Below are 96,048 nucleotides of genomic sequence, written 5' to 3' on the forward strand. Positions count from 1 at the left end.
GTGCTCGTCGACGACGTGATGACGACGGGCGCCTCGCTCGCTGAGGCCGCGCGTGCCGTGCGGGCGGTGGGCGGTGGTGGACCGGGACGCCGTGAGTGCCGCTGTCCCTGGGTGCGCGAGTCGTGGACGTCAACTTCCTTCCGGAGACAGGGTGATGGCCCCGACCGGGCAGGCACGGGCGGCTTCCCGCGCCATCGCGTCACCGCGGCCGTCCTCCCGGCCCGGCAGCAGCGCGCTGTACCCGTCGTCGTCCTGGGTGAAGACGGCCGGAGCGGCCAGGGCGCACTGACCCGCCCCGATGCAGACGTCCCGGTCGATGTCGATGCGTGTGCCGGTGCGCATGTGCGGAACCTCCTACCAGGTCACGGGGAGTTCCAGCATCCCCTGGATCGTGTCGCCGGGCTTGAAGGGGATCCGGTCGGCGGGGACGGCCAGACGCAGGCCGGGCAGCCGCACGAAGAGGGTCCGCAGGGCGATCTCCAGTTCGGCACGGGCCAGGTTCTGGCCGAGGCACTGGTGGATGCCGAAGCCGAAGGCGACATGGTGGCGGGCCGGGCGGTGGAAGTCCAGGGCGTCCGGGTCGGCGTAGACGGTGTCGTCGCGATTGATGACCGAGGTCGAGAAGAGCACCCCTTCGCCTGCCCGGATCACCGTCCCGGCGACCTCGATGTCCTCGGTTGCCATCCGCGACAGGCCGTCGGCGATCGACAGCATCCGCATCAGCTCCTCCACGGCCGCCGGCACCAGCTCGGGGTCACGGCGCAGCTCGGCCAGCCGGTCGGGGTGACGCAGGAGGGTATAGGTGCCCAGGGAGATCATGTTCGCGGTGGTCTCGTGACCCGCGACGAGCAGGATGATCGCCAGGGCGACCAGCTCGTCCCGGTCGATGCGGCCCTCGCGCAGCTGCTCGTGGACGAGGTCGTCGAGGATGCCGTCGCCGCGCGGTCCCGTGCGTTTGCGGTCGATCAGTGCGCCGAGGTACTCGCCCAGCCGGTCGCGCGCCTCCAGCGAGTCGTCGACCCCGGGGCCACGCAACAGCAGCCGGGACTGCTCCTCGAAGAACGCGTGGTCGGCGTAGGACACCCCGAGCAGGGAGCAGATGACCATCGACGGTACCGGCAGCGCGAAGGCGGCGACCAGGTCGGCGGGCGGGCCCTCGGCGATCATCGCGTCGAGGCGCTCGTCGACGACGCGCTGGACGCCGGGCCTGAGGGCCGTGGCGCGCCTGAGGGTGAAGCTGGGCACGAGCATGCGTCGCTGGGTGCGGTGCTCGGGGTCGTCCACGCCCAGCAGGGCGATCCTGCGCCGCCGCGCCGCCTTGAAGCGGGCGGCGGTCGCGGGGAAGCCGGGGCGGGTGCGATCGGCCGTCAGGCGGGGGTCGGCGAGCAGCGCGCGGGCCGCGGCGTGGCCGGCGACCAGCCAGGCGGGGCGGCCGTCGAAGAGGGTGATCCGGGTCAGCGGCCGGGCGGCGCGCAGCGGTTCGTAGGCGGCGGGCGGGTGGTAGGGGCAGGTCCGGTCCTGCGGGAAGGCGACGGGGGCCGACGGTTCCGGCGCGGAGGCGGCTGAAGCGGTGGTGGAGGCGGCGGAGGCGGAAGGGGTGGACGACGCCGTCATGGCAGACCTCGCAGAGGAAGAGTGCGTTCCGTTCACTATTAGATGCCTTGGGCACCTATAAGGTGATGCGCAGTTCGGCCAGATCGGTGACGGCACCGATCTGGCCGAACCGAGCCGGTCCGGCGCCGCACCGAGGCGGAGGAGCGTGCGCCGGCGGGGGCCGGGCCTGGCGCGAAGGCACCGCCCGGGGAAGCCCGGAACCCGCCGGATACCGCCCCACACCCCGGCGCGCGTACAGCGGTGCCGGGACCGGCGCGCCGGAGGCGCCCACCGGGGCGGATGAAACGCGGCGCGGGGTGTGTTGAACCGCTCGCGAACCGAGTGATCCCTGCCGGATCCCCGCCGGGTGGCGGGGCGGCACGACGATGAGGGACGGATGCCCATGCCCTTCGACGGCGAGTACGAGCCCAGCCCGACCCCGTGGGTGCGCAAGCAGGTGGAGGTGTACGAGAGTTCCGGCGGCACCGAGGGAACCACGCTGCAGAACACCGGGATGCCGGTGGTGATCGTCACGACGCTGGGTGCCCGGAGCGGGAAGGTCCGCAAGACTCCGGTGATGCGGGTGGAGCACGAGGGTCGGTACGCCGCGGTCGCCTCGCTCGGCGGGGCGCCCCGGCACCCGGTCTGGTACCACAACCTCAAGGCGGACCCGCGTGCCGAGCTGCAGGACGGTCCGCACCGGCAGGACGTCGTCGCCCGAGAGGTGACGGGCGACGAGAAGGACGAGTGGTGGGAGCGGGCCGTGGCCGCCTTCCCGCAGTACGCCGACTACCGAACGAGGACGTCCCGGGAGATCCCCGTGTTCGTGCTGGAGCCGGGCGGCTGGCCGGACGCGGAGAACGGGGCACGGCCGGCGAACGGGCGCGGGGACGGGGACCGGAACGGCGGGACGAATGTGAAAACCGAATAGAAAAATCTGTTCCCGGCGCGCATGGACCGCCGCGTGCCGGGCACTTGACTGTCAGGCCCCGCCGCGTTCCCCCGTCGCGGCGGGGCTCTCGTACGGCTCCCTCGCCGAGCGGTCGGTGATGCCGAGGAAGGCATCCGGCGACGCGGGCACGGCGTGCGGGACGGTCCGCTCGACGCGGGCGACCACCGGCGCCGTCCATGCCGGTCTCCCTGGTGAACGGCGCCGCCGCGCCGTCGATGTCCGGCCGGCGCCGGGGCCGCCCCTCCCGGCCCACCGCCCCGCCGATCAGCAGGTCGCGGGCGTCCGGGCCGAGCCGGTGGGCGACGTCAACGAGCCGTGGCACGCTCCGTCTCCGTTCGCTCCGGTCGATTCTGCGGCAGCCACGGGACGTTGGCGAAGGGCCCACGCGCTGCGGGGGCTGTGCCCCCACCTCTTCGGAAGTCCGGATTTCGGCGGCACGGCGCCCCTCGACCGTCCAGTGAGCGGGACCGCCTCACGGCGCACCCCGGCATCGGCCCGCCGCAGAGCGTCCGGCCGGGACCGGCTCTCGCGGGACGGCGGGCCCCGCACGGCAGGGAGCGGCCGTGCGGGCGGCCGTGCGGGGATGGCACGCCACCGGGCCCGGTCTCCGCGCGTGAGGCGGTTCCGGGGCCGGGGCAGGCATGATCGGGGCAGACCGTCCGCACATCCCTCTGTACAGGAGAAGGAGTTCCAGTGGGCAAGAAGAAGACAAGGCTCCCCCTCGCCTACCAGCCCGTCGGGTTCGTGCTCGGCTGGGCCGGCGGCGTGCTGGCCGGGCTCGCCTTCCGCAAGACGTGGAAGGCGATCCGGCACGAGGACGACGCGCCCGACGCGCTCGACCCGGACCGCGGCTGGGGGGAGATCCTGCTGGCCGCCGCGCTCCAGGGCGCGATCTTCGCGGTGGTGCGCAGTGCGGTGGACCGCACCGGGGCGAAGGCCGTCGCACGTTCGACGGGTGTCTGGCCGGCCAAGGACAAGGGCGGCAAGGACTGAGCCCCGCCGCCGGGGGGCGCCGTCGCGGGTGAGGGGTCCGGGACGGGACGGCTCCCGCCCCCGGACGTCGGGGGTCACCGCGGATTCATTCAGCCACCAGCCACTTGGCGTCCCGCATCAGCTCCCGACCGCCGGGCCCGTCGGCTTCGCGCCAGGCCTGGATGCGGTGCGGGTGAACACGGAAGTACAGGAAGGGCGCGGCTTCCTCACGCGGGTCGAAGCCGGTCTTGCCCGCGAAGATCTCCGCGTCCTCCTCGGGCAGATCGGCGGGCGGTACGGCGGTGGCGGTGCCCTCCACGAGCACGACGTCGCGGGGCTCGCCGACCGCGAGCCGGACCGCCCCGGTGCCGCGAAGGTTCCGGCCGGTCGGGCTGTCGGCGGGTGTGGCCAGCAGCAGGACGGCACCGTCCCAGACGAACGGCAGCGGCATCAGATGGGGGGCGCCTCCGTGTTCGCCGGCCGTGGCGACCCAGGCGTCGACGTCGTGTTCGAGGCGGTGCAGGGTGTCGAGCCTGCGCTGTTTCCCCGTGCGGGCGGGTGGTGGCGTCATGGTCCCAGTGTGACCGCCTTCCCCGCCTGCGGCGGGTTGTGTGCAGGGCGTGCCGCGCGCCCGGTCGCACGCGCCGGCCTGTCCCCCGGTGACAAACGACACCCGGTCGACTGTCCGTTCTCGATGAGCACCCGCGAGTTACCGGCGGGTATCGTCTCAAGGTGTCGAAGAGAGCCGCACCGGTCAGCGAGGAACCAGAGGGCCCGTTCCGGGCTCTTCCGCCCGGCCTGCACGCGCAGTTGAGACCGTACTTCGCCGATGTCGCGGAGGAGGTCGTCGAGGCGATCCGCACGGAGATCCCGGAGTACGCCCGTCCGGCGGACGACACGTACATGCAGGGGGTGCACCGGGGGGTGGACCACGCGCTCCAGGGGTTCCTGGAGCGCATGGCGACGCCGGACACCGACTGGGAGCCGGTGAGGGCGACGTACGAGCGCATCGGACGCGGCGAGGCGGAGGAGGGGCGCAGCCTGGACTCCTTCCAGGCCGCGCTGCGACTGGGCGCGCGGGTGACGTGGCGCCGGGTCAACGCGCTCGTGGACGCCGGGCTACTGCCGCGTACCGTGCTCGGCGCCTTCGGTGAGGCGTTGTTCGTCCACCTGGACAGGATGGCGGCGGCGACGACCGCGGGATACACCGAGGCACGGATGCACGCCGCCGGCGAGTTGCAGCAGCGCCGCTCCCGGCTGGTCGACCTGCTCACCGCCGACCCTCCGGCCTCCGCGGAGGCCATCACCGACCTGGCGCACACGGCGGGGTGGCCGGTGCCGCGGGCGATGGCGGTGGTGGCGATCGACAGCGCGGCGCTGCCGGTGGCGCAGCCGATCGTGCCACCGGAGTTCCTCGCCCGGTTCGACATGCAGCCGGCCGTGCTGGTCGTTCCCGACCCGGAGGGTCCGGGGCGGGCCCGTGACGTGGCCGGGGTGCTGAACGGGCTGCCCGCCGCGATGGGCCCGTCGGTACCCCTGCCCGAGGGGGCGCGGTCGCTGCGATGGGCGGCTGAGGCGATGGAGTTGATGCGCAAGGGGGTCCTCTCGGGCACCGGCCTGATCCGCTGCCGGGACCACCTCTCCACGTTGCTGCTGCTGCGGGACGACACCCTGGTCGACGCGATGACGGAGCGCTGGCTGGGTCCGCTCGCGCAGGTGCGCCCACCGCAGCGGGAGCGGCTCGCGGAGACCCTGCTCGCATGGCTGGGCAGTGGCCGCAACGCCAACGAGGTTGCGGACCGGCTCGCCGTGCATCCTCAGACGGTGCGCTACCGGATGCGCCGCTTGGAGGATCTCTTCGGACGCAGACTCGCGGACCCGTCAGCCCAGTTCGAGATGCAACTGGCTCTGCGGGCGCACGAGCTGCGCCGCCGCGCCCCGGTGGATGCCACGGAGTGACGGAGCGGGACCCGCGGCCGCGCCGCCCGTGGCGGCCGAGGGCACCGGAGCCGTCGCGCGGGTCGGCCGCCTCCCCACGCGCCCGGGCCGGAGGCCGTCGGGCGCAGTCGTCGGCACGGCTCCGACGCGGCGGGCTGCCCGCCGGTCCCCGTCCCCGCCGCGGCTTCCCCGACGGCCGGACCCGGCCCGTCGGTACTCTGCGCCGTGTCACTTCGCTCACGATTCGAAAGAAGTCAGTCGCAATTCGACGACATATGTCAATCGAACATGCTCAAATACATTCGCCCGAGGGTAACTTGCAGGACGGGAAACCCAGTTGGTCTCCCCGACCCCCAGCCGCTGGAGGCGATGTCGTCGTGCAGCACGATCCCGCACCGCGCACCCCGCATCTGCGCGTCCGCCGCGCCCACGGCTACACGGTGCTGGAGTTCGCGGGCGAGATCGACATCGCGGCCGCGGCCGAGATCGCACCCCACCTGGACTGCGCGACGGCGGGCGACCGGCCGCACGTCGTGATCGACCTGACGCGGGTCGAGTTCTTCGACTGCTCGGGGCTGCGCCTGCTGTACCGGGCCCGGAGCAGGACACTGGACCGCAACGGCCGGATCCATCTGGTGTGCACGCACCAGCTGACCCTGCGGATGCTGCGCCTCACCGGACTCGCCCGCCTGTTGCCGCCGCGCCCCACGGTGGCGGCCGCGCTGGGCTGCCCGGAGGCGACTTCCGACATGGTGTGACCGGCTCATTCGGACCCCGGCACCGCCGGCCACGAAGGGATGTCCGCGAGGGGCTGCCGCCGTCCGGGGGCATCGTCGGGCGCGGGGCAGCGCCCTCTACCTCCCGGGCGACGGCGCGCCGCGCATTCCGCGAAGACGGCGTGCGGCCCGGTCGACGCGCACACACTCGTCCCGCATTCGGGCGTCCGCGGCCACGAGGCCGTCGTGGGGCGACCCGCCCGAGTGGGCCGGGGGACGATGTCCGGGGTCATCATCAGACGGGTGGGCGCCCGGCTGCCCGACGGGGTCTCCGTCATGCTGCCGACGGTGCTCCTGGGCTGGACGGCCGTGCCGCTGATGGAAACCGTCCTGAGCTACCGGGCACGCAGACTGCTCCGCGTCCACCGCGCCCTGCACGACCGGCTGTCGTTCACCCGGGTGCACTCCGCCCGCTGAGCCTCGCCGCTCGTCTCGTCGTCCGCCGGGGGCGAGACAGGTGTCCGGGGCGCCGCCGGAGTCCTGCCGGTGCGGCACCGGGGTGGGCGTTCCGGGCGTCGGCGGCGGGCGGGACGGCGCGTCACCCTAGCGCGGGACCCAGGTGAACTTGTCTCCGCCCACCCAGCGGACGACGTCCGGGTCGTCCAGGTCGTGGACCGGAATGCCGTACGCGGCAGCGACCTCCAGGACGTCGGTGATGGCCGTCGCCTGCCCGACCACCTGGCCGTCGATCTCCACGATGCGGAACGGCGGCGTACCCGGCTGGACCCCGAGCACCAGGATCCGCGGGCGGGACATGTGTGGGCTCGAAACTTCCGTCATGTCATCGAGGGTAAAGCGGAATCCGCAGAAACGGCGCCCCCGGATCATGCGTCGACGAACTCGGGAACGAGTGGTCCCGACGCCCCCCGCGCCGCCGGTGTCCGGGGGGAGCCGCGCTCGTCCAGCGGAGTGGGCGCGGGTGCGCTGGTCCGGCCGCGCGCGAGCGGCTCGGGAACGCGCGGGCCGGTACGCGGAACCCGCACCCGCGGGAGGGGACGGCGAGGCTCCGGCCCCCTCCGTGGCGGCCCGCACGGTCTGCCGGTGCCGGGCCCGCGGTAGCGGCCCGCACCGTTCCGGAATCCGTGCCGGCGCTCACGGCCACCGCACGGCGGGGGCGGCGTCGCCGAGGGCGAGGGGCGGTCATGACGATCCACCGCACCGCGCCGGTGCCCCGTCCGCCGTACGGGCGCCCCGGACACCCGCCCGGCGGACGGGGCACCGGGGCGCCACGGGGACGGGCCCTCGCCGTGCGGCGCGCCGTGCGGTGGGGAACCCTGGGAGCAGGAGGTGGCGATGGACCCCGTGGCGGCCCTGGACCGGATCGCCTTCCTGCTGGAGCGCTCCCTGGCACCGACGTACCGCGTACGCGCCTTCCGCACCGCGGCCCGCGTGGTGCGGGAGCTGCCCGGGACGGAGCTGCACGAGCGGGTGGCGGCCGGGACCCTGGAGGCGCTGCGCGGGGTGGGTCCGAAGACGGCCCAGGTGGTGCGGGAAGCCCTCGACGGGCAGGTGCCCGGCTATCTGGAGAAGCTGGAGGGCGCGGCCGGCACGGCGGCGCCGGCCGCGCAGGGCGGGGAGGGGCTGCGGGCACTGCTGCGCGGTGACTGCCACCTTCACTCGGACTGGTCCGACGGCGGCAGCCCGATCGAGGAGATGGGGCGCACCGCGGCCGCGCTCGGCCACGAGTGGGCGGTGCTCACCGACCACTCGCCGCGTTTGACCGTGGCCCGCGGCCTGTCGGCGGAGCGGCTGCGCGAGCAGTTGACGGTGGTCGCCCGGCTCAACGAGTCGTGGGCGCCGTTCCGGCTGCTGACCGGCATCGAGTGCGACATCCTCGACGACGGTTCGCTCGACCAGGATCCGCAGATCCTCGCACGCCTGGACGTCGTGGTCGTGTCCGTCCACTCCAAGCTGCGCATGGACCTCCGGTCGATGACCCGGCGCATGGTGGCAGCGGTACGCAATCCGCACGCCGACGTGCTGGGCCACTGCACCGGGCGGCTGGTCACGGGGCGGGGGCGGCCGGAGTCGCAGTTCGACGCCGGCGAGGTGTTCGCGGCGTGCGCGGAGTCGGGTACCGCGGTGGAGATCAACAGCCGTCCGGAACGGCTGGACCCGCCACGCCGGCTGCTGCGGAGGGCGGTCGGGGCCGGCGTGCTGTTCTCGGTGGACACGGACGCACACGCACCGGGCCAGCTCGACTGGCAGATCAACGGCTGCGCGCGGGCCGAGGAGTGCGGAGTGCCGCCCGAACGGGTGGTCACCACGTGGTCGGCCGATGCCCTGCTGACGTGGACCCACGAGGGACGAACCCCGGCCGACGGTACCCGGGCGGCGGCCGGAACGGGCCGGTGAGGCGGGTCAGCCACCCACAGGGGCAGGTCCGGGAACACCGGAAGGCGGTTCGCCGTTGAAAGAACTGTGGGTGCGCGCGGAACGCCGATGGGCCCCGCAGTCGCGCACAGGCGGTTGTCCGGCAGAGGCGCTGTGGAGCCCCTCGCCGGGAGGCGACCGCCAACCCGAACCCACCCTCCGGGCGAGCCCCGGCCGTGATCCCCCCGTCCGGCCGGGGCTCTCTTCTGCCCGCACGGCATCCCGCCCGAGCCGTCCTTGACTTCGAGCGCGCTCGAATACGTAGCGTGCCGGACATGAGCGACACCGCACAGCACAGGATCGGCTCGGGCTTCGGCGCCCGGAGCACCGCAGACGACGTTCTCCGGGGGATCGACCTGACGGGCAGGCTCGCGCTCGTGACCGGCGGCTACTCCGGTCTCGGGCTGGAGACCACCAGGGCACTGGTCCGGGCGGGCGCCCGCGTCGTGGTGCCCGCCCGGCGCCCGGACACCGCACGCGAGAACCTGGCCGGGCTGCCCGGCACCGAGGTGGACGAACTGGACCTCGGCGACCTGGACAGCGTCCGGGCCTTCGCCGAACGGTTCCTCGCCTCCGGCCGCAGCCTCGACATCGTCATCGGCAACGCCGGGATCATGGCCTGCCCCGAGACGCGGGTCGGGCCCGGCTGGGAGGCGCAGTTCGCCACCAACCACCTCGGCCACTTCGCCCTCGTCAACCGGCTCTGGCCGGCGATCGAGCCGGGCGGCGCCCGCGTGGTCTCCGTCTCCTCGCGCGGCCACCACCTCTCCGGCATCCGCTGGGACGACCCGCACTGGCAGCACGGATACGACAAGTGGGCGGCCTACGGCCAGGCGAAGACGGCGAACGTGCTGTTCGCCGTGCAGCTCGACCGGCTGGCCCGGGACCGCGGGGTGCGCGCCTTCGCGCTCCACCCCGGCGGCATCCTCACCCCGCTCCAGCGTCACCTGACCAGGGAGGAGATGGTCGGACTCGGCTGGATCGACGAGGACGGCAACGCGCTCGACCCGGCGGCCTTCAAGACGCCGGAGCAGGGAGCGGCCACCCAGGTCTGGGCCGCGACCTCGCCGCGGCTGGACGGCATGGGCGGCGTCTACCTGGAGGACTGCGACATCGCCGAACCGGCGCCCGCCGACGGCGCACGGTCCGGGGTCAAGGACTGGGCCACCGACCCCGAGCAGGCGGCCCGCCTGTGGACGCTGTCGGCGCGGGCCACGGGAGTCGACGCCCTCGCGACGGACAAGCCCTGACCGTCACGCCGGTCCCCGGCGCCACGGGCCGGTGAGGCGTCCCTGCCTCCGTACGGGGCGGCTCCGCGCTCTCTCGGCCCGTCCAGAACGGACCGGAGCGCGGTCCGCGCCGTCGGCGACGAGTAGGTGGGGTGTGCCTCCGTCGAGACCTCAGTGCGGGGCCCGCTCCGCCAGCGCGGTACGCCAGGCCGGTGCCGGTCCCTCGGGCTCCGGTTCCCGTCGGCGGCCGCCGCGCGCGAAGAAGTCGGCGAGCGGGAGGATCGCGGCGCCCACGGTGACCGCGTCGGGGCCGAGCCGGCCCAGCTCCACGGTGACCCGCTCGGCGGGGTGGCGCAACGCGTAGGCGGCGGCATGGCGCCGTACGGCGGGCAGGAAGCGGGCGCCGAGCTGGAGCCCCGCCCATCCGCCGATGAGGATCCGCTCGGGCCGGAAGAGATTGATCAGGTCGGAGAGTCCGGCGCCGAGGTACTCGGCGGTCTCCTCCAGGACGGCGAGGGCGACGGGGTCGGGCTCGGTGCCCTCGGCAGGGTAGGCGGCGGCGAGCATCGCCGTCAGCGCAGCTTCCTCGTCGGTGCCGGGCGGCGGGGTGCCGCCCTCCTCCTGCCAGCGGGCGAGCAGGGACTCGGCACCCGCGTAGGCCTCCAGGCAGCCGAGCGCCCCGCAGCGGCAGCGGCGCCCCCGGACCCGTACGGTCAGATGGCCCCACTCGACCGCCCGTCCGCTGTCGACGTCGGGGGTGACCAGGCAGGCGCCGACACCGGAGCCGAAGAGGACGACGGCGGCGTTGCGGGCGCCGCGCCCGCCGCCGAACCACATCTCGGCCTGGCCGAGGGTCCTGGCACCGTTGTCGATGAAGTACGGCACGGTCGGGGGCAGCGGGGAGCCGTCGCGCAGCAGGCTCTCCAGCGGCACGGCGTCCCAGCCGATGGTCTGTCCGTGCACGACGGCACCGTGCACGGGGTCACGTTCGACGATGCCGGGGACTCCTGTACCGACTCCGAGGAGCTGCTCGGGTCCGGTGCCCGCCGCGGAGAGCACCTCGGCGATGCCGTCGCGGATGTGCCCGACGATCACCTCGACGTCGTAGCGCTGGTGTTCCAGTGGGCGTTCGGCGCGGGCGAGTTCGGTGAGACCCAGGTCGAACAGCTCGATGCGGACCCGGGTCTCGCCGACGTCGACGCCGATCATGTGTCCGCTGCCGGGTGCCACCCGGAGCAGGGTGCGTGGCCGGCCGCCGTCCGAGTCGACGCTGCCGGCTTCCTCCAGCAGGCCGTCGGCGACGAGGTCGGCGACGACGTTGCTGACGGAGCCGGAGCTGAGGCCGGTGGCCGGGCCGAGCTCGAAACGGCTGAGCGGTCCGTCGAAGTAGAGCCGCTGCAGTACGGCCGTGCGGTTGGCCCGCCTGAGGTCGCGTACCGTGCGCCCGTTGCGCCCCGCCATGTGACTCCCTCCGAACCGTGCTCGACCTGCACTCTATCGCCGCGCGGTGCGGAAGGACACCTTCTCCCGGTACTTAATTCATGCAGAGAACTAAGCAGGGCGAAACCGCGGTGCCGCACTCGTCACGTGCGGCGGCGGGCCGGCAAGCGGCCACGCCCGGGCGGGAGGGGGCTGCCGGTCGCGGGCGTTTTCCGCACGGGGCACGGGACTCCGGCGCCTCGCCGGGCGCCGCGCTCCCACCCCGCTTCGGCACCGTCCCGCCGCCTCTCCCTCTCGGCCGGCCCCAGTGCACTCTCGCGGCGTGCCGTCCGGCGGCGACCGGCTCCTCCCCCGCGGCCGTCTCGTCGAGCGGTCGCCACGAGCGGTCGCCGTACAGGGTACGGAACGGCGCTCCCGGTCGGCGACACCGCCCCGCGGGCCACCGGCCCGGCGTGCGCCGGGGTCAGGAGAACGGCTCTGCCAGCTTCCTGCGGCGGTGCAGGGCGAGCTGCAGTTCGAGGAGCAGCCGGTCGGAGGGATCGCCCAGGTCCAGTCCGACGATGTCCTCGACCCTGCGGATTCGGTAACGCATCGTGTTCGGGTGCACCTGGAGCGCCGCCGCGGCCTGACGGACGTCCCCGTGCCGGGCGAGATAGGCTTCGGCGCTCTCCCACAGGCTCGACGCGTGTCTGAGGTCGTAGTCGAACAGTACGTCGAGACGTGGATCGTACAGTTCGGGTCGCCGGCCGATGAGGTCGAGGATCTCACCGAGCAGCACCGCCGTGCGGGATTCGTCCAGCGTGGTCACTCTGCCTTCCGGGAAGGTGGCGGCAGTGCCGTCGAGGACCCGGTCGACCTCGGTCCGCGCTGCGGCCACCTGTCCCAGGTCCATCACGTGGATGGCGACCGCGGCACGCAACACGACCGACCGTTTCGCCTCGACATCGTCGACGAGCTGCCGCGCCCACGCGGAGACGGTGCTCGCCGACTTGTACCCGGGCAGCAGTACGTAGGCGCGCCTGCCGATGACCGTGGCCACCGAGTCATGGCGGAACGAGCTCGCGTGCAGCCGGATCATGCTCCCCACACCGGCGAACCCGTCGGCCGGTCCCGCGTTCCCGGTGAGGGCGAAACCGACCACCGCGGCCGGTCCGGTGACCGGTAGGCTGAGGGCGCCGACCAGCGACGGGACGTCCACGCCTCCGCCACGTGCGCCGAACAGACGCTGGATCAGCAGGCCCTCCGTGGAAGGGGCGTTGTGGCTGCGCCAGATGATGCGGGCGGCGATCGCCGACGCTCCGCGCAGCACGTCCGGGGCGTCGGCGGTGAAGGGTTCGGCGCCCTGCTGCAACCAGATGGAGCCGAGCATCCTCGGCGCGGCTGAGCCTTCGTCGGACGGCTGCCGGATGCTGACCACCAGCCGTCGCTCGGTGGCGAGCTGGCTGTGCGCCGGCACGTCGATGACCTCGTCGCTCTCGCGCAGCCGGTGAAACACACCCCATTGCTCCAGCGCCCGAAGGTAGTCGCGCGGGCCCTCCCGGCCGAGGATCGACAGGGTGCGCAGTTCGTCGGCGGATTCGTTGGAGGCCGAGTAGGCCAGCACGTGCGACTGCGCGTCCTCGATCGAGACCAGGCCACCGGCGTTCTGCGCGACCATCTGGGCGAGGCCGAACAGGTCGGTGTCCATCGCGAGCAGATCCGGCTCCCCCAGGGCGGCCTGGTGCCGGCGCGAGCGGTCGAGCACACCCTTCACCAGCGGCAGCACGTGGTCCCACCGGGCCTTCGGGTGCACCTCCAAGAGGGCCACGCCGGCCTGGCGCGCCGCGGACTGCAGTACGCCCGACCCGGCGGCGTTCTTCGACATGACCGCTGCCGGCCGGTGCTCGGGGGAGCGCTGCGCGACCTCGTCGAACCAGCGCACGGCGTCGGCGTTCGTCACACCGGCGTGCAGGTAGAGGTCGGGCACCGGAGCGTGCGTTCCGGCCTCGGCCAGCAGGTCCGAACCGTCGACGAGCGCCACTGAGGAGATCATGACGTCCTCACCCGCGGGGGCGCCGACCACCCGGACGACGGCCGTGTCGAGAGCGCTCAGCATCTCACGCAGCGTGATGGCTTCCGTCGGGCCGGTGTCTGCGGCCGACGCGCGGGGACGTGCTTGACGGTCGGTGATCACGGCACGCCTCCAGGCCTGGACGCCGACTGCGTTCGGCCAACAGTACACGCCGCGTTTTGGCCAACGGGACAACATGACGGCTTCAGATTTGTTCCACCGGCTCATGGCTTGGTTTGCGTTCTCGTGTTGACTACGGGCCAGCTCCCAGCCGCGGCGACGACCTCGGCGTGAGCCGGGGCGTGCCGGGCCACGCCGCGTTCCTCCGCCCCGTCCCGCCGCGGGACCACCTGCCGGAATCGCAGACACCGCTGCACCGCAACCACCCATGCCCACAAGGCAGATCCATCACGGCGCCGACCGCGAGCCAGGAGGGGGATGTGGCGTACGCCCCCGTACGCCCCGTTCACCCGCAACGCCGGGCTGGCGGTGACCGCGCCGAGCTTCCGAGAACCGGAAGATCCGTTTTCTTGAGGATTGACGACCTGACCGGTGACGGAACCGTTTCCGTCGCGACGACCAGCAGAGACGGGTGTATGACGTGAGAACCGCGAGAGGTACGAAGACAGGCGTCGCCGCCGCGTTCGCCGCGGCAGCCCTGGTGCTGACCGGCTGCCAGGGCGCGCTCGGCAGCGGCGGCAAGGATTCCGACGGCCCGATCACGCTCGGCATGGCGATACCCATCTCGGGCAGCAGCGCCGCGGCCGGCCCCTACATGAAGAACGGTGCCCAGCTGGCGATCGACGAGATCAACGCCGACGGCGGGGTGCTCGGCCGCAAGCTGAAGCTGAACGTGCAGGACAGCGCGTGCGACCCGAAGACCGCGGTCACCGCGGCGAACAAGCTGGTCGCGGCGGGCGTCACCGTGTCGGTCGGCGGATACTGCTCGTCGGCCACGCTGCCGACCCTGTCGGTGTTCGACAAGGCTGACATCCCGATGGTGGTCCCCGCGGCGAACTCGGGCGACCTGGTCGCGCAGAAGCTGCCGAACGTGTTCCTCATCAACGGTACCGGTGCGCAGCAGGCGCAGGCCGCGGTCGAGTGGATGAGCAGGCAGAAGGCCACGCGGGTGGCACTGCTCGATGACAACACCAGCTACTCCACCGACATCACCAAGCGCACCAGGGCCGACATCGAAGAGGGCGGCTCCGGCATGAAGATGGTGCTGAAGGAGTCGGTGAACGCGGGAGAGAGCGACTACGGCTCGAACGTCGACGCCATCGTGAAGGCCAAGCCCGACTTCGTGTACTGGACCGGCTACTACCAGGAGGGCGGCCTGCTCATCCGGCAGCTGCGCCAGGCCGGCTACAAGGGCGACATCATGGTCGCCGACGGCAACGTGGACGCCAAGCTCATCAGCATCGCCGGGAAGGGCAACGCCCAGGGCGTGTACGCCACCATGACCGAGACGCCCGACACCATCGAGGGCGCGAGCAACTGGATCTCCGACTACAAGGAGAAGTTCGGCTCCGAGCCCGGCCCCTACGCGCTGCAGTCCTACGACGCGGTGCGCGTGGCCGCCAAGGCGATCGAGGACGCGGACGGCACGGACGGAAAGAAGATCATGGACGCGTTGACGCAGATCGACGGGTTCAAGCTGTTCTCCGGCCCGCTCAAGTTCACCTCGAACCACACCCTGTCGCAGGGCGGCTTCCGCATCCTGCGGGTGTCGGACACCACGTTCACGCTCGTCGACGACCTCCAGTCCTGAGCACAGCAGCGCGCGGCGGGCCCGCGGTCCGGGTCCGCCACCGCTCCTGAGGGGAATGACATGCTTCAGATCATCTGGAACGGCCTGTTCGTGGGTTCGTTCTACGCATTGGTCGCCCTCGGCTACAGCATGGTCTACGGGATCATGAAGCTGCTGAACTTCGCCCACGGCGACCTCTACATGCTGGGTGCGTTCATCGGATTCGCACTGCTCAGCTCGTTCAGCGGCTTCACGGCGTCCCTGTCGCTGGTGGCACTGCTCGTGGTACTGGTGCTGTCCATGGTCGGCACCGGCCTGGCCGGAGTGGCGATCGAACGCGTCGCCTACCGGCCGCTGCGCGGCGCGCCACGGCTGTCGCTGCTGATCACCGCGGTCGGCGCGTCGTTCGCGCTGGAGTACGGGATGCGCATCGTGGCCGGGCCCAACCCGGAGGTGTACCCGGTACGCCTGGGCAGTTCGTCCCTGCATGTGCTCGGCGTCCGGATCAGCGTCTCCCAGATCGTGCTCATCGGGATCGCGATCGCGCTCATGGTCGGGCTCAACACACTGGTGATGCGCTCGCGGCAGGGCCGGGCGATGCGGGCGATCGCGCTGGACCCGGTGGCCAGCCGGCTGATGGGTATCGACGTGAACCGGGTCGTCGCCCAGGCGTTCTTCATCGGGTCCGCGCTCGCCGGCGCCGCCGGCGTGATGGCGGGCTCCTACTACGGCAGCATCAACTTCCTGATGGGCTTCATCATCGGGCTCAAGGCGTTCACCGCGGCGGTGATCGGCGGGATCGGCAACTTCAAGGGCGCCATGCTCGGTGGCGTGGTACTCGGCCTGCTCGAATCAGTCGGGACGCACTTCCTCGGCGGGCAGTGGCGCGACGTGTTCGCGTTCGCCTTCCTCATCCTGTTCCTGACCGTGCGGCCCACCGGCCTGCTCGGCGAGCGCGTCACGGAGCGTGTGTGATGGCGGCGACAACCAGAACGGTGAAGACACCGACGCGGCCGGCCGGACGGACCAGAGACGCCGCCGGGGCGTTCCTGCGCAGCCGCTGGATCGGTCCGGTCGGACTGCTCATCGGCCTCGCCGGGCCGCTGATCATCGCCACGCCGTACGCGATGAACGTGATGACCGGCACCCTCGTCTTCGTGATGCTGGCGGTCGGGCTCAACATCGTGGTGGGGCAGTGCGGGCTGCTCGACCTGGGGTACGCCGCGTTCTTCGCGGTAGGTGCCTACACCAGCGGGGTGATCTCCACCCGGCTGCACTGGCCGCTGCTGGCCACCGTGCCGTTCGTGATCATAGTGACCGTGGTCGCCGGCATCGTCATCGGCGGACCCACTCTGCGCCTGCGCAGCGACTACCTGGCGATCGTGACGCTGGGGTTCGGCGAGATCATCCGGATCACCGCCAACAACATCAGCGTCACCGGAGGCCCGGAAGGCATCTACGGCATTCCCGGCCTGTCGGTCGCCGGAGTGGACCTGAGCGGTTCGATCACGTTCTACTACGTGGTGCTCGGCATCGTGTCCGTCGCCGTGCTCGGCGCGAACAGGCTCATCCGTTCACGGCTCGGCCGGGCGTGGCGGTTCATCCGCGAGGACGAGGACGCCGCCGAGGCCATGGGGGTGCACACCTACCGGGTGAAGCTCGCCGCCTATGTCGCCGGCGCCATCTGGGGCGGGCTGGCCGGGGTGCTGTTCGCGGCGCAGCTGTCGGCGATCTCGCCGGCGAGTTTCACCTTCCTGCAGTCCGCGCTGGTGCTGATGGCCGTGGTGCTCGGCGGCATGGGCTCCACCCCGGGCGTGGTGCTCGGCGCGGTGTTCGTCAGCGTGCTGCCCGAGGTGCTGCGCGAGTTCGCCGACTACCGGTACTTCCTGTTCGGTGTGCTGCTGATCGTGGTCATGGTGCTCCGGCCGCAGGGGGTCTGGCCGGTGCGCACCCGCGAACCGGACCGCACCGCCCGCCGATCGAAACCAGCGGCCCCCGTGGGCAACGAATCCGAGGGCGAGGTGAGCGTGCCATGACCGCACTGCTCGAAGTGGCCGACCTGCACCTGGCGTTCGGCGGGGTGAGAGCCGTCGACGGGCTGAGCTTCGAAGTGGGCGAGGCGGAGATCGTGTCGGTGATCGGCCCCAACGGCGCCGGCAAGACGTCCGCGTTCAACTGCATCACCGGCTTCTACCGTCCCACCAGCGGGCGGATCACGATCGGCGGCGCCGACGTGACCCGCATGCGCACGTCCGCGATCGCGACGCGGGGCGTATCCCGCACCTTCCAGAACGTGCGTCTCTTCGGCGACCTGCCGGTGCTCGACAACGTCCGTGCGGGCACCCATCTGTGGCTGCGCCAGCACGTGTTCGACGCGCTGCTGCACACGCCCCGCTACCGGCGGAGCGAGCAGGAGGCAACCGACGAGGCACACCGGTGGCTCGACTTCGTCGGGCTGCAAGGCGACCGAGCCGGCGCGGCACGCAACCTGCCGTACGGCGAACAGCGCCGGGTGGAGATCGCGCGCGCTCTGGCGCGCCGCCCCAGACTGCTGCTGCTCGACGAGCCCGCGGCCGGTCTCAACCACGGCGAGAAGCTCGAACTGCTCGACCTGATCCGGCGTATCCGCGCACTCGGCACCGGGATCGTGCTGATCGAGCACGACATGGGCCTGGTCATGGAGGTGTCGGAGCGGGTGGTCGTCCTCAATTTCGGCAAGGAGATCGCGGACGGCACACCCGAGCAGGTGCGGCGCGACCCCGCGGTGATCGAGGCGTACCTCGGCAGCGACGACGAAGCGACCGGGGACGAGGGAACGGCTGGGGACACAGGAGAGGAGACCGTCCGTGCCGACGCTTGAAATCGACGGGATCGAGGTTTCCTACGGTGGGGTGCGGGCTCTGCGGGGCATGTCGCTGCGGGTGGACGACGGCGAGATCGTCGCGCTGCTCGGCAACAACGGCGCGGGCAAGACCAGCACGCTGTCCGCGGTGTCCGGTCTGGTCCGCCCGTCCGGCGGCCGGATCGCCTTCGACGGTCAGGACATCACCCGCGCCGCACCGCCGGACATCGTCGGCATGGGACTGGTGCACGTACCCGAGGGCCGGCGCATCTTCTCCACCCTCAGCGTGCAGGAGAACCTGCAACTCGGCGGCTACCTGCTGCGCGACCAAGCGGAGATCAAGCGGCGCATCGGCCGCGTCTACGACCTGCTGCCCCGGCTCGCCGAGCGCCGCGACCAGCAGGGCGGCACGCTGTCCGGCGGGGAGCAGCAGATGCTCGCGGTCGGCCGCGCGATCGTCGCCGGACCACGGCTGCTGATGCTCGACGAGCCGTCGATGGGGCTTGCCCCGCTCGTGGTGGCCGCGGTGATGAAGGTGATCGCCGAGATCAACGCCTCCGGCACCTCGGTGCTGCTGGTCGAGCAGAACGCCAGGGCAGCGCTGAAGATCGCGCACCGCGGCTACGTGGTCGAGAACGGTCACTGCGTCATGCACGCCCCGGCAGCGGAACTGGCCGAGGACGATCGCGTGGTCGAGGCGTACCTCGGGGGCGCGTGAGGAGACCCGGGGCCCGTGGACGCAGGAGAACCGGGGAACCGGTGAGGCCGCCTCGGGATCGGTGTTCATCAGGGTGGAAGGAGTGGGTGTTCGCGGGGGCCGTGCCGTCGTCGTGCAAGCGGCACGGGTACCCCGTCGAGGCCGTAATTCACTCGCCCTCCCCTCGGCGTCCGCCTAGCCTGAGGCCAGAAACCTAGAGCCCCTAGGTTTTCTGTCCGTGCACGATCACGAAAGCCCTACCATGAGACCACTCACCGAGCGGGACATCCGCGGCTCCTTCGTCAACTGCTCGCAGGGCGAGGCCAAGCGCCTGACGGTCCCGCGCGATCTCAACGAGCAGCCCTGGGCCGATCTCGACTTCCTCGGGTGGCGCGATCCGGGCGCCCCCGACCGCAGTTACCTCGTCACCGAGCGGCACGACCGGCTGGTGGGGGTGACCATGCGGTTCCCGCCGGCACAGCGCGGCTTCCTCCAGCGGAGCCTGTGCTCGCTGTGCCTGACCTCGCACCCGCGGGGCGGCGTGTCGCTGATGACGGCCCGCAAGGCGGGCGCGGCCGGGCGGGAGGGGAACTCGGCGGGCCTGTACATGTGCACCGACCTCGCCTGTTCCCTCCACATCCGCGGGAAGAGGCTCCCGGACACGGCGCAGCGGTTCGAGGAGAACCTCACCCTGGAGGAGCAGATCGCCCGGATGCGGGGACACCTGTTCGCCTTCCTCGACCGGCTCGGCGCCCGGCCCTGACGTCCCCTCCGGCCCGCGGGCGGGAACCGTCCGGCGCAACGCCCGGCGTGCCTTCCGCGCGTCCGGCGGCCTCCGGCGCACCATCCGAAGGCCCCCGGTGCCCCGCCCGAAGGCCTCCGCCGCCACCGGAGGCCCACCTCCTGAGGGCGGCCGCCGACCGCCGGGAGCCGCACGGGAGTTCGACAGGGCCGCGGAAAGGGAACAGGCCAAGCGATGCAACGTGTAAGGGAGCGGGCCGGCACCGTGGGGCGGCTCGTGCGGCGGGGCCGGGAGCCCGTGGTCGTACAGGCGCTGCGGTCGGCGACCGCCGCGACGATCGCGTACGTCGTCGCCCTGCGCCTCAGTCCGGAACCGGCCCCGCTGACCGCGCCCCTGACCGCGCTCCTGGTCGTCCAGGTCACCCTGTTCGCCACGCTCACCAACGGCATCCGCCGGGTCAACGCGGTGGTGGCGGGTGTTCTGGTGGCCATCGCCTTCAGCCTGCTGGTGGGCCTGACCTGGTGGAGCCTCGCCCTGCTGATCGTGGCGTCGCTGGCGGTCGGCCATCTGGTGCGCGTCGACGAGTACGTGCCCGAGGTGGCGATCAGCGCCATGCTCGTCCTCGGCGTCACCACGGTCGGCGACACCGCCTGGGCGCGGGTGCTGGAGACGCTGATCGGCGCGGTCGTCGGGCTCGGCGTCAATGTGCTGCTGCCCCCGCCGGTGTGGGTGGGCGAGGCGGGCGAGTCGATCGAAGGCCTGGCGCGCCGGATGCGGCAGCTGATGCTCCGGGTGGGCGAGCAGGCCGCCGGCCGGACACCGTTCGAACTGGCGGCGGCCCGGCTGCACGAGGCACGCCGCCTCGACCACGCGATCGTCGAGGTGGACGCCGCGCTGCGGCAGGCCGAGGACAGCCTCCGGCTCAACCCCCGGGTACGGGAGGGACTGCTGCACCGGGTCGTCCTGCGCACCGGACTGGACACGCTGGAGATCTGCACCGTCGTGCTGCGCGTGCTCGCCCGCACCCTCACCGACCTGGCCAAGGAACGCGACCCCGAGCCGCTGTTCCCGCCCGAGACCGGCGCGGCCGTCGAACAGGTCCTGGCGGAGGTGGCCGACGCGGTGGTGAGCTTCGCGGTGCTGGTGACCACCCATGTCAGCCGCAGCGCCGAGTCGGCCGAGGAGCGCCTCGCCGCGGAGCTGCACCAGGCCACGGCCACCCGCGACAAGCTCGCCCAGCTGCTGCTGGAGGAGGTCCGGCACGACGCCCGCCAGTGGCAGCTGCACGGGGCGGTGCTGACCGAGGTGGACCGCATGCTGGACGAGCTGGACACCGAGCACCGCACGCGCCGGCTGTTCGAGGAGTTGGACCGGCACTCCCAGGAGCTGCGCGACCGGAAGCTGTCCGTGCCGTGGCTGCGCGAGCGGGTCCGCCGCCTGGAACGGCGGTGGCGGAACCGGAGGGGGACCGCCGTGCGTTCTCCGTGACAGTACGGCCGCGTCCGCGGTGGGGCATCGCGGACGCAGGGTCCACGAGACGATCGAGGGGGACGGGCGGATGACGGATGTGCGGCTCGACGGGAACACCCTGCGGCTGCCGGGCGGGGTGGCGGTCCGGTTCGTGCGCACCCTGCGGCTGCCCGAGACGGGCACGCATCCGCTGCCGCCGGGGCTCGGTGAGTTCCCCGTGCGCCGGGTCGCCGACCACCTGGACACCGTGCCCGAGGCATGGCGCTCGCGTGGCGGTGTGATGCTGCCGGTGTATCTGCGGGAGGCCATGTGGCTGAGCTTCGCCGGCACCACCGAGCCGGCCGCCCTCCAGGTCGGGGCCGGCAAGGTGTGCGCGGTATCGGGCCGGCCCTGGACCGGCCGGCTCTCCCGGCGTCCGCAGAACTACCTGGTGCTCCCCCGCCAGCCCTGGCTGGACGGCATCAACTCCGGCAAGGGCACGGTCCGCCAGTTCGTCGCGGTGCCGCTCGGGCTGGGCGCCACGGTGGAGGGCCAGGTCACCGGCGAGGAGGTGTGGGGCGGCGTCCAGTTGCAGTCCTTCCCGCTCGTCGAGCGCGCGCTGGCCCGGTGGCGCGAGGAGGAGCGCCGCCGGGCGGAGCGTCACCGGGTGCACCCGTTCGGCGGGTACGGCGGCCCGCAGTCGGCCACCGGTGCCTTCCTCGCCACCCCGGCCGCGGCCCCCGGGGCGGCCCCGGGGGCCGCGCCCCGCGCCGCCGCGGCGATGGGCCTCGGCGTCGGCGGGTCGATGCGCCAGGAGGTCTACCGCGACGACCGGCCGCTGACGGACTGGGCGGTGGAGCCCTCCGGCCGGGTCTTCGTGCACCTGGTGACGCCGCCGGAGTGGCGGCGCATCACCGGCGAGGAGCCGCCGCCCTCCCCCGTGGACCGGGCCGCCTACACCCGGGCGGGACTGCCCTGGTACGACTACTACGACGAAGGCGCCGAGGATCTCGCCCCGGCGGAGGCCCTCGGGGCCGTCCAGCCGGTCGGCGACTGGCTCGGCGACGATCACGAGCCCTGGCAGGATCCGGCTCCGCACCAGGTCAAGCCGCTGGGGGACGTGCAGGGTGAGCCGGTGTCCGACGGCGACTGGTGACGTTCCGCCGCCCGCCCCGCGCACGTGCCGGGGACCGCGAGGTTTGCGTCCGGGGGTCCACGCGGGTCAGGGTGACCGTCACAACCGGGACGGACGACCACCCGAGGTGCGCGGATAGTGGACGGTGCAGGAGCCGAGCGCGGGGGCTGGAGCAGGCGGCGCTTCGTGGGCACGCTGGGCGGAGCGGCCGCGGCCGTGAGCGGCTGCGGGGACGCTCCCGCCTCCCCGGCTCCGTCCGGTGCTGAGCCCGCGCCGGCGACACGGACCGCCGTCCCGTCCGCCGGGCCCCGCCCCGGTCCCCGCCCTCTGTGGCTGGGCACCTACACCTCGGCCGACGGCGGCGGGCGGGGCATCGGCGTCGCCGTCTACGACCCCGGGACGGGACACGTCACGGGCACCGGCGCCGTCGCGGGCGTGGCCGACCCGTCGTACCTGGCCGCGCATCCCGACGGACGGACGCTGTACGCGGTGAGCGAGCGCGAGCACGGCGCGGTGAGCGCTGTGCGGCTCGCCGACCGCAGGGTGCTGGGCAGCCGGTCCACCGGTGGGTCGGGGCCCTGCCACGTGTCGGTGCACCCGGCAGGGCGCTGGCTGCTGAGCGCGAACTACGGCTCGGGCAGCGTGGCCGTGCACCCGATCGACGCCGACGGCGCGCCGGGCGAGCGCACCGACCTGGTGGTCCTTTCCCGCCCGGACGGCCCGGACCGGCGGCAACCGCGCGCCCACCAGGTCGTCACCGCGCCCGGTGGAACGCATGTCCTCGCCGTCGACCTGGGCACCGACTCGGTGCACACCTACCGCCTCGACCCGCGTGCCGGCCGGCTGTCCGCGGTGGCGCGGGCCCGCACCGAGCCGGGTGCGGGCCCGCGCCATCTGACCTTCCATCCGGGCGGGCGGTACGCGTATCTGGCCAACGAGAGCGACGACACGATCGCGGTGTGCGCCTGGGATCCCTCCACCGGGCGGCTGACGGTCGGCGAGCCGCAGGCGACGGGCTCGGGCACGGGGACCAACTATCCGGCGCAGATCCTGGTGACGGCGGACGGCTCGTACGCGTATCTCGCCAACCGGGGCCACGACAGCATCGCCCGGTACGCCGTGGAGGCGGACGGGGCGAGGCTGAGGCTGCTGGGCACGGTGCCGGTGGCCGGCGCCTTCCCCCGGCACATCGCCTTCTCGCCGGACGGGCGGCTGCTGTTCGCCGCGAACCAGCGGTCCGGCTCGGTCAGCGTGTTCCACGTGGACGGGAACACCGGCGGTTTGCGGCTCGCCGGTGCGCCGTTCGCCTCACCCGTCGCCGTCTGTGCGGTGCCGCTGTAGCGCGCGCGGGCAGGTCGCGGCGCTCGCCCGGGCGAGCAGGACGTGCATGCGCTCGGCGAGCTGCGCGGTGTCGTCCGCGGGGGCGTGGAAGGTCAGGCGCACGTCGCCGTGGGTACGGGCGCGTTCGATGCGCAGCGTCAGTCCGTGCCGGTCCACGGCGAGAGGACGGACCCGGACGGCGCCGTGCAGACTGTCGCGGTCGACGAGACGGGTGAGCCGTTCCACGGCGTCGGGGTGGGCGCCGGCGAGATGGGTGAGCAGCCGGGCCTCGGCAGCGGCCAGTGGGTCGGGTTCGGCGGCGGCGTAGTCGGCGAGGCCGACGACGGCCATGCCGGCGGGTCGGCGCAGCGCGACGCGGGCGGGCCGGAGGAGGACGTGGCCGTCCTCGCGCGTGAGCCGGCCGGCCAGCCAGAGCCGGGCCCGGATGCGGTGGCGCACGGGCACGGGGGACACGTCGGCGAACTCCAGCACGGTGGACACCTCGCCGCGCGGTGCGCACAGGGCGGTCGCGGCCAGGGCACTGTCCTCGGGCACGTGCAGCAGGATCCGGCCGTCCTCGGCCACGACGTGCGCGCCCGCCAGTTCCTCGCGGACGCCGCCCGCGGACACCGCGCAGGACCATGCCGCGGCGAGCACCGACCGGGCCCGCTCCGCCGCGGCGGGCGCTGCCGTCCAGGTGTGCCTGTCACCCATCCCAACCTCCATTAGGTAAGCCTTGCCTAACCTATCGAAGATCGAGGGGTACGCCAAGCAGGCCCCTCCGCGCGCGGCGAGGCACTGGAGGGGACGAGATCAGGGCGCCAGGGCTCCCAGCAGCGCACGGGCGCACAGGTCGCGCACCTGCGCCCGGTCCAGCTCCGCTCCCCGCAGCCACTCCAGGCACACGGCGGTGGTGAAGGCCAGCCAGCCGCGCACGGCGAGACGGGCGTCGGGGCGGCCCGAGACGACCGGCCCGAACTCGGGGTCGGCCGCCAGCGCCGCCAGGATCTGGCGTTCCTGGGCGGCCAGGGCACGCCGGTAGACACGGCGCACGACCTGGTCCCCGGCGGCATCGGCACGATGGAAGGCGCGGTAACCGTGGGCGTGCGCCTGGACGTGCTCCAGGTAGGCGTCGAGAGCGGCGGCGAGCTGCTCGCGCACCGGCACGCCGGGCTCGGCGGCCGTCATGCGGAGCATCCGCTCGCTCTCCCGCTCGACGACGGCTGCGAAGAAGTCCCGCTTCGTCGGGAAGTAGTGGTAGAGCAGCCCGCGGGAGACACCGGCGATCTCGGCGACCTGCTCGATCCACACGTCGTCGTACGGACGCTCCGAGAACAGCCGAGCGCCCACCGACAGCAGTTGTTCCCGGCGTTCGGCGGTGCTGAGCCGGCGACGGGTGCGTCCACCCCGGTTCGCGACCATGCGCGCACTCTACTTGACGTGGATTCAACAACGGGAGCAGACTGAACGCGCTTTATTGAATCCGCGTACAACAGCTCGTCCGACCAGCTCACCTGCCGCCCGCTCGAGGGAGACCGCGTCATGGCGGAGACGACGACCGGAGACGGACTGCCGAAGGGGTTCCGCAGTGCCGAGCACGGCTGGCCCGAACTGCACCGGATCCCCCACCCGCCGTGGCGCCTGCCGCTGCTCGGCGACTCCATCGGCGCGAACCCGCGCACCCCGCTGCAGGACTCGATGCGCCACGCCCGCCAGCTGGGGCCGATCTTCCGGCGCCGGGTGTTCGGCAAGGAGTTCGTCTTCGCGTGGGGTGCGGGTCTCGTCGCGGACCTGGCCGACGAGACCCGCTTCACCAAGCACGTCGGCCTCGGCATCGCCAATCTGCGGCCCGTGGTCGGCGACGCGCTGTTCACGGCATACGGCCACGAGCCCAACTGGCAACTGGCGCACGACGTCCTGGCCCCCGGGTTCAGCCGCGAGGCGATGGCGGCCTACCACCCGATGATGCTGGAGGTGGCCGGCCGGCTCACCGGGCACTGGGACCGCGCGGCGGCCGACGGGCGGGCGGTGGACGTGCCCGGGGACATGACGAAGCTGACCCTGGAGACCATCTCCCGCACCGGGTTCGGGCACGACTTCGGCTCCTTCGAACGTGCCCGGCCGCACCCGTTCGTGACCGCGATGGTGGGCACGCTCACCCATGCGCAGCGTCTGAACGCCGTGCCCGGTCCCGCCGTACCGCTTCTGCTGCGGCGGGCGAGCCGGCGCAACGCCGCCGACATCGCCTTCCTCAACCGCACGGTCGACGAGATCGTCCGGGTACGCAGGTCCTCGGGCGGCGGGGACGGGGACCTGCTCGACCGGATGCTGGAGACGGCCCACCCCGAGACCGGGGAGCGGCTGTCGGCGCAGAACGTCCGCCGCCAGGTCATCACCTTCCTCGTCGCCGGGCACGAGACCACCTCCGGCGCCCTGTCCTTCGCGCTGCACTACCTTTCCCGGCACCCGGAGGCCGCCGCCCGCGCACGAGTCGAGGTGGACCGCGTGTGGGGTGACACGGAGAGCCCCGGGTACGAGCAGGTGGCGAGGCTGCGGTACGTACGGCGCGTGCTGGACGAGTCGCTGCGGCTGTGGCCGACGGCGCCGGCCTTCGCCCGGGAGGCACGTGCCGACACCGTGCTGGCCGGGATACATCCGATGCGGCGGGGCGCGTGGGCGCTGGTGCTGGCCGCGATGCTGCACCGGGATCCGGCGGTGTGGGGAGACAGCGCCGACCGCTTCGATCCCGACCGGTTCGAGGCGGGGGCGGTGCGGGCCCGGCCCGCGCACGTCTTCAAGCCGTTCGGCACGGGGGCGAGGGCGTGCATCGGCCGCCAGTTCGCCCTGCACGAGGCAACGCTCGTCCTCGGCCTGCTGCTGCGCCGCTACGAACTGGTGCCGGACCCCTCCTACCGGCTGGCGGTGGCCGAGCGGCTGACGCTGATGCCGGAGGGCCTCCGGTTGCACGTCCAGCGGCGCACGCCCCCGGCCGGCCGTCCCGGCCGGGACGGCGATCCGGTGCCGGAGCCCCGCTGCCCGGTCGTCTGACGCAGCGGGCTCGGGTTGCCCGGCTCCTCGGAGAGCCAAGTGACGGGAAACGCCGTCCCCTTGCTTTCCCATGCTTTGTCCACCGGCGTCGCATCCGGACGTCACGGCCCCTAACCTCACCCTGTATTCCGGGATCCACAGCACCCCGAGTGGGAGAGGAAGGGGCGCCCATGCTCACCATCACGCTTGGCCTCTACCAAACATTTCCGACGGACGAGTACGGGAGATCGGCTGCCGGGTGGCATGCCGGCATGACCGACGAGGAGATCTGGGAAGCGGGGCGCGGCCGCTGGCGGCTCGGTCCACGCGCCGACCGCGAGCGCTACGCGCTGTTCACGGCCCGGGGAACCGTCGTTCTGGCAGTGGAGATCGACAGCATCTCCGACGCCCACCCCGACGGCCGCCGCACCCTCGACGGCAGCATCCTCAAACCCGGAGATCCCGTGCACGACGCGTACGTGGGTGGCGTCTCCCCGGTGGAGAAGGGCCAGAACCCGGTCCGCTACGTCGACTCCCCGTTCGACACGGCTGTCTGAGCCCGCGAGCGCGGCGGCCGGGCCCCGACTGCGCGCTCCTCGCCGAGGCGACCAGGAACGTGCCCCGCTCGCCGTGTCGCACGGGGGGTGCTCGACGAAGTGCCTGCGGAATAGGACGTGTTCGTCGTCGAAGCGTTCAGGGCAGCGCCGGACCGCCGCGGGTCGGCCGTGCCTCAGCGGGCGAAGACCTCGAAGGTCACGGCCGGACGGCCGCCGAAGCGGTCGGCAGCGCTCTCCGTGGTCCGGGTGAGGAACGCGCGGGCGTAGGCCCGGGGGTCCTCGTGCGTCAGCGCCTCGATGTAGGTGCGGTGTTCGAGCAGGGAGGCCACGGCGCGCTCCATCCCCGCCGAGGCGTCCACGGCGTGGGTGGGCGAGGCCGACCCGGCGACGGCGACCCAGCGCACCCCGTTCCACGGCTGGAGCCCCTGCTCGACGAGCTCGGGGAAGATCCAGCGGTTGCCCGCGTCGGCGGCGGCGTCCAGCGTGGCCCGGCCGACGGCGACGTGATCGGGGGTGTTCCAGGCCACGCCGCCCCAGGTGTCACGGTGGTTGAGGGTGATCACCAGCTCGGGGCGGTGCCGGCGGATCGCGGCGGCGACGTCGCGGCGCAGGGCGATGCCGTACTCGATCACACCGTCCCGGTGGTCGAGGAACTCCACCTCCGACACGCCCACGACCGCGGCGCTCGCCCGCTGCTCGCGTTCGCGCAGCGGGGCGCACTTCCCGGGTTCCAGGGTGTCGATGCCTGCCTCGCCCCGGGTGGCCAGCACATAGGCGACCTCGCGTCCGGCGTCGGTCCAGGCGGCGACGGCCGCCGCGCAGCCGTACTCGAGGTCGTCGGGGTGCGCCACCACCGCCAGGGCACGCTGCCAGTCCTCGGGCATGGGCCGCAGCGGGGTGTTCGCCGGCTCGGTCATCGCGTCTCTCTTTCGTCGATACCCCGGCCTTCGGGCCGGGGAGGAAACGAAGCTCCTGCGGAGCCAGGCGGGGGAAGTCGGTTCGCCGCCGGGACGGACCGGCGTCCGCCCCGGCCGACGCCCGCTCCTCACAGGATCCCGGGGCGGGGCGGGTGGATCCGCGACCCGCCCCGGCCGTGTCGTCCCCCGGCCGGCGGCTGACGACTCCGCAGCCGCCGGCGGGAGGTCACACCTCGTCGCGAGCGAGCGACAGCAGGCGGTCCAGGACGCGGGGGCCGCCCGCCCGGACGCCGTCGTGCTCGAACTCGTCGGTGACCCAGGTGCGCAGGCCGCGGATCGCGCGGGCGGTGGCGAGGGAATGTGCCGTGTCGACGTACATGTCGTCGTGGTAGACGGCGGCGGCGACGGGTACCTCGTTGGACGCCAGGCGCTCCGGGTCGTACAGGGGTGTCCAGTCGGTCCGGGCCGCCAGCAGGTCGGCGGTCTCCCGCAGCGGGCGCAGGGCAGGGTCGCAGTCGAACATCCAGGGGTGGATCGTCTCGCCGGTGAACATCAGCGGCCCGTCACCCGCGAGCGTCTTGGCGGCGTCGAAACGGGGGAACTCCGCGCGCACGCGTTCGGCCGCCCAGGCGGTCGGCCGGTGGTCCTGGCCGTAGATCGCCTCGTGGACGAGGGCGTACAACGGGTGGCCTGCGTAGCTCAGCAGGCCCTGGACCTCCTCCCGGAAGGCGTCGGACAGCTCGGAGCCCTGCGGGGTGCGGACGAAGGCGTCCTCCAGCAGGTAGTGCAGGCGGTGGCTGCCCTCGCCGCCACCGAGGAGGATCCCGAGGGACTGGAAGGCCTCGGCCGTCAGCCGGTAGCCGCCCGGCAGGGTCACCTCACGGGTGAGCAGGTGGTCGGCGACGCGGCGGGCACGTTCGACGTCCTGCGGGTAGCGGGCGTAGTGCGCGGCGACCTTGCGCTCGATGCGCGGGTAGGCGGCGCGGTAGACGTCGTCGGCATGGGCCTGCAGGGAGGGCAACCCGCCGGTGATGAGGGCGGCGGACAGCCCTTCGGGGGCGGTGGAGAGATAGCTGACCGCGCAGAAACCACCGAAGCTCTGGCCGAGCACGGTCCACGGGCCGCCGCCGGTGACCGCGGGGCGGATGGCCTCGCAGTCGCGGACGACGGAGTCGGCCCGGAAGCGGGTGAGGTAGTCGGCCTGGGCGGCGGGGCCGCCGCGCAGCGGGAGGGTCTGCCGGTTGGCGGGCGTGGAGGCGCCGGTGCCGCGCTGGTCCAGCAGCAGCACCCGGTACTCCTTCAGCGCGCGGCCCAGCCAGGCCTGCCGGCCGACGAAGCGGTTGGCCCCGAACCCGGGGCCGCCCTGGAGGTAGAGCAGCCAGGGCAGGTCCTGCTGCGCCCGGCCGGCCTTGTCGCTCGCGACGACCTCGCGGGCGTAGAGCTCGATCGTCTCCCCCGCGGGATCGTCGTGGTCGAGGGGGACGGTGAAGCGCCGGTCGGTGAGGACGACGCCGGGCTGGCGGTAGCTGTGGGTCAACACGACTCCCGGTACGAACGGTGGACGGCCCGCGGTCTGCGGACCGTCACAGTTCAGCACACGCCGGACCGGCGATCAGGCAGGGGATCGTCAACCGCTACTGAACGGCGACTCAGCAGACGGGACGGCCCCACCGGCACACCACCCGCTCGGGCCGGAGCACCGGGCGACACCGCGGCCGCCCTCCCCACGCGGCCGGCCGGCGTCCCGTCCAGTGGGAGGGGAAGGCGGCGTGCGGGGCAGGCAGGGAGGGAGGGGCGCGCCGGGCAGAGAACTGAACGGGGGCGCGGGGCCGTGGGACTGCCGGCACCGGCAGGGTGTGCCCCGCCGTGGCGTTGCAGGCACCCTGAACGTGTGGCCCGCCGTCGCGCCGCGTGCTGCCGCCTCGCCGGTCCACACCGCGCATCCCACGGTGGCGTCCGTGCGCCGTCCGGGGCGGGGGTCACGTCCGCGGCGCGGCGGACCGGATCTCCCTCGCCCCGTGGGGCGGCAACTACGCTGCAACCGTCCGCTGATCGATCGCGAGGAGCCCGCGATGCGCGTCGCCCTGTTCCTGACCTGCGTCAACGACACGCTCTATCCGGACACCGGCCGCGCGGTCGTGCGGCTGCTGACCCGGCTGGGCGTCGACGTGGACTTCCCGATGGCACAGACGTGCTGCGGGCAGGCGCACTACAACACCGGCTACCGGCACCAGGCGGAGCCGCTGGCCCGGCACTTCGCGGAGGTCTTCGGCGGCTACGAGGCGATCGTGACGCCGTCCGGGTCGTGCGGGGCGATGGTACGGGAGCTGTATCCGCGCCTCGGCGAGCGGGCGCGGGCCGAGGGGCGCGGCGAGGCGCTCGCTGCCGTTCTGGCGCCGGTGGTGCCGAAGACGTACGAGCTGACGGAGTTCCTGGTGGACGTGCTGGGGGTGACGGACGTCGGCGCCTGGTACCCGCACAGGGTGACGTACCACCCCGCCTGTCACGGCCTGCGCGGCCTGGGTCTGGGCGACCGGCCCCGGCGGCTGCTGGGGGCGGTGAAGGGACTTGAGCTGGTGGAGCTGCCGGGCGCGGAGGAGTGCTGCGGATTCGGCGGGACGTTCGCGGTGAAGAACGCCGACGTGTCGGCGGCGATGGGCGCGGACAAGGTGCGCAGCGCCGCCTCGACCGGCGCGGAGGTGTTGTGCGCGGCCGACAACTCCTGTCTGATGCACATCGGCGGGATCATGGCCCGGCTGAGGGTGGGCATGCGGCCGGTGCACATCGCGCAGATCCTGGCGAACACCGAGGAGGAACCGGCCGTATGAGCGGAACGCACCTGGGGATGCCTGCCTTCCCGCAGGCCGCGCGCGAGGCGGTGGGTGACGCGACGCTGCGCGGGAACCTGCGCCGTGCCACGGGGACCATCCGTGCCAAGCGGGCCGCCGCGGTCGCGGAGGTGTCCGACTGGGCGGCGCTGCGGGAGGCCGGGAGACGGATCAAGGACCATACGCTCCGTCACCTCGACCGCTATCTGGTCGAGGTGGAGGAGGCGGTCACCGCGGCGGGCGGCACGGTGCACTGGGCGGCGGACGCCGACGAGGCCAACCGGATCGTGGTGGACCTGGTCAGGGCGACCGGCGAGGTCGAGGTCGTCAAGGTCAAGTCGATGGCGACGCAGGAGATCGGGCTCAACGAGGCCCTCCTGGCGGAGGGCATCCGGGCGTACGAGACCGACCTGGCCGAGCTGATCGTGCAGTTGGGCCGGGACCGGCCCTCGCACATCCTCGTCCCGGCCATCCACCGCAACCGGCGCGAGATCCGGGACGTCTTCCGCTCGGAGATGGGCGCGTGGGGCCGGCCCGCCCCGGAGGGCCTGAGCGACGCACCGGCGGAACTCGCGGAGGCCGCCCGGCTGCACCTGCGGGAGAAGTTCCTGCGGGCCAAGGTCGGTGTCTCCGGCGCCAACTTCATGGTGGCCGAGACCGGCACGCTGGTGGTCGTCGAGTCCGAGGGCAACGGGCGGATGTGCCTGACACTCCCCGAGACGCTGATCTCGGTGGTCGGCATCGAGAAGGTCGTGCCGACGTGGCGGGACCTGGAGGTCTTCCTGCAGACACTGCCGCGCTCGTCGACGGCCGAGCGCATGAACCCCTACACGTCCATGTGGACCGGCACCACCGACGACGACGGGCCGCGCGCCTTCCACCTGGTGCTGCTCGACAACGGCCGGACCGACACGCTGGCCGACGAGGTGGGCCGCCAGGCGCTGCGCTGCATCCGCTGCTCGGCGTGCCTGAACGTGTGCCCGGTGTACGAGCGGGCGGGCGGCCACGCCTACGGCTCGGTGTACCCGGGACCCATCGGGGCGATCCTCAGCCCCCAGCTGCGCGGAACGGGCAGCGCGATCGACTCCTCCCTGCCGTACGCCTCGTCGTTGTGCGGGGCGTGCTACGAGGTCTGCCCGGTCGCGATCGACATCCCCGAGGTGCTGGTGCATCTGCGGGAGCGGGTGGTGCAGGGCGGCCCGGTGACCCGCGCCGGCAACAAGGTGGTACTGAAACCCGCCAAGGGGCATGCCGCGGAGCGGGCGGCCATGCGGGCGGCCCGCTGGGCGTTCGGGCACCCGGGCGCGCTGCGCGGCGGCCAGCGGCTCGTCTCGCGCACCCGGCACCTGCATCCGCGGTCGCTGCCGGGGCCGGGCAGGGCGTGGAGCGGGAGCCGGGAGCTGCCGGTGCTGCCGTCCGAGCCGTTCAGGGACTGGTGGCAGCGGACCAGGGGCGCCAGCGGAAAGGGGGCCGCCCGGTGAGCGGCAGGGAACGGGTCCTGGGGCGGGTGCGGCGCGCGCTGGCCGATGTACCGCGGGACGACACGCCGTACGAGCGGGCGGTGGCGCGCGGCTATCTGCGGGTGCACGGCGAGCGGACCGCCGCGCGGGCGGTGGATCTGCTGGCGGAGAACCTGGCGGACTACCGGGCGCTCGTGCACCGGTGTGCCGCCGGGGAGACGGCCGGTGTGATCGCGCGACTGCTTGCCGCGCGGGGCTCGTCGTCGGTACTCGTGCCGCCGGGGCTGGACGGGAACTGGCTGCCGGCAGGCGGAGTGACACGGGTGGCGGACCGTGCGGAGAGCACGCCGCGGGAGCTGGACCGCGTGGACAGCGTCGTCACCGGCTGTGCCGTCGCGATCGCCGAGACCGGCACGATCGTCCTGGACGGCTCCCCCGACCAGGGCCGGCGCCGGATCACCCTGGTCCCCGACCATCACATCTGTGTCGTCCGGGTCCCGGACCAGGTCGTCTCCTCGATTCCGCAGGCACTCGAACGGCTCACTCCGGGCCGGCCGTCGACGTGGATCTCCGGTCCGTCGGCCACCAGCGACATCGAGCTGGACCGGGTGGAGGGTGTGCACGGGCCGCGCACGCTGGAGGTCGTCCTCGCCGGCTGAACGCGGGACCGCCCTCTCCCCCGTGCCGCGGTGCGTGGCGCGCGAAGGCGGTGCGCGTGTCCTCCGGTCGCCGCGGGTGCCGTGACGGCGGGTCCGGTGTGCGTCCGCGCGTCGGCGGCGTGACCGGAACGCTGCCGTGCCACCGGGGTGGGGCGGCCGGAGTCCGGGACGGCGGGAGATCCGGGAGTGCGGGACGGCGGGAGCGCCGGGAGCGAGCGGCGCCGGGGCGCGGACCCGGCCGGGGGCCACCCGGAGATGACACCCGGACACGCCGCCCGGGTCGGGCGGCGGAGCGAGCGGGGCACCCGTCCCACGCCCGTGCCCCGTGGATCGGCGGAAAACTACTGACAAGGGCGGTGAACAAGCGCTTAGATAGTGAGGCCGCACAGCGCCGGCCCCCTGATCCGCCCGCGACCGCCGGAGGCGCACTTGTTCACGTCCGTCGACGATGTCTCGGCCCGCCTCGCCGAGACCGGCTATCTGGCGTCCCCGGCCGTGGCCACGACCGTCTTCCTCGCCGCCCGGCTGGGCAAGCCACTGCTGGTGGAGGGACCGGCGGGGGTCGGCAAGACCGAGCTGGCCAAGGCCGTCGCCGAGGTCGCCGGAGCCCGGCTGGTGCGGCTCCAGTGCTACGAGGGCGTGGACGAGGCGCGGGCACTGTACGAGTGGAACCACGCCAAGCAACTGCTGCGCATCAGCGCCGGGCGCGACGAGACCTGGGACGAGACCCGCCACGACATCTTCAGCGAGGAGTTCCTGCTCCCCCGGCCCCTGCTGACGGCCATCCGCGGCGACGACCCGAAGGTGCTGCTCATCGACGAGACCGACAAGGCGGACGTCGAGGTGGAGGGCCTGCTGCTGGAGGTTCTCAGCGACTTCCAGGTGACCGTGCCGGAGCTCGGTACGGTCACGGCGACCCGGCGGCCGTTCGTCGTCCTGACCTCCAACGCGGGCCGGGAGCTGTCCGAGGCGCTGCGCCGCCGCTGCCTGTTCCTGCACATCGGCTTCCCCGACGAGGAACTGGAGCGGCGAATCGTCCGCCTGAAGGTGCCCGGCCTGGAGGAGGCACTGGCCGCGTCCGTGGTGCGCGTGGTCGGCGCGCTGCGGGCGATGGACCTGCGCAAGGCACCGTCGGTGGCCGAGACCGTCGACTGGGCCCGGACCCTGCTGGCCCTCGGCGCCGCCACGCTCGACGAGGCGGTCGTACGGGACACTCTGGGCGTGCTGCTCAAGCACCAGGACGATGTGCTGAAGGCGGCGGCCAAGCTGGACCTGGGTTCCGTATGACCGGCGAGTCGGACGTCGCGGCGCGGCTGACCGGGTTCGTCGCCGCTCTGCGCGACCACGGCGTGCGCATCGGCACCGGTGAGACGGTGGACGCGGCCCGGGCCGTGCGGGCGCTGGGGCTGGCCGACCGGGAACTGCTGCGTGAGGGACTCGCCGCCACCCTGCTGCACACCGCCGGGCAGCGGCAGGTGTTCGACGCGGTGTTCGCCCTGTACTTCCCGCAGGGCGTCGGCGCACCGGACGCGGACGGGGCCGGGCCCGAGGAGCTGCGCGAGCGACTGGCGTCGGCGCTGGCCGCGGACGACGTCGCCCTCATGGCGCGGCTGGCGATCGAGGCCGTCGACGGCCTGGGCGGATACGGGGGCGCGCCGGGAGCGGGCGGCTGGTCCTCGTACCAGACCCTGCAACGGCTCCGCCCGCAGACGCTGCTCGCGCGGGTCCGCGACGACCTGCGGGCGCGGGGCGGCGGGGACTTCGCCGATCGGCTGCTCGACGACGAGATCCGCCGGCGCATCGAGGTGTTCCGGGGGCAGGTCGCAGCGGAGGCGCGCCGTCGGGTGGCCGAGCGGCGGGGGCGCGACGAGATCGCCCGGCGTGCGGTCGCGCCGTCCGCCGACCGGGTGGACTTCCTGTACGCGGGCCGCGACCGGCTGGCGGAGCTGCGCCGGACGGTCCAACCGCTCGCCCGCACGCTGGCGACGCGACTCGCCGCACGGCGCCGCAGGGCCGCTCGCGGCACGATCGATCTGCGGCGCACGCTGCGCGGCTCGTTGTCGACGGGGGGCGTGCCGGTCCGACCGGTCCTGCGCCGGCGCCGTCCCGCGCGGCCCGAACTGGTGCTGCTGTGCGACGTGTCCGGGTCGGTCGCGGGCTTCTCGGACTTCACGATGCTGCTGGTTCAGGCCCTGCACGACCAGTTCAGCAAGGTGCGGGTGTTCGGCTTCGTCAACCGGATCGACGAGGTGACAGGGCTGCTGGTGCACGGCACGGCCGATGCCGCGGGCCTCGGCGCACGCATCCGGGCACAGGCCCGGCTCACGGGCTGGCACGACAGCAGCGACTACGGCGCGGCGCTGGGCGAGTTCACCGAGCGGTACGGCGCCGCGGTGGGGCCGCGGACCACCGTGTTCGTGCTCGGGGACGCACGGACGAACATGGCGGATCCGAACCTTCCGGCGCTGCGGTGGATCGCCGGGCAGGCCCGCCGTGTGCACTGGCTGAACCCCGAGCCCCGCTCCCAGTGGGGCACGGGCGACTCGGCCGCGCCCGAGTACGCCGAGCTGGTGGCGATGCACGAGTGCCGCACCGCCCGCCAGCTCAGCGCCCTGGTGGGCCGGTTGCTGCCGGTGTGAGGACCCGGCGGGACGGGCACGGCGGGGCCTGCGGGTCAGGCTTCGCCTGCCCTGGCGTGCCCACCCGCGCCGGGCGGACGCATGCCGTCGGGACCGCGGTCACTGCCCCGCGCCGCAGAGCCGGGCGAAGCGTTCGGCGTCGATGTTCCCGCCGGACAGGATCAGGCCGACACGGCGCGGGAGACGTCCGGCGCGGCCCGAGAGGAGGACGGCCAGCGGGGTGGCGCCGCTCGGTTCGAGGACGATCTTCAGCCGCTCGAAGGCGAACCTCATCGCGGCGCGGATCTCGTCGTCGCTCACCAGCGCGATCTCGTCGACGAGGCGCCGGTTGACGGAGAACGTCAGTTCACCGGGGATCTCCAGGGCCTGGCCGTCGGCGATGGTGCGCGGCACCGGGACCGCGACGCGCCGGCCCGCCGCCAGGGAGCGCCGGGTGTCGTCGCCCGCCTCCGGCTCCACACCGATCATGCGGATCCCGGAACGCAGTCCCTTGGCGGCCGTGGCGCTGCCCGCCATCAGACCGCCTCCCCCGACCGGCACCACCAGGGCGTCAAGCTCTCCCGCCTCTTCGAGGAGTTCGAGGGCGGCCGTGCCCTGCCCGGCCATGATGTGCGGGTGCTCGTAGGGCGGGATGAGGGTGAGGCCCCGCTCGGCGGCCAGGGCGCCGGCGATGGCGACGCGGTCGCCGCTGTAGCGGTCGTAGGTCACGACCTCGGCGCCGTAGCCCTCGGTGGCCGCCCGCTTGGCGCGTGGCGCGTCCTCGGGCATGACGATGACGGCCGTGGTGCCGAGTTCGCGGGCGACCAGCGCGACGGCCTGGGCATGGTTGCCGGAGGAGTAGGCGGCGATGCCGCGCGCGCGTTGCTCCGGGGCGAGGCGGGAGGCCGCGTGGTAGGCCCCACGGAACTTGAAGGCGCCCATGCGCTGGAAGTTCTCGCACTTGAGGAACACCTCGGCGCCCACGAGCGCGTCCAGCGTGCGGGAGCGCACGACGGGCGTGCGGTGGACGGCGCCCTTGATCCGCGCGGCGGCGTCGCGCACGTCGTCCAGGGTCAGGGGCGGTGCGGTGGTCACGGTCGGTCTCCCTCGGGAGTCGGGCGGGCGGCGGTTGCTCTGGCCTGGGAGAGGTAGCTGCAGGCGGACGCCCGGGAGATGCCGAGGCGCCCGGCGACCCGTTCGACGGCGCGGCGCACCGCGAAGACGCCGTGCTCGTCCAGGCCGCGGAAGAGCGCCAGTCGGCGCTCCCGGTCCAGCGCGGCCCAGGTGCGGTCCTGGCCGCGCAGATGGGTGTCGACGAGGGCGCCGACGACCGCGTCGACGTCGTTGCCGAACGTGGTGACGGGCTCGTCTGCCGTCGCGGCCCCGGCGAGGGCGCCGGGCATCCGTCTCTCCTCCTGGACCGGGCAGTTCCGGACCTGGCCCCAGATCTGGGTCTGGCTCTGGGTCTGGGTCTGGGTCTGGGTCTGGGTCTCCGTCTGGATCTGGACATTCAGTCCATGACCTGGACGGACCATCCAAACAGAGAGGTCCGGGGAGGGCAAGGGGTGGGCGGGAGCAGACAGGTGGCCGTGGGCCGGGGCGCCCGGCGGGCGGCGAGCCGCCGCCCGACCGGTACCCGGGTTCCGTTCCGGTACCGGGATCCGGCCCGGTGCCCGGTGCCGATCCGGTCCGGTTCCGGGCGGTCAGTCCATCAGTCCCGCCGCCACCGTCGCACCCAGCTCCCAGCAGGCCTCGGTGCCGTCCTTGCCGGGCGCGCCGGTCACGGTCACCGGATCGGCGGCGCGTCGCCAGCCGAGACCGGTGGTGATCGACTCGATGCCGCGCACGGCGCCCGTGACGTCGTTGCCGCCGTGGACGTAGAACCCGAAGGGCCGGCCCCGGGTGGAGTCCAGGCACGGGTAGTACACCTGGTCGAAGAAGTGCTTGAGCGCACCGGACATGTAGCCGAGGTTCGCCGGAGTGCCCAGCAGGTACCCGTCGGCCTCCAGCACGTCGGAGGCGGTGGCGGCGAGCGCGGCCCGCCGCACCACCCGCACCCCCTCGATCTCCGGGGCACCGGCTCCCGAGACGACGGCCTCGAACAGCGCCTGGCAGTTCGGAGACGGTGTGTGATGCACGATCAGCAAGGTGGCCACGGGCCCCCAGCCTGCCGGTGAGGGCCCGCCCGCCGCAAGCCGGGCCACCGGCGCATGTCCGCCGGGCGGCGGGGTACCCCGGGCGCATGTCCGGTATCGAACTCAGCAGCAGCGCCTTCGGCGACCACGCCACGGTTCCCCGCCGGTACGCGTTGGAGGGCGAGAACGAGTCCCCTCCGCTGACCTGGTCAGGCGTACCGGACGGCACAGCGGAGCTGGTCCTGCTGTGCGAGGACCCCGACGCTCCGTCGGGGACCTTCGTGCACTGGGTCGTCGTCGGCATCGACCCCCGCGCCGGGGGCGCACCCGCGGGCGTCGACCCGCAGGGCGGCACCGGTCTCGTCAACGGCTACGGCCGGCGCGGCTGGGGCGGGCCGCATCCGCCTCCCGGCGACGAGGCCCACCGGTACTACTTCCGTCTGTACGCCCTCGCCGAGCCGTGCGTCCTGCCCGACGCACCCGCGGCCGGACAGGTGCACGAGGCGGTCGAGAGGGGACAGCTGGCAAGCGGGACCCTGGTGGGCCTCTACCGGCGCTGACCCGGCCCCGCCGGCACCGGAACCGCCCCGCGGGGCCCGTCACCACGGGCTCACGCCCGGGCCCGGGCCGACCGGGTCACGCCTGGGCCGGTGCGACGCGCAGCACCCGCAGCACGTCGTCGTCCGACACCTGCTCGAAGTCCTCGTACCACAGGCCGACGGCCCTGAAGTCGGGTGGCAGGGACAGGCAGACGAGGTCGTCCACCTCGGGGCGCAGCAGCTCCGCCGCCTCGGGAGAGGACACCGGAACCGCCAGCACCACGCTCTCGGGGGCACTGCGGCGCACGGCGCGCAGGGCGGCACGCGCCGTCGCGCCGGTGGCGAGGCCGTCGTCGACGACGATCGCCGTACGCCCCGACAGATCCGCGGCCGGCCGACCCTCACGGTACAGCCGCTCGCGGCGGCGCAGCTCGGCACGCTCCCGCTCGACGACGGGGGCGAGATCGGCCTCGCTCAATCCCAGCAACTGGAGGTTCTGCCGGTCGTACAGCGGAGGTTCGTCGCCCGCGAGGGCACCGACGCCGAGTTCCGGCTGGAAGGGAGCACCGATCTTGCGGACGACCAGCACGTCCAGAGGGGCCCGCAGCTCACGGGCGACCTCCAGGGCGACAACGACGCCCCCGCGCGGCAGTGCGAGGACCACCGGGCGGGGCAGTGCGCCGCCGTCGTACAGGGCGCGCAGAGGCGCGGCGAGTTGCCGCCCGGCCTCCTGGCGATCCCGGAAGCGCATGACTCAGCCCTCCTTCGGCAGGGGCCCCGACGCCGTCCGGACCGTTGCCGGGCGCCCGCCGGGCGGACGCGTCACGGCCCGGCCGTGCCCCGGGGTCCGGGCCGGGCGTTCGGTCAGCCGCCGCGCGCCGCCTGCTGCGCGGCGGCCAGCCGGTCCAGGCACCAGGTGCGCGTCGTCTCGGCCACTTCCTCCAGTGTGCCCGGCTCCTCGAACAGGTGACTCGCGCCGGGGACGATCCGCAGCTCGTGAGGGGCGTGCAGCGCCCGGGCGGCGGCCTCGTTGAGCCGCAGCACCTCCGGATCGTGGCCGCCGACCAGCAGCAGCACCGGGGCGCGGACCTCCGGCAGCGCGTCGGCGGCGAGGTCGGGCCGGCCTCCGCGGGACACCACCGTGAGGACACCGTCCGGGTGCCGGGCCGCCGCCACCAGGGCCGCCGCCGCTCCGGTGCTGGCGCCGAAGAGGGCGACGGGCAGATCGCGGGTACCGGGCTCGGCCAGCAGCCAGTCGAGCGCGCCCGTCAGGCGCCGGCCGAGCAGGCCGATGTCGAAGCGGAACTCGGCGGTGACCCGGTCGCGGACTTCCTCCTCCTCGGTGAGCAGGTCGATCAGGAGGGTCCCGAGTCCGCCGCCGCGCAGCCGTTCGGCGACCATCCTGTTGCGCGGGCTGTGCCGGGAGCTGCCGCTGCCGTGTGCGAACAGCACCACGGCCCCGGCCCGCTCCGGCACCTCCAGGTCCCCGACGAGTGCCGCGTCGCCGGCGGGCACCTGGACCGTTCGGGAGATCATGGCGCTCCCCTTCCCGGGTCGGATCGCGTCCGGGCACGGCGCACGCCCGAGCGCCCTGTGCGAGCCTCCAGTACCCTCCGAGCGCAGGTAAAAACGTTTGCGCCCTTTCCGCTCCCTTAACGCCGGAACACCATGAAAAAAGGGAGCCGAAGTGCGTTATCAGCCACGCGGCTCATCCCATCCGGCGTAATCTCCGCACCGGAAAGGGCTGGTTGCACACCGAACTCCCGCCGAGCGCGAAGGGACGCGGCGGTGCCCTGCCCGATCGGCAGTTGTCCCGTTACTCTGAAATCGGCCTCTGCCGGGTGGGGACTCGGCTCCGGGGGGTGAGGCGTTGCCCGTTCAACCGTATCCTGACGCGTTTGCCGACGCGGTTGTCGGGGGTCGTCCCGGCATCGGCAACGGCACTGAGTGCGGCACCGGTCGCCGCACCGATCGTCATTCCGTACCCGCCGTCCGCCGCGGGGGGCACGTGGACACACAGGGTGACGCGCACGTTGACGCATATGTGGCGGGTGGGGCCCCCGAGTACGGCATGATGGGCGCTCCGCGCCGCCGCGGCCCCCGGCACCCGGCCGCGCGACCGAAGCCGATTCGAGGGCGAACGGAGCGTCGGTCTTGGGCCTGAACCCGCTGCGCGGCAGCACCCGGCTCGGCCTGCCGCGCGTCGTCGTCGGTGCCGGGGCCGCGGTCTGCCTCGGGCTGGTGGCCGGCGCCGTCTGGCGGCCCGACACCTTCATCGGCAATCCCGGCTACGGCTACACCGCCCTGCTGCTCCTCTCGATCGGTCTCTACGGCAGCACGCACGACATCGATCTGTCCGAGGTCAGAGGCTCCTTACGGGTCGTGGTGGTCGCCGTCACCGTCGGCGTCGTCCTCAAGGCGACGCTGATCGCCGCGGTGATGGTGCTCGCCTTCCACCGCACCGAGTACCTCGTGCTCGGCATCGCCGTGGCCCAGATCGACCCGCTGTCGGTGGCGGCCATGCAGGACAACGAGCGGGTCACACCGCGCGCCAAGGCGATCCTGTCGATCTGGGCGTCCTTCGACGACCCCATGACGGTCCTGCTCACCGTCTACTTCTCCGCCCTCGCCCTGCGCATGGGGGCAGCCGGCAACCCGTCCGGTTCGGTGGCCTCGGACACCGCGGACGTCTTCGGCAACCTGCTGCTGAACCTGCTGCTGTTCGGGGCGGTGGTCCTGCTGTGGACGCTGGTGGGGGTGCGCCGGCTGCTGAGACGGCGCCGGTCCGCCGCGGGCGACGCCGCAGCGCTCGCCTCCGTCCCCGTGAGGGCACCGGACCGGCCCCGCCACGTCGACGTGGTGGCGCTGGTGCTGGTCGTCGCGCTCGTGGCGGTCGCCGCGTCCACCACGCTGGTCCTCGCCGTGGCGCTGGCCGGACTGGTGGTCCGTCTGGGCCGCTTCGCCCCCGCCCTGGAAGGCGCGGTGACGTTCGCCTTCCTCGCCGCCTCCGCCCTCCTCGGGGCGGTGCTGTCCGGCGGCATCGACTTCTACCAGGGGCTCGTGCTCGGCGTGGCCGCCTTCGCGGCGCAGTTCCTGGCCACCCTGCTGATCGGCCGGCTGCTGGTGCGGCCCCGGCTGAGCCGGGCGGACCGCGCCCACCTGGGCCTGGGCCAGCAGAACGGCATCACCGCGATCACCCTGGCCCTGACCCTGGAGTCGACGTTCCCCGGCACCGTCGCCGCCGTCGGCCCGGCGATCGTGACGGTCAACCTCCTGCACTACGGCTTCCGGTGGGCCCGCGCCGACGCCTGGAGCTGGGCGGCGGTGCGCGCCTGGGCGCCGGCCCGGGCCCGGCGCGGAGCCATGGGCCTGTCCTGGTCGCCCCTGCCCCCGACCGCCCCCGAGGCGGTGGCGCACCGCCTCGGCGCACCCGAGGCGGAGCAGGGTGTGGATCCGGACCCGGGCGGGACGAGTACGCGGTCCCACGAACGGGGATCGCCCTGAAGAGGGAAGCCGACAGGATCGACCGGTCCTGTCGCGGACATACCGTCATGATGTGGATGCCCGTCATGGAACGTACGTGACACGGAGGTTCGCCCCAGGGGGAAGACGTGACACAGCATCGGAAAACCGCAGGCCGCAGCAGCCCGCGCCACGGGGAGGCGGACGGTCCGCGCCACCGCCCGTCACCGTTCCGGCAGCCGGTGCCGGACGCACTGCACGACCATCACCACCACCGGGCGGCCCTCGCGGACAGGCCGCCCGGAGCACCAGTACGGGGGGACACGTACCATGCCGCACACCAGTTGCAGCCTGTTCGGAACGCCTCCCGAAGACGGCGTCGCGCCCTGGCCGACGTATGTGCCGCTCGCACCGTGGTTCATCCACGGGCACGAGAAACTGTGGGTCGACATCGACTCCACCCCAGAGGCGCTGAAGACCTTCCGGAAGAGGCTGAGGCCCATGGCGCACGGGATCCGGCCGGGCAGTGAGGGACACGGGCACCTGGTCGTGGTGAGCGGGTTGTCCGGGACCGGCAAGAGCAGTCTGCTGCACCTGTGCGTGCACGAGCTCGTGCAGATGCTCGACGCCGCGGCCGACCGCGGAGCACACCAGCAGAACGACGACGGACCGGCCTCCGACCAGAGCCAGTTGTGGAGCCGCCGCGCCCCCGCACGGTCCACCTGCATCGTCGGGCTCGACGGCAGCGGCAACGACGGCCACGGCATCGGCTCGCCCCCGGGGAGGTCACCCGAGACGTCGCAGTTCGAGATGGTGGTCGAGCGCGTCATCGACGTCGTCGCGGCGGAACTGGACCAGGGCCCGGGCTTCTTCTCCGGCCATCCCGATCCGTTCCTGGCCTGGCGGGCCCTGACGGACATACTGGAGGCGCGGGACCGGCGACTCGTCGTCATCGTGCCGCACATCCAGTGGAACGACGCGGAGCTGAGCCGCATGTTCCTGCGGTTCTGCTACGACCGGTGCAGCCGGGGCGTCGTCTTCTTCGTCGAGACGACCAACACCGAAGTGGCCAAGGACCTGCTGCCCTTCACGGAGCGGGAACGCAAGAGCATCACCCACCTGCGGACCACACACCTGCAGGCCGGGGACTGGGGCAAGTACCTCGAACTCTGGATGGAGCGGGACGGCGTGCCCGCCCCGACGGTCGCCATCGACGAGGACGTCCTCGACTACCAGCCCGACGCCTGGGCCCTGGCGAGCATCTCCACCCTCCAGGACTGCCTGCGCCGGTGCGTCGAGGAGGCCTTGCAGGAGAACGTGGGCCACCTGCGCAGACAGCACGTGGCCCACTGGTTCGAAGCGCACCGGCCGAGCCCGGACGATTTCAAACGGAGAGGATCGACGCGATGAGCTCCGCACCCCTCCCCTTCTCCGAGGAGAACCCCTTCCGGGACAGCACCAGCGTCCAGTTGGAGGGGTTCGGCGACACCACGCAGATCGGCGCGGGCCCCCCGCGCCCACGGGTCGACGTGCCCGGTCAGACCAGTGCCTGGTTCATGGGACATGTGGAGCGCTACCTCCGCCACGACGGGCCGTCGCAGACACGGGGCCGGGCGCTCGCCCTGGTCGGCGAGTTCGGGCTCGGCAAGAGCCATCTCGCCGAGCGGGCCACCGCGGTCCTCAGAGCACACATGCCCGCACCGCCGGTGTGGGTGATCGCCCAGCCCTCCCTGGACATGGACGCCGTCTTCCGGTACCGGTTGATGAGCCCGCGCGACGACTACGACGCCTTCGTCGACTTCGAGCAGGCGATCACCGACTACTACGCCGACGTCGCCGCGGAGCTGCTGGAGGCCGACAGCACCGGGCGCCTCGGTCCCGCCCGGGACGAGTTCCTGCGCGGCCTGCGCGAGCGGCGGCTGGACCCGGACAAGATCGCGCGGGCCTTCGACGTCGACGAGGAACGGATCCACCGCCACCTGCGCCAGCACCTTCGGGGCGTCACCGACCACCGGGCCTTCGCCACCGCCCTCGCACTGCTCGTCAACGACCTCCACCAGAACGAGGTGATGGCCTGGCTGTCGGGCGACGAGCCGACGGCGTACCTGAGGGAACGGGGCGTCTCCGCACGGATCCAGGGCATCCAGGGAGTCTTCGACGCGCTGTCGGTGTTCAGCCTGGTGTACGGCCAGAGCGGGCGGCCCTACGCCCTGGTCCTGGACGAACTCGACAAGACCACCCAGTGGCCCGCGCTGGAACGCGCCCTGTTCAGCGACGCGTTCGAGATGCTCGTCCAGCGTTACGTCAACCAGGGCGGTCTGCTGGTGTTCTGCGTCCGCCCGGAGCTGTGGGGCACGCTGCCGCTGTCCCTGCACGAGCGGGTGCTGCCGCTGTGGCTGGACAGCTGGGCGCGCCCGGAGACGCAGAGCCTGGTCTCGCGTCACATCCACCGTGGCGCCGGGCCCCCGCTCCCCGGCGACCCGTACGCTCCGTTCACCGAGGACGCCGTGGACGAGGTCGTGCTGCAGTCCGACGGGGTGCCACGGCAGATCCTGCAGATCTGCGCCGGAGCGTGGGAACTGGCGGCGGCGGACGGGGACCGCCCGGCGGAGATCGGTGTGGAGGCCGTGCACGAGGCACTGCGCACGGCCCACCAGAAACGGCCCATGGCCGAGGTCGCGCACCGGTTGGAGAACGTGCTGGCCCGCCGGCAGTGGTGGCACCATCTGGCCCCGACGGGCCTGAAGGACCTCCCCCATCCGGCGGGTGCGGGCGAGCCGCGCTGGATCCAGGTGACGCGGAGGGCGTGGATCGCGCTGCTGCCGGTGCCGTCGGTCCTCACCCGCGCCGACGTCGCCTCCGCGGTGTCCTTCGTCTCCCGTGTGCGGGACGTCCTGGGGCCGGACGACTCCGAGGTCCTTGTGATCGTCAACGGCCACGCCTGCCGCAAACGGCGCAACGCGATCGCCGAGGCGACCGGCGTGGTGCCCCTGGTGTTCGACAACCCCCGCTTCGAGCGGATGCTGCTGGACAGCATCAAGAGCCTCATCACCCGGTTGCGGGCCAATCAGCGCAACACCGTCCTGACGGAGATGCGGGACCGGCTGGACGGGCTCGCCACCCAGCAGAACACCATGCTGGGCAGGCTGGAGTTCGTCCAGCGCGCGGTCGAGCATCCCCGGCTGTCGGCGCCGCGGCCCGCTCCGGCCGAGGCCGAGCAGCGGGTGCCGCCGCCGGTCCGCGAGCCGTTCCGGCGTGTCCAGGAAGCACTCGACCGCCTGCTGGAGGACGGCGTCGGGCAGCGTCCCCGGCTCGGTGCCGCCGCCACGGGAGAGGGGGACCGGCTGCCGCTGGCCCGCCGGTCCGTCATCGCCCGCGACGATCTGGAGCAGATGGGCGCGCTGGTGCACGCCCGGCGGCTGGTGGAGGCGTTCCGGGAGGCGATCGCGCATTGGTGGGAGGGCGGCACCGGGCGGGTCAGGCGCGGCAGCGACGAACTGTTCGCCATCTGCCGCAGCTTCGAGATCTCCGTGGAGGTCCTGCCCCGGATAGAGACGGTCGAGGGCACGCCGCCCGTCACCTTCCGTCCGGGCGGGCGCGGTGGCGGGAGCGTGGAGGCGCTGCTGGCCGACGTCGCCGACGAGGTGCTGAGGCTGCTGCGGGCGGAGGTCAGTGACGGCGCATATCGCGGATGAGGTCGCCGAGCCGCTCCTCGGCGACGTGCACCTGCCTCTGCCGCGCGGTGACACCGACGACGAAGTCGCCTGCGTCGGGATCGATCCAGTGCAGGTAGAACGCGCCCTGCTGCACGTCGAGCACGAGCCGCTCCACAGGGTCGGCGGTGACCGGCTCCAGGATCTCGGCCAGGTCGGTCAGCCATGAGCTGAGCCGGAAGACGAGGTCGCGGTACATCGCCCGGCGGTTCTGGGCGGGCACGGCGACCAGGGCCTCGCTGAGGGCGCTGTGCTCGAAGCAGTCCCCGGCGCACACCGGCGACCAGGCGCGGTAGTAGGCGGCGTAGTGCAGGTCGTACGGATTGAGGTGGCGCTGCCAGACGCCCCGCAACCGGTTCTCCTCGTCCTTGTCGCGGGTCGTGGCCTGCACGGTCAGCGGGACGTGCTCGGTGAGCATCCGTTTGACCTGGGTGTGGTCGCCGCCGGGGGACTCGTCGCCCTGGTCCCAGTGGCCGGTTCGCAGCCCCGTGGTCATCCTGTTCACGGCGGTGTCCATCTCCTCGCTCTCCACCCCCGTCACGGCTATGCCGACCACGTACTGGCCGTCGCGCAGCCGCGAGTACTGCATGCCGCCCGAGCGCGTGACGGCCAGGACCCGCATCAGCTCCCCGGTCCTCAGCTGCCGCATGGTGTCGTCCGCCTCCAGGGCCCAGCGCACGAACCGCTGCGCCGGCTGCCCCTCGACCTCGACCTCGTCGTCCCAGGGCAGCGCACCGGAAAACGGCACCGCGCTGGCCGCCCGCACCGTGAAGTCGACGGTGTTGTCGGTGAGATGGGTCAGGGACCGGATACCGGAGCAGGCCGCCGCGGTGTCCCGGCACGCTTCGATCACCTGCTCGTAGCCCCGGCCGGCATGCGGCGCGAGCAGGGTCTTCAGACCGCTCACCGCTCCGTCGGCGTCCTGATTCATCTGCTTGCACGCTCCTTTCGGCCCGCGACGGACCGGTGCGCCACGGCCCCGTTCACAGCAGTTCGAGGTCGATGTCCCTGCGGACCTGCGGAAGTTCACCGCCGGGCGGCGCCCCGCCCTCCTCCGCACGGGTCATGGCGAGGTTGTCGGCCACGACCACCCGGTCCGGGTGGCGGCCGAGGCCGGTCCGGTCGTATCCCTGCACGGTGGCCTCCTCCAGGGCCCTGGCCGCATCGAGGTCGCCGAGGGCCACCAGGGTGTTGGCCAGGCTCGACGCCGCCGCCAGCACCCACGGGTGGTGGCGGGCCAGCCGTCGTTCCAGGCCCGCCCGTGCGACCCGGCCCGCCTCGGCCGCGCCTTCCAGGCGGCCGGCACCGCGCAGGTGCACGCCGAAGCGGACCCGGCACAGATGGGTGCTGGGATGCTCGTCGCCGAGCGTGCCCCGCAGCACGCCCAGGCAGATCTCCGCCTCCCGGACGGCCCCGTCGTGGTCACCGACCAGATGGTGGTCGACGGCGAGGCTGAACCGGCAGCCCAGGGTGGTCAGGCTGCGCTCGCCCAGGACGGCCTCGGCCAGGCCCAGGGTGCGGGTGTCCCGCTCCCGGGCCCGGTCGTGGCGGCCGAGCCGCCGTTCGCTGACCGCGAGGCCGTTCTCCGCCTTCACACGCAGCGGTACGCCGGTGCTCCGCGGCTCGGGCGGGTGGCTGAGGATGCGGGAGCCCTTCAGCAGCTGGTGGGACTCGCTGTTCTGGCCCAGCAGGCGGTGCATCTGCGCCAGGTCGGGCACCATGTCCTGGACGTCTGGGTGATGGTCGCCGTGGATGGCGCGCAGGGCCTCGTACAGCTGGCGCAGGACGCGCAGCCCCTCGGTCGCGTTGCCCACCAGCGCATAGCGCTCGGCGAGGTTGCGCCGGGCCTGCACGCAGGCCCAGTGCCGCGGGCCGAGCAGCCGCATCATGCTGCGCGCGACGTGGACCGACTCGTTCAGGGCGTTGCCGAAGTGACCGGCTGCGACCAGGTTGGCGGCGTACGCGTCGGCCATGAGCTGCGAGCGCGGGTGGGTGAGGCCGAGCTGTGTCCGGTAGGACTGCAGGACGCTGCGGGCGAGCCGGGCGGAATCGCCGTACTCCTGCATCAGGCGCAGGGTCTGGGACATCATGGAGCGCACCCGCAGGCCCTCGAACGACTCGGGCTGCCAGTGCTCCTCGGCGAGCCGGGTCAGCCGCAGGGCCTCGTCCAGCGCCTGCTTCTCCTGGCTGACGATGAGGTCGGAGACATGCCCGAGCAGGGCGGACTGGACCTCGGGCCGCTCGTCCTCCCACAGGCGCAGCGACTCGATCTGACGGCCGCGGCGCAGCAGTTGCAGGGGGGTGGGTGTGGGGCGGTCGTCCCCGTCCGCCTCCAGCCGGGCGGCGGCGACGGCGGCGCGCAGTTCGTTCTCCCTCACCGCGCGCAGGCCGTCGCCCATGCCGGCGAGGACGAGGCCACGCAGGACCCGGTGCTGGCGGACGGGCTGCCGGGGCCGGGCGAAGTCGAAGTCGATCAGCCCATGGCGGTTCAGGGCCCACAGCGAGGCGTCGACCAGGGGCTGGTCGCTGGGGCGTACGGCGGTGCCGCCCGTGGCGGGACCGGGGCGGCTGCGGGCCAGGGCCAGGCCCAGGGGCCTGGAGCGCAGCAGCTGCAGGTCGGATCCGGCGGAGGTGAGCAGGGCGCAGGCCTGGAGGAGCCAGTCCAGTGCCCCGCTGCCCGCGTCCTCACGGGCCCAGGCAGCGGCGGCGGGGCTCTTGAGCAGGGAGGCGCGGGTCAGGTGGAGCAGGACCTCCACACTGGGCAGCGGCGCCGCCGCATGAGCCTGTTGCCGGTCGTCGTAGGCGCGGCTGAAGTCGTTGACGGCCAGGGACAACGCCTCCTGGCCGAACTTGTTGCGTGCCTCGGCGCGGACGGTGGCGACGCGCAGCCAGCAGGCCGCCAGCCGGACGGCCAGCGGCAGCGAGCCGACCCGTTTGGCGACGTCCTGGGCGTCCGTCGGGGTCAGGCCGCGGACCATCACGGTGAGCAGTGCCTCGCTCTCCTGGCGGGTGAACGGCGGCACTTCCACGGCGGTGGCGGTGGCGGTGGTGGTGTGACTGTCACGCACACCGAGCAGGACGTGGCAGCGCTCGGAAGGCCGGGGCAGTTGCCCGGCGACCGCCGTGGCCCGGTCGGTGTCGTCGATCTCGTCGCAGACCAGCAGCCAGCGCCGGCCCTCGGCGTCGGCCCGGGCGCGCAGTGCGCGGACGTGGGCGGCGGGGTCCTGTGTGGTGGGCTCGCCGAGGGCGTCGCCCAGCGCGCCGAGTCCGGTGAGGGCCTCGCCTGGCGTGTCGGCCTGCATCCACCAGACCAGGTCGTAGGAGCCGCCGAAGCGATGGCAGAACTCCAGCAGTGTCTCGCTCTTGCCGACCCCGGGAGCGCCGACGACCAGGCAGGGTCGTGCCTCGCCCGCCAGGTCGGTCAGGGTGGTGCGCAGGTCCCCCAGGAGCCGTTCGCGGCCGACGAAGGCGGTGTTGCGGGCGACGATGTTGGTGTGGCCGGGCAGGCAGGGGAAGCGGCGGCCGCGGGGGGCGGTGGTGCTGGGCATCTGCAGGCCGAGGCTGTGGCTCAGCCGGACCGCTGCCTGCTGTTCGGACAGCCGGCGCAGGTCGATCTGCTGGTGGTGGGCGAAGGAGCGGGGCAGGGCCTCGTCGTCGACCAGGACGATACGGATGCCGGGGTCGGACAGCCAGCGCAGGGCCTGCTCGTCCTCGGGGCCGGGCGCGGTCGGCGGGAGCAGGAGCACCACCTCCTCGTCGGCCGGGGGTTCGGGCCGCCAGTCGGCGTAGGAGCGGAGGGTGACGTCGACTCCCGCCCCCCACAGCAGGTCCCTGATCCACTCCGCCCAGACGGCGTGCCGCGGACTGTGGACGAGGACGGCGCGCGACGGCGGCACGAAGCGGGGCCGGTCCAGGGCCCGGACCAGCCGGTCCAGTGCGGGCCGCACCCGTTCGTCGAAGCCGTTGCCCGGCTCGCTCTCCGTGCCCAGGCGCGTGCTGCGCTCGGACAGGGCGTGATAGGGGATCTCCAGGTGCCGCACGGGCCGGTCGGCGCCCAGCGGGGCGAACTGCTCGTGCACCCGCTCGCGGGCCAGCCGCAGCTGGTCCTCGTGGGACGGATCGGTCTGCAGGGCGAGCGCGACGACGTCGAAGGGCCGGCCGGCCGCCCCGCGCAGTCGCTCGGCGAGCTCGACCGCGGACTCGATGAACGCCGAGGCGGCGGTGAAGCAGACGACGAGGACCGACGGCAGCCGGGCCAGGTCGGCGGCCTGCCGGCCGGTGCGGACCAGGGGTGCGTCGACGAGGACGTCGTCGTAGGGCCGGAAGGCGGGGGCGCCGGGCGCCGGGAGTCCGGCCAGCGCCTCGGGGCCCTTCAGGGTGGCGATGCCGATGGGGTGTTCCGCGTCGGCGGGCAGCCACTCCTCCACGGCGGGGCCGTCCTCGGTGTCCGGCAGCAGGGCCGGGCCGGCGACGACGGAGCGGACATAGGTGCGGGTGCGGGTGTCGGCCTGGCGCGCGTCGAGGACGAGTACCCGGCGGCCCGACCGGGCCAGCAGCACGGCGGTGTTGAGCAGGGTGGTGGTCTGGCCGATGTTCTCCGTCGTGGAACAGAACACCGTCACGCGGGGGCTTGGCATGCGGCCGTCCGACTCGGACATCTCGGCTCCGCTTCGCTTCGTCGGTGAGGCGCGGTCCCGCCCCGTGGCTGCGGGCGGCTGTGGCGCCCGCTCGGGTCACTCCCCCGCAGGCCCGGAAGGATCGATGCTGGGTTTCTGCGTGAAGTCCGTGGTGAACAGCGCATCGGGGTGCTCTGCGTCGGCCCGGACCCGGCGCAACGCGTGAACGAGCGCGGATTCCGGAAGCACGGCGATTTCCTCGAAGGGAAATTCGGACAGGTCGATCAACGGCGATTCCAGCGTGTTCCGCGCCTCGCCCTGCGCATCCATGTACCAGCCCCGTCGTCCCGAGTGAGTCGAGAATCCGCCACGGCGTGGAGGACTGCCGGACAGTTGTGGTTTGGCCGATCAACCCGGCTGCCAAACAACCGACTTGCTGCCACACTTCGAAGTCTAGCGGCAACGGCGGCACCTGGAGCGTTCGGTGACGCGGCGCGTCACCGGGGACCGGCCCGCCGGATCGCGAATACGCCACGCAGAGGAACCGACGAGAGGTTCGACGGGAGTTCCATGGGCGCTGAAACGGACGGGCTGGAAAGTCCCGCGCAATTTCCGTTCCATACCTTCGTCCTCAAGCTGCACAGTCGTTGCGATCTGGCGTGCGACCACTGCTACATGTACCGTGCCGCGGACCGCAGCTGGCGTGATCAGCCGCGCGCCATGTCCCCGGCGGTGATCGCGTGGACGGCACGGCGGATCGCCGAGCACGTGGCCACGCACGGGCTGCGGGCCGTGGCCGTCGCCCTGCACGGCGGGGAGCCGCTGCTGGCGGGTCCGGCGCTGGTGCGCCGGGCGGTGACGGAGATCACCGAGGCGGTGGGCCCCGGTGTCCGGCTGGATCTGTGCGTGCAGACCAACGGCATCCGGCTGGACGAGGCGTGGCTGGAACTGCTGGACGAGTTGGACGTGCGGATCGGGGTGAGCCTGGACGGCGACCGGGCCGCCCACGACCGGCACCGGGTGCGGCCCGGTGGACAGGGCAGCCACCGGCGGGTGGCCGAGGCGGTGCGGGGTCTGGCCGAGGGCCCGCACCGCAGGCTCTTCGCCGGCCTGCTGTGCACCGTGGACCTGCGCAACGATCCGGTGGCCACCTATGAGGAACTGTTGCGGTACCGACCGCCGATGGTCGACTTCCTGCTGCCGCTGGGCACCTGGGCGGCACCGCCGCCCGGCCGTGTGCCGGGGCGGGCGGACGCGCCGTACGGCGACTGGCTGGCGGCGGTCTTCGACCGCTGGTACGCGGCGCCGGTGCAGGAGACCGACGTCCGGGTGCTGCACAACGTGCTCTCGCTGACGCTGGGCGGGCGTCCGCGCACCGAGGGGCTGGGGCTGGAGCCGGTGCGGTACGTCGTGGTCGAGACGGACGGTTCCGTCGCGCTGGACGACACGCTGCGCGTGACGTACCACGGGGCGACCGTCACGGGCCTGCACGTGGCACGGGATCCCTTCGACCGGGCGCTGCGCCATCCGGAGGTGGCGGTGCGTCAGGCGGGGGCGGCGGCGCTGTCCGCGCCCTGCCGGGGGTGCGCGCTGATGCCGGTGTGCGGGGGCGGCCACTACGTGCACCGGTATCGCGCCGACGGCACCGGTCACCGCAACCCGAGCGTGTACTGCCCCGATCTGGCGGCGCTCATCCGGCACGTGCACGGGAGGGTGGCCGCCGACACGCGGCGACTGGGGCGGCGGGAACCGGCGCGGGAGGCGTGCCAGTGACGCTGCGCGCGTTCCGGATCGGGGCCCCGCTCCTCGACGCACTGGCCCGGGGCGGGGGCGGAGCCGGGGCGGTGCTGCTGCTCGCCGACGCCGAGTACGGCAGACGGCTGCTGCTGCTGCGTGCGGTGCTGGACCGGGCGCGGGAGCACGGTGGTGCCGTGGCGGCGGGTGCGTCCGGCCTGTTCGAGGTGCTGGCCGGGGCCCGGCGGACGGCGCCGGACGCCACGCGCCGGGTGCTGGGCCATCCGTCGGTGGGGCCGCGGCTGGTGATGTCGTGGCGGGCGCTGGCTCAGCCGGGTCCGGTGGCGTCGCTGCCGCTGTCCGACGTGGCGGCTGCCGCCGCGGTCGCCACCGGACAGCACGCCGAGGTGACGCTCACGGCGTCGGGGCCCGGGGCGGTCCTGCCCGGGGTGGGTGCGGCGGTGCTCCCCGGGGCCGCCCGCGGCTCGGCGTTGCTGCTGCGCGACGGGGTGCTGGAGACCGAGGGCGGGACACGGCTGCGGGTCGCGGGACCGGGGACCCGGTCCGAGGGCGGCACGCCGGTGCGGACACCGGGTGCGGAGGGGGCCCGGTGGTGGCCGCCGCCCCGGGTGGAGGGCACCCGGGCGGTGCTGGACGACGTGGATCCCGTGGCCGCGGCCGGTGCGCCCCGGGTCCGGCTCAACGGCGACGAGGTGCGGGCGTGGCGGTCGGGGACGACGGGCGCGCTGCGGCTGCTGCGGGCGCGGCATCCCGGGCACGCCGCCGAGGTCGTGGCGGGACTGCGGGCGCTGGTGCCGTTGCCGGCGGCCGGCGGCGACGTGCACCGCAGCGGCAGCGCGGCGGAGATGTTCGGCGGTGTGGCCCTGACCCTGCCGGCGTCGGCGGCGGCCTTGGCCGAGACGCTGGTGCACGAGGTGCAGCACAGCAAGCTGGTCGCCGTGATGCATCTGGTCGATCTGCTCGATCCGGCGCCGCACGCGCAGCGGCAGCGTCTGCTGTACGCACCGTGGCGCGACGACCCGCGCCCGCTGTCGGGGCTGCTCCACGGCACCTACGCCTTCCTGTCGGTCGCCCGGTTCTGGTTCGTGGAGGCGCAGGCCGCCCGGACCGCGCCGGAGCGGCACCGGGCGCAGGTGCGGTGCGCGCGCTGGCGGGAGGCCGCGGCGGAGGCGGCCGCAACGCTGCTGGCCCACGAGGACGGCCTGACGCACACCGGGCACCGTTTCGTCGCCGTCATGCACGCCGCCCTCGCCGAGCTGAGCGAGGTGCCGCTGCCGGCGGCGGCCGTCCGGGAGGCGCGCCGGCACGCGGAGGGCCACCGGGTGCGCTGGATGGCCCGCAACGCAGCCGACGCGGCGCCGGCCTGATCCTGGCAACACCTTTGCGAACAGGTGTTCCTGACGAGACATCAGGTACGGGTTGCGGCGGACGCCACACAGGGTAGGAGTCCCGGCACATCCGGTGGGGACCTGGGGGTGGTCGGCGTGGGACCGGTCGTACTCGTGCACGGCATCTGGAACGCGGAACCCGGACTGACGCCGGGGCAGGCGGCGCGGGAGAAGGCCGAGGACGCCGCGAAACGGCTGCGCGAGGGGCTCGCCGCGGCGCGCCTGTCGCACATCGAGGTACCGCCCCTGGTGATGGCCTACTACGCCCACCAGCTCGCCGACGACTACCGCCCCGAGCGACAGTCCGCCGGGCACGAGCGCCCGGAGGACCTGTCGGACGGCCAGCTGGCGGAAGCATGGGAGTGGCTGCGGGCAGCCGGGGTGGAGCCCGTCGAGTCGCAGGCCGCCCTGCTGGCCCCCTTGCGGTGGGGCATTTCGCGGCTCGTGGCACGGCGGGCCCGCGGCGCCGCGCCAGGTGTCCGGGAGCGGCTGGCGGAGCTGGTGGCGCGCCTGGTGGTCGCCACGCTGCAGGACACCGACGCCTACACCTCCCGGCCCGCCCGGCGCCGCGCGGTGCGGGCGACGGTCGCGGAGGCGGTCCGCAGCAGCGGTGCGCGGGTGCTGGTGGCGCACTCGCTGGGCAGCGTCGTGGCGTACGAGGCCCTGCACGCCCACCCGGACCTGGAACTGGACCTGCTGCTGACGCTGGGCTCCCCGCTGGGCCTGCCGGCGCTGATGCGCAAGCTGGAGCCGGAGCCGGTGGCCGGTCGCGGGGCCCGGCCGCGCGGGGTCCGGCACTGGGTGAACATCGCCGACGTGGGGGACCTGGTGGCCGTCCCGGCGCGGCTCGGCGACGCCTTCCCGGTCGACCTGCACGAGACCACGGACATCGGCCTGTTCGATCCGCACACGCTGGGCGGCTATCTCTCCAGCGGGCTCGCGGCCGCCGCGCTCGCCCCCTACCTGGCGGACTGAGCCGCCGCGTCCGGCGGGAGGTGAACGCGTTCGGGAGGAGGGTCCGCAGGTGACGGTGCACGCGCTCGTGGTGGGCGCCGGGGGCTTTCCGGGGCGCTCCTCGGACGAGGGGAGCCGCGCGAGGGGGGAGACCGTGCTGTCGACCCTGCCGAGCGTGCGGAACGCGGTCCTCGACGTGGCCCGGGCCGTCGACGCGCTGGGCATCCGGGTCGCGGACGTGCTGCACGACCCGACCCTGGAGCAGTGGGCCGCCGCCTGGAAGGCGGTGTGCGAGCACGCCGGCGACGATCCCCTGATCGTGCACTTCAGCGGGCACGGGCTGCTCGTCGACGAGGACCTGTACCTGGCCGTGTACGACACGGATCCGCAGTCGGGGCACGTCCACGGCTCGGCGGTCGACGTCGCGGCGCTGCTGCGGACCGTCGACCGCGGCACCGGCGGTCCGGTGCTGTTCCTGCTCGACGTGTGCGGAGCCGGCGCGGCTCTGCGCCCGCAGCTCGTCGCGCAGCTGGCCGGGGTGAAGAACCGCAGGGCCTGGGTGATCGCGGCGTGCGCGGCCGACGAGATCACCTACGGGGCGCGGTTCAGCACGGCGACGGCGACCGTGCTGGAGGAGATCGCGCGGCGCGAGCTGTTCGTGCCGACCTCGCGGCCGTACGTCCCGGTGGAGCTGCTGGCCGCGAGGATCGACGAGGTGATGGCCCGCGCGGATGCCGAACAGGGCCGGCCCAAGCAGGACGTGGTGCGCACCTCGTACAACGAGGCGGTGCTGCGGACGGCCCCCTTCCTGGCCAACCCGTGGTTCCGCGGACGCCCGTCGGATGCCTACCTCGCCCATCTCGACGAGGGTCTGCGTCACTTCGTCGGCGCCCTCGATCCGCGGTTCGACGTGGTCCACTTCGCCACCCGGGCCGCCGGCACCGCGGACGGGGAGCTGTTCCACTTCAGCGGCCGGGAGCGGCAACTGGCGCGCCTGAAGGAGTGGCTGGACGACCCGTCGGGCACGGAGGACCGGCTGCTGGTGGTCACCGGGAGCCCGGGGGCGGGCAAGTCGGCCCTGCTCGGGGCGGCCGTGTGCAGCGTGCATCCCACGCTCGTGGCACTGCGGGCCCGCCTGAACCTCCGGGCGTTCCGCCCCGAACCCGACCCCCGGCTGCTGGCCGTGCACGCCCGGAAGCTGACGGTACGCCAGGTGGTGGCCTCGCTGCATCGCCAGGCCCGCGCGGTGGGCGCTCCGCCGGGGGACGGGCCGCCGTACGAACCGGACGGTGCCGTGGGCCCGGAGGAGTTGTTCGGCGCGCTGGCGGAGGGCGGCGGGACGACCGTCGTGGTGGACGCCCTGGACGAGGCGGACGACCCCGAGGAACTGCTGCGAGAGGTGATCCTGCCGCTGGCGGGCCGCCCGGCGACGCGGACGGCGCCGGGCTGCCGGGTACTGCTGGGCACCCGGCTGTGGCCGGACGCCCTCCGCGACCTGCACGCCGTCCTCGACGGACGACCCGACCTCGAGATCGACCTGGACCGCGAGGAACCCGAGGTGCTCGCCGACGATCTCGGGCTCTACCTGGAGAAGCTGCTGGACCCGCACTACCCCGCCGCGACGGCGCAGGCGATCGCCGGCCGCCTGGCGGAATCGGCCGAGGACGGCCCCTTCCTGGCGGCCTTTCTGTACGGCACCCATCTGCGGACGCGGCACGCCGCCGGTACGCCGCCCGCCCCCGCGGAGATCGTCGCCGGCCTGCCGGCCGGTCTGCCCGGCGTGCTCGACCTGAACCTGCGGACCCTGACGGCAGAGGATCCCTGGACGGGGCCGGTGCTGGCCGCCGTCGGCCGGGCGGCCGGTGCCGGAATGCCGCTGGAGCTCGTCCACGCGGTGGCGCTGGAACTCGCCCCCGGGGCACGGGGCCGGCTGCTGCCGCCCCGGCCCGAGGACACCCGCAGGGCGCTGGAGGGCGCCCGTTTCCACCTCCGCACCACCACGGACGGCGACCGGCAGCTGTACCGCTTCTTCCACCAGGCGCTCGCCGAGCACATGGCTCCACGGGCCGATCCCACGGCGGTCCTCGACGCCCTGCTGGCCGAGGTCCCGGCCGAGGGCGGCGTCCGCGACTGGTCGGCGGCCGACCCCTACCTGCGGCGGCACGCGGTCGACCACGCGGCGGGGGCGGGCGAACGGGAACTGGACGCGCTGCTGGCGGACCCGGGCCATCTGCTGCACGCCGAGCCGGACCGCCTCGTGCCCCACCTGCACCGCGCGCGCAAGCCGCGGGCCCGCCGCAACGCCGACGTCTACCGGCAGACCACGGCCCACCATCCGCTGCGCGACAGCCCGACGGCCCGGCGGGATCTGCTGGTCCTGGACGCCGTCGTGTGGCAGGACGCGGAGCTGGCGGCGGCCGTCGCCGCCGTGACCGGGCCGCCCCCGGCGTACGTCCGGCCCCGCTGGGCACTGAGCCGTACGGCGGCGGCGGCCCGGCTGCACGTACTCGGCGCACATGCCGGGCCCCTGACCCGGGTACTGCTCGCCGGGCCGCCCGGCGCGGTCCACGGGGTCGCCGTCACGGCCGGGACGGACGGGCGGGTGTGCCTGTGGGATCCGCTGAACGGCCAGGCGCTGGGCGACCTCGGCACGGCGTCCGGGGCGGTGCGCGCGGTGGCGGCGACCCGGCGGGCGGACGGCCGGGACGTGCTGGTCCTCGCCGGCGGCAGCGGTCCCCGGGAGCAGGACTGGCTCTTCGGCAGCGGCAGCGGTCGGCTGTTCGTGCACGACCTGGGCACGGGCGCTCTTCTGGACACCCTGGAGGAGCAGGGCGTGCCCCGGCCGACCCTGCTGAGCGCGCTCACGCTGCCGGACGGCGGCGCCCGCGCCGTCTCGGCCGGCAGCGGCCGGAAGGTGCTGTTCTGGGACCTGGACGCCGGTCGCCTGCTGTTCGAGCGCGACAGCCCCCTGCCGCTCGTGCGGGCCCTCGCGACGGGCACGCGGCGCGACGGCAGGGCCGTGGCGATCGCCGCCGGGGACGAGTACGCGGCGATGGTGTGGGACCTGCGGACGGGGCGCAGGCTGCACCGGCTCGGCCCGCACGCGGACTTCGTGCGGGCCGTGGCCGTCGCTCGGCGGGCGGACGGCAGCGTGGCGGCCGTCACCGGTGGGGTGGACGGGGCGCTCCGCGTGTGGGACCTGGACGACGGCGGCCTGCTGTACGCCCTGTCCGGCCACCGGGCCTGGGTGACGACGGTGGCCGCGGGCACCGACGGCGACCGCTCGCTGGCGGTGAGCGGGGACCGGCAGGGGCGGGTGCTGGTGTGGGACCTGGACGGGGGACGCCTGCTGCACGACCTGCGGGGCCGGCACGGGGTGATCACCTGTTCGGCCGTGCTCGGGGAGACCCGTGACGGCCTGGCGGTCACCGGGTGCGCCGACGGCCGCGTGGCCGTCTGGAACCTGCGCACCGGCACCTGCACCCACTGGCTCGCCGCGCACGCAGAAGGGGTGCAGGACCTCGCCGTCCGCCGGCTCGGTGACCGGGTGCTGGTGGTCAGCGGCGGCATGGACGGGCGCGCGGTGGTGTGGGACGTGACGCCCGAGGCCGCCGACAGCGCGGTGGAGGGGCCGTCCGGCGGCCGTCCCGACGGCCTGCCCGGCGACCGTTCCACCGGCTCGGCCGGCGACCGGTCCGGCGGCCCGTCCCGCGCCCGGCGGGCCGAGGGCTCCGCCCCGGGTCCCGCCGCAGGGGCGAACGGGGCGACGGCCGAAGGAGCGCCCGGGAGGCCGGCCGGAGCAGGAGCGGACGAGGAGGCCGAGGAGGGGGCGGAAGAACGGACCGGACGTCCGGCCGGGGACGGGGCGGCGGGTGCGGAGGCGGGCCGGGAGACGGCCGCTACGGCGGGCGGCACGGGCCCCGAGGCGGGCCGGGAGGGCGAGGGCCCGGGACGTGAGGGGGCGGCCGGGACCGGTCGGGTGCCCGCGGTGCGGGGCGAGCCGGTCGACTCCGTCGCGCTCGCCGTGCCCGGTCGGGGCCCCGCCCTGCTGGTCGTCGGGGGCGGACGCACCCTGGAGGTGCGGGAGTTCGCCAACGGCCGGCACCGGCACAGGATGGCGGAGGCGGACCGGCGGCGGGTGCGGGCCGTGGCGACGGCCGAGCTTCCGGACGTGGGCCCGGTGGCCGTGACGGGGGGCCGGGACGGGCTGCTGCGGACATGGGACCTGACGACCGGGGCGCCGATCCGCTCGTACCCCGGCCCGCGCCGGATCCGCGCCCTGGGCTGCGGACGGACCGCGGACGGCCTCCCCGTGGTGGTCGCGGGCTGCGACGACGGCACGGCGGAGGTCCGGGACCTGGCGAGCGGGGCCCTGGTGAGCCGTTTCCTCGGACATTCCGGCGCCCGGATCCTCGCCCTCGCGGTGGCCGAACCGCCCGGCGCCTCCGGTGTCGTGGTCAGCGCGGACGCACACGGCGGGCTGCTGGTGTGGGAGCTGTCGTCGGGGCGCGGGACGGCCGCCCCGGCGGTCCGGGCGGCGCCGGTCCACGCGCTGGCCACCGCCGTGCTGCCCGGAGGCCGGGCCGTGGCCGTCGCGGGCGGGGAGGCCGGCGAGGTGCGCGTGTGGGACCTTCTCGCGCCGCAGGCCCCGCATCACCTGACCGGTCTGGAACGCCGGGTGACGGCGCTGTCGGCGGTGGAGCTCGCGGACGGCACCGTCGTGGCCGCCGGTGGCGGTGAGGACCGCTGGGTGGCCTTCTGGGACCTGCGGACACGCAGGGAGCTGCAGCCCGCGTATCACGTCCCCGCGGACGTGTCGGCGCTCGCGGCCTGCCCGGCGGGGCTCGCCGTCGCCCACGCCGAGGGCACGGCGGCCCTGCGCTGGGCGCCTCCGCGCACGGCGGCGGAGCACCAAGGGGGTTCGGAGCGGTCCCCGGGGTGAACGGGCGGCACGCGGGGTCCGGCGCCCCCGCCGGCTCGGCCGGGGACCCTCAGTCGTGCGGGACCAGCGCCACCGGGCACCGCACGTGGTGGACCAGGGCGTGGGCGACCGGTCCGGTGTGCGTGCCGGCGGGGCGCCTGCGCCTGCGGGTTCCGATCACCAGCAGCCCGGCGCCGCCGGCCGCCCGCACCAGCACATGAGCCGGGCGTCCCTCGGGGACGGCCTCCCGGACCACGACCGTGGGGTACTTGCGGCGCCACGGGTCGAGTCGGCCGGTCAACTCGCGCTGCGCCGCCGCTCTCATCCGGCCGCGCTGCTCGGCGTCCGGCAGCACGTGGGTGACGGGCGCGTGCCAGACGTGCAGGGCGCGCAGCGGGGCGTGGCGGAGTTCCGCGGCGCGGAAGGCGAAGTCCAGGACGTCGTCGGCGGACGGCTCTCCGATGTCCACCGCGACCGCCACGTCACGGAACGGGGTGTGCACCGACGGCCTGCCGCGGGCGTCCGGAAGGTGGTCGGCCTCGGGGGTCCGGCCGGCCCGCACGAGGACGACGGGGCGTCGGCTGCGGGCGGCGACGACCGGTGCCACCGCCCCGGACACGAATCCGCCGAGGCCGCTGCGCCCCTGGCTGCCGATGACCAGCAGGTCGGCCTCCGCCGCCTGCGCGAGCAGCACGGCGGCCGGATCCCCGGCCACCTGCTCCGCGGTGATGGTGAGCTGCGGGTGGCGCTCGTCGAGCCGGTCGAGCACGTGGTGCAGCAGCATGCGGGCGTGCCGTTCGGCGGCCGTGGGTTCGGGCGGGCCGGTCTCGGGAGTGCCCCGCGGCGGGCCGGGCTTGCGGGCGTGCACCAGCCGGAGCGGCAGTCCCCGGCGCAGCGCCTCGCGCGCGGCCCAGTCGGCTGCGTCGAAACCCTCCGCCGAGTCGTCCACACCGGCCACGACCGACCTGATCACGGCGGACACCTCCTGGAGCGTGCGCGGGGCCGGCCGGTGCGGCCGGCCCCGCCGGGTCATGCGTGGGGTACCACGGCCACCGGGCAGCCGACGTGGTGGATGGCGGCGTGGGTGACCGGACCGGTCCGCGGGCCCACGGGCCGCTCGGAGACACGGCGGCCGACGACGAGGAGGCTCGCGCCGGTCGCGGCCCGCACCAGCGCGGTGCCGGGCCTCTCCTTCACGACCGTCTCCGTGACCGGGACGTCCGGGTACTTGTCCCGCCACGGGCTCAGGACCGCGGAGAGGAACCCGAGCCACTCCTCGGCCCGGTCGGGCTCGTCCACCAGGGCGATGTCGCCCTGGCCGAGACCCAGAGGCCCGGGGGCCCGCCAGGCGTGCACGGCGCGCAGGGCCGCCCCACGCTGCCGGGCCGCCTCGAAGGCGAACTCGACGACCTCGTCGCAGGGCCGCGTGAGGTCGATGCCGAGCACGACGTCCCGGTAGCCGGTGTGCAGCGAGGGGCTGCCGTCGCCCGCCGGAAGATGCTCGTCGGCCGCCTCCTCGCCGGCGCGGACGAGGACGACGGGGCCGAGGGCCCGTGCGACGACACCGAGGGCGACCGATCCGACGAGGAACCCGGTGAAGCCGCTCAGCCCGCGTGAGCCGAGCACCAGCAGTTCGGCCTGCTCGGCCGCCTTGGCCAGGGCCTCGGTCGCGGGACCCGGCACCTGATCGTCGGAGAGCCGGACATCGGGGCAGGCCGCGCGGACCGCTTCCTCGGCCTCGCGCAGGCAGCGCCGTGCCAGGTGCCGTTGTACGGCGTCGCCGGGCTCGCCGTCCCGCTGCTCGGGGTGCCAGTTCCAGACGTGCAGCAGGTGGAGCGGCCGGTCGCGGCGTACGGCCTCGCGGGCCGCCCACTGCGCGGCGGTCAGACTTTCGGCGGATCCGTCGATTCCGGCGACAACGGGCTGCACCATGACGCACACCTCCTGAAAGCTCGGTCGGCTTCCGCTTTCCACCCTCCGGCAGCCGGACCGGGGCGAGGAGGGGCCATGGGGCCCGGCCCTCGGCCATCCGGCCCTTGATGCCGCGCCGGTCCGCCGGCGGTGGTCCCGGGGCGTCGCCGTCCACCCCGCGACCGCTTCCCCGGCTCAGGCGGCTCATCCCCGCGGTCCCCGGCGCCACCCGCGCTCATGGCTCCTGCGGGATCACCGCCACCGGTGCCTCGGCGTGGTGCAGCAGGGTGTGGGCCACCCGGCCGAGCCGGGGTCCGAGAGCGCCCGGCCGACGGTGGGCGCCGACCACGACGAGGTCGGCGGCGGCCGACCGCTGCACCAGCACCTTGCGGGCCGGCCCCTGCACGGCCGTACGGCGTACCCGTACCCCGGGGTGTTCGGCGGCCACGGGGCCGAGCAGGTCGTCCAGCCGCGCACGGGCCTCCTCCTCGTGGGGGCGGTCGGGCGCCCCGGCGGGGCGCCCGTGGTCGCCGCCGTCACGGGCCGGACGACGCCAGGCCCGGACCGCGTCGAGTTCGCACCCCCGGGCCTCGGCCTCCCGGAAGGCGAACCGCACCGCCGCACCGCCGCCGGCGGGCTCCCCGGCGCCGAGGAGGATCCGGTCGTGGCGGCCGGCCAGTCCGGCCGGGTCGCCCCGCACCACGACCACCGGGCAGCGCGCGCGGGAGGCGACCGCGAGACCGACCGAGCCGAGCAGCAGTCCGGCCGCCTCGCCGAGCCCCCGCGCGCCGGTGACGAGAGCCGAGGCGTGGTCGCCCGCGGAGAGGAGCGCGTCCACGGGGTCGGCCGGGACGACGTCGGTGGACACGTCCACCGACGGGTTGCGCCTGCGGGCGCGCTCCGCCGCGAGGGCGACGATCCGGTCGGCCCGCCCGTGCCGCGCCGGGTCCGCCGTCCGGGTGACACGCGTGTGGTGCGCGTCGTGGGTGCCGTGGACCAGGCGCAGCGGTGCGCCGTGCCGGGCGGCCTCGTCGACCGCCCAGTCGACGGCCGTCAGGCTGCCGGGCGATCCGTCGACGCCCACGACGAGGGGAAGTATCGTCGTCATCGTTCCCACCGCCTCCGGCCGGGCGGCGCCCCCGGCCGGTTCCCACCGTCGTCGGTGCGGCAGCGGACGGGAAGGGCGGTTCGGCCCCCGCCGGGGCCCAACGGCCCCTCCTCCGGCCGGTGCGTCCGGCCGAGGATGACCGGGTGGCCGCTGTGGCCGTCAGCCGGAACGAGGGAGCGGAAAGATGTCCGTGGCCTCCCGGATCGTCGTCATCGGGGTCGGCAACGAGTTCCGTCACGACGACGGCGTGGGCTGGGCCGTGATCGCGTGCCTGCGGGAGCGGGCGCGCCACAGGCCCCTGCCGCCCGGAACCGCCCTGGAGACCTGCGACGGAGACCCGGGTCGGCTGCTCGCGCTGTGGGAGAGCGCCGCCCTGGCCGTCGTCGTCGACGCCGCGCAGTCGGACCCGCCGCGTCCCGGCCGGGTCCACCGCCTGGCTCTGGACGGCACGCCGCCCGGCCCCACGGCCACCAGCTCGCACGGGCTGGGCCTGGGCGAGGCCGTCGAGCTGTCCCGGGTCCTGGGCCGGCTGCCGGGCCGGCTCGTGGTGTACGCGGTGGAGGGCGCCAGCCATGCGCTGGGCCGAGGCCTGTCGGCGCCGGTCGCGGCCTGCGTCGAGACGGTGGCCGACGCCGTCGAGGCGGACGTGGCGGGGCAGGTGACGGGGCACGCGACGGGCGGGGGGCGGCCATGAGCGAGCGTCGCACCCAGCGCATCGAGGTCTTCGGCCGGGTCCAGGGCGTGGGCTTCCGCCCCTATGTCCACCGGACGGCGACCGAGCTCGGCCTCGACGGATGGGTGTGCAACGTGGACGGCCATGTCGAGCTGACCGCGTCGGGACGTCCGGGCGACCTGCGCGAACTGGTGGCCCGGCTGCGCGGGAAGGCACCGCCGCTGGCCGCGGTGCGCCGCGTCGAGGTGCGTGACGTCCCGCGCGAGGCGGCCCCCGCGGGCGCGGGTTTCGCGGTGGTCGCGAGCCGGGAGGCCCCGGCGGCGGCGCCGCGCGAGGTCCCGCCGGACGCGGCGATCTGCGCGGCGTGCCTGCACGAGCTGTTCGACCCGGCGGACCGGCGCCACCGGTACCCGTTCATCACCTGCTCCGACTGCGGACCGAGGGCCAGCGTCATCGAGGACCTGCCCTACGACCGCGCGCGCACCACGATGCGCCGGTTCCCGCTGTGCCCCGCGTGCGCGGCCGAGTACGCCGACCCGGCGGACCGGCGCTTCCACGCGGAGCCGCTCGCCTGCCCGGCGTGCGGTCCCCGGCTGGCCTGGGAGGACAGGACCGGCGAGGCGGCGCTGCGGGCGGCGGCGCGGACGGTCGCGGGCGGCGGCGTCGTCGCTGTGAAGGGACTCGGCGGCTACCAGCTGGTGTGCGACGCCACCGACGCGGCGGCGGTGGCCGAGCTGAGACGGCGCAAACGCCGCCCCGCCAAGCCGTTCGCGGTCATGGTGGGCGACCTGGCCGCGGTGCGGCGGCTGGCGCACGCCGGCCGCACGGAGACGGTCGTCCTCGGCTCGCCGCAGCGGCCCGTCGTGCTGCTCCGCGCCCGCCGTCACGGGGAGCGCCTCGCCCCTTTGGTGCATCCCGGCACGGACCGGGTGGGGCTCTTCCTGCCGACCACCGGACTGCACCACCTGCTGCTGTCCGAACTCGCCCGGCCCCTGGTGGTGACCAGTGGCAACCTCGCCGACGAGCCCCTCGCCACCGAGGACGCCGACGCCCGCCGGTCGCTCGGGACGGTCGCGGACGGCTTCCTCACGCACGACCGGCCCGTCCACGCCCGCTACGACGACTCCGTCGTGCAGGTCGTGCAGCGGGGTGTGCACGTGCTGCGGCGGGCGCGCGGCTACGCCCCGGCGCCGCTGACGCTGCCGGTGCCCGCCCGGCAGTCCGTGGTGGGGGCCGGCGCCCAGCTCAAGCATTCCTTCGCGCTGGCGGAGCGGGGGCGGGCGCACGTCGGGGCGCACACCGGGGACCTGGCGGACGCGGCGACGCACGACGCCTTCGAGGCCGGCTACGCCGATCTGACCCGTCTGACCGGCATCGTGCCGCGCGCCGTCGCCCACGACCTGCATCCCGGGTACCTGTCGACGCAGTGGGCGCGCAGCGGGCGCTTCGCCCGTCGGATCCCCGTCCAGCACCATCACGCGCACGTGGCGGCTGTCGCCGCCGAGCACGGGCTGAGCGAGCCGTTCGTGGGGGTGGCCTACGACGGGTTGGGCCTGGGCGACGACGGCACGCTGTGGGGCGGCGAGGTGCTGGTCGCCGGACTCACCGGGTACCGCCGGGTGGGCCGCTTCGCGCGGGCACCGCTGCCCGGCGGGGAGGCCGCGGTGCGGCACCCCGCCCGCATGGCCCTCGGCTACCTGTACGGCGGGGAGCCGCTGGGCGTGCCGCGGCCCGCGCCCTGGCTGACCCGGCCGTTCACGGAGCGGCTCGACGACCCGGTGGCACGCCTGACGCGGGTCATGGTGGAGCGCGGCGTCAACAGCCCGCAGGCGTCCAGCGCGGGCCGGCTGTTCGACGCGGTGGCGAGCCTGCTCGGGCTCGGGGACACGGTGTCCTACGAGGGGCAGGCGGCCGTCGCCCTGGAAAGCGCGGCGGGCGCACTGCGGGCCGGTGCGCTGCCGTGGCGGCTGGTGCGGGTGGAGGGCCTGTGGGTGTACGACCCCGCCCCGACGCTCACCGCCCTGCTGGAGGGGCTCGCCGACGGTGTTCCCGTACCCCGGCTGGCGGCCGCCTGCCACACGACCGTCGCCGAGGTGACCGCGGCCCTGGTGGAGCGCGCGGTGGCCGCGGGTGCCCCGCGCACGGTGTGCCTGGGCGGCGGCTGCTTCCAGAACCGCCGGCTGCTGACCGAGGTCGACCGGCTGCTGCGCGGGCAGGGCCTGCGGGTCCTGACGGGCCACCGCGTCCCGGTCAACGACGGCGGTATCGGCTTCGGGCAGGCGGCGGTGGCGTCCGCGCTGCTCGCGGATGAGGAGTGAGCGCGATGTGTCTGGGCATCCCCGGCCGGATCACCGAGGTCCATGAGGAGGCGGGCGTGCGGATGGGGACGGTCGACTTCGGCGGCGTGCGCCGGGAGGTGTGCCTCGCCTACACGCCGGAGGCGGACGTGGGCGCCTACGTCGTGGTCCACGTCGGGTTCGCCATCACCCGGGTGGACGAGGCCGAGGCCGAACGCACCCTGGAGGTGCTGCGGGCCATGGCGGACGCGGTGACGGGCGAGCTGGGAGAGGCACTGCCGGACGCGGGCGGCCGCCCGCGCTGACTCCCCCCGGCCCGCCGGGACAGGGCCGGGCCGGTGTTCCCGCTCCGGCCGCCCCGCCGGGACGTGCGGGACCGCTCCGGCGGGGCGTCCGGTCACGCCTGCCGGCGCCGGGGGCCGGTCAGGGCCGAAGGGCCCTTGCCCGGGCCCGGGCGGCCTGTGGCGGCCGCGCGGTGCGCGGGACAGTCTGGACACAGCAGTCCCACCGCGCCTCGGAGGGAACGATGCCAGACCGCCGCACGACCGCCGTCCTGGACCTCAGCGGGCTCGACGCTCTGGTCGAGGTGCTGCGCGGGCAGGGACGCACGGTCGTCGGACCGACCGTGCGGGACGGGGCCGTCGTCCTGGCCGAGCTGGACTCGGCCCGCCGGCTTCCGTTCGGCTGGGGGAGCGAGGTCGAGGCCGGCCGCTACCGGCTGGTCCCCCGCACGGACGGCGCCGCCTTCGCGCACACCACGGGACCGCAGTCGTGGAAGGCGTTCCTGCACCCGGAGCGGGAGAAACTGTGGAGCGTCGACCGCGGTGCTGACGGGGAGCTGTCGGTGACCGAGGAGCGGCCCCCGCAGCCGTCGTACGCCTTCCTCGGGGTGCGGCCCTGCGACCTGCGGGCCATCGCGGTGCAGGACCGGGTGCTGGCCGGGGGACGGTATCCGGACCGCGGGTACCGGGAGCGCCGCGTGGGCGCGTTCCTGATCGCGGCCGAGTGCACCGAGCCGGGAGCCACCTGCTTCTGCGTGTCCATGGGCGGTGGTCCGGGAGCGGACGCCGGTTTCGATCTCGCGCTGACCGAGGTGATCGACGCCGACGGTCACCGTTTCCACGTCCGGACCGGCAGCGACGCCGGCGAGGAGGTCCTCGCGGCCGTCCCGCACCGCCCGGCCGACGCGGAGACCGGGACGGCCGCCCGGTCCGCGGTGGCCGCGGCACGGGAGCGGATGGGCCGGGCCATGCCGCCCGTGGACCTGCGCGCCCTGCTGGCCGGGAGCCTGGAGGCCGAGCGCTGGGACGACGTGGCCGCCCGCTGCCTGACCTGCGGGAACTGCACCATGGTGTGTCCCACCTGCTTCTGCACCACCACCGAGGAGGTCACCGACCTCACCGGCGACCACGCCGAGCGGTGGCAGCGCTGGGACTCCTGCTTCGACCTCGACTTCTCCCTCCTGCACGGCGGCCCGGTCCGGGCCTCGGGGCGCAGCCGGTACCGGCAGTGGCTCACCCACAAGCTCTCCACCTGGTACGACCAGTTCGGCACGTCGGGCTGTGTCGGCTGCGGGCGCTGCATCACCTGGTGCCCGGTCGGGATCGACATCACCGAGGAGGCCTCGGCGCTCCACGCGGAGACGTCCGCGGGCCCGCCGCACGACGACCGTGAGGAGTGACGACCATGGCCTCGACCGCCTGGGACTCGGCACTGGGGGCCGAGCACCGCGCGCGGCTGACGCGGATCGCCCGCGAGGTGTCCTTCCCCGCGGGTACCCGCCTGTTCCAGGAGGGCCGGCGCGCGGACCGGTTCTGGATCGTGCGCACCGGGACGGTCGCCCTCGACGTCCACGTCCCCGGGCGGCGGAACGCCGTGGTGGAGACGCTGGGCCGCGGCGAACTCGTCGGCTGGTCATGGTACTTCCCCCCGTACGAGTGGCACCTGGGCGCGGAGACGACGAGTTCCGTGCAGGCCTACGAGTTCGACGCGGCGACCGTGCGGCTGCTGTGCGAGGAGGACGCCGTGTTCGGCCGGGCGATCGCCCGCTGGGTGGGCGGGGTGGTCGCCGAGCGGCTGCGCGCGACCCGCATCCGGCTGCTCGACCTGTACGCCCCCTACGGCAGCGGGAAGCTGACATGACCGACGTGCCCGTGCCGTACCGGGTGGTCCGGACCAGGCCCGAGACCGCCGACACCGTCAGCATCACGCTGGCACCGGCGGGCACGGCGGCACTCGCGCCCTTCGCACCGGGCCGGTTCGCCATGGTGTACGCGTTCGGGGTCGGGGAGATCCCCGTCTCGGTGTCCCGCATCGGCGCGGGCGAGCTGGTCCACACGGTCCGCTCGGTCGGCGCGGTGTCGGCGGCGCTGTGCGCACTGCGGCCGGGCGACCGGGTCGGGCTGCGCGGCCCTTTCGGCACCGGCTGGGATCTGCCGCGGGCGGCCGGCCGGGACGTGCTCGTGGTCGCGGGCGGCATCGGCCTCGCCCCGCTGCGGCCCCTGGTGCTCGCGGCGCTCGCCGCCCCCGACGCCCACGGCCGCCCGAACCTGCTCGTCGGTGCCCGCACCCCCGGCGACCTGCTGTACACGCGGCAGCTCTCGGACTGGGCTGCGGGGGACGGCCCACTGCACTGCGCGGTCACCGTCGACCGCCCCTCCCCCGCCTGGCGCGGCCGGGTCGGTCTGGTCACCGAACTGTTCAACGAGGCGCGGTTCGACCCGGCGAACACCACGGCGTTCGTCTGCGGACCCGAGGCGATGATCCGCGCGACCGCCCGCGAACTGGTGCACCGAGGGCTGGCGCCGGACCGGGTCCGGGTGTCGCTGGAGCGGAACATGCGCTGCGGCACCGGGCACTGCGGCCACTGCCAGCTCGGTGGTGCGCTGCTGTGCCGGGACGGGCCGGTGATCGGCTGGGACCGGGCCCGGGACCTGCTGACGGTGAGGGAGTTGTGACCATGTCCGCGCCCACCCTCGCGGTGTTCAAACTGGCCTCCTGTGACGGCTGCCAGCTCACGCTCCTCGACTGCGAGGACGAACTCCTCGCGCTCGCCGGCCGGGTGCGGATCGCCCACTTCCTGGAGGCGTCGAGCGCGGTGGAGCCCGGCCCCTACGACCTCGGGCTGGTCGAGGGCTCGGTCACCACCCCGGACGACGCCCGGCGGATCCGGGAGATCCGCGCGCAGTGCCGGGTGCTGGTGACGATCGGCGCGTGCGCCACCGCCGGCGGCATCCAGGCGCTGCGCGACTTCGCCGACGTCGAGGAGTTCCGGCGCACCGTCTACGCCCGGCCCGAGTACGTCGAGACGCTGGCCACCTCCACACCCGTGTCGGCGCACGTGGACGTGGACTTCGAGCTGCGCGGCTGCCCCATCGACCGGGGTCAGCTGCTGGAGGTCGTCACGGCGTTCCTGGCCGGGCGAAGGCCGGACGTGCCGAACCACAGCGTGTGCTTCGCGTGCAAGCGCCGGGGCACGGTGTGCGTCACCGTCGCCCACGGCACTCCCTGCCTCGGGCCGGTCACGCACGCCGGCTGCGGGGCGATCTGCCCGGCGTTCGGCCGCGGCTGCTACGGCTGCTTCGGCCCCTCGGGTTCGGTGAACCTGCCCGCCCTGATCCCGCTGCTGCGCCGCGACGGGCTCGACGAGCGGGACGTGCGGCGTCTGCTGCGCACGTTCAACGCCACCGCCTTCGACCCGCCCGGCACGGGGGCGGAGCCGCCCGGCCGGGACACGGAGGCGGACACCACGGACGAGGAGGTACGGCCGTGACCCACCGCGGTTCCCGTGTCCTGCGCGTCGGCTCGCTCGCGCGGGTGGAGGGCGAGGGCGCCCTGCACCTGCGGGTCGCCGCCGGCCGCGTCGAGGAGGCCCGGCTGCGCATCTACGAGCCGCCGCGCTTCTTCGAGGCGTTCCTGCGCGGCCGGGCGCACACCGAGCCGCCCGACATCACCGCCCGGGTGTGCGGCATCTGCCCGGTGGCCTACCAGATGAGCGCCTGCCAGGCGGTCGAGGACGCCTGCGGCGTCACGGTCGACCCGGCGGTGCAGGACCTGCGCCGGCTGCTGTACTGCGGCGAGTGGATCGAGAGCCACGCCCTGCACATCCATCTCCTGCACGCGCCGGACTTCCTCGGCTGCGACGGCGCGATCGACCTGGCTCGCACCCAGCGGGCCGCCGTGGAGCGGGGACTGCGGCTGAAGCAGGCCGGCAACGCGCTGCTCGAACAGCTCGGGGGCCGCGCCGTCCACCCCGTCAACGTCCGGCTGGGCGGCTTCCACCGCGTGCCCACGCGCGACGAGTTGAGGCCGCTTCAGGAGCGGTTGCGCCGCGCCGCCGACGACGCCCGCGCAACGGTGCGCTGGGTGGCGGGCTTCGACTTCCCGGACACCGCCACCGACGCCGACTTCCTGGCGCTGGCCGCCCCGGACCGGTACGCCGTGGAGCGGGGCACCCCGACGGTGCTGCGCGCGGACGGCGTGCGGAGCAGCTTCGCGCTGCCCGGCTTCCTCGGCCACGTCTGCGAGGAGCAGGTACCGCACTCGACGGCACTGCACTCCCGGCTCGACGGGCGCCGCCATCTCACCGGCGCCCTCGCCCGGTTCGCCGTGGGCGGCGCGCTGCTGACGGCCGGGGCGCGCGAGGCAGCCCGCGAGGCGGGTCTCGGCGACCCGGCGGAAGGTGCGGTGTGCCGCAATCCCTACCGGTCGATCCTCGTGCGGGCCGTGGAGGTGGTGTACGCCGTCGACGAGGCCCTGCGGCTGATCGCCGCCTACGAGCCGCCCTCCCGCCCGTACGTGGAGGTGCCACCGGCCGCCGGTACCGGTCACGGCGCCACGGAGGCGCCACGCGGACTGCTGTACCACCGCTACCGGCTCGCGCCGGACGGCACCGTCACCGACGCCCGGATCGTGCCGCCCACCGCGCAGAACCAGGGGGCCATCGAGGACGACCTCGCGCGGACCGCGCAGGCGGCCCTCGTCGCGGGCGACCCGGGCGACGAGGAGCTGACCAGGCTGTGCGAGCGGACCATCCGCAACCACGACCCGTGCATCTCCTGCTCCACCCACTTCCTCGACCTCACCGTCGAACGCACCTGACCATCCGAGGAGAACAACCATGCACGGCAGCCCGCACATCGTGAGTGACGTCATGACACGCGAGGTCGTGGCGGTGGGCCGCGATGCCCCGTTCAAGGACATCGTCACGCTCATGGAGCAGTGGAAGGTCAGCGCGGTTCCGGTGCTGGAGGGCGAGGGCCGGGTCATCGGCGTCGTCTCCGAGGCCGACCTGCTGCCGAAGGAGGAGTTCCGGGACTCCGACCCGGACCGGTTCGTCCAGCTCAGCCGGCTCACCGACCTGGCGAAGGCGGGCGGAGTGCGGGCGGAGGAGCTGATGAGCGCGCCGGCCGTCACCGTCCACTCCGACGCCACGCTCGCCGAGGCGTCGCGCATCATGGCCCGGCGCGGGCTGAAGCGGCTGCCGGTGGTCAACGCCGAGGGGCTGCTGGAGGGGATCGTGAGCCGGGCGGACCTGCTGAAGGTCTTCCTGCGGTCCGACGAGGACATCGCCGAGGAGGTGCGCCGCGAGGTGGTGTCCTACCTGTTCCCCGTGCCGCTGGAGCCCGTGCGGGTGGCGGTGGACGACGGGGTGGTCACGCTCAGCGGCCGGATCCGGGACGCGTCCCTGGTGCCCGTGGCGACCCGGCTGATCCGCGCGATCGAGGGCGTGGTGGGTGTCGAGTGCGACCTGGTCGCCGGGTCCGCGCGGGGTGAACCGCAGTGAAGTACCTGGACGAGTACCGTGATCCGGCCCTCGCCCGGCGGCTGCTGGAGGAGCTGCGCCGCACCGCGACCGCGCCCTGGCGGATCATGGAGGTGTGCGGCGGCCAGACGCACACCCTGGTCCGGCAGGGCATCGACGAACTGCTGCCCGCCGGGATCCGCATGATCCACGGACCGGGCTGCCCGGTGTGCGTCACCCCGCTGGAGACCCTGGACCGGGCCATGGCGATCGCCGCGCGGCCCGGCGTGATCTTCACGAGCTTCGGCGACATGCTGCGGGTTCCCGGCACGGACACGGACCTGCTGTCGCTGCGCGCCCGCGGCGCGGACGTCCGGGTGGTGTACACGCCGATGGACGCCGTGCGTCTGGCCGCCTCTCGTCCGGGGCACGAGGTGGTGTTCCTGGCGGTGGGCTTCGAGACCACGGCCCCCGCGGCCGCCATGGCCGTCCTGCACGCCGACCGGCTGGGCCTGGACAACTTCTCCATGCTGGTCAGCCATGTGCTGGTGCCGCCCGCCATGACCGCGCTGCTCGACGACCCGGACTGCGAGGTGCAGGCCTTCCTCGCGGCCGGGCACGTGTGCGCGGTGATGGGCTGGCGCGAGTACGAGCCGATCGCCGCCCGCTACCGGGTGCCGGTCGTGGTGACCGGCTTCGAGCCGCTGGATCTGCTGGAGGGCATCCTGATGGCGGTGCGGCAGCTGGAGTCCGGCCGGCACGTGGTGGAGAACCAGTACGTGAGGGCCGTACGCCGCAGCGGCAACACCGAGGCGCAGGACGCCGTCCGCGAGGTGTTCGAGGTCACCGACCGGGCCTGGCGCGGCATCGGCGCGCTGCCCGGCAGCGGGCTCGAACTCGCCTCGCGGTACGCCCGTTTCGACGCCGCCCACCGGTTCTCGGTGGACGGTCTGCGCCCGGTGGAGGACACCGACTGCATCGCCGGCGCCGTGCTCACCGGTGCCCGGTTGCCCACCGACTGCGCCGCCTACGGCAGCCGCTGCACGCCCCGCCGTCCGCTGGGGGCCCCGATGGTGTCCGCGGAGGGCACCTGCGCCGCCTTCCACGCGGCGGGCCGGACGAAGGAAGGGTCCCTGTCATGAGTGCCGTATGCCCCAGCCCGCACCACGAGGACGACGTCGTCCTGCTCGGTCATGGCGCTGGCGGCCGGCTGACCGCCGAGCTGCTGGACACCCTGGTGCTGCCGGCGCTGGAGGGCCAGGGCGGGCCGCTGGAGGACGCGGCACTGCTGCCCGGCCACCCCGACCTGGTGGTGAGCACGGACAGCTTCGTCGTCAGCCCGCTGTTCTTCCCCGGCGGCGACATCGGCTCGCTGGCGGTCAACGGCACGGTCAACGACCTCGCCATGCGCGGTGCCCGGCCGGTCGCCCTGTCGGTGGCGCTGGTGGTGGAGGAGGGTCTGCCGCTCGCGGAGCTGCGTGCGGTCGTCGAGTCGATGGGCAAGGCGGCGCGCGAGGCCGGGGTCCCCGTCGTCACCGGCGACACCAAGGTGGTGGGCCGCGGCGCCGCCGACCGGGTCTTCGTCACCACGACCGGCATCGGGCAGCGCCGCCTGGGGCTGCGTCCGTCGGCCGCACTGGCGCGGCCCGGCGACGCGGTGCTGCTGTCGGGGCCGATCGGGCTGCACGGCACCACGGTGCTGTCCACGCGCGAGGGGCTCGGCTTCGAGGGCGACATCGCCTCCGACAGCCGTCCCCTGCACGAACTCGTGGCGTCGCTGGCGCCGCTCGGCGCGCAGGTGCACACCCTGCGGGACCCGACCCGCGGCGGACTGGCCGCGGCTCTCAACGAGATCGCCCGCGACTCGCGGGCCTCCGTCGAGATCGACGAGGACGCCGTGCCCGTGCCGCGGGCCGTGGCCGCCGCCTGCGATCTGCTGGGGCTCGATCCACTCGTCGTCGCCAACGAGGGCTGCCTGGTGGCGTTCGTGGCGCCCGAGGCGGCGGACGCGGCCCTGGCGGCGCTGCGCTCGCGGCCGGAGGGCAGGGACGCGGTGCGGATCGGCGAGGTGTCCGCGGACGGCCCGGCGGGCCGTGTCGTGCTGCGCACACTGGTCGGCGCCCGCCGCGTGGTGGACCTGCCGATCGGCGAGCTGCTGCCCCGCATCTGCTGAACCGGTCGGGGCCGACCGGCCCCACCGCGGGGGTCGGGCGGCATCTGCCTCCGCCCCGGCGGCGGCCCGACGCTGGAAGGGACGGAGCCAGCAGCCACGGAGCCGAGGAGCGCGGTGTCATGGTGCCTTATGTGTACGACTTCAGCGAGGGTGGCCGGGAGCTGGCCGACCTGCTCGGCGGCAAGGGCGCGAACCTCGCCGAGATGACCCGGCTGGGACTCCCGGTCCCGCCGGGTTTCATCGTCTCCACCGAGGCCTGCCGGGAGTTCCTGCGCACCGGCAACGAGCCGGAGGGCATGTTCCGGGAGATCTCGCGGCACCTGTCGGCGATCGAGGCCGGAGCCGGACGTCACCTGGGCCAGCCCGACGACCCGCTGCTGGTGTCCGTGCGGTCCGGTGCCCGTTTCTCCATGCCCGGCATGATGGAGACGGTCCTGGACATCGGCCTCAACGACGACTCCGTGACCGGCCTGGCCAAGGTCTCCGGCAGCGAGCGTTTCGCCTGGGACTCCTACCGGCGGCTGGTGCAGATGTTCGGCAGCACGGTCATGGGCGTCGACGGGGAGCTGTTCGACCGGCTGCTGACCGACCTCAAGGAGCGGCGGGGCGTCCCGGACGACGTGCATCTGGAGGCCGCCGACCTCACCGAACTCGTCGAGGCGTACAAGCGGCTCATCCACGAGCGGACCGGCGACCACTTCCCGCAGTCCCCCGCCGAGCAACTGCGCCGGGCGGTCCTCGCGGTCTTCCGTTCCTGGAACGGCGAACGCGCCCGCCTGTACCGGCGGCGCGAGCACATCCCCGACGACCTGGGCACCGCGGTGACGGTGCAGCGGATGGTCTACGGAAACCTCGGCACGGACTCCGGAAGCGGGGTCGCCTTCACCCGTGACCCGGCCACCGGCCTGCCCGGCCTGTACGGCGACTACCTGCCCAACGCGCAGGGCGAGGACGTGGTGGCCGGCATCCGCAACACCGTGCCGCTGGCCGAGCTGGAGCAGCTGGACTCCGAGTCGTACCACCGGCTGCGCGACCACATGGGCACGCTGGAGCGGCACTACCGGGACCTGTGCGACATCGAGTTCACCATCGAGCGCGGCACGCTGTGGATGCTGCAGACCCGGGTGGGCAAGCGGACCGCCGAGGCCGCGTTCGTGATCGCCGCCCAGCTGGCGGACGAGAAGCTGATCACGGAGCGGGAGGGGCTGGCGCGGGTCGGCGGCGACGGGCTCGCCCGGCTGATGTTCCCCCGCTTCGACGCCTCGGCGACCGGCGCGCCCCTCGCCCGCGGCATCGCTGCCTCGCCCGGTGCCGCGGTCGGCGCGGTGGTCTTCGACTCCACCGAGGCGGCTCGGCGGGCCGCGGCCGGGGAGAAGGTGGTCCTGGTCCGCCAGGAGACCACCCCCGACGACCTGCCCGGCATGGTCGCCGCGCAGGCGGTGCTGACCAGCCGCGGCGGCAAGACCTCCCACGCGGCCGTCGTGGCCCGCGGGATGGGCAAGGTCTGCGTGTGCGGGGCCGAGGAACTCGCCGTGGACACCGTGGCCCGGCGCTTCACCACCCGCGCGGGGACCGTGGTGGAGGAGGGCACGGTGGTCTCCGTCGACGGCTCCGCAGGGGCCGTGTACGGCGGCGCGGCACCGCTGGTGGACTCGGAGGTCATGCGGTACCTGGAGACCGGAGAGCGCTCCGCCGGTGCGGTGGACGCGGTCGCCTCGGCCCTGCGGCTCGCCGACGAGGTACGCCGGCTGGAGGTGCGCGCCAACGCCGACACCCCCGAGGACGCCGCCCGGGCCCGCCGGTTCGGCGCCCAGGGCATCGGGCTGTGCCGTACGGAACACATGTTCCTCGGCGAGCGGCGCGCGCTGGTCGAGGAGATGATCCTGGCCGCCGACGACGTCTCCCGCGACCGTGCGCTGGGGGCGCTGCTCCCCCTTCAGCGGCAGGACTTCACGGGCATCCTCGCGGCGATGGACGGGCTGCCCGTCACCATCCGGCTGCTGGACCCGCCGCTGCACGAGTTCCTGCCGGACCCCACGGAGCTGGCCGTGCGCATCGGTGCCGCCGAGGCCCGCGGCGAGCACCCGGACCCGCACGACGCCACGGTGCTGGCGGCGGTGCGGCGCATGCACGAGGAGAACCCGATGCTCGGCCTGCGGGGCGTCCGTCTCGGCCTGGTGGTGCCCGGCCTGGTCGCCATGCAGGTACGCGCGATCGCCGAGGCGGTGGTGGAGCGCAGGCGGGCCGGTGGCTCGCCCAAGGCGGAGATCATGGTGCCGCTGGTCGGCGACGTCAGGGAGCTGCGGCTGGTGCGCGAGGAAGTGGAGCGGGTTCTGGCCGCCGTCTCGGAGGAGTCCGGGATCGACGTGCACTGCCCGGTCGGCACGATGATCGAGCTGCCGCGGGCGGCGCTGACGGCGGGGCGGATCGCCGAGGTGGCCGAGTTCTTCTCGTTCGGCACGAACGATCTCACCCAGACCACCTGGGGATTCTCCCGTGACGACGTCGAGGCGGCCTTCTTCTCCGCCTACCTCGACAAGGGCGTCTTCGCCACCTCGCCGTTCGAGACGCTGGACCGCGAGGGCGTCGGCCGCCTGGTCGGCATCGCCGTCGCCGAGGGCCGGGCGGCACGCCCCGACCTGAAGATCGGTGTCTGCGGGGAGCACGGCGGCGACCCCGACTCGGTGCACTTCTTCCACGCCACCGGCCTGGACTACGTCTCCTGCTCGCCGTTCCGCGTGCCGGTCGCCCGCCTGGAGGCCGGGCGCGCCGCACTCTCCGGGGAGTCGGTGAGCGACACCAGGTGAGGCACCCTCACCCGGTTCGGCCCGGTTCAGGACGCCGGCGCCAGGGCGGCGTGCCCCGCGAGGGGCTCGCCGCTCAGGCGGCATACCGTCCACTCGCCGAGGAGTTCCGCCCCGATCGCCCTGCGGAAGCCGATCGCCGGATCGTTCCGGTCCCGCACCACCACTCGAAGCGCTCTTGACCGGTTACTCCCTCCTGAAGGCCTGAAGGAGGGAGGTTCTGGCCGTCCCGCTCGTCGCTGCGCCGCTACGCGGCACGGGTCTCGGGCGGGATTCCGTGGCCCATGGTGTCGCCGGTGGTGTCGTCCTCGGCGGCGAGCGCGTGGGCGGCGGGTGCGCGCCGAAGAGCGCGTCGTGCAGTTGCTCGCCGGTGGCGCGGGCACGGCCGGCGACCGGTTCGTACGCGGCGGGTTCACGGATCGTCGCACGGATGCCGGGGATGTCGTCGGCGGTGGCGGCCCTGGTCACGCGGCGGATCCCGGTTCACCGGGGCGGGCGGTGTGCACCGCGCCGGGTTTTGGCCCCGGCCCGGTGGTGCGCGTCGCGGGCCCCGGGCCGACGGCGCGGCGGCGCGGGCCACGGCAGGTGGTGATGCCGTTGCCCGCGTCGCGCCGTGTTCCGCCTCAGCCCGTCAGTTCGTGGCCGATCCCGGCCGCCCACGCCTTGATCTGCCCGAAATCACGGAAGTCGCCGCCCTTTCCGTTGCGCACGATCATCCGGGCGACCCAGCCCTTGGCGCCCTCCTCCAGGCAGCCGCCGAAGGTGACGTGGTCCCGGGCCTCCAGCCGGTCCATGGTCTTCTGCACGCCGGGCACCGGGGGGATGTCCCGCTCGCCGGCCGAGGCGTCGAGCGGGCCACTGCTGAAGAGCCACAGCGGGCGCCGGGACAGCGCCTCGCCGTGGCGCCGCACGAAGCGGCGGGCGTCGCGGTGCCAGCGGCTGGCGTACAGCCCGCCGCCGACCACGACGGCGTCGTAGGGTTCCACGTCGCGCACGGAACCGGCCGGGCGTGCCTCGGCCGTCAGGCCCTCCTTGCGCAGCACCTCGGCGACGGTCTCGGCGATCTCCGCCGTCGACCCGTTGGTCGATCCGTAGGCGACCAGCACGTTCGCGGTCATGGCGATCCGTCTCCTCTCACAGTTTGCGCAGCCAGTCGTCGGCCACCCCGTGCAGGGCCTGGGCCTCGGGCTGGAGCCGGCTGTCGTCCAGGTTCCAGGTGAGGTCGCCGACGACGCCGACCACGCCGTCGATCTGCCGGGTCATGGAAACGGCGATCTCCGTCTCGCTGCGGCGTTCCAGCCGGCCGGAGAGCGTGACCACGCCCTCGGTGACGGAGACGTCGACGCTGCGCGGCGCCAGCCACAGCGTGCCGACGAGGACCTCCTCGATCACCTCGTCGCGGATGTCCGCGTCCGGCCGCAGGAAGACCTGCAACAGGTCACGCCGGGTGACGATGCCGACCAGCCGCTCCTCCTCGTCGAGCACCGGAAGCCGCTCGACATGCCGCTGGGCCATGGTCCGCGCGGCCTCGACGATGGTGTCGGAGGCGTGCACGGTGACCGGGGGCTCGCTCATCAGCTGACCGGCGGTACGGGCCGCGGCCTTGGTGCTCCGGCGGCGCCCCGCGGACGTGAGAGCGGCCAGACGGTGGTGGGGTTCGGGCTGGAAGGGGTCGGGGACCGCGGCCTGGTGGATCATCAGATCGGTCTCGGAGATCACTCCGATCACCTGGTCGTCCTCGTCCACCACGGGCAGCCCACTGATCCGGTGGTCCGCCAGCAGCCGGGCGACCTCCTTGAACGGGGTTCCGTAGTCGGCGCGTACCACGTCCGTGGTCATCACGGAGCCGACCTTGTCGTGTTTCACGGTTCCTCCTGGGGGCTGCCTAGACCGGCTGGCGGAGCCGGCGCAGATAGGGGTCCTGGGCCCGGCGCGGCAGCAGCCGCAGCCTGGCGTCGAGCACGGTGACCGCGCCGGGCTTGGCGAGGACCGGGTTGAAGTCGGCCTCCGCCAGTTGCGGCAGGTCGCTCGCCATGCGCGACAGGCGCAGCAGCACCTGTTCCAGCCCGGCGAGGTCGGCGGGCCCGCTGCCGTGCGCGCCGAAGAGCAGCGGCGCGCAGCGCGGGGAGGTGATCAGGTCGTGCACGTCCTGATCGGTGAGCGGGGCGAGCCGGGCGGCATGGTCGGCGAGCACCTCGGTGGCCGTGCCGCCGAGGCCGAACAGGACGAGCGGCCCGAAGACCTCGTCCTGGACGACACCGGCGAACAGCTCGGTGCCGCGAGCGGCGAGCGGCTGGATCACCACGCCGGTCAGCAGCCCGTCGAAGCGGGTCTCGAAGTCCCGGAAGGCGGCCCGCACCTGGGCGTCGCCCTGCAGGTCGAGGTGGACGGCGTGCGCCTCGCTCTTGTGCACCAGGCCCGGCCAGTGCGCCTTCATGACCACCCGGCCGTCCGCGCCACGCAGCCGCCGGGCGGCCCGCACGGCGTCGTCCTCGGTGTCGGCGAACGCCCAGGGGATCTGCGGGATGCCGTAGGCGTCGAGGAGTTCGGCGCACGTGCCCGGGTCGAGCCAGCCGCCGTCCGGATGGGCTTCGAGGTAGGTCTCGGCGAGGGCGTGGGCGCGGGCGGTGTCGATGCCGGACACGTCCGGCACGGTGCCGGCCGGGCGGCTCAGCCAGGCCGCGCGGCGCGCCGCGTGGGCCAGGGCCCGGGCCGCCGCCTGTGGTTCGGCGTACGAGGGGACGGATCCGCCGCCCCCGGCGGGCAGCAGCGTCACCGGGACGCCCTGTTCCAGCCGTACGAGGGCGACCGGGCGGGCCCGGCGGGCCCGGGTGACCGCGCGCACCAGGTCGTCCCCCGTGGCGGCGGCGACGGCGGTGGGGACCAGGGCGACGACGACGGCGTCGACGCCGCCGTGCTCCGTCAGCCGGTCCACGCACCGCGCGAGCTGTTCCTCGGTGACCGAGGCCGTGGCGTCCACCGGGTTGCCGGCGGTGGCTGCGGTGGGCAGCACGGCGTGCAGGGCGTCCGCCGCCTCCGTGCCGAACGGGGGCAGGACGAGTCCTGCCTCGGCGCAGGCGTCGGCGGTCAGGACGCCGACGCCGCCCGCGTTCGTCACCACGGCGACGCGGGTGCCGGCGGGGAGCGGCTGGGTGTGCAGCAGGGCGGCGGTCTCCAGCAGCTCGCCGACGGAGCGGGTGGCGGTGATGCCGGCCTGGGTGAACAGCGCCTGCCGGGTCATGGTCCGGGTGGCGGCGGCCGCGGTGTGGGAGGCGGCGGCCCGGCGGCCGGCGTCGGTGCGGCCGGCGTCGACGGTCAGCACGGGCATGCGGCGCGTCACACGCCGCGCGGTGCGGGAGAAGGCGCGCGGGTTGCCGAAGGACTCCAGGTGGAGCAGCGCCAGGTCGGTGCGGCCGTCGCTCTCCCACCACTGGAGCATGTCGTTGCCGCTGACGTCGTACTTGTCGCCGAGGGAGACGAAGGAGGAGACACCGACACCGAGCCGGGACAGGCCGTCGAGCAGCGCGATGCCGACGCCACCGGACTGCACGGCGACGCCGGCGGTGCCGGGGCGCGGGTGGCCGGCGGCGAACGTGGCGTCGAGGCGCAGCTCGGGGTCGGTGTGGGCGATGCCGAGGCAGTTGGGGCCGACCAGGCGCATGCCGTGGGTGCGGCAGGCGGTCAGGAGGGCCTGCGTCTGCTCGGCGTCGAGCCCGGCGGTGACGACGAGCAGGGCCCGCACGCCCGCCGTGCCGCATTCCTCGGCGGTGGCCGGCACGGCGGCTGCGGGCACGGCGAGGACGGCCAGGTCGGGTGTCCGGGGCAGCGCGCCGACGGACGGGAAGCAGGGCACGTCGAGGATCGAGGTCGCGGCGGGGTTGACGGCGTACAGCCGCCGGGTGAAGCCGCCGGCCTTCAGGTGGTGCAGGACGGCCCGGCCCACCGACCCGGGCTTGCGCCCGGCGCCGACGACGGCCACGCCGTCCGGCCGCAGCAGGGGCCGCAGGCTGGCCACGTCGGCGGCCCGGCCCCGCGCCTCCACGGCCGACAGGTAGGTGTCGTCCTCGTCCAGCCGGATGGTGCAGTGGACCTCGGGGCCGTCGAAGTGGCGGGCGGTCCGCAGACCGAGGTCGGCGAAGAGCCGCAGGATGTCGCGGTTCTCGCTCAGGGCGTCGGCGGTGAACGCGGTGACGCCCTCGGTGCGCGCCGCGGAGACCAGGTGCTCGACGAGGAGGGTGCCGACGCCGCGGTGGTGCAGGCCGTCGGCGACCGCGACGGAGATGTCGGCCGTGTCGCCCTTGCCGCCGGTGTCGTACTCGGCGAGGCCGACCACCCGTCCCTGTGTCTCGGCGAGGAGGGCGCGGTAGCCCGGCCGGGCCGGGGCGCAGGCCCGGTCGGCGGCGCGGAGGCCGGACCGCCGGCTGATGCTGAAGAACCGCAGCCGCAGGTTGTCCGCGGACATCGCGTCGTACAGCGCCCGCAGCCGCCCGTGGTCCTCGGGCCGAACGGTCCGGATGCACACGGTGGTGCCGTCCGCGAGCAGCGCGTGGACGGGGGGCCGTTCGAGCACGTGGTGCGTCATGGTGGTCTCCTCCGGGCCTGCGGCCTGCGCGTCTCCCGACGTTCCGAGCATCCGACGGATCAGCCTCCGGTCCCATGGGCTGACCGGGGTCGGGCCGGGACCGATCGGCCCTACGGTCCGCCGGACGGGCCCGGCGCATCCTGGAGGCCGACGGCGGAGGGCGGCTGATGCACCGGGGCACGGCGGGTGGACACACGGGGCGCCGCCCCCTGCCCGGTGCCGGCCGGCTGTGGCGGCGGGCGCGCACCCGTGCCCCCGCTGCGGTGCTGCGCGCCGTCCCCGGTCTCGCCACCCTCGCCGGCTACCGCAGGCAGTGGCTGAAGGCTGATCTGCTGGCCGGTGTCACGGTGGCCGCGTACCTGGTGCCGCAGGTGATGGCGTACGCGGGTGTGGCCGGGCTTCCGCCGGTGGCGGGGCTGTGGGCGATCCTGCCCGCGCTCGGGCTGTACGCCCTGTTCGGATCCTCGCGGCTGCTGTCGGTGGGGCCGGAGTCGACGACCGCCCTGATGACGGCGACCGTGGTCGCTCCGCTCGCGGCAGGGGATCCAGGCCGCTACGCCGCGCTGGCCGCGGCCCTCGCGGGGACGGTCGGTCTGCTGTGCCTGGCGGCGCGGGCGGTGCGGCTGGGGTTCCTCGCGGATCTGCTCTCCCGCCCGGTCCTGACCGGCTATCTCGCTGGCGTGGCGCTGATCATGACGGTGGACCAGCTGCCGAACCTGACCGGAGTCGGCACCTCGGGCGACGGGTTCCTCCCCAAGCTGTGGTCCTTCGTGCGCGGCCTGTCCGGCGCCGACGCGGCGACGGTCGTGCTGTCCGCCGCCGCGCTCGCGTTCCTGTTCGCGGTGGCCCGGTATCCGCGGGCGCTGCCCGGTCCACTGCTCGCGGTGGTGCTGTGCACCGCGGCCACGGTGGTGTTCAACCTGGACGAGCGGTACGGCGTCCGGGTGATCGGCGCGGTACCGACGGGACTGCCCGGCGTCGCGGTGCCGGATCCGGGCGAGCTGCCGCGGCTGGTGCTGCCCGCGCTCGGTGTCCTGCTCGTGGCGTACACCGACTGCATCTTCACCGGGCGGGCGTTCGCCGGGCCCGCCGGTGAGGGGCCGGAGCTCGACGCCGACCAGGAGTTCACGGCCCTGGGCACGGCGAACCTCGGATCCGCGCTGCTGCACGGCTTCCCCGTCAGCAGCAGCGCCAGCCGCACCGCCCTCGCCTGCTCGACCGGGGCCCGCAGCCAGGGGTACTCTCTGGTCGCCGGCGCGGCGGTGCTCGCCGTGCTGCTCGCGCTGGGCGGGCTGCTGGCCCGCACCCCCGCCGCTGTGCTCGGCGCGATCGTGGTGTACGCGGCGGTACGCATGGTGGACTTCGCCGGGTTCCGGCGGCTGGCCGACTTCCGGCGCCGCGAACTGCTCCTCGCGCTCGGCTGCCTGGCCGGCGTGCTCGCCCTGGACGTCCTGTACGGCGTGCTGGTGGCGGTCGGCCTGTCCGTGGCCGAGCTGCTGCTGCGGGTGGCCCGCCCGCACGACGCGGTCGAGGGGCTGGTGCCGGGGGTGGCGGGCATGCACGACGTCGACGACTATCCGCAGGCCCGGACGATCCCGGGCCTGCTGGTGTACCGGTACGACTCGCCGCTGTTCTTCGCCAACGCGGAGGACTTCCGGCGGCGGGCCCTGGCGGCCGTGGCGGAGCAGACCGAACCCGTGCGCTGGTTCCTGCTGAACATGGAGGCCAACGTGGAGGTCGACATCACCGCCCTGGACGCCGTGGACGCGCTGCGCCTCGAACTCACCGGCCGCGGCATCGTGTTCGCCCTGGCCCGGGTCAAGCAGGACCTCCTCGACGACCTGGTGGCCTACGGCCTGGCGGACACGGTCGGCACGGACCTGATCTTCCCGACCCTGCCGACCGCCGTGACGGCGTACCGCCGGTGGACTCGGCCCCGGCCGGACTGAGCGGGGCGGGGACGGAGACCGTAACGCGCGGTGCGGCGTGGCGGCTTGGGCACGGCACGACGGCATGGGCGTTCCGGTCCCCTCCGGGTGCGGCGCCCGAATCGGGGTGACCATCCGGGGGGTGACCGTCCGGCGGGGAGTGCGGCGACGGCCGCGGGCACGGCGGGCGCGGGCACGGCGGGCGCGCCCCCTCGCCGGTGCGGTGGGCACGGGCCGGACGGCCCAGGGACCGGGCCCGGGCGGGCCCTGTGCAGGCGAGTGGGCGCCGACCAGGCTCATGGGCGGGAACCTTCCGTGAGTCCGCGGGCTCGTCCGGCGGCCCGTCGAGGGGATGTCATGAACGATGCGGCGGAGCAGCCGGTGCTCGACTGCGCGCACCTGGTCCGGCGGTTCGGCGATCGCACCGCCGTCGACGACGTCGGCCTGCACATCGCGCCGGGCGAGACCTACGGCCTGCTCGGGCCGAACGGCGCGGGCAAGACAACCGCCATCCGCATCGTGTGCGGGCTGCTGCGGCCCGACGCGGGCACGGTACGGGTCGCGGGTCTTCCGGTGAGCACGGCCGCCGGACCGGCGAAGCGGCTCATCGGGTTCGTGCCCCAGGAGGTCGCCCTGTACCCGGACCTGAGCGTCCGGGAGAACCTGCGCTTCTTCGGCCGGCTGTACCGGCTGCCGCGCCGCCGTCTGGAGGCCCGGGTGGCGGAGGTACTGGACCTGGTCGGCCTCACCGCCCGCGCCCGGGACCGGGTGGACTCCCTGTCCGGCGGCATGCGACGGCGCCTCAACATCGGCGCCGGGCTGGTGCACGCGCCGACCCTGCTGGTCCTGGACGAACCGACGGTCGGGGTCGATCCGCAGAGCCGGCACGCCATCCTGGAGAGCGTCACGCGCTTCGGCGAGCAGGGCATGGCCGTTCTCTACACCACGCACTACATGGAGGAGGCGGAGCGGCTGTGCGACCGGGTCGGCATCATCGACCGGGGGCGGCTGATCGCCGAGGGCAGCCCGCGTGAGCTGGTGTCGCTGGTCGCCGAGCGCGATCGGGTGCGGCTCACCGCCGTCGGCGACCTCACGGCCTTCGCGAGGGCCTGCCGCGGCTTCGCGCGCGTCGAGGGCGCGGCGCGCGGCGGGGAGCGGGGCGACGTGGTGGAGGTGGTCGTCAAGGACGCGCGCAGTCTGCTGCCGGAACTGCTCGACCTGGCGCACCGGCAAGGTGTCCACGTCAGGAGCGTCGAGATCGACGAGCCCGATCTGGAGACGGTCTTCCTGCACCTGACCGGCACCGCCCTGAGGGAGTGAGCCGCCGTGCGCGTCGTTCTGTCCATCGCGGCCAAGGACCTGCGGCAGCGTCTGCGGGACCGGTCGGCCTGGGTGATCGTGTTCGTGGCACCGGTGCTGATCGCGGGCCTGATGGCCCTGGCGTTCGGCGGCGACACGCAGTTCCGTGCCGACATCGGTGTCGTGGATCTGGACCACGGGCCGGCCGCCGCCGGACTCACCCGGGTCCTCACCGGCCCCGAACTGCGCGGCACCGTGCGCGTGCGGGAGTACGCCGACGCGGCGACCGCGCGCCGGGAGGTGGATGCCGGGCGCGCCCACGCCGCGATCGTCCTCCCGGCCGGGTTCACCCGGGCGCTGAGCGGCAATAGCCCCTCCCCCGTCGTCGTCCTGGACAGCGTCGACCACGGGCTGGAGGCGCAACTCGCGCGCGCCGTCGCCGAGTCGTACGTGGCGCAGGTCAACGCCGACCGGTTGTCGGTCGCCACGGCGGTGGCGGCGGGTGCGCCGCGGCAGGACGTCCCCCGACTCGCCGCGCGGGCGGCGCTGCTGCGCCTGCCGGAGCAGGTGGAGCCGGAGGGCATGGCCGACGACCCGCTGGAGGTCATCAGCTATTTCGGACCCAGCATGGGCATCTTCTTCGTGCTGTTCACGGTCGGTTTCGGGGCGCGCGGCTACTTCGCGGAGCAGCAGCAGGGAACCCTGGACCGGATCGCGGCGGCCCCGGTGGGCCGGGGTGCGCTGCTGCTCGGCAAGTCGCTGTCCACGTTCGGCTACAGCCTGGCCGGGCTCGCCACCGTCACGCTCGTCTCCTGGCTGGCCTTCGGGGCCAGCTGGGCGGACCCGGTGGGCGTGGCCGTCCTCGGACTGGGCATGGCGGTCACCGTGGTCTGTCTGACCGCCCTGGTGATCGCGGCCGCCCGGACCGAACGGCAGGCCGAGGGACTGGCGTCGGTCGTGGTGTTCGGACTGGTACTGGCAGGCGGCAACTTCGTCTTCGCCTCCGGCACGTCGTTCATGCACCGCCTGGCGCTGTTCACCCCCAACGGATGGGCGCTGCGCGGGTTCACCGATCTGGGTACCGGGGTGCGGGGCTGGGCGGCGTTCGGCACGCCCCTGCTCGGCATCGCCGGCTTCTGCGCGGCCGTGACCGTGGTGACGGTCCTGCTGCTCCGGCTGAGGAGGAGACCATGACCGCTCTCGCCGTGGCACGGGCCACCGTACTGCGGGCGCTGCGCGACCGGACGGCCCTGTTCTTCATGGTGCTGCTGCCGGTCGCCATCATCGTCGTCATCGGGATCACGGTGAACGGCTTCGACCGGTTCCGGGTGGGCATCGTGCCCGCGCCCCGGCAGGGCCCCGTCGCCCGCGAGCTCGTTGCGGACCTGCGGTCCGGCACCGGGCTGCGCACGAGAGTGTTCCGCAGTGCGGAGGACGCGCGGAACGCGCTGCGCCGGGCCGAGCTGGACGCCGTGGTGGTGATGCCGGCGGATCTGGACGAGGACGTGCGCTCGGGACGGTCCGTCACGGTGCCGGTGCTCGTGGAGCCGTCGGGAAACGCAGGACACTCCGCGGTGTCGACCGTGTCGGCGGTGGTCGCCGGTCACGCGGCGAAGCTCCAGGCGGCCCGCTTCGCGGCACAGGAGGCGGGCGGCACCTTCGAGACGGACCTGGACCTGGCCCGGGGCGCCGAACGGGCCTGGTCCCCCATCGCCGTGCGCACCGAGACCGTCGACGGCGTCAGCGAGTTCCTGCCTCTCGGCTACAGCTACAGCACCCCGACGATGCTGGTGCTGTTCGTCTTCGTGAACGCGCTGGCGGGCGGTGCCGCCATCGTGCAGACCCGGCGCACGGGGGTGTACACCCGGGTGCTGGCCGCTCCCGTCCCGTCCCGCGCCCTGGTGCTCGGCGAGACGGCGGCCTATCTGCTGCTGGCCCTGGTGCAGTCGGTGCTGATCGTGGGCATCGGCGCCCTCGCGTTCGGCGTGTCCTGGGGCGATCCGCTCGCCGCCGCGGCCCTGGTGGCCGTGTGGGCGCTGGTCGGAACCGGTGCCGGGGTGCTGGCGGGTGCGTTGTTCCGGACGCCGGAGCAGGTGCACGCCCTCGGCCCGGCGCTCGGCATCACCCTGGGCATGCTCGGCGGCTGCATGTGGCCGCTGGCGCTGGTCCCGGGCTGGCTGAGGACGGCGGGACATGCGGCTCCGCACGCCTGGGCCGTCGACGCGTGGACGGAGCTGCTGTCCCGGGGCGGTGGTCCGGGCGCGATCCTGACCGATCTCCTCGTCCTCCTCGGCTTCGCGGTGGCGCTCCTCACCGCCGCGTCCCTGGCGTTGCGGCACCGACTCACCACGACCGACCGGACCTGACCCACCGTCAGCACCGTTGGTCCCGGGCGACCTCGGCCGGCCGTGGGGCGGGGGGCAGGGGAAGAGCCCGTGCGGCCACCGCGTTCGGCGCCGCGCGGTCCCTGGCGGGCCGCCCTCGGCGGTGCTTCTCTGGTGATGTGGGAGGAGGTCGCCATGGGCAGTGGAACCCCGGCCCCCCGCCCGCGCGGGCGCCGCCCGTGGAGGTGCACCGCCGCACTGGTGCTGCCGCTGGCCGTCGTCGTCGCGTGCGACACCGCGGGGAGGTCTCCGGCGCCCGGTACCGGCGGCCGGCCGTCGGACTCCCCGACGGCCGGGAGGACACCGGGAGGCGCCTCGGGTACGCCCGCGACGCCCACCGGCACCGCGGGAGTGCCGGGCACACCGACCGGCCCGTCCACGGGCGGCGGGGCCCGTAGTGTCCGCACGGCGGTGTACTTCCTGCACGGAGAGTTCGTCTCGCCCGTCCCGCGTACCGTGACCGCTCCGGGCACCGCCGCCGGCGCGGTCCGCGCGCTGCTGGCCGGCCCGAACGGTGCCGAACGGGCGCACGACCGGAGCACGGCCATCCCGTCCGGGACGATCCTGAGGTCCCTGGTGATCCACGACCGGATCGCCACCGTGGACCTGTCGGGGCGGTACGACGACGGCGGCGGCAGCCTCTCCCTGCGGGAGCGTCTCGCCCAGATCGTGTTCACGGTGACCCGGTTCCCCTCCGTCGACAAGGTGCGTTTCGCCCTCGACGGCACGCCGGTGAAGGACTTCGGCGGGGTGGGCACCGTCCTCGACCGGCCGGTGGGCCGGGCGGACTTCGAGGGCGTCACCCCGGCGGTCCTGGTGGAGTCCCCCCTGCCCGGCGACACCGTCCGCTCTCCGCTGCGGGTGCGGGGCAGCGCCGACACCTTCGAGGCGGTGTTCCGGCTGAAGGTCACCGACGTCACCGGCCGCACCGCCGCCGACGTGCAGGTCCAGGCGACCTCCGGCACCGGTACCCGCGGCACCTTCGACGTGACGTTTCCCTGCAAGCCCCGGAGCAGCGGGCCGGGGCTGCTGACGGCGTACTTCGACTCCCCGGCGGACGGCCGTCCCGTGACCGTGGACACCGTCCCGCTGACCGTCCGGCGCTGACGGGACGTGCGGGCGCCGAGGGGGCCGATCGGCACCGGTGCGGTGTGCAGGGGCGGGCCCGGGAGGATCTCGCCCTGCGGCCGCGCGACGTGGCCGCCGACGCCGGCGTCACCCCGGCGGGACCGGCCCAGGCCTGACGGGCACCCTCAGGGGCCACTCGGCCCGGCGTCTGCCCCGCTCAGCCCATGGGCCCGGGGGCCGCTTCGGCGGACGCTGGAGGAAAGGCGGAGGCCGCGGCCGTGAGCGCACCGCTTGCGGCCGCGGCCGGAATCCGAAGGGACCGGTTCCATGAGCACGAACATCATGCCTCCCTCGCCGTCCGACGCGGTGCCGCCGCCCCATCCCGCGCGGCTGACCGCCGTCCTGGACGAGCCGCTGTCCCGCTGGCTGTGGCTGGTGAAGTGGCTGCTCGCCCTTCCGCACTACGTCGTCCTGTTCTTCCTGTGGGTGGCGTTCGCGGTCACGAGCGTGGTGGCGTTCTTCGCGATCCTGTTCACCGGCCGCTACCCGCGCCCGCTGTTCGACTTCAGCACCGGTGTCCTGCGCTGGACCTGGCGTGTGGCCTACTACGCGTACGGCGCCCTGGGCACCGACCGGTACCCGCCGTTCACGCTCGCCGACGTTCCCGACTACCCGGCCCGCTGGCAGCTGGAGTACCCGGAGCAGCTCTCCCGCGGCCTCGTCCTGGTGAAGTGGTGGCTGCTGGCCATCCCGCAGTACCTGGTCGTGGCGTTCCTCGCGGGCGGCGTGCGCGCGGGCTGGTACGAGGGCGGTCTCATCGGCCTGCTCACCCTCTTCGCGGGCGTCTCGCTGGCCGCGAGAAGTGTCTATCCGCGTGGGCTGTTCGACCTGGTGATCGGCCTGAACCGGTGGGTGCTGCGGGTGGCCGCCTATGCCGCGCTGCTCACCGACGTCTACCCGCCGTTCCGGCTCGACCAGGGCCCGGACGAGCCGGCCCCGGCGCCCTGAGCCCGGCACCGAGCGGCAGCAGGGAAGCGGGGTGAGGTCATGGACGTCCTGGTGGGACACGCGTCCGTACACGGCTCGACGCGTGAGATCGCCGAACGGATCGCCGAGGTGCTGGGTGGGCGGGGGTGGGCGACGGAGGCCCGGCCGATGGCCGAGGTGGAGGACGCCGACGCCTACCGGGCGTTCGTTCTCGGCAGTGCGGTGCACGAGCAGCGGTGGCTGCCCTCGGCGGCGGGCTTCGTCCGGGAGAACCTGGACGTGCTCGTACCGCGACCCGTGTGGGTGTTCAGCGTCGGGATGCCGGGTGCCCTGCGGGGCCCCTGGCGGCGCCTGGCGTACCCGGAGGCGGGGGTGATCGAGCAGGCCCTGCCCGCCGGACCGGTGTACCGGGAACATCGCCTCTTCTCCGGTGTGGTCGCGGCGGACCAGTTGCCGCGCGGCGGGCGCCTGTTCTTCCGTCTGGCGGGCGGACGGTTCGGGGACCACCGCGACTGGGCTGCCGTCGAGGCATGGGCGGACGGGATCGCCGAGGAGTTGCACGGCGGCTCCGACGGCGCACGGTCCTCGGCCGGCCGGCCCGGCGCGGGGGACGGCTCCGGCCGGTGAGCCGGGAGCCCCGGCATCCGGCTCCCGGCATCCGGCTCCTGGCATCCGCCCATCCCGGCGGCCGTACCGGCTCCGGACGCGGTCGCGGCTCCCGGCGCGGACGGGGTCCCGGGGCTCCGTCCACCGTCCGGGCTCCCGTCCCCTCCCGGCCTTCCTGGTCAAGGCTCCGGCTCACGCCCCGATTCCGACGGGGTCGCCGGCAGATGCCAGGGGTGCGGTGCGATCCCGTACACGCCCACAGGAACGTCGCGCGGGGAAAGCGGAACGCGACGGACTGCGGGCGGGCGCGGGCAAAGTGCGCGGCCGGTGGGTCCACCGGCCGCGCACCGATGCGACGCGGCTACGCCGTCCGCTCAGGCGTGCCGCACCTTGATGGTCCTGGCCTCCGTCTGCTGCTCCTCCGGGACCGGAACCGTGACCGTCAGCACGCCGTCCCTGTACTCGGCACTCGCCTCTTCGCCCTTGGCGCCGGCGGGCAGCCGCACCGAGCGGACGAAGGTGCCGTAGTGGAACTCCGTGCGGTGCTTCTCCGTGGTCTCCTCACTGCGTTCGGCACGCAGTGTCAGGATCCCCTCATCGACGGTGATGTCGACGTCCTTCTCCGGGTCGATGCCCGGGAGTTCGGCCCGTACGACGTACGCACCGTCAGCGATGTGCTCCTCGATCCGGATGCCGTGCAACCCGGGAACGTGCGTCCCCGGGAGTCCCGACTCGACCCAGCCGAACAGGTCCGGGAGTGTCGGCCAACCCGGCAGCCGCTCCAGCACGCTGGTCATCTCGGCCTCCTCTCCTCGCACTTCCATCGTCCCTCTCCGCCCCGTGCCGTGCCAGGGCCGGCCGGCCCCGTCCGGGACCGGCCGGCCCTCGTGGGCACCCGTGCGCCGCCGGTGCCGTCGCACTCCTCACGGTGCCCGGTGCGGGCCCGGCGCTCCCCGGGCGTCGCCGGGCGGCAGGAGGTCCGGTTCGAGAGCCGGACGATGGCGGGGCCCGGCGAGCGCGCAGTGCACGTCCACCACACCCTCGACCGAGCGCACCAGCCACACCGCCAGCGGCACCACGGAGGTGTCGCTGACGCGGCCGGTGAGGGTGACGACCCCCTCGTGGACGTCGACCCGGACCGCGTCGACCTGCTCGGGGAACCGCCCGACGACGACCTCGCGGCGGATCTCCTCGGCGATGTCCTCGTCGGACCGGAGGAACACCCGGAGCAGGTCGGACCGGCTGACGATGCCCTTGAGCACACCGCCGTCGTCGACCACCGGCAGCCGCTTGACCCCGCGGTGGGCCATCAGGCGCGCCGCACGGGCGAGGGTCGCGTCCGGGTGGACGGTGACGGCGGGCGAGGTCATCAGGTCCTGCGCCGTCACACCCTCCGCCTTCTCCCGGCCCAGTGGGCCGGGGGCGCCCGGCGGACCGGACGGCGCGGTGTCACGGAACTCCTCCTTGCGCAGCAGGTCCGCCTCCGAGACGACGCCGACCACCCGGCTGCGCGCGTCCAGCACGGGCAGGGCGCTGACACCCCACTCCTCGATGGTCCTGACGATCTCCTTGAACTCCGCCCCGCCGGCCAGGGCGACCACGGTGCGGGTCATGACATCGCTCACGGTGTACGGAGAACCGGGCATGACGCCCTCCCAACTGCTCGGTGTGTTCGGGACCGTCAGGCTTCGCCCACGGGGACGACCTCACGTTGCGGACCGCCCAGCACGACCTTCAGCGCTCCCGTCTCGGCGGCGCCGGCGAAGACGTCGTAGGCCTCCTGCATCCGCTCCATCGGGAAGGTGTGGGTCACCAGCTGGGCTGTGGGAAGCCGGTCCGCCGCGGCCATCCGGAGCAGGGTGGGCGTGGTGCGGGTGTCGACCAGGCCGGTGGTCAGGGTGATGTTCCTGCTCCAGAGCTCGTCCAGGCGCAGTGTCGCCGGCCTGCCGTGCACGCCGACGTTGGCCACACGCCCGCCGGGCCGCACCATGCGCATGCACATCTCGAAGGTCTCCGGCAGCCCCACGGCCTCGATGACCACGTCCGCGCCGAGCCCGTCGGTGAGGTCCGCGATCAGCTGCTCGGGGGTCTCCCGGGCGTCCGCCACGGCCTCGGCGCCGAGCTTGCGGGCTGCCTCCAGGCGGGCGGTGGCCACGTCCACGGCGACGATCCGCTCCGGCGCGAACAGCCGGGCCGTCGCGACGGCGGCCAGGCCCACGGGCCCGGCTCCGACCACGACGACGGTGTCGCCGGGGCGGACCCTGCCGTTGAGCACACCCACCTCGTAGGCGGTCGGGAAGATGTCGGCCAGCAGTACGGCGTCCTCGTCGGCGACCGCGGCGGGCAGGGGGTGCACGGAGAGGTCCGCGTGGGGCACCCGCACGTACTCGGCCTGGGTGCCGTCGACGGTGTGCCCGAGGATCCAGCCCCCACCGCCCCGGCACTGGCCGTAGACACCCTCACGGCAGTAGGAGCACCGTCCGCAGGCGCTGATGCAGGAGACCAGGACCCGGTCCCCCGGCCGCACGCTGCGCACGTCCGCGCCGATCTCGACGATCTCGCCGACCGCCTCGTGCCCCAGTACCGTCCCGGGCCGCACGTCGGGGACGTCGCCCCCCAGGATGTGCAGATCCGTGCCGCAGATCGTCACGGCGTCGACCCGTACGATCGCGTCGCCCGGCTCCATGACGTCGGGGTCGGGGACCTCCTCCCAGGCGGCTTCTCCGGGGCCGTGGAAGACGTAGCCTTTCATTCCGTTACCTCGCCCTCTTGCGCTGGGGCGGACCCCGGTCGCGGGCGTCCGCGTGCGGGCCGGATCCGGGCACCGGCAGGGCCCGCAGCTCCAGCCTGTGCGCCGGGCCCGGAATCCGCTTGGGCCGGTCGGCCCCCCGACCAGCCTGGTGGGCCCCATTGCGGTGCCGTCGACGCCTGCGGCACGCCCCGGCTGGCGTCGGGGGCCGGAGGCGGGCAGCGTGGAGGCGGGGACTGCTTCTGCCGAGTGAGGTGACCATGGAATCCACTGAGCCGGAGCGCCGGGTGGTCGTGGGTGTGGACGGATCCCCTTCGTCGTACGAGGCACTGCAGTGGGCGGCACGGTACGCCCGGGACGTCGGTGGTGTCGTGGAGGCCGTGCACGCCTGGGACACCCCGTCGGAGGCAGGCTGGGCCGGACCGGCGATCGATCCGGAACTCGACCTGGAACAGGCCCGGGAACGCTTCGCGGCGGAACTCCACGCGGTGTTCCCCTCGGGACCTCCCGCCGCCGTACGGGAGCACCTGATCGAGGGCGATCCCTCGGAGGTGCTGATCAAGGCCTCGGAGGGAGCCGAGCTGCTCGTCGTGGGCCACCGTGGACGGGGCGGCTTCGCACGGGCCATGCTCGGCTCGGTCAGCCACCGCTGCGCCCAGCACGCGCCCTGCCCGGTGGTCGTCGTGCGGCACGAGGGGCACCGCCGGCACCACGCGCACTGACCGGGAGCCGCGCCCGGGCGGCGGGCGAGGTCCGCGGCCCGGCGGGCCGCACGGCCGTCCGGCGGTTGCGCCGGCCGTGCCGCGGCCGACGTGTGGACCGTCCGGCCCTACGCCGCGGCGCCCGGTCGGCGGAGGGTGGTGGGGAGGGACGGCGACGACCACGGGAGGCTGCTGTGAACGAGCGCGAGAGCCACTCCGCCGCGTCCGAGGCACGGCACGGCGGACCGGGCAGGCGGCCACGCCCGTCCGGAGAGCCGCACGAGGATCTGCTGCTGCGCTATCTGAGCGCGATGTCGGCCCTGTCGTCGCGGCAGACGGCGGCCAGAGCCCCCGGGGGGCACGCGGCCGCCGGGCCGCCCGAGCGGGCCGCGGAACCCGCGCCGGGTGGACCGCCCCCGGCACCGGATCTGGGACCTGCGGGGGCGCCCGTGCTGGTCCGCGACGTCATGCAGGTCCCGGCACCTTCGGTCGCCTGGGACCTTGCCTTCCAGGAGGTCGCACGGGTGCTGGCGAGGGAACGGACCGGGTCCGTCGCCGTGGTCGACGAGGACGACCGCGTGCTCGGCGTGGTGTCGGAGTCCGACCTGCTCGCCAAGGCGGCCGTCGAGGCGTCGCAGGAGCGTCCCGGTGCGATGCGGCGCATCAGGGGGCACCGGATCCTGGAGAAGGCGAGCGGGGACACGGCCGAGGCGCTGATGACCAGCCCCGCGATCACCGTACTGCCCGGTGCGACCGCCGCGGAGGCGGCGTGGCTGGTGGCGTTGTCACGGCTGAAGCGCGTACCGGTCACGGACCATCAGGGGCGCCTGGTGGGAACGGTCGACCGCACCGCGCTGCTCCAGGCGCTCATCCGGGACGACTCGGGCCTTGAGAAGGAGGTCCGCCGTCTGGTGACCGTGGTCGCGGGTCCAGGCGCGGCGGACGACGTGCATGTCGCCGTCCACGCCGGCGTGGTCGATCTGCGGGGCCGGCTGCCCGGCGCCGCCGCGGAGCGGCTGCTGGCGGAGATCCGGGGTCTGGAGGACGTCGCGGAGGTGCACGCCGACCTGGGTTCGGCCTGACGGCCCCGGCGGGGCGGCCCGCAGCGGCCCGGGCTCACGAAGGTGCGGCCGGAGAACACCGCGCGGAGAACACCCCACGGGGTGGTGTTCTCCGCGCCTCCGGTCCGGGGTGTCCTGCGCACCTCCGGTCGGCTCACTCGTCCGCCGAGGTGATCCGGCGTCCCGTGATGCGCTCGGGGCGGAGCTCCACCCACAGGCCGCGCTCGCCTCCCGCCCAGGGGTCGCTGTGCGCCCGCTCCCCCAGCCGTGTCATCTTGTCCGGATCCGTGACGGCCCGGGCGGGGCCGACGACGAGCACGCTCCAGCCCTGGCCCATGGCGTCGTCGATGTGGTCGGCCTCGAAGGCGACCGTCTCGCCGACGACCGCGGCGAGGGCCGAGCCGGGCGCGGTGCGGTAGACGATGGCGCCGTCGACGACGTCGTAGTTGACCGGGAGGACGGCGGGACCGTCCGCGGTGGTCACGGCGACGCGCCCCACCCCGTGTGTGGAGAGCCGGGTCCAGCACTCCTGCGGGGGCAGATCCTCCAGGCGGGGGTGGAGCAGCGCGTGTCCCTGTCCGGGCGGCCGGTCCTGGTCGGCGCCCTGAAGCTCGATCAAGGTCGTCCCCAGGGCGTCGGCCAGCCGGACGAGGGTCGCCATGCCGGGGTCGGCGGCGTGGGTCTCCAGGTAGGCGAGGTAGTCCGGGGACATCCGCGCCCGGCGCGCGGTCTCCGCCAGGCCGAGGCCCAGCCTGCCGCGGGCCGCGGCCAGACGCCGGCCGATGTCGCCGGGCTGTGGGACGCGAGCGCCGGGGCCCGGGCGGCCCCCCGGGGCCGAGGGCGCGGCCGGCGTGGCGGTCCACTCCGCCTGCGTCCCGCCGGGGTGCTGGATGTGGGCGTCCGGTCCCGGGAACACCAGGGTGGTTTCGCCCGTGTCCGACCAGCGGACGTCGTAGGGGGGCGTGCCGTCCTCGTGGTGCAGGCCGACGATCTCGCCGTCGCGCCGCATCGTACCGGTGACGGGGCTTTCCACGATCAGTCGGTCGCCGACGTGAGCCTGCATGATCATGCCTCCCTTCGCTGGTCCCCCTCCTCTCACCATCACGCGCGGCGGAGGGCACCGAACGGGCCGAAGGTCCCGCCCGTCGGGGTCGAACGGCTCGTTGTCCTGCGCGTTGGCCCCAAGCGGATGACAGGCCTCCGCTGCCACGCTGGCAGTGCGGCATCCACGGGCGCTCTCCCACCCGGCACGTCGCTTCCGGCCGGGAGCCGGCGGACGGGGCCGGAGGGACGGAGCCGATGGGACGGGCCGAAGGGAGAAGTGTCATGCAGCACCGTACGGTCGGAGACCTGATGACCCGTGACGTGGTCCGGGTCCACCGGGACGCACCCTTCAAGACGATCATCCGGCTGATGGCCGAGAGCGAGGTGACCGCCCTGCCGGTGGTCGACGACCTGGACCATCCCGTCGGGGTGGTGTCGGAGGCCGATCTGCTGCGCACGGTGGCCGCGCACCCCGATCCGGCCGGGCTGCCGCTCTCGCCGCGTCTGCTGGAAGGTGACCAGCCCGGGGCCGAGGGTGTCACGGCCGGAGAGCTGATGAGCGCTCCGCCGGTGTGCGCGCGGCCGGGATGGACGGTCGTGGAGGCGGCGCGTCTGATGGATGCCGAACGCGTCAAGCGTCTTCCGGTGGTCGACGAGACCGACACGCTGGTGGGCATCGTGAGCCGCGCCGACCTGCTGCGCATCTTCCTGCGCCGGGACGAGGCGATGCGCGACGAGATCATCGTCGACGTCCTGACCCGGACCCTGCATCTCGCGCCGACGGACGTGGTGGTCACCGTCCAGGACGGCAGGGTGACGCTCAAGGGGAACGTGGACGCGCCCAGTCTCGTCCCGGTGATCGAGCGGCTGTGCCGCGGAGTGGACGGCGTGGTGTCCGTGTCCGCGGACCTGAGCCTGCGCGCGGAGGGCGCGCAGACCCCCGGCGGCGTCGCCTGAACCGCGCGGGCGAGCCGGCGGGAGTGCGTCGGCCGGGCGCTCCGCCTACCGAAGAGGGGCGTGCCACACCAGTCGGGTGCCCCCGCCGTGAGGAGTGTCCAGGTCCAGGTCGCCGCCGAGCTTCCGCGCCCGCACGGCCATGTTGAGCAGGCCGCTGCGGCGGCCCTCGGGCGGGATGCCCACCCCGTCGTCGACGACGGTGAGCCGCACCTCCGTGCCGTCTGTCTCCAGGACGACGTCGGCACGCCGGGCGTGGGCGTGCCGGGCGACGTTGGAGAGCGCCTCCGACAGCACCGCCACGACGTCGTCGGCGGTCTCCTCGGGCACGTCGGTGTCGAGCAGGCCCTGCATGCGGAGGCCGGGGACGAACCCGAGCGCGGGTGCGGCGTCCCCGACGGCCTTCGCCACCCGGGCCCGCAGACCGGAGGCCGAGACATCCTCGCGGGTGCGCAGGCCGAAGATGGTCGAGCGGATGATCTTGATGGTCTCGTCGAGGTCGCCGACCGCGCGCAGCACCCGCCGCGCCGCCTCCTCGTGCTCGATGAGCCGGCCGGCGCTCTGCAGGGTCATTCCGGCGGCGAACAACCGCTGGATGGCCAGGTCGTGCAGGTCGCGCGCGATGCGGTCACGGTCCTGCAGAAGGACGACCTGCTCGGCGTCCCGGCGGCGTTCGGCCAGTTCCATGGCGACGGCGGCCTGCGCGGCGAAGACCTGGAGCGGTTCCGTCTCCTCCTCGGTGAACAGGCTGTGCCCGTCCCCGCGGGCCAGCAGCACCACACCGCGCACACGGTCGCCCGACCCGATCGGGACGGCCACGGCCGGGCCGATTCCCCCCGACCGCGGCGGGCTCGCCGTGACGGGCTCGTCCACGCGGACGTCCGCGCTGCTGACCGGTACGGCCCGCACGAACGCCTCTCCCACCAGGGTTCCGTCCACGGGCAGCACCACGCCACGCAGCGACTCGGCCTCCGGGCCGAGGGCCAGCTCCACCGTCAGGGCGTCGGCGCCCTCCATCGGGATGGCCACGAGGGCGAGGACGGCCCCGGTGATCTCCCGGGCCCGCCGGGCGATCAGACCCAGCACCTCGACCTGGCCACTGCCGGACATCAGGCTGTGGGTGATCTCCGCGTTCGCCCGCAGCCACCGCTCACGCAGCCGCGACTCCT

Annotated in this window: 81 protein-coding genes and 2 pseudogenes; 53 read left to right on the top strand and 30 right to left on the bottom strand. The window is 74.2% G+C overall.

Annotated features, from left to right (window positions below; translation table 11 throughout):
• Positions 1 to 129: 129 nt before the first annotated feature.
• Positions 130 to 342 (bottom strand): ferredoxin, encoded by a 213-nt coding sequence (locus I3F54_RS21160; RefSeq protein ID WP_240120404.1) that lies wholly within the window; start codon positions 340 to 342, stop codon positions 130 to 132.
• 12 nt (positions 343 to 354) lie between these two features.
• Positions 355 to 1,614, bottom strand: a complete 1,260-nt coding sequence (locus tag I3F54_RS21165; RefSeq protein ID WP_240120405.1) for a cytochrome P450 — start codon at positions 1,612 to 1,614, stop codon at positions 355 to 357.
• A 382-nt stretch (positions 1,615 to 1,996) separates the two neighbouring features.
• Between I3F54_RS21165 and I3F54_RS21170 the strand changes: the two are divergent.
• Positions 1,997 to 2,431 (top strand): annotated as a pseudogene (locus I3F54_RS21170) (nitroreductase family deazaflavin-dependent oxidoreductase); the annotation flags it as partial.
• Positions 2,432 to 2,575: 144 nt separating this feature from the next.
• Here the strand turns inward: I3F54_RS21170 and I3F54_RS32135 are convergent.
• Positions 2,576 to 2,710: a hypothetical protein gene (locus I3F54_RS32135; RefSeq protein ID WP_275676579.1), complete on the bottom strand. Its 135-nt coding sequence runs from the start codon at positions 2,708 to 2,710 to the stop codon at positions 2,576 to 2,578.
• Between the two features lie 528 nt (positions 2,711 to 3,238).
• Between I3F54_RS32135 and I3F54_RS21180 the strand changes: the two genes are divergently transcribed.
• Positions 3,239 to 3,538, top strand: a complete 300-nt coding sequence (locus I3F54_RS21180) for a DUF4235 domain-containing protein (protein ID WP_240120406.1) — start codon at positions 3,239 to 3,241, stop codon at positions 3,536 to 3,538.
• A gap of 85 nt (positions 3,539 to 3,623) precedes the next feature.
• On the opposite strand, the gene I3F54_RS21185 is transcribed toward I3F54_RS21180, so the two are convergent.
• Positions 3,624 to 4,088 carry a pyridoxamine 5'-phosphate oxidase family protein gene (locus tag I3F54_RS21185; protein WP_240120407.1) on the bottom strand — a complete coding sequence of 155 codons (465 nt, stop codon included), beginning with the start codon at positions 4,086 to 4,088 and terminating at the stop codon, positions 3,624 to 3,626.
• A 161-nt stretch (positions 4,089 to 4,249) separates the two neighbouring features.
• On the opposite strand from I3F54_RS21185, the gene I3F54_RS21190 reads away from it, so the two are divergent.
• From I3F54_RS21190 to I3F54_RS21200, 3 genes are all read left to right on the top strand, one after another.
• The gene (locus tag I3F54_RS21190) at positions 4,250 to 5,476 is read left to right on the top strand and encodes a CdaR family transcriptional regulator (protein WP_240120408.1); all 1,227 of its coding nucleotides are present in this window, start codon (positions 4,250 to 4,252) and stop codon (positions 5,474 to 5,476) included.
• Positions 5,477 to 5,832: 356 nt separating this feature from the next.
• Positions 5,833 to 6,213: an anti-sigma factor antagonist gene (locus tag I3F54_RS21195; protein ID WP_240120409.1), complete on the top strand. Its 381-nt coding sequence runs from the start codon at positions 5,833 to 5,835 to the stop codon at positions 6,211 to 6,213.
• 261 nt (positions 6,214 to 6,474) lie between these two features.
• The gene (locus I3F54_RS21200; protein ID WP_240120410.1) at positions 6,475 to 6,648 is read left to right on the top strand and encodes a hypothetical protein; all 174 of its coding nucleotides are present in this window, start codon (positions 6,475 to 6,477) and stop codon (positions 6,646 to 6,648) included.
• Between the two features lie 126 nt (positions 6,649 to 6,774).
• On the opposite strand, the gene I3F54_RS21205 is transcribed toward I3F54_RS21200, so the two are convergent.
• Positions 6,775 to 7,011 (bottom strand): hypothetical protein, encoded by a 237-nt coding sequence (locus tag I3F54_RS21205; protein WP_240120411.1) that lies wholly within the window; start codon positions 7,009 to 7,011, stop codon positions 6,775 to 6,777.
• A gap of 513 nt (positions 7,012 to 7,524) precedes the next feature.
• On the opposite strand from I3F54_RS21205, the gene I3F54_RS21210 reads away from it, so the two are divergent.
• The gene (locus I3F54_RS21210; protein WP_240120412.1) at positions 7,525 to 8,586 is read left to right on the top strand and encodes a PHP domain-containing protein; all 1,062 of its coding nucleotides are present in this window, start codon (positions 7,525 to 7,527) and stop codon (positions 8,584 to 8,586) included.
• Between the two features lie 293 nt (positions 8,587 to 8,879).
• A complete protein-coding gene (locus I3F54_RS21215; protein ID WP_240120413.1) occupies positions 8,880 to 9,854 on the top strand; it encodes an SDR family NAD(P)-dependent oxidoreductase in 975 nt (324 codons plus the stop codon).
• Positions 9,855 to 10,004: 150 nt separating this feature from the next.
• On the opposite strand, the gene I3F54_RS21220 is transcribed toward I3F54_RS21215, so the two are convergent.
• Positions 10,005 to 11,294 carry an ROK family transcriptional regulator gene (locus tag I3F54_RS21220; protein ID WP_240120414.1) on the bottom strand — a complete coding sequence of 430 codons (1,290 nt, stop codon included), beginning with the start codon at positions 11,292 to 11,294 and terminating at the stop codon, positions 10,005 to 10,007.
• Between the two features lie 442 nt (positions 11,295 to 11,736).
• Positions 11,737 to 13,446: a CdaR family transcriptional regulator gene (locus tag I3F54_RS32395; protein WP_240120415.1), complete on the bottom strand. Its 1,710-nt coding sequence runs from the start codon at positions 13,444 to 13,446 to the stop codon at positions 11,737 to 11,739.
• Between the two features lie 478 nt (positions 13,447 to 13,924).
• Between I3F54_RS32395 and I3F54_RS21230 the strand changes: the two genes are divergently transcribed.
• From I3F54_RS21230 to I3F54_RS21270, 9 genes are all read left to right on the top strand, one after another.
• On the top strand, positions 13,925 to 15,094 hold the full coding sequence (locus I3F54_RS21230) for a branched-chain amino acid ABC transporter substrate-binding protein (protein ID WP_240120416.1): 1,170 nt from the start codon (positions 13,925 to 13,927) through the stop codon (positions 15,092 to 15,094).
• Between the two features lie 60 nt (positions 15,095 to 15,154).
• Positions 15,155 to 16,048 (top strand): branched-chain amino acid ABC transporter permease, encoded by an 894-nt coding sequence (locus I3F54_RS21235; protein WP_240120417.1) that lies wholly within the window; start codon positions 15,155 to 15,157, stop codon positions 16,046 to 16,048.
• A gap of 20 nt (positions 16,049 to 16,068) precedes the next feature.
• Positions 16,069 to 17,109 carry a branched-chain amino acid ABC transporter permease gene (locus tag I3F54_RS21240; RefSeq protein ID WP_240120418.1) on the top strand — a complete coding sequence of 347 codons (1,041 nt, stop codon included), beginning with the start codon at positions 16,069 to 16,071 and terminating at the stop codon, positions 17,107 to 17,109.
• On the top strand, positions 17,106 to 17,933 hold the full coding sequence (locus I3F54_RS21245) for an ABC transporter ATP-binding protein (RefSeq protein WP_240120419.1): 828 nt from the start codon (positions 17,106 to 17,108) through the stop codon (positions 17,931 to 17,933). Before I3F54_RS21240 ends, I3F54_RS21245 begins: the two co-directional genes overlap by 4 nt.
• Positions 17,920 to 18,633 carry an ABC transporter ATP-binding protein gene (locus tag I3F54_RS21250; RefSeq protein WP_240120420.1) on the top strand — a complete coding sequence of 238 codons (714 nt, stop codon included), beginning with the start codon at positions 17,920 to 17,922 and terminating at the stop codon, positions 18,631 to 18,633. The genes I3F54_RS21245 and I3F54_RS21250 overlap by 14 nt, the downstream gene beginning before the upstream one ends.
• Positions 18,634 to 18,874: 241 nt before the next feature.
• Positions 18,875 to 19,375 carry an FBP domain-containing protein gene (locus tag I3F54_RS21255; RefSeq protein WP_240120421.1) on the top strand — a complete coding sequence of 167 codons (501 nt, stop codon included), beginning with the start codon at positions 18,875 to 18,877 and terminating at the stop codon, positions 19,373 to 19,375.
• A gap of 213 nt (positions 19,376 to 19,588) precedes the next feature.
• Entirely contained in the window at positions 19,589 to 20,842 is a 1,254-nt protein-coding gene (locus tag I3F54_RS21260; RefSeq protein ID WP_240120422.1) for an aromatic acid exporter family protein, read from the top strand.
• A gap of 70 nt (positions 20,843 to 20,912) precedes the next feature.
• On the top strand, positions 20,913 to 21,959 hold the full coding sequence (locus I3F54_RS21265; protein ID WP_240120423.1) for a hypothetical protein: 1,047 nt from the start codon (positions 20,913 to 20,915) through the stop codon (positions 21,957 to 21,959).
• 114 nt (positions 21,960 to 22,073) lie between these two features.
• Complete coding sequence (locus I3F54_RS21270) at positions 22,074 to 23,279, top strand: lactonase family protein (RefSeq protein ID WP_240120482.1); 1,206 nt, start codon at positions 22,074 to 22,076, stop codon at positions 23,277 to 23,279.
• Here the strand turns inward: I3F54_RS21270 and I3F54_RS21275 are convergent.
• Both I3F54_RS21275 and I3F54_RS21280 read right to left on the bottom strand, forming a co-directional pair.
• The gene (locus I3F54_RS21275) at positions 23,247 to 23,972 is read right to left on the bottom strand and encodes a DUF2470 domain-containing protein (RefSeq protein WP_240120424.1); all 726 of its coding nucleotides are present in this window, start codon (positions 23,970 to 23,972) and stop codon (positions 23,247 to 23,249) included. The two genes, I3F54_RS21270 and I3F54_RS21275, sit on opposite strands and share 33 nt — an antisense overlap.
• 99 nt (positions 23,973 to 24,071) lie before the next feature.
• On the bottom strand, positions 24,072 to 24,680 hold the full coding sequence (locus I3F54_RS21280) for a TetR/AcrR family transcriptional regulator (protein ID WP_240120425.1): 609 nt from the start codon (positions 24,678 to 24,680) through the stop codon (positions 24,072 to 24,074).
• A 120-nt stretch (positions 24,681 to 24,800) separates the two neighbouring features.
• Between I3F54_RS21280 and I3F54_RS21285 the strand changes: the two genes are divergently transcribed.
• Positions 24,801 to 26,306, top strand: a complete 1,506-nt coding sequence (locus I3F54_RS21285) for a cytochrome P450 (RefSeq protein ID WP_240120426.1) — start codon at positions 24,801 to 24,803, stop codon at positions 26,304 to 26,306.
• A gap of 251 nt (positions 26,307 to 26,557) precedes the next feature.
• The gene (locus I3F54_RS21290; protein WP_240120427.1) at positions 26,558 to 26,842 is read left to right on the top strand and encodes a hypothetical protein; all 285 of its coding nucleotides are present in this window, start codon (positions 26,558 to 26,560) and stop codon (positions 26,840 to 26,842) included.
• 173 nt (positions 26,843 to 27,015) lie between these two features.
• On the opposite strand, the gene I3F54_RS21295 is transcribed toward I3F54_RS21290, so the two are convergent.
• Together I3F54_RS21295 and I3F54_RS21300 are read right to left on the bottom strand one after the other, a co-directional pair.
• Complete coding sequence (locus tag I3F54_RS21295; protein WP_240120428.1) at positions 27,016 to 27,759, bottom strand: PIG-L deacetylase family protein; 744 nt, start codon at positions 27,757 to 27,759, stop codon at positions 27,016 to 27,018.
• A 226-nt stretch (positions 27,760 to 27,985) separates the two neighbouring features.
• On the bottom strand, positions 27,986 to 29,296 hold the full coding sequence (locus I3F54_RS21300; protein ID WP_240120429.1) for an alpha/beta fold hydrolase: 1,311 nt from the start codon (positions 29,294 to 29,296) through the stop codon (positions 27,986 to 27,988).
• Positions 29,297 to 29,831: 535 nt separating this feature from the next.
• On the opposite strand from I3F54_RS21300, the gene I3F54_RS21305 reads away from it, so the two are divergent.
• The 5 genes from I3F54_RS21305 to I3F54_RS21325 all read left to right on the top strand — a co-directional run bounded on the left by I3F54_RS21305 (position 29,832) and on the right by I3F54_RS21325 (position 35,345).
• Complete coding sequence (locus tag I3F54_RS21305) at positions 29,832 to 30,587, top strand: (Fe-S)-binding protein (RefSeq protein ID WP_240120430.1); 756 nt, start codon at positions 29,832 to 29,834, stop codon at positions 30,585 to 30,587.
• Positions 30,584 to 32,068, top strand: a complete 1,485-nt coding sequence (locus I3F54_RS21310) for a lactate utilization protein B (RefSeq protein ID WP_240120431.1) — start codon at positions 30,584 to 30,586, stop codon at positions 32,066 to 32,068. Before I3F54_RS21305 ends, I3F54_RS21310 begins: the two co-directional genes overlap by 4 nt.
• Positions 32,065 to 32,706, top strand: a complete 642-nt coding sequence (locus I3F54_RS21315) for an LUD domain-containing protein (protein ID WP_240120432.1) — start codon at positions 32,065 to 32,067, stop codon at positions 32,704 to 32,706. The genes I3F54_RS21310 and I3F54_RS21315 overlap by 4 nt, the downstream gene beginning before the upstream one ends.
• A gap of 429 nt (positions 32,707 to 33,135) precedes the next feature.
• A complete protein-coding gene (locus I3F54_RS21320; RefSeq protein WP_240120433.1) occupies positions 33,136 to 33,993 on the top strand; it encodes a MoxR family ATPase in 858 nt (285 codons plus the stop codon).
• A complete protein-coding gene (locus I3F54_RS21325) occupies positions 33,990 to 35,345 on the top strand; it encodes a VWA domain-containing protein (RefSeq protein WP_240120434.1) in 1,356 nt (451 codons plus the stop codon). Before I3F54_RS21320 ends, I3F54_RS21325 begins: the two co-directional genes overlap by 4 nt.
• 99 nt (positions 35,346 to 35,444) lie before the next feature.
• Here I3F54_RS21325 and I3F54_RS21330 read toward each other — a convergent pair whose 3' ends face one another.
• The 3 genes and pseudogenes from I3F54_RS21330 to I3F54_RS21345 form a co-directional block, all read right to left on the bottom strand.
• Positions 35,445 to 36,419, bottom strand: a complete 975-nt coding sequence (locus tag I3F54_RS21330) for a pyridoxal-phosphate dependent enzyme (RefSeq protein WP_240120435.1) — start codon at positions 36,417 to 36,419, stop codon at positions 35,445 to 35,447.
• A pseudogene (locus I3F54_RS21335) lies at positions 36,416 to 36,724 on the bottom strand (helix-turn-helix domain-containing protein); the annotation flags it as partial. The pseudogene I3F54_RS21335 and the gene I3F54_RS21330, both read right to left, overlap by 4 nt.
• Positions 36,725 to 37,027: 303 nt before the next feature.
• Positions 37,028 to 37,480 (bottom strand): NAD(P)H-dependent oxidoreductase, encoded by a 453-nt coding sequence (locus tag I3F54_RS21345; RefSeq protein WP_240120436.1) that lies wholly within the window; start codon positions 37,478 to 37,480, stop codon positions 37,028 to 37,030.
• Between the two features lie 86 nt (positions 37,481 to 37,566).
• On the opposite strand from I3F54_RS21345, the gene I3F54_RS21350 reads away from it, so the two are divergent.
• The gene (locus tag I3F54_RS21350) at positions 37,567 to 38,019 is read left to right on the top strand and encodes a YbhB/YbcL family Raf kinase inhibitor-like protein (RefSeq protein WP_240120437.1); all 453 of its coding nucleotides are present in this window, start codon (positions 37,567 to 37,569) and stop codon (positions 38,017 to 38,019) included.
• 76 nt (positions 38,020 to 38,095) lie between these two features.
• Here the strand turns inward: I3F54_RS21350 and I3F54_RS21355 are convergent, their stop codons facing one another.
• Positions 38,096 to 38,749: a phosphoribosyltransferase gene (locus I3F54_RS21355; protein ID WP_240120438.1), complete on the bottom strand. Its 654-nt coding sequence runs from the start codon at positions 38,747 to 38,749 to the stop codon at positions 38,096 to 38,098.
• A gap of 113 nt (positions 38,750 to 38,862) precedes the next feature.
• A complete protein-coding gene (locus tag I3F54_RS21360; RefSeq protein WP_240120439.1) occupies positions 38,863 to 39,534 on the bottom strand; it encodes a dienelactone hydrolase family protein in 672 nt (223 codons plus the stop codon).
• 618 nt (positions 39,535 to 40,152) lie between these two features.
• Between I3F54_RS21360 and I3F54_RS21365 the strand changes: the two genes are divergently transcribed.
• From I3F54_RS21365 to I3F54_RS21375, 3 genes are all read left to right on the top strand, one after another.
• Positions 40,153 to 41,502 (top strand): cation:proton antiporter, encoded by a 1,350-nt coding sequence (locus I3F54_RS21365; RefSeq protein WP_240120440.1) that lies wholly within the window; start codon positions 40,153 to 40,155, stop codon positions 41,500 to 41,502.
• 288 nt (positions 41,503 to 41,790) lie between these two features.
• Complete coding sequence (locus I3F54_RS21370; protein WP_240120441.1) at positions 41,791 to 42,870, top strand: ATP-binding protein; 1,080 nt, start codon at positions 41,791 to 41,793, stop codon at positions 42,868 to 42,870.
• Entirely contained in the window at positions 42,867 to 45,155 is a 2,289-nt protein-coding gene (locus I3F54_RS21375; protein ID WP_240120442.1) for a hypothetical protein, read from the top strand. Before I3F54_RS21370 ends, I3F54_RS21375 begins: the two co-directional genes overlap by 4 nt.
• Here the strand turns inward: I3F54_RS21375 and I3F54_RS21380 are convergent.
• From I3F54_RS21380 to I3F54_RS21390, 3 genes are all read right to left on the bottom strand, one after another.
• Complete coding sequence (locus I3F54_RS21380; RefSeq protein ID WP_240120443.1) at positions 45,130 to 46,104, bottom strand: hypothetical protein; 975 nt, start codon at positions 46,102 to 46,104, stop codon at positions 45,130 to 45,132. The two genes, I3F54_RS21375 and I3F54_RS21380, sit on opposite strands and share 26 nt — an antisense overlap.
• A gap of 52 nt (positions 46,105 to 46,156) precedes the next feature.
• Complete coding sequence (gene fxsT / locus I3F54_RS21385) at positions 46,157 to 49,810, bottom strand: FxSxx-COOH system tetratricopeptide repeat protein (protein WP_240120444.1); 3,654 nt, start codon at positions 49,808 to 49,810, stop codon at positions 46,157 to 46,159.
• 96 nt (positions 49,811 to 49,906) lie between these two features.
• Positions 49,907 to 50,119: a hypothetical protein gene (locus I3F54_RS21390; RefSeq protein WP_240120445.1), complete on the bottom strand. Its 213-nt coding sequence runs from the start codon at positions 50,117 to 50,119 to the stop codon at positions 49,907 to 49,909.
• 240 nt (positions 50,120 to 50,359) lie between these two features.
• On the opposite strand from I3F54_RS21390, the gene I3F54_RS21395 reads away from it, so the two are divergent.
• From I3F54_RS21395 to I3F54_RS21410, 4 genes are all read left to right on the top strand, one after another.
• The gene (locus I3F54_RS21395; protein WP_240120446.1) at positions 50,360 to 51,562 is read left to right on the top strand and encodes an FxsB family cyclophane-forming radical SAM/SPASM peptide maturase; all 1,203 of its coding nucleotides are present in this window, start codon (positions 50,360 to 50,362) and stop codon (positions 51,560 to 51,562) included.
• The gene (locus I3F54_RS21400; protein ID WP_240120447.1) at positions 51,559 to 52,911 is read left to right on the top strand and encodes an HEXXH motif-containing putative peptide modification protein; all 1,353 of its coding nucleotides are present in this window, start codon (positions 51,559 to 51,561) and stop codon (positions 52,909 to 52,911) included. The genes I3F54_RS21395 and I3F54_RS21400 overlap by 4 nt, the downstream gene beginning before the upstream one ends.
• A gap of 117 nt (positions 52,912 to 53,028) precedes the next feature.
• Positions 53,029 to 53,907 carry a hypothetical protein gene (locus I3F54_RS21405; RefSeq protein ID WP_240120448.1) on the top strand — a complete coding sequence of 293 codons (879 nt, stop codon included), beginning with the start codon at positions 53,029 to 53,031 and terminating at the stop codon, positions 53,905 to 53,907.
• A gap of 49 nt (positions 53,908 to 53,956) precedes the next feature.
• Positions 53,957 to 58,828: an AAA family ATPase gene (locus tag I3F54_RS21410; RefSeq protein WP_240120449.1), complete on the top strand. Its 4,872-nt coding sequence runs from the start codon at positions 53,957 to 53,959 to the stop codon at positions 58,826 to 58,828.
• Positions 58,829 to 58,877: 49 nt separating this feature from the next.
• On the opposite strand, the gene I3F54_RS21415 is transcribed toward I3F54_RS21410, so the two are convergent.
• The 3 genes from I3F54_RS21415 to I3F54_RS21425 form a co-directional block, all read right to left on the bottom strand.
• Complete coding sequence (locus I3F54_RS21415) at positions 58,878 to 59,780, bottom strand: universal stress protein (RefSeq protein WP_240120450.1); 903 nt, start codon at positions 59,778 to 59,780, stop codon at positions 58,878 to 58,880.
• Between the two features lie 56 nt (positions 59,781 to 59,836).
• The gene (locus tag I3F54_RS21420) at positions 59,837 to 60,739 is read right to left on the bottom strand and encodes a universal stress protein (protein WP_240120451.1); all 903 of its coding nucleotides are present in this window, start codon (positions 60,737 to 60,739) and stop codon (positions 59,837 to 59,839) included.
• Between the two features lie 214 nt (positions 60,740 to 60,953).
• Entirely contained in the window at positions 60,954 to 61,826 is an 873-nt protein-coding gene (locus I3F54_RS21425; RefSeq protein WP_240120452.1) for a universal stress protein, read from the bottom strand.
• A 184-nt stretch (positions 61,827 to 62,010) separates the two neighbouring features.
• Between I3F54_RS21425 and I3F54_RS21430 the strand changes: the two genes are divergently transcribed.
• From I3F54_RS21430 to ppdK, 12 genes are all read left to right on the top strand, one after another.
• Positions 62,011 to 62,520 carry a hydrogenase maturation protease gene (locus I3F54_RS21430; RefSeq protein ID WP_240120453.1) on the top strand — a complete coding sequence of 170 codons (510 nt, stop codon included), beginning with the start codon at positions 62,011 to 62,013 and terminating at the stop codon, positions 62,518 to 62,520.
• Positions 62,517 to 64,817 carry a carbamoyltransferase HypF gene (gene hypF / locus I3F54_RS21435; RefSeq protein ID WP_240120454.1) on the top strand — a complete coding sequence of 767 codons (2,301 nt, stop codon included), beginning with the start codon at positions 62,517 to 62,519 and terminating at the stop codon, positions 64,815 to 64,817. The genes I3F54_RS21430 and hypF overlap by 4 nt, the downstream gene beginning before the upstream one ends.
• 5 nt (positions 64,818 to 64,822) lie before the next feature.
• Positions 64,823 to 65,101: a HypC/HybG/HupF family hydrogenase formation chaperone gene (locus I3F54_RS21440; protein ID WP_240120455.1), complete on the top strand. Its 279-nt coding sequence runs from the start codon at positions 64,823 to 64,825 to the stop codon at positions 65,099 to 65,101.
• Positions 65,102 to 65,322: 221 nt separating this feature from the next.
• A complete protein-coding gene (locus I3F54_RS21445) occupies positions 65,323 to 66,477 on the top strand; it encodes a 4Fe-4S dicluster domain-containing protein (protein WP_240120456.1) in 1,155 nt (384 codons plus the stop codon).
• A 5-nt stretch (positions 66,478 to 66,482) separates the two neighbouring features.
• Positions 66,483 to 66,938, top strand: a complete 456-nt coding sequence (locus I3F54_RS21450; protein WP_240120457.1) for a Crp/Fnr family transcriptional regulator — start codon at positions 66,483 to 66,485, stop codon at positions 66,936 to 66,938.
• Positions 66,935 to 67,753, top strand: coding sequence for an FAD/NAD(P)-binding protein (locus I3F54_RS21455; RefSeq protein ID WP_240120458.1), 819 nt, complete (start codon positions 66,935 to 66,937; stop codon positions 67,751 to 67,753). The genes I3F54_RS21450 and I3F54_RS21455 overlap by 4 nt, the downstream gene beginning before the upstream one ends.
• A gap of 2 nt (positions 67,754 to 67,755) precedes the next feature.
• Positions 67,756 to 68,568 carry an oxidoreductase gene (locus I3F54_RS21460; RefSeq protein WP_240120459.1) on the top strand — a complete coding sequence of 271 codons (813 nt, stop codon included), beginning with the start codon at positions 67,756 to 67,758 and terminating at the stop codon, positions 68,566 to 68,568.
• Positions 68,565 to 69,896: a Ni/Fe hydrogenase subunit alpha gene (locus tag I3F54_RS21465; protein ID WP_240120460.1), complete on the top strand. Its 1,332-nt coding sequence runs from the start codon at positions 68,565 to 68,567 to the stop codon at positions 69,894 to 69,896. The genes I3F54_RS21460 and I3F54_RS21465 overlap by 4 nt, the downstream gene beginning before the upstream one ends.
• Before the next feature lie 19 nt (positions 69,897 to 69,915).
• Entirely contained in the window at positions 69,916 to 70,581 is a 666-nt protein-coding gene (locus tag I3F54_RS21470) for a CBS domain-containing protein (protein ID WP_240120461.1), read from the top strand.
• On the top strand, positions 70,578 to 71,681 hold the full coding sequence (gene hypD / locus I3F54_RS21475; protein WP_240120462.1) for a hydrogenase formation protein HypD: 1,104 nt from the start codon (positions 70,578 to 70,580) through the stop codon (positions 71,679 to 71,681). The genes I3F54_RS21470 and hypD overlap by 4 nt, the downstream gene beginning before the upstream one ends.
• Complete coding sequence (gene hypE / locus I3F54_RS21480; RefSeq protein WP_240120463.1) at positions 71,678 to 72,712, top strand: hydrogenase expression/formation protein HypE; 1,035 nt, start codon at positions 71,678 to 71,680, stop codon at positions 72,710 to 72,712. The genes hypD and hypE overlap by 4 nt, the downstream gene beginning before the upstream one ends.
• Positions 72,713 to 72,831: 119 nt before the next feature.
• A complete protein-coding gene (ppdK, locus tag I3F54_RS21485; protein ID WP_240120464.1) occupies positions 72,832 to 75,519 on the top strand; it encodes a pyruvate, phosphate dikinase in 2,688 nt (895 codons plus the stop codon).
• 620 nt (positions 75,520 to 76,139) lie between these two features.
• Here the strand turns inward: ppdK and I3F54_RS21490 are convergent.
• From I3F54_RS21490 to I3F54_RS21500, 3 genes are read right to left on the bottom strand one after another with little or no spacing between them, the layout of a single operon-like run.
• A complete protein-coding gene (locus tag I3F54_RS21490) occupies positions 76,140 to 76,634 on the bottom strand; it encodes a flavodoxin domain-containing protein (protein WP_240120465.1) in 495 nt (164 codons plus the stop codon).
• Positions 76,635 to 76,650: 16 nt separating this feature from the next.
• Positions 76,651 to 77,382 (bottom strand): CBS domain-containing protein, encoded by a 732-nt coding sequence (locus tag I3F54_RS21495; protein ID WP_240120466.1) that lies wholly within the window; start codon positions 77,380 to 77,382, stop codon positions 76,651 to 76,653.
• A 19-nt stretch (positions 77,383 to 77,401) separates the two neighbouring features.
• Complete coding sequence (locus tag I3F54_RS21500; protein ID WP_240120467.1) at positions 77,402 to 80,098, bottom strand: GNAT family N-acetyltransferase; 2,697 nt, start codon at positions 80,096 to 80,098, stop codon at positions 77,402 to 77,404.
• A gap of 167 nt (positions 80,099 to 80,265) precedes the next feature.
• Between I3F54_RS21500 and I3F54_RS21505 the strand changes: the two genes are divergently transcribed.
• From I3F54_RS21505 to I3F54_RS21535, 7 genes are all read left to right on the top strand, one after another.
• Positions 80,266 to 82,047: a SulP family inorganic anion transporter gene (locus I3F54_RS21505; RefSeq protein ID WP_240120468.1), complete on the top strand. Its 1,782-nt coding sequence runs from the start codon at positions 80,266 to 80,268 to the stop codon at positions 82,045 to 82,047.
• Between the two features lie 336 nt (positions 82,048 to 82,383).
• Positions 82,384 to 83,346 (top strand): ABC transporter ATP-binding protein, encoded by a 963-nt coding sequence (locus I3F54_RS21510; protein ID WP_240120469.1) that lies wholly within the window; start codon positions 82,384 to 82,386, stop codon positions 83,344 to 83,346.
• 6 nt (positions 83,347 to 83,352) lie between these two features.
• Positions 83,353 to 84,519 carry an ABC transporter permease gene (locus I3F54_RS21515; RefSeq protein ID WP_240120470.1) on the top strand — a complete coding sequence of 389 codons (1,167 nt, stop codon included), beginning with the start codon at positions 83,353 to 83,355 and terminating at the stop codon, positions 84,517 to 84,519.
• Positions 84,516 to 85,691 (top strand): ABC transporter permease, encoded by a 1,176-nt coding sequence (locus tag I3F54_RS21520; protein ID WP_240120471.1) that lies wholly within the window; start codon positions 84,516 to 84,518, stop codon positions 85,689 to 85,691. The genes I3F54_RS21515 and I3F54_RS21520 overlap by 4 nt, the downstream gene beginning before the upstream one ends.
• A 153-nt stretch (positions 85,692 to 85,844) precedes the next feature.
• Positions 85,845 to 86,816 (top strand): GerMN domain-containing protein, encoded by a 972-nt coding sequence (locus I3F54_RS21525; RefSeq protein ID WP_240120472.1) that lies wholly within the window; start codon positions 85,845 to 85,847, stop codon positions 86,814 to 86,816.
• A gap of 288 nt (positions 86,817 to 87,104) precedes the next feature.
• Positions 87,105 to 87,785, top strand: a complete 681-nt coding sequence (locus I3F54_RS21530; RefSeq protein WP_240120473.1) for a DUF4389 domain-containing protein — start codon at positions 87,105 to 87,107, stop codon at positions 87,783 to 87,785.
• Positions 87,786 to 87,824: 39 nt separating this feature from the next.
• Positions 87,825 to 88,391 carry a flavodoxin domain-containing protein gene (locus tag I3F54_RS21535; RefSeq protein ID WP_240120474.1) on the top strand — a complete coding sequence of 189 codons (567 nt, stop codon included), beginning with the start codon at positions 87,825 to 87,827 and terminating at the stop codon, positions 88,389 to 88,391.
• 353 nt (positions 88,392 to 88,744) lie between these two features.
• Here I3F54_RS21535 and I3F54_RS21540 read toward each other — a convergent pair whose 3' ends face one another.
• From I3F54_RS21540 to I3F54_RS21550, 3 genes are all read right to left on the bottom strand, one after another.
• Complete coding sequence (locus I3F54_RS21540; RefSeq protein ID WP_240120475.1) at positions 88,745 to 89,167, bottom strand: Hsp20/alpha crystallin family protein; 423 nt, start codon at positions 89,165 to 89,167, stop codon at positions 88,745 to 88,747.
• Between the two features lie 126 nt (positions 89,168 to 89,293).
• A complete protein-coding gene (locus I3F54_RS21545) occupies positions 89,294 to 90,016 on the bottom strand; it encodes a CBS domain-containing protein (RefSeq protein WP_240120476.1) in 723 nt (240 codons plus the stop codon).
• A 35-nt stretch (positions 90,017 to 90,051) separates the two neighbouring features.
• Positions 90,052 to 91,122 (bottom strand): alcohol dehydrogenase catalytic domain-containing protein, encoded by a 1,071-nt coding sequence (locus I3F54_RS21550; protein ID WP_240120477.1) that lies wholly within the window; start codon positions 91,120 to 91,122, stop codon positions 90,052 to 90,054.
• Positions 91,123 to 91,379: 257 nt separating this feature from the next.
• Between I3F54_RS21550 and I3F54_RS21555 the strand changes: the two genes are divergently transcribed.
• Together I3F54_RS21555 and I3F54_RS21560 are read left to right on the top strand one after the other, a co-directional pair.
• Entirely contained in the window at positions 91,380 to 91,841 is a 462-nt protein-coding gene (locus tag I3F54_RS21555) for a universal stress protein (RefSeq protein ID WP_240120478.1), read from the top strand.
• A gap of 173 nt (positions 91,842 to 92,014) precedes the next feature.
• Positions 92,015 to 92,902 (top strand): CBS domain-containing protein, encoded by an 888-nt coding sequence (locus tag I3F54_RS21560; protein WP_240120479.1) that lies wholly within the window; start codon positions 92,015 to 92,017, stop codon positions 92,900 to 92,902.
• 133 nt (positions 92,903 to 93,035) lie between these two features.
• Here the strand turns inward: I3F54_RS21560 and I3F54_RS21565 are convergent, their stop codons facing one another.
• Positions 93,036 to 93,944 (bottom strand): pyridoxamine 5'-phosphate oxidase family protein, encoded by a 909-nt coding sequence (locus I3F54_RS21565; protein ID WP_240120483.1) that lies wholly within the window; start codon positions 93,942 to 93,944, stop codon positions 93,036 to 93,038.
• Between the two features lie 263 nt (positions 93,945 to 94,207).
• On the opposite strand from I3F54_RS21565, the gene I3F54_RS21570 reads away from it, so the two are divergent.
• Entirely contained in the window at positions 94,208 to 94,882 is a 675-nt protein-coding gene (locus I3F54_RS21570; RefSeq protein WP_240120480.1) for a CBS domain-containing protein, read from the top strand.
• A gap of 45 nt (positions 94,883 to 94,927) precedes the next feature.
• On the opposite strand, the gene I3F54_RS21575 is transcribed toward I3F54_RS21570, so the two are convergent.
• The coding region (locus tag I3F54_RS21575) for a GAF domain-containing sensor histidine kinase (protein WP_240120481.1) at positions 94,928 to 96,048 on the bottom strand (1,121 nt) is incomplete at its 5' end.

The organism is Streptomyces sp. MUM 2J (genome assembly GCF_022414535.1).
Taxonomy (GTDB): domain Bacteria; phylum Actinomycetota; class Actinomycetes; order Streptomycetales; family Streptomycetaceae; genus Streptomyces.

Bases quoted from the DNA above. Each gene is read 5' to 3' on its own strand.
- I3F54_RS21500 (WP_240120467.1), bottom strand. From the start codon at position 80,098: ATGACGCACCACGTGCTCGAACGGCCCCCCGTCCACGCGCTGCTCGCG.
- I3F54_RS21445 (WP_240120456.1), top strand. From the start codon at position 65,323: ATGCCAGACCGCCGCACGACCGCCGTCCTGGACCTCAGCGGGCTCGAC.
- I3F54_RS21295 (WP_240120428.1), bottom strand. From the start codon at position 27,759: ATGACCGAGCCGGCGAACACCCCGCTGCGGCCCATGCCCGAGGACTGG.
- I3F54_RS21550 (WP_240120477.1), bottom strand. From the start codon at position 91,122: ATGAAAGGCTACGTCTTCCACGGCCCCGGAGAAGCCGCCTGGGAGGAG.
- I3F54_RS21165 (WP_240120405.1), bottom strand. From the start codon at position 1,614: ATGACGGCGTCGTCCACCCCTTCCGCCTCCGCCGCCTCCACCACCGCT.
- I3F54_RS21235 (WP_240120417.1), top strand. From the start codon at position 15,155: ATGCTTCAGATCATCTGGAACGGCCTGTTCGTGGGTTCGTTCTACGCA.
- I3F54_RS21360 (WP_240120439.1), bottom strand. From the start codon at position 39,534: ATGATCTCCCGAACGGTCCAGGTGCCCGCCGGCGACGCGGCACTCGTC.
- I3F54_RS21430 (WP_240120453.1), top strand. From the start codon at position 62,011: ATGTCCGTGGCCTCCCGGATCGTCGTCATCGGGGTCGGCAACGAGTTC.
- fxsT (WP_240120444.1), bottom strand. From the start codon at position 49,810: ATGCCAAGCCCCCGCGTGACGGTGTTCTGTTCCACGACGGAGAACATC.
- I3F54_RS21570 (WP_240120480.1), top strand. From the start codon at position 94,208: ATGCAGCACCGTACGGTCGGAGACCTGATGACCCGTGACGTGGTCCGG.
- I3F54_RS21210 (WP_240120412.1), top strand. From the start codon at position 7,525: ATGGACCCCGTGGCGGCCCTGGACCGGATCGCCTTCCTGCTGGAGCGC.
- I3F54_RS21555 (WP_240120478.1), top strand. From the start codon at position 91,380: ATGGAATCCACTGAGCCGGAGCGCCGGGTGGTCGTGGGTGTGGACGGA.
- I3F54_RS21440 (WP_240120455.1), top strand. From the start codon at position 64,823: ATGTGTCTGGGCATCCCCGGCCGGATCACCGAGGTCCATGAGGAGGCG.
- hypE (WP_240120463.1), top strand. From the start codon at position 71,678: ATGAGTGCCGTATGCCCCAGCCCGCACCACGAGGACGACGTCGTCCTG.
- I3F54_RS21520 (WP_240120471.1), top strand. From the start codon at position 84,516: ATGACCGCTCTCGCCGTGGCACGGGCCACCGTACTGCGGGCGCTGCGC.
- I3F54_RS21370 (WP_240120441.1), top strand. From the start codon at position 41,791: ATGCCGCACACCAGTTGCAGCCTGTTCGGAACGCCTCCCGAAGACGGC.
- I3F54_RS21505 (WP_240120468.1), top strand. From the start codon at position 80,266: ATGCACCGGGGCACGGCGGGTGGACACACGGGGCGCCGCCCCCTGCCC.
- I3F54_RS21425 (WP_240120452.1), bottom strand. From the start codon at position 61,826: ATGACGACGATACTTCCCCTCGTCGTGGGCGTCGACGGATCGCCCGGC.
- I3F54_RS21450 (WP_240120457.1), top strand. From the start codon at position 66,483: ATGGCCTCGACCGCCTGGGACTCGGCACTGGGGGCCGAGCACCGCGCG.
- I3F54_RS21355 (WP_240120438.1), bottom strand. From the start codon at position 38,749: ATGCGCTTCCGGGATCGCCAGGAGGCCGGGCGGCAACTCGCCGCGCCT.
- I3F54_RS21525 (WP_240120472.1), top strand. From the start codon at position 85,845: ATGGGCAGTGGAACCCCGGCCCCCCGCCCGCGCGGGCGCCGCCCGTGG.
- I3F54_RS21540 (WP_240120475.1), bottom strand. From the start codon at position 89,167: ATGACCAGCGTGCTGGAGCGGCTGCCGGGTTGGCCGACACTCCCGGAC.
- I3F54_RS21260 (WP_240120422.1), top strand. From the start codon at position 19,589: ATGCAACGTGTAAGGGAGCGGGCCGGCACCGTGGGGCGGCTCGTGCGG.
- I3F54_RS21160 (WP_240120404.1), bottom strand. From the start codon at position 342: ATGCGCACCGGCACACGCATCGACATCGACCGGGACGTCTGCATCGGG.
- I3F54_RS21280 (WP_240120425.1), bottom strand. From the start codon at position 24,680: ATGGTCGCGAACCGGGGTGGACGCACCCGTCGCCGGCTCAGCACCGCC.
- I3F54_RS21305 (WP_240120430.1), top strand. From the start codon at position 29,832: ATGCGCGTCGCCCTGTTCCTGACCTGCGTCAACGACACGCTCTATCCG.
- I3F54_RS21390 (WP_240120445.1), bottom strand. From the start codon at position 50,119: ATGGATGCGCAGGGCGAGGCGCGGAACACGCTGGAATCGCCGTTGATC.
- I3F54_RS21565 (WP_240120483.1), bottom strand. From the start codon at position 93,944: ATGCAGGCTCACGTCGGCGACCGACTGATCGTGGAAAGCCCCGTCACC.
- I3F54_RS21375 (WP_240120442.1), top strand. From the start codon at position 42,867: ATGAGCTCCGCACCCCTCCCCTTCTCCGAGGAGAACCCCTTCCGGGAC.
- I3F54_RS21350 (WP_240120437.1), top strand. From the start codon at position 37,567: ATGTCCGGTATCGAACTCAGCAGCAGCGCCTTCGGCGACCACGCCACG.
- I3F54_RS21310 (WP_240120431.1), top strand. From the start codon at position 30,584: ATGAGCGGAACGCACCTGGGGATGCCTGCCTTCCCGCAGGCCGCGCGC.
- I3F54_RS21325 (WP_240120434.1), top strand. From the start codon at position 33,990: ATGACCGGCGAGTCGGACGTCGCGGCGCGGCTGACCGGGTTCGTCGCC.
- I3F54_RS21220 (WP_240120414.1), bottom strand. From the start codon at position 11,294: ATGGCGGGGCGCAACGGGCGCACGGTACGCGACCTCAGGCGGGCCAAC.
- I3F54_RS21285 (WP_240120426.1), top strand. From the start codon at position 24,801: ATGGCGGAGACGACGACCGGAGACGGACTGCCGAAGGGGTTCCGCAGT.
- I3F54_RS21215 (WP_240120413.1), top strand. From the start codon at position 8,880: ATGAGCGACACCGCACAGCACAGGATCGGCTCGGGCTTCGGCGCCCGG.
- I3F54_RS21255 (WP_240120421.1), top strand. From the start codon at position 18,875: ATGAGACCACTCACCGAGCGGGACATCCGCGGCTCCTTCGTCAACTGC.
- hypF (WP_240120454.1), top strand. From the start codon at position 62,517: ATGAGCGAGCGTCGCACCCAGCGCATCGAGGTCTTCGGCCGGGTCCAG.
- I3F54_RS21455 (WP_240120458.1), top strand. From the start codon at position 66,935: ATGACCGACGTGCCCGTGCCGTACCGGGTGGTCCGGACCAGGCCCGAG.
- I3F54_RS21205 (WP_240120411.1), bottom strand. From the start codon at position 7,011: ATGACGGAAGTTTCGAGCCCACACATGTCCCGCCCGCGGATCCTGGTG.
- I3F54_RS21545 (WP_240120476.1), bottom strand. From the start codon at position 90,016: ATGCCCGGTTCTCCGTACACCGTGAGCGATGTCATGACCCGCACCGTG.
- I3F54_RS21460 (WP_240120459.1), top strand. From the start codon at position 67,756: ATGTCCGCGCCCACCCTCGCGGTGTTCAAACTGGCCTCCTGTGACGGC.
- I3F54_RS21265 (WP_240120423.1), top strand. From the start codon at position 20,913: ATGACGGATGTGCGGCTCGACGGGAACACCCTGCGGCTGCCGGGCGGG.
- I3F54_RS21245 (WP_240120419.1), top strand. From the start codon at position 17,106: ATGACCGCACTGCTCGAAGTGGCCGACCTGCACCTGGCGTTCGGCGGG.
- I3F54_RS21510 (WP_240120469.1), top strand. From the start codon at position 82,384: ATGAACGATGCGGCGGAGCAGCCGGTGCTCGACTGCGCGCACCTGGTC.
- I3F54_RS21490 (WP_240120465.1), bottom strand. From the start codon at position 76,634: ATGACCGCGAACGTGCTGGTCGCCTACGGATCGACCAACGGGTCGACG.
- I3F54_RS21290 (WP_240120427.1), top strand. From the start codon at position 26,558: ATGACCGACGAGGAGATCTGGGAAGCGGGGCGCGGCCGCTGGCGGCTC.
- I3F54_RS21395 (WP_240120446.1), top strand. From the start codon at position 50,360: ATGGGCGCTGAAACGGACGGGCTGGAAAGTCCCGCGCAATTTCCGTTC.
- I3F54_RS21185 (WP_240120407.1), bottom strand. From the start codon at position 4,088: ATGACGCCACCACCCGCCCGCACGGGGAAACAGCGCAGGCTCGACACC.
- I3F54_RS21535 (WP_240120474.1), top strand. From the start codon at position 87,825: ATGGACGTCCTGGTGGGACACGCGTCCGTACACGGCTCGACGCGTGAG.
- I3F54_RS21470 (WP_240120461.1), top strand. From the start codon at position 69,916: ATGCACGGCAGCCCGCACATCGTGAGTGACGTCATGACACGCGAGGTC.
- I3F54_RS21530 (WP_240120473.1), top strand. From the start codon at position 87,105: ATGAGCACGAACATCATGCCTCCCTCGCCGTCCGACGCGGTGCCGCCG.
- I3F54_RS21420 (WP_240120451.1), bottom strand. From the start codon at position 60,739: ATGGTGCAGCCCGTTGTCGCCGGAATCGACGGATCCGCCGAAAGTCTG.
- ppdK (WP_240120464.1), top strand. From the start codon at position 72,832: ATGGTGCCTTATGTGTACGACTTCAGCGAGGGTGGCCGGGAGCTGGCC.
- I3F54_RS21275 (WP_240120424.1), bottom strand. From the start codon at position 23,972: ATGGGTGACAGGCACACCTGGACGGCAGCGCCCGCCGCGGCGGAGCGG.
- I3F54_RS21380 (WP_240120443.1), bottom strand. From the start codon at position 46,104: ATGAATCAGGACGCCGACGGAGCGGTGAGCGGTCTGAAGACCCTGCTC.